Genomic DNA, 110322 nt, shown 5'->3' on the forward strand with positions numbered 1-110322 from the left:
TCTGGAAGTCGTAGACGCCCAGGGGGCTGGAGAAGCGGGCGGTGCTGCTGGTGGGCAGCACGTGGTTGGGGCCGGCGCAGTAGTCGCCCAGCGACTCGCTGGTGTAGGCGCCCAGGAAGATGGCGCCGGCGTGCTTGAGCAGCGGCTCCCAGCGGTGCGGGTCGCGGCTGGAGACCTCGAGGTGCTCGGGCGCGATGCGGTTGCTGATGGCGCAGGCCTCGGCCATGTCGCGGGTGTGGATCAGCGCGCCGCGGCCGGTGAGCGACTTGGCGATGATCTCCGCGCGCGGCATCTGCGGCAGCAGGCGGTCGATGGCGGCCTGCACCGCATCGATGTAGGCGGCGTCGGGGCACAGCAGGATGCTCTGGGCCAGCTCGTCGTGCTCGGCCTGCGAGAACAGGTCCATGGCCACCCAGTCGGCGGGCGTGGTGCCGTCGGCCAGCACCAGGATCTCGCTGGGGCCGGCGATCATGTCGATGCCGACCTGGCCGAAGACGCGGCGCTTGGCGCTGGCCACGTAGGCGTTGCCGGGGCCGGTGATCTTGTCCACGCGCGGCACGGTCTGCGTGCCGTAGGCCAGCGCGCCCACGGCCTGGGCGCCGCCGACCTGGAAGGCGCGGGTGACGCCGGCCACATAGGCCGCCGCCAGCACCAGCGGGTTCTTCTCGCCGCGCGGGGTGGGCACGACCATGATGATCTCGCCCACGCCGGCGACATGGGCCGGGATGGCGTTCATCAGCACCGAGGAGGGATAGGCCGCCTTGCCGCCGGGCACGTAGATGCCCACGCGGTCCAGGGGCGTGACCTTCTGGCCCAGGAGGGTGCCATCGGCGTCGCGGTAGGACCAGGACTCGCCGGAGGCCTTCTTCTGCGCCTCGTGGTAGCTGCGCACGCGGGCGGCGGCGGCCTGCAGCGCCTCACGCTGGGCGGCGGGGAGCCCGTCGAAGGCTGCCTTCAGTTCGGCCTGGGTCAGCTCCAGGTCGGCCATCGAGGCGGCGGGCAGCTGGTCGAAGCGGGCGGTGTAGGCCAGCACGGCCTCGTCGCCGTTGGCGCGCACGTCGTCCAGGATCTCGGCGACCCGCGTCTCGACCTGGGCGTCCGTCTCGGCCGACCAGTGCAGGCGCGCCCGGAAGGCGGCCTCGAAGTCGGGCTGGGTGGTGGACAGGCGCAGGGGCTGGGCGGGCGTGGTCATGGCGGTGGGCAAGTGAAAGGCCGTGCGGGCCGTCTAGGCCGGCCGGGCCGCGGTGGCCGTGGCGAAGGCGTCGATCAGCCGGCGGATCGGGGCCTGCTTGAGTTTCAGCGAGGCCTGGTTGACGACGAGGCGGGAGGAGATGTCCATGATCTGCTCGACCTCGACGAGGTGGTTGGCGCGCAGGGTGTTGCCGGTGGAGACCAGGTCGACGATGGCATCGGCCAGGCCCGTCAGCGGCGCCAGCTCCATGCTGCCGTACAGCTTGATCAGGTCCACGTGGACGCCCTTGGCGGCGAAGAAGTCGCGGGCGATGGCCACGTACTTGGTGGCCACGCGCAGGCGCGCGCCCTGGCGCACGGCGCTGGCGTAGTCGAAGTCGGCGCGCACGGCCACGCTCACGCGGCACTTGGCGATGCCCAGGTCGAGCGGCGCGTACAGGCCCTGGTCACCGTGCTCGATGAGGGTGTCCTTGCCGGTCACGCCCAGGTCGGCGCCGCCGTACTGCACGTAGGTGGGCACGTCGGTGGCGCGCACCAGGACCACGCGCACGTCGGGCTGGTTGGTGGCGAGGATCAGCTTGCGGGATTTCTCCGGGTCCTCGAGCACCTCGATGCCGGCGGCCTTCAGCAGCGGCAGGGTCTCGTCGAAGATGCGGCCCTTGGACAGGGCGAGGGTGATGGTCATGGGCGGTCGGGCCTCACTTCACGCGTTCGATGTCGGCGCCCAGGCCGCGGAGTTTTTCCTCCATGCGGTCGTAGCCCCGGTCCAGGTGGTAGATGCGGTCCACCACGGTCTCGCCCTCGGCCACCAGGCCGGCGATGACCAGGCTGGCCGAGGCGCGCAGGTCGGTGGCCATCACGGTGGCGCCGGACAGCCGCGGCACGCCCTCGATGATGGCGCTCTTGCCGTCGACCTGGATCTTCGCGCCCAGGCGCACCAGCTCGTTCACGTGCATGAAGCGGTTCTCGAAGATGGTCTCGGTGACCACCGAGGCGCCCTGCCCGATCACGTTGAGCACCATGAACTGGGCCTGCATGTCGGTGGGGAAGCCCGGGTACTCGGTGGTGCGGAAGCTCTGCGCATGCAGGCGGCCCTGCGAGCGGATGCGGATGCCGCCGTCCACCGCCTCGACGGTGGCGCCGGCCTCGCGCAGCTTGTCGATCACGGCCTCGAGGTGGTCGGCGCGGCCATGGCGCAGGAGCGCCTCGCCGCCGGTGGCGGCCACCGCGCACAGGAAGGTGCCGGCCTCGATGCGGTCGGCCACCACACGGTGGGTGCAGCCCTGCAGGCGCTCGACGCCCTGGATGTGGATCCGGCTGGTGCCGTGGCCCTCGATCTTCGCGCCCATGGCGATCAGCATCTCGGCCAGGTCGCCGATCTCCGGCTCCATCGCGGCGTTCTCCAGCACGGTCTCGCCCTCGGCCAGGGCGGCGGCCATGAGGAAGTTCTCGGTGCCGGTCACGGTGACCATGTCGGTGCGGATGTGGGCGCCGTGCAGGCGGCTGCGGCCCTCGCGCAGGCGGGCCACCATGTAGCCGTGCTCCACGCTGATCTCGGCCCCCATCTGCTGCAGGCCCTTGATGTGCTGGTCCACCGGCCGGGAGCCGATGGCACAGCCGCCGGGCAGCGAGACATGGGCGCGGCCGAAGCGGGCCAGCAGCGGGCCCAGCGCCAGCACCGAGGCGCGCATGGTCTTGACCAGCTCGTACGGGGCCTCGGGCTTGTCCAGCGCCGCGGCGTCCAGGGTGACGCGATCGCCATCGCGCACGACGGACACGCCCATGTTCTGGATCAACTTGACCATGGTGGCCACGTCCTGCAGGCGCGGCACGTTGGCCAGCGTCACGGGCTGGTCGGTCAGCAGCGCGGCGCACAGCTCGGGCAGGGCGGCGTTCTTGGCGCCGGACACCAGGACCTCGCCCTGGAGCTGGCGGCCCCCGCGAATCAGCAACTTGTCCATCGGGAGGAGGAAATCAGAGGGAGGAAGACGCGGCCCACTCGGCCGGCGTCAGGGTCTTCATCGACAGGGCGTGGACCTCGTCGGTGTGGATTTTCGCACCCAGCGTGGCGTAGACGCGCTGGTGGCGGGCGATGGGCCGCTTGCCCTCGAATTCGGCGGAAACGACGACGGCAGACCAGTGGCGGCCGTCGCCCTCGACCTCGAGGTGCTCGCAGGCCAGGCCGGCGGCGATGATGGACTTGAGTTCTTCGGCGGTCATGGGTCAGCCCCGGATCTTGTAGCCGGTGCGCAGCAGGTGGACGGCGATCGCCGAGACCACCGCGAACGCGCCGCCCACGATGGCCAGGCTGATCCACGGCGAGACGTCGCTGACGCCGAAGAAGCCGTAGCGGAAGCCGTCGATCATGTAGAAGAACGGGTTGAGGTGGCTGACCTGCTGCCAGAACGCCGGCAGGGAGTGGATGGAATAGAACACGCCGGACAGGAACGTCATCGGCATGATGATGAAGTTCTGGAAGGCGGCCATCTGGTCGAACTTCTCGGCCCACAGGCCGGCGATCACGCCCAGCGCCCCCAGCATGCCCGCGCCGAGCACGGCGAAGGCCAGGATCCACAGCGGGCTGGCGAACTGCGGCGTGATGAACAGCGAGGTGACCACCAGCACGCCGGCGCCCACGCACAGGCCGCGGGCCACCGAGGAGCCCACATAGGCCACGAACCAGGCCCAGTGCGACAGCGGCGTGAGCAGGATGAACACCAGGTTGCCCATGATCTTGCTCTGGATCAGGGACGAGGAGCTGTTGGCGAAGGCGTTCTGCAGCACGCTCATCATGACCAGCCCCGGCACCAGGAAGGCGGTGTAGGAGATGCGGTCGTAGACCTTCACATGGTCCTCGAGCACATGGCCGAAGATCATCAGGTAGAGGATGGCGGTGAGCACCGGCGCGGCGATGGTCTGGAAGGCGACCTTCCAGAAACGCAGGACTTCCTTGTAGAACAGGGTCTGCCAGCCGGTCATAGGGCCCCCACGCTCGCGACGGCCTGTCCTTCGCCGCCCCCCGAGGGGGCGCCCTGCCCGCGGCCCTGCATCACGTCGAGGAACACGTCCTCGAGGTCGGCCTTGCGGATCTCCACGTCCTCCACGCTCAGGCCGGCCTGGCGGATGGCGGCCAGGTGGGCCTCGATCTCGTGGGCGTCATGCGCCGGCAGCTGCACGACGCGCCCGGTGACGCGGGCCTTGGCGAGCAGCGCCGCAGGCAGCTGGTGGCCGTCGGTCTTGAAGCGAAGCACGTTGCTGGAGGCGGCCTTGAGCAGGTCGGAGGTGCGCTCCAGGGCGACGACCTTGCCGGACTTGAGCATGGCGATGCGCCCGCACAGGGCCTCGGCCTCCTCCAGGTAGTGGGTGGTCAGGAGCACGGTGTGGCCCTGGCGATTGAGCCGGGCGATGAACTGCCAGAGGGTCTGGCGCAGTTCCACGTCGACGCCGGCGGTGGGCTCGTCCAGCACGATCACGGGCGGGCGGTGCACCAGGGCCTGGGCCACCAGCACCCGGCGCTTCATGCCGCCCGAGAGCTGGCGCATGTTGGCGCGGGCCTTGTCCGCCAGGCCGAGGCTCTCGAGGAGCTCGTCGATCCAGGCGTCGTTGTTCTTCACGCCGAAATACCCGGACTGGATCTTCAGCGCCTCGCGCACCGTGAAGAACGGGTCGAAGACCAGCTCCTGGGGCACGATGCCGAGCTGGCGCCGGGCGGCGGCATAGTCCCCGCGGACATCGTGGCCGCGCACGGACACACGCCCCGCCGAGGCGCGCACCAGGCCGGCCAGGATGGAGATCAGGGTCGTCTTGCCGGCGCCGTTCGGGCCCAGGAGGCCGAAGAACTCGCCGTCCTCGATGTCGAGGCTCACGCCGTCCAGGGCCTTGAACTCGCCCCGGGCGCCGGAATAGGTCTTGGAGACGGACTGGAAGGAGATGGCGGGCATAGCGGAACCCGCCATTTTAGGTTTACGCAGGCAACAGCTCCGAAACGCCGTAGAGAGACGCCAGGGAACGCAGGCGATCCGGCAGCCCGCGCACGGTGAAGGCCTTGCCCAGGGCCAGGGCCTCGCGCCGGCACTCCAGGAGCACGGCGAGCGCGGAGGAGTCGAATCGGTCCAGGGCCGAGGCATCGGCCACGACGCCGGCCTCGCCGCTGGCGCGCACGGCGCGCGCCAGCATGCCGCAGCAGCCGGCGGCCTCGGCATGGGTCAGGACGGCGGGCAGGACCAGGGTGGCCATCGGGTGCGGGGCGGTTGCGGGGCCGGGCGGGCTTACTTGCGGCCGGCGTTGGAGCGGTTGCGCTCGGACAGCGTGGCGATCAGGCCGTCCACGCCCTTGGCGTTGATCTCGGCAGCGAACTGGCTGCGGTAGGTCTCGACCAGCCACACGCCCAGCACGTTGAGGTTGAAGATCTTCCAGCCGGCGCCCTCGCCCGGGGTCTTCTCGAGGCGGTAATCGAGCTGGATCGGCTCGCCGCGGCCGCGGATCTCGGAGCGCACCAGGACCTCGTTGTCGGTGGCCGCGGCGCGCAGCGGCTTGACCGAGATGGTCTCCTCGCCGACCTGGGCCAGCGCACCGGCGTAGGTGCGCACCAGCAGGGTCTTGAATTCGTCCTGCAGGCGCTTGCGCTGCTCGGGCGAGGCCTGGCGCCAGGCCGGGCCCACCGCCAGCGCCGTCATGCGCTGGAAGTTCACGTTGGGCATGACCTTGCTGTCGACGACCTGGACGATGCGGTTGATGTCCCCCGCCCGCACCGCGGCATCGCTGCGGATGGTGGTGAGCATCTCGTCGGACAGGCGCTTGATCAGGGCATCCGGCGCCTCGTCGGCGGCGTGGGCCGCGGGAGCCAGGGCCACCGCGGCGGCCAGGGCGGCCACCAGGGCCAGGGTGCGTCGTTTCAGGTTCACGGTCATTCCTTGGGTTCCTCGGGGATCTCGGGCGGTTCGCCCTCGAAGATCTCGGCCCGGCGCCTTTGCAGGTACGCGTCGCGCACGAAGGTGTAGCGGTCCAGCGAGATCTCCTCCATAACGCTCGTGGCGCGCAGGAGGTTGGCACGGGTATCCACGATCCGCACGCCCTGGAGCAGGTTGCGGACGCTTTCCGTGTCGGTGCGGCGCACGAGGTCCCCCTTCCAGTCCACCCCCAGGGCGGCGGTGTCCCGCACGGTGGACGGCCCCAGCAGCGGCAGCACCACGTAGGGCCCCGGCGGCACGCCGTAATGGCCCAGGGTCTGGCCGAAGTCCTCGCGGTGGCGTTCCAGGCCGGCCTCGCTGGCGATGTCCAGGATGCCGCCAAAGCCGAAGACGGTGTTGATGCCGAAACGCATGAAGTTCTCTGCGGCGTAGGGCACCTTCAGCTGCAGCAGCGCATTGACGGTGGACCAGGCGTCGCCGAGGTTGGAGAAGAAGTTGTTGACGCCGGTGCGCAGCGGCGCGGGCAGCACGTCGCGGTAGGCGGTGGCCACCGGCTTGAGGACCAGGCCGTCCACGTCGTCGTTGAACCGCATGATGCTGCGGTTGAACGGCTCGAACGGGTCGCGCCGGTCCGGGCCGGCGGCGCACCCGGCCAGCGCGGATACGGCCGCGGCCAGGGCGATGCAGCGGAGGACGTGGCGGACGCGGGCGGTCATCACTTCTTCGGCGTGGCGCCGGCGGCGGGCTTGTCGGCGCCGTCGGCGGCCTTGCTGTAAAGGAACTGGCTGATCAGGTTCTCGAGCACCACGGCCGACTGGGTGCTGGACACGGTGTCGCCGGCCGCGAGGTTCTTGTCGTCGGCGCCGGCCTCGATGCCGATGTACTGCTCGCCGAGCAGGCCGCTCGTGAGGATCTTCAGCGAGCTGTCCTTGGGAAAAGCATAGCGCGCCTCCAGCGAGAGGGTGACGCGGGCTTGAAACGTTTTGTCATCGAAGCCGATGGACTCGACCCGGCCCACCACCACGCCGGCGCTCTTGACCGCCGCCTTGGGCTTGAGGCCGCCGATGTTGTCGAACTTCGCCACCACCCGGTAGGTGGACTGGAAGTTCAGGTTCAGGAGGTTGGCCGATTGCAAGGCCAGGAACAGGATGGCCGCCGCGCCCAGGAGCACGAAGAGGCCGACCCACACGTCATTCTTGGAACGTTCCATAGCAGTCTCTTTCAGATGCTGAACATCATCGCGGTGAGGATGAAGTCCAGGCCCAGCACCGACAGCGACGAGACCACCACGGTACGCGTGGTGGCGCGCGAGACGCCCTCGGGGGTGGGGTGCGCCTCGAAGCCCTCGAGCAGCGCGATGAAGGTCACGGCCAGGCCGAAGACGAAGCTCTTGATGACGCCGTTGCCGACGTCCTTCCAGACATCGACGCCGCCCTGCATCTGGCTCCAGAAGGCGCCGGGGTCGACGCCGATCATCAGCACGCCGACCACCCAGCCGCCCAGGATACCGACCGCGTTGAACACGGCAGCCAGCAGGGGCATGGTGATGACGCCGGCCCAGAAGCGCGGGGCCAGGATGCGGCGCACCGGGTCGACCGCCATCATCTCCATCGCGGAGAGCTGCTCGCCGGCCTTCATCAGGCCGATCTCGGCGGTGAGCGAGGTGCCGGCGCGGCCGGCGAACAGCAGCGCGGTGACCACCGGGCCGAGCTCGCGCACCAGGCTCAGGGCCACCATCAGGCCCAGGGCCTCGGAGGAGCCATAGCGCTGGAGGATGTAGTACCCCTGCAGCCCCAGCACGAAGCCGACGAACAGGCCCGAGACCGCGATGATGGCCAGCGAGTAGTTGCCCAGGAAGTGGATCTGGTCACGCACCAGGCCGAAGCGGCGCACGCAGGGCCCCAGCAGGGACACCAGGCGCGCGAACAGGCGCGCGCCATGGCCGTAGTCGGTGAGCTTGGCACGCACGGCGAAGCCGATGTCGGCGGGCTTCCACCACGTCATCGCGGGGCCCCCAGTCCGAAGTCCTGGTCCACGCCGGGGCCGGGGTAATGGAAATGCACGGGCCCCTCCGGCTCGGCGTTGACGAACTGGTGCACCAGCGGGTCCTGCGAGGCCCTCACCTCCTCGGGCGTGCCCTGGGCCGCGATGCGGCCGTTGGCCAGCACGATCACCTGGTCGGCGATGCGGAAGGTCTCCTCCAGGTCGTGCGAGACGATGACGCTGGTGATGCCCAGGGTGTCATTGAGCTGGCGAATCAGCTGTGCGGAGGTGCCCAGGGAGATCGGGTCCAGGCCGGCGAAGGGCTCGTCGTAGAGGATCAGCTCCGGGTCGAGGGCGATGGCCCGGGCCAGGGCGACGCGGCGGGCCATGCCGCCGGAGATTTCCGCAGGCATGAGGTTGCGGGCGCCGCGCAGGCCCACGGCATTGAGCTTCATCAGCACGATGTCCCGGACCAACGCCTCCGGCAGCGAGGTGTGCTCGCGCAGCGGGAAGGCGACGTTGTCGAAGACCGAGAGGTCGGTGAACAGCGCGCCGAACTGGAACAGCATGCCCATGCGGCGGCGGATCGCGTAGAGGCCGGGCGCATCGAGCGCGCCCACGTCCTGGCCGTCGAACAGCATCTGGCCGGACTGCGCCCGCACCTGGCCGCCGATCAGGCGCAGCACCGTGGTCTTGCCGCCGCCAGAGGCGCCCATCAGGGCCGTGACCTTGCCCCGGGGCACGGTGAAGCTCACCCCGTCGAGGATGGGGCGGTCACCGTAGCCGAATCGCAGGTTGCGGCATTCGACCAGGACACGGGGGTCGGGGGCGTTCATCAGGCTGAAATGGAAAGGCCGGGACAAGCCCGGCCAAGCGCAAGGGTTAACCCGATGATACGAGGCTTTCGGCAACCGGCCGGCGGCCGGTCTTTGAACCTTTGGGTCAACCGGGGGGAATTCAGCGATTAGCGAGGCAGGTCGCTGGATCCCATCAGGAACTCGTCGACCGCGCGGGCGGCCTGGCGGCCTTCGCGGATCGCCCACACCACCAGGGACTGGCCGCGGCGCATGTCGCCGGCGGCGAAGACCTGGGGCACGCTGGTGGCGTAGCCGCCGGTGAAGTCGGTGGTGGCCTTGGCGTTGCCGCGGGCGTCCTTGTCGACACCGAAGCCCTCCAGGATGGAGGCGACGGGGCTGACGAAGCCCATGGCCAGCAGCACCAGGTCGGCCTTCATGACCTGCTCGGAGCCGGGCACTTCGACCATCTTGCCGTCCTTCCACTCGACGCGCACGGTCTTCAGGCCGGTGACCTTGCCGTTCTCGCCGATGAATTCCTTGGTGGCGATGGCGAACTCGCGCTCGCAGCCCTCTTCGTGCGAGGAGGAGGTGCGCAGCTTGTACGGCCAGTAGGGCCAGGTCAGCTCCTTGTTCTCCTGCTCGGGCGGCATGGGCATCAGCTCGAACTGGATGACGCTCTTGGCGCCATGGCGGTTGCTGGTGCCCACGCAGTCGCTGCCGGTGTCGCCGCCGCCGATCACGATGACGTGCTTGCCGTCGGCGCGCAGCTGGCCCTTGAGCTTGTCGCCGGCGTTGACCTTGTTCTGCTGGGGCAGGAACTCCATCGCGAAATGGATGCCGTCCAGGTCGCGGCCCGGCACGGGCAGGTCGCGCGATTGCTCGGCGCCACCGGCCAGCAGCACGGCGTCGAAGTCCTTCTTCAGCTGCTCGGGGGTGATGGTTTCCTTGGCCCAGTTGGTGACCTTGGAGCCCTCGGGCAGCTTGCCGATCATCACGCCGGTGCGGATGGTCACGCCCTCGGCCTTCATCTGCTCGGCGCGGCGGTCGATGTGGGACTTCTCCATCTTGAAGTCGGGGATGCCGTAACGCAGCAGGCCGCCGATGCGGTCGTTCTTCTCGAACAGCGTCACGTCATGGCCGGCGCGGGCCAGCTGCTGCGCGGCGGCCATGCCGGCGGGGCCGGCGCCGACCACGGCGACCTTCTTGCCCGTCTTGCGGGTGGGCAGCTGGGGCTTGACCCAGCCGTTTTCCCAGGCGCGGTCGATGATGGCGTGCTCGATGGACTTGATGCCCACCGGGTCGTCGTTCACGTTCAGCGTGCAGGCGGCCTCGCAGGGCGCGGGGCAGATGCGGCCGGTGAACTCCGGGAAGTTGTTGGTGGAGTCCAGGACCGTGAAGGCATCCTTCCAGTCGCTGCGGTACACCAGGTCGTTGAAGTCCGGGATGATGTTGTTGACGGGGCAGCCGTTGTTGCAGAACGGCGTGCCGCAGTCCATGCAGCGGGCACCCTGCTGCTTGGCCTGCGCGTCATCCAGGGCGATGACGAATTCCTTGTAGTGCTTGACGCGCTCCGCGACGGGCTTGTAGCCCTCCTCGAGGCGCTCGTACTCCATGAAGCCGGTGACTTTACCCATGCTTTCTCTCCGTATCTTTCTCTAGGGCCCGGGGTCAGGCTGCGACGCCGTCACGCACGGCCGCTTGCGCGTTGTTGCCGGTGCTGGCCTCTTCGACCTCGCGCTCGTGCATCTCGATCAGCGCGCGCTTGTACTCGTTCGGGAAGACCTTCACGAACTTGGCACGGCTGGTTTCCCAGTTGTCCAGGAGGTCACGGGCGCGCTTGGAGCCGGTCCAGCGGTTGTGGTCCTCCAGCAGCTTCTTGAGCAGGGCCTCGTCGGCCTGGCCGCCGTGCAGCTTGGTCTTGCCGTGGTGGGCCTTCTTCTGCTCCTCGGCCGACTGCACCTTCTCGAGCGACACCATGGAGGTGTTGCAGCGGGAGGCGAACTGGCCGTCCTCGTCGTAGACGTAGGCCACGCCGCCGGACATGCCCGCCGCGAAGTTGCGGCCGGTCTTGCCCAGGACGACGACGGTGCCGCCGGTCATGTACTCGCAGCCGTGGTCGCCCGTGCCCTCGACCACCGTGGTGGCGCCGGACAGGCGGACGGCGAAGCGCTCGCCGGCCACGCCGCTGAAGAAGGCCTCACCGGTGGTCGCGCCGTACAGCGCGGTGTTGCCGATGATGATGTTCTTCGTGGCTTCGCCGCGGAAGTCGATGCTGGGACGCACGACGATGCGGCCGCCCGACAGGCCCTTGCCGGTGTAGTCGTTGGCGTCGCCGATCATGTACAGCGTGATGCCCTTGGCCAGGAAGGCGCCGAAGGACTGGCCGCCCGTGCCCTCGAGCTGGATGCGGATGGTGTCATCCGGCAGGCCCTCGGGGTGCACCTTGGTCAGGGCGCCGGACAGCATCGCGCCGACCGAGCGGTTGACGTTGATGGCCTTCTCCATGAACTGGACCTTCTCGCCCTTCTCGATGGCCGCGCGCGACTTCTCGATCAGGATGTTGTCCAGGGACTTGTCCAGGCCGTGGTCCTGGTCGGCCACATGCAGGCGGGGCACGTCGGCGGGGGCGGCGGGCACGGCCAGCAGGCGGCTGAAGTCCAGGCCGCGCGCCTTCCAGTGCTCGATGCCGGCCTTCATGTCCAGCAGGTCGGTGCGGCCGATCATGTCGTCGAACTTGCGGATGCCCAGCTGGGCCATGATCTGGCGCACTTCCTCGGCGATGAAGAAGAAGTAGTTGACCACGTGCTCGGGCTTGCCCGAGAACTTGGCGCGCAGCACCGGGTCCTGCGTGGCCACGCCCACCGGGCAGGTGTTCAGGTGGCACTTGCGCATCATGATGCAGCCCTCGACGACCAGCGGCGCGGTGGCGAAGCCGAATTCGTCGGCGCCCATCAGCGCGGCGATGGCGACGTCGCGGCCGGTCTTCATCTGGCCGTCGGCCTGGACGCGGATGCGGCCACGCAGGCGGTTGAGGACCAGGGTCTGCTGGGTCTCGGCCAGGCCGATTTCCCAGGGCGAGCCGGCGTGCTTGATGGACGACCAGGGCGAGGCGCCCGTGCCGCCGTCATGGCCGGCGATCACCACGTGGTCGGCCTTGCACTTGGCCACGCCGGCGGCGATGGTGCCCACGCCCACTTCCGACACCAGCTTGACGCTGATGGAGGCATGCGGCGCGACGTTCTTCAGGTCGTGGATCAGCTGGGCCAGGTCCTCGATCGAGTAGATGTCGTGGTGCGGGGGGGGCGAGATCAGGCCCACGCCCGGCACGGAGTAGCGCAGCTTGCCGATGTAGTTGGAGACCTTGCCGCCGGGCAGCTGGCCGCCCTCGCCGGGCTTGGCGCCCTGGGCCATCTTGATCTGGATCTGGTCGGACGAGGCCAGGTACTCGGCGGTGACGCCGAAGCGGCCCGAGGCGACCTGCTTGATCTTGGAGCGCAGCGAGTCGCCGGCCTGCAGCGGCTGGTCGGCCTCGACCACGTGCTTGCCCAGGATGCCGGCCAGGGTGTCACCCTGCTTGATCGGGATGCCCTTGAGCTCGTTGCGGTAACGCGCCGGGTCCTCGCCGCCTTCGCCGGTGTTGGACTTGCCGCCGATGCGGTTCATGGCGATGGCCAGGGTGGCGTGGGCTTCCGTGGAGATGGAGCCCAGCGACATGGCGCCGGTGGCGAAGCGCTTGACGATTTCCTTGGCCGGCTCGACCTCGTCGATCGGAATGGCCTTGGACGGGTCGACCTTGAACTCGAACAGGCCGCGCAGGGTCATGTGGCGACGGTTCTGGTCGTTGATGATCTGCGCGTACTCCTTGTACGTGTTCCAGTTGTTGGCACGGGTGGAGTGCTGCAGCTTGGCGATGGCGTCGGGCGTCCACATGTGCTCCTCGCCGCGGGCGCGCCAGGCGTACTCGCCGCCGGCGTCCAGGGCGTGGGCCAGCAGCGGGTCGGTGCCGAAGGCCGCCTTGTGCATGCGGATCGCTTCCTCGGCGATCTCGAACACGCCGATGCCGCCGACGCGGCTGGCGGTGCCGGTGAAGTACTTCTCGACCGTCTCGTCGTTCAGGCCGATGGCCTCGAACAGCTGCGCGCCGCAGTAGGACATGTACGTGCTCACGCCCATCTTGGACATGATCTTGGACAGGCCCTTGCCGATCGCCTTGACGTAGTTGTAGATGGCCTTCTCGGCCGACAGGTCGCCCGGCAGGTCCTTGTGGATCGCGGCCAGGGTCTCCATGGCCAGGTAGGGGTGCACGGCTTCCGCGCCATAGCCGGCCAGCACGCCGAAGTGGTGCACTTCGCGGGCGGAGCCGGTCTCCACCACCAGGCCGGCGGTGGTGCGCAGGCCTTCACGCACCAGGTGCTGGTGGATGGAGGACAGTGCCAGCAGCGCCGGGATGGCGATCTTCTCGGCGGACACGCCGCGGTCGCTGATGATCAGGATGTTCTTGCCACCCTTGATCGCGTCCACGGCCTCGGCGTTGATGGAGGCCAGCTTGGCTTCCACGCCCTCGCGGCCCCAGGCCGCGGGGTAGGTGATGTCCAGCGTGTAGCTGCGGAACTTGCCCTGCGTGACGGTCTCGATGTCACGCAGCTTGGCCATGTCGGCGAAGTCCAGGATCGGCTGGCTCACCTCCAGGCGCAGCGGCGGGTTGACCTGGTTGATGTCCAGCAGGTTCGGCTTGGGGCCGATGAAGGACACCAGGGACATCACGATGGCTTCGCGGATCGGGTCGATCGGCGGGTTGGTCACCTGGGCGAACAGCTGCTTGAAGTAGTTGTACAGCGGCTTGTTCTTGTCGGACAGCACGGCCAGCGGGCTGTCGTTGCCCATGGAGCCGATGCCCTCCTCGCCGGCTTGCGCCATCGGGGACAGCAGGAACTTGATGTCTTCCTGGGTGTAGCCGAAGGCCTGCTGGCGATCGAGCAGGGTCACGTCGCTGGCGGGGGAATCACCCGTGCCTTCGGACAGGTCGTCCAGCTTGATGCGCAGGTTCTCGATCCACTGCTTGTAGGGCTTGGAGTTGGCGAGCGAGGCCTTGAGCTCCTCGTCGTCGATCATGCGGCCCTGCTCCAGGTCGATCAGGAACATCTTGCCGGGCTGCAGGCGCCACTTGCGCACGATCTTGTTCTCGGGCACGGGCAGCACGCCGGACTCGGAGCCCATGATCACCAGGTCGTCGTCGGTGATGCAGTAGCGCGAGGGACGCAGGCCGTTACGGTCCAGCGTGGCGCCGATCTGGCGGCCGTCGGTGAACACGATGGAGGCCGGGCCGTCCCAGGGCTCCAGCATGGCGGCGTGGTACTCGTAGAAGGCCTTGCGGCGCTCGTCCATGGTCGTGTGCTGTTCCCACGGCTCGGGGATCATCATCATCACGGCCTGGTAGATGGGGTAACCCGCCATCGTCAGCAGCTCGAGGCAGTTGTCGAAGGTGGCGGTGTCGGACTGGCCGGCGAAGCTGATGGGGTACAGCTTCTGCAGGTCCTCGCCCAGCACGGGGGAGGACATCACGCCTTCGCGGGCCTTCATCCAGTTGTAGTTGCCCTTGACCGTGTTGATCTCGCCGTTGTGGGCGACATAACGGTACGGGTGGGCCAGCGGCCACTCGGGGAAGGTGTTGGTGGAGAAGCGCTGGTGCACCAGACCCAGGGCCGAGACGCAGCGCGGGTCCTGCAGGTCCAGGTAGTACTCGCCGACCTGGTTGGCCAGCAGCAGGCCCTTGTAGACCACGGTACGGCTGGACATGGACGGAACGTAGTATTCCTTGCTGTGCTTGAGCTGCAGGGCCTGGATGGCGGCGCTGGCGGTCTTGCGGATGACGTACAGCTTGCGCTCCAGGGCGTCCTGGACGATCACGTCGGCGCCACGGCCGATGAAGACCTGGCGCAGGATCGGCTCCTTCTCGCGCACGGCGGGCGACATCGGCATCTCGCGGTTGACCGGGACATCGCGCCAGCCCAGCAGCACCTGGCCTTCGGCCTTGATCGCGCGCTCCATCTCCTGCTCGCAGGCCAGGCGGGAGGCATGCTCCTTGGGCAGGAAGATCATGCCGACGCCGTACTCGCCCTGCGGCGGCAGGGTCACGCCCTGCTGGGCCATCTCTTCACGGTAGAGCTGGTCGGGGATCTGGATCAGGATGCCCGCGCCGTCGCCCATCAGGGGATCGGCACCCACGGCGCCGCGGTGGTCCAGGTTCTCCAGGATCTTCAGGCCCTGCTGGACGATCTCGTGGGTCTTCTTGCCCTTGATGTGGGCCACGAAGCCCACGCCGCACGCGTCATGCTCATTGGCGGACGAGTACAGGCCGTGTTCTTGCAGGTGGCTGATTTCGGCGGACGTGGCCATGGGAATTCCTTCGCTAACTTTCACGGGACCGGGAAGGATAGTGCAGCGCAGCAGGATGTCAAACGAATTAAATGGGGTCAGGTTCTTAAATGAAGCGCACCAAAGGTGGGCATCAATTTATTGGGGACAGATCAAATCGCCGAGGTGGTGCGCGGACGGCCGGGACGACCCTTGGTCAGCCGCCGCTCGGTCTGCTTCTGCAGCGCCGCCAGGAAGGCCTCGTCGCCCAACGCCCAGCCATGGAGCGCCGAGGCCACCAGGGCCTTGGCCACCGGCGCCGCCACCCCCTGCGCCACCCGCTCGGCGTACGCCTGCTCCCGGGCGAAGGGCGTGTTGCCCAGCGCCCAGTACAGCGGGTGCGGCGTGACCAGCCGGTCGCTCGCCTGCCCGATGTAGTGCCGGTGGCTGGACCAGGCCCAGTCGGCCGGCGCCTCGACGAGGCCGGCGCGCACCGGGTTGAGGTCCAGGTAGGCCATGCAGGCCAGCAGGTACGGCTCGGGCTGCAGCAGCGCACAGCGGTAGCGGCCCTCCCACAGCGTGCCGGTGCGGCCGGTACGCGCATTGAAGTGCCGCACGTAGCGACGGCCGATGCCTTGCATCATCCGTGCCAGCGAATCCCCCGCACCCGGCGTCGCCAGCAGGTGGAAGTGGTTCTCCATCAACACGTAGCCATGGATGAGCACATCCGCGGCGCGGGCCTGCTCGACCAGCAGCGCGTGCATGAACTGGAAGTCGGTCGGGTCCGCGAAGATGGCCTGGCGGTTGTTGCCCCGATGGACCAGGTGGTGCGGGTAACCAGGCAGGGAAAGGCGGGGCAGGCGGGCCATGCCCGATCTTAGAGGGGTTCCGACCCCGTTTTCAGCCCGGGGAGGCGTCCGACGCCGGCGCGCTGCCCCTGCCCACAGCCGGGAAGGGCCGGGCGGGCCAGGATGCGGCCTCCGCCCTCCCCTGCCCCATGTTCGCCGCCTGGATGATCGGCTTCCTGCTGCTGATGGCTGTCCTGGTCTGGCTGGCCGTCGTGGTCGGGCTGCCCCAGCCCTGGATCGGGCTGGCGGTCGGCGTGCTGGTCGCCCTGGCCATCGGGGTGGCGGTGCTCGTCGCGCGGGGAGCGCCGCGCCGCACGCGCGAGCGCCCGCCCAGGCGCTGAACCCAGGCGCCGAGAACGCCGGGAAGCCGTGGACGAACCCGCCGCGCCAGCGCCGGCCGCGCGCCCGGGGGTCAGGCCGCCGAGGGTTCCGCCTCGTCGGCCGCGGGCGCGGGCTGCGGCAGGCGCCGGAAGCGCACCGCCTCGAGCGACTCCAGCCCGAACTCCGCGAGCACCGCGCGCAGCCGCTGCGCGGCGCTGCGCTTTCGCTGGCCGGTGCGGCGCGCCAGGATCAGCTCGTTCTTCAGGCTGTGCTCCCAGCCGACCAGCTCGGTGACCGTGACCTGGTAGCCGCAGGCCTCCAGGTACAGGCAGCGCAGCACGTTGGTGAGCTGGCTGCCCAGCTCACGGGTGTGGATCGGGTGGCGCCACAGTTCAGCCAGCGGGGTGCGGGACAGCGACAGCGCCTTGTTCTGCCGCAGGCAGCCGGCCACCTCGGCCTGGCAGCAGGGCACCAGCACCATGAAACGGGCGTCGCGGGCCAGGCCGAAGTCGATGGCGTCGTCGGTGGCGGTGTCGCAGGCATGCAGCGCGGTGACCATGTCGACCTGCGGCGGCAGCTCCGGTGAGTCGACCGCATCGGCCGCGCTCAGGTGGAGGAAGCGCATGCGCCCGAAGCCCAGCCGCTGGGCCAGGTCGCGCGAGCGCTGCACCAGCTCGGGCCGGGTCTCGACGCCGACCATCTCCCCATGGCCGCAGGCCTTCAGGAACAGGTCGTAGAGGATGAAGCCGAGGTAGGACTTGCCCGCGCCATGGTCCACGATGACCGGCCCCGGGCCTTCCGCCGGCAACTCCAGCAGCAGTTTCTCGATGAACTGGTAGAGGTGGTAGACCTGCTTGAGCTTGCGGCGCGAATCCTGGTTCAGCTTGCCGTCGCGCGTGAGGATGTGAAGCTCCTTGAGGAGCTCGACCGACTGGCCGGGACGGAGATCGGCGTCCAGCGCGCCGGCGCCTGCGGCAGCGGCCTGGCTTCGGGGCGCGGCCTGTTTCGAGGACTTGCTCATCCTGCGTCCTTCGCCATCAGGCGGGCCCAGCCCTGCGGGCCGAGGCGTCGCATCGTGTCCATGTTGGTCTCGTAGATGGCCTCGGCCTCGGGAAAGGCCTCGACCGCGCGCGCGATGCTGTCCTCGCGCAGCAGGTGCAGCGTGGGATACGGGGCGCGGTTGGTGAAATTGGTGATGTCGTCGGCGTCGGTGCCGGCGAACTGGTAGTGCGGGTGGAAGTTGGCGAGCTGCACCGTACCCTCGAGCTCGCGGCGCTGCAGCAGCCGGTCGGCCTCGCCGAGGAAGCCGGCGAACTCGACGAAGTCGGGGAAGGCCCGGGGCATCATGAGCAGGGTGGTCTCGCGCTGCGCGATGCCGTGCGCGAGCAGGTCGTCGATCTCGCGCTCCAGGACCTCCAGCAGCTCGTTCCAGCCGGTGGCCTCGGTGACGGCGTAGTGGACCTGGTCCTTCACGTGCACGCCCTTGGCGAACGGGCACAGGTTCAGGCCGATGACGGCACGCTCCAGCCAGCGCCGGGTGTCGTCCACGACCTCGTCAGCGGAAGCATTCATCCAGCGGATTTTACGAGGCGGCCCAATCGCCCGGCCAGCCACAGTCCCGCCAGGGCACAGGCGCCCGTGACCCCCCAGCTGAAGGACCAGCCCCCCGTGCGGCTGGCCACCCAGGCCACCAGGGGCGGCCCGGCGAACTGGCCGAAGGACGACCACTGCTGCATCCAGCCCACCGTGGTGGAGACCGCGCCCGGCCCGGGCGCGACACGCACGGCCTGCGAGAACAGCGTGCCCGGCACGAGCCCCCCCACCGCCGAGAAGGCCAGCACCGCCAGGTACGGCCCGATGGCCGACAGCGGACCGGCCGGCCAGACCGGCGCGAACAGCAGCAACCCGCCGAGCCCCATCGTGCCAAAGCCCGCCTGCAGCAGCCGCTGCGGCGGGACGCCCCGCTGCAGCAGGCGGCCGGCGGCGATGTTGCCGATCATGTTGACGCCGGCCGCCAGGGCGGTGGCCAGGCCGGCCGCCGCCGGCGCCAGCCCGGCCTGGGCATAGATGGTCGGCAGGAAGCCGACCACCGACAGCCACTGCGACGAATAGGCCGCGAAGGCCAGCGAGACCAGCCAGGGACCGGGCGCGCGCAGCGTGTCGCCGAGGCGGCCGCGCCAGGCGCCCGGCTCACGGGCCGCCGGCGGCGGGTCGGGCGGCAGCCCCAGCCACAGGGCCAGCGCCATGGCGCCGGACAGCGTGGCGGTCAGCCACCACCACGCCGACCAGCCGGCGGCGGCGATCCAGGCCGGCCCGGCCAGCAGCGCCAGCGAGGTGCCCAGGGGCATGTAGGCGCCCCACAGGCCCAGGCGAGCCGGCAGCGCGGACGAGGCGACGAAGCGCCGGATCAGGCTGGGCGCGGGCGTGACCGCGAGCAGGAAGCCCAGGCCCTCGAGCGCGCGCAGCGCGAGCAGGGCCAGCGGGTCGGTGGTGAGGCCGCCGGCGACGCTGGCCGCCGAGGCCAGCAGGAGGCCGCCGACCATCACCCGGCGCAGGCCCAGGCCATCCGCGGCCAGGCCGACGGCCAGCCCCAGGGTCATCGCCGCGAACTGCACCATGGAGATCAGGAAGCCGGCCTGGACCAGGCTGACGCCCAGCGCCTCGCGCAGGGCCGGCAGCGCCGGGGGCAGCTTGCCCACGTGGATGGCGGCGGTGACGCCGCCGGCGATGACGAGCAGGGAGCGGTCCAGGCGCATGGCGGTCAGGCCAGCAACCGGCGCCCGGTCAGGCGCTCGTGCTCGCGCGCGGCGAAGCGGTCGGTCATGCCGGCGATGTAGTCGGCGATGGCGCGGTGCACGTCCGCCTGCTGCGCGTAGGCCGCCGGCATCTCGGACGGCGCGGCGGCGTAGGCCGCGAACAGCTCCTGCACCACCACCTGGGCCTGGCCGGTGGTGTGGGTCACCTGCGGATGCCGGTAGAGGTTGTGGAAGAGGAAATGCTTGAGCACGCGCGACTGCAGCCGCATGCCGTCGCTGAAGCGCACCAGCGGCGGCGCGCGGCGGGCGGCGTCGGCGTCCTGCGGGTCGACCTCGCGCAACGCGGCACCGGTGGCGGAGATCACGTCATGCACCTGGGCGCTGAGCATCAGGCGGATGGACTCGTACAGCAGGCGGCGGCCCGCCAGCTGCGGGTGCGCGGCCAGCGCGGCGCGGCGGTAGCCGTCGAACAGGGGCACCTGCTCCAGCTGCTCCAGGGTGATGAGGCCGGAGCGCACGCCGTCGTCGATGTCGTGCGCGTTGTAGGCGATCTCGTCGGCCAGGTTGCACAGCTGTGCCTCCAGGCCGGGCTGGGTGCGCTCGAGGAAGCGGCGCCCCACCCCGCCCGGCTCCTGGGCCTCGAGGTGCTCGGCGTTGGCGCGCGAGCAGTGCTTGAGGATGCCCTCGCGGGTCTCGAAGGCGAGGTTCAGGCCGTCGAAGGCCGGGTAGCGCTCCTCGAGCTTGTCGACCACGCGCAGGCTCTGCAGGTTGTGCTCGAAGCCGCCATGGTCGGCCATGCAGGCGTTCAGCGCGTCCTGGCCGGCATGGCCGAAGGGCGTGTGGCCCAGGTCGTGCGCCAGCGCGATGGCCTCGACCAGGTCCTCGCACAGGCCGAGGGGGCGGGCGATGGAGCGGCCCAGCTGGGCGACCTCGATGGAGTGCGTCAGCCGGGTGCGGAACAGGTCCCCCTCGTGGTTGAGGAACACCTGGGTCTTGTAGACGAGGCGGCGGAAGGCGGTGGAATGGACGATGCGGTCGCGGTCGCGCTGGAACTCGGTGCGGTACGGCGTGGGCGACTCGGCATGGCGCCGCCCGCGGCTGCGCGCGGGGTCGCAGGCGTAGCGGGCCAGGGCCATCCCCGCTCCCTCAGCGGCAGCAGCGCTCGATGACCTCGGCCACCAGCGCGTCGGGCGCGGGCCGGACGGCGGCGCGGCCGGGGCCGTCGATGACGACGAAGCGGATCTCGCCGGCCTCGGACTTCTTGTCCAGGCGCATCAGCTCGAGGTAGCGGGCCGCGCCCAGCCGGGGGCCGACGGTGGGCAGGCCGGCGGCGGCGATCAGGCGGGTGCAGCGCTCCAGGAAGGCGGTGTCGACGAGCCCGAGCTCGCGCGACAGGTGCAGGGCCATGACCATGCCGCAGCCCACGGCCTCGCCGTGCAGCCACTCGCCGTAGCCCAGGCCGGCCTCGATGGCGTGGCCGAAGGTGTGGCCGAAATTCAGGATGGCGCGCAGGCCGGACTCGCGCTCGTCCTGGCCGACCACCATCGCCTTGATCTCGCAGCTGCGGCGCACCGCGTGGGCCAGGGCCTGCGGGTCGCGGGCCAGGAGGGCGGGCAGGTGGGCCTCGATCCAGTCGAGGAAGGCCAGGTCGGCGATCGGGCCGTACTTGATCACCTCGGCCAGTCCGGCGGACAGTTCGCGCGGGGGCAGCGTGCGCAGGGTGGACAGGTCGCAGACCACCAGCTGCGGCTGGTAGAACGCGCCGATCATGTTCTTGCCCAGGGGGTGGTTGATCGCGGTCTTGCCGCCCACCGAGGAGTCCACCTGGGCCAGCAGCGTGGTGGGCACCTGCACGAAGGGCACGCCGCGCATGTAGCAGGCCGCGGCGAAGCCGGTGATGTCGCCGACCACGCCGCCGCCCAGGGCGTACAGCACGGTCTTGCGGTCGCTGCCGCGCGCCAGCAGGGCGTCGAAGATGCGGTTGAGGGTTTCCCAGTGCTTGTGCGCCTCGCCGTCGGGCAGGCAGACGGTGCCGACCTGGGCGTAGTGCGGCGCGAGGGCCGCCTGCAGCGCCGCGGCGTACAGCGGGCCGACGGTGTCGTTGGTGACGACCAGGGCCGCATGGGCCTTGGGCAGCGACAGGCCGGCCATGCGTTCGATGAGGCCTTCGCCGATGAGGATGGGGTAGCTGCGCTCTCCCAGTTCGATGCGGACTTCGTCCGCCGGAACGTTCGCGGTCATCGGGCGAGTGTACGCGGCGGCAGGCGCCGGCCTCACCGGGGCGGGGGCCTCAGGCCGGCTTGGCGAGGACGCCGGCGAGCTCCAGCTGCATGACGATGATGTTGACCAGCGTCTGCAGGGTGGGCCGGCCGGTGTCGACGGTGAGGTGGGCCGCCTCGCGGTACAGCGGGTCGCGCTGGCCGTGGAGGGCGCGCAGGCGGGCCATCGGGTCCTCGACCTGCAAGAGGGGGCGCTTGCGATCGTTGCGCACGCGGTTGTAGATCTGCTCGGGGGTGGTGCGCAGGTAGATCACATGGGTACCGGCCCGCAGCTGCAGGCGGTTGGCCTCCCGCAGCACCGAGCCGCCGCCGGTGGCCAGGACCTTGTCCTCGCCGCCGGGGGCGGAGAGGTCGGCGATCACGGCCTGCTCCACGTCGCGGAAGGCCTCCTCGCCCTGCTGCTCCCAGAACACGCGGATGGGGCAGCCGAGCCGGTCCTCGATCACATGGTCGGAATCCACGAACGGCCGAGCCAGCCTGCGTGCGAGAAGCTTTCCAATCGTGGTTTTACCGGAGCCAGGGAGGCCGACCAGGGCGACAGTGGTCAAGGAATGGGTACGGAATGCGAAGTAGTCAGGCCGGACGGCGACTTGGTCGTAATGATAATGGTCTGGGCGGTACAGGTTCCGGACAGGAACACGCTGTGGGTCGAGTAGGTGTCCGTGCTCGCCGACGTACCGAGCGCCACGTCGACCAGGGGAGTTCCCGTCACGCGGGTGACCTGGCAGCCGCTGGCGGGGTTGCTGGGCGCCGCCTCGATGACCGTTCCGGCCGGCATGGGCAGGCTCGGCAGGCTCGCCGTCCCCGGGTAGGGGTGGTCTGCGCTCGACAGGATGAAGCTCACCTGCGAGCCGGAGACGGCCGTGGTCGAGATCCTGCTGGCGGAAGACGCGAAGGCGATGATGGCCTGCTGCCGCACGGTGGTCGCGAGGCCGGCATCACAGGTATTGGCACGGGACGGGAACGCGCCGCCCGCACCGGTACAGGACGTGGCGCCGCCACGCGCGATCACGAATTCGCCGGCATCGTACTGGCCGTTCTCGTTGTCATCACGGTACGCATCACCCTGGTTGACCAGGGACTCGCCCGCATCGAAGCGGTTGTTGCCGTTGGCATCCACATAGTCCTTGGTACCGGTGGTGTAGGCCAGGACGGAGACCCGGCCATTGGCCGGCCGGAAGTTCTGGGAGATGAAGTCCACCGAGCACGAGGCGATGTTGTTCACCCGCTGCGTGGCGCAGCTGTAGCCGACCTGGCCGCCTTCGGCCGTGAAGTTGACGACGGTGCCATCCTCCACCGCGTTGCCCTGGCGATCGGCGAGGCGCACGGTGACCTTGGTCGCGGTGCCATCGATGACCCAGCCTTCGATGTTGTGCGTGGCTACCGACAGGCTCATGTAGCGCTGGGACGGCGGGCCCGAGGCCACGGTGAAATTCTGGGTGTCGGTGAAGATGCTGGCATCGCTCGCCAGCGAGGCGCGCACCCGGGCCGGGCCGGGAATGGTGCCGGAGTTGACCGCCACGGAGACCTCGCCGCTGGCATTGGTCAGGCCGGAGGTGGCCCCCAGCAGCAGCCCCAGCGGGTTCTGGCCGTTCGGGAACCCGAAATTCACGGACACCCCGCTCATGGCGGCACCGGTCGCCGAGGTCACCTTGAAGGTCACGATGGACTGCTCCAGCGCACCCGACCCCGCGACGTAGATCTGGCTGGGAGTGGCCGACTTGAAGGTGACCGAGGTGGCGGTCGGCGCAGCGACCTGCAGGGTCAGCGTGCGCGACGTGGCGCCCGGGCTTGCCGCCGTCACGACGACATTGCCGCTGCAGGGCGAGCCATCCGGCTGCAGCGCAGCGTAGTCGGCGGAGGCGACGCCGCTGCCGTTGGTGGTGACGCTGAAACCGCTGTTGCTGCCGTTGATGCGGCCGCACGAGGCGGCGTAGTTCACGTTGACCGGCGTGGCGCCGGCCGGCACGCCGCCGATGAGGGCGGTGACCGAGAGGCTGGTGTTGCCGCCCGACACCAGGCTGGCCGAACCGGGCGTGATCGCACTGAGCGACAGGCTCAGCGGCGTGATGGCGAAATCGCGCGAGCCCGTGACGGCCGCGCCGTTCACGGTGGCCGACGCGGTCACCGTCGCCGCGCCCACGGCCGTCACCGAGGTGGGCGCAATGGCCACCTCGGCCACCCCCGCGGAGTTGGTCAAGGCCGTCGCCGGGGACACCGTGGCAATCGTCGCTGCGCTGGACGCGAAGGTGACCAGCTTGTTCGCCACCACGGCGCCACTGGCGTCCTTCACCGTCGCACGCGCGGTGAAGCCCCCCTCGACGGAAATGCTCGAGACCGCCGTGCCCGCGGCATTACGCAGTTCCACCGTGACCTGCGACGTGCCTGTGGTCGTTCCCCCGCCCGATTGGGTGCCACCGGTCGAGGTCGTACCGGCACTTCCGCCACCGCCCCCGCAACCCGCCAGCAGCATGGCGACGCCAAGCGAACCCACGAACCCCCTGATCGCATTCAGCAGCATTTGAATGTCCTCTTCTTTTATTTGACGAGCCACGGGTCAGCGCGATGCTGCCCGGTCCGTGATCATCTTGGGCGTAATGAACACCAGCATCTCCTGCTTGTTGGCAGTGCGGCGGCGGTTCTTGAACAGGTTGCCGACGGCGGGCAGGTCGCCCAGCAGCGGCACGCGGGCCTCGTCCTCGGTCTCGGTCAGCTCGAAGATGCCGCCGATGACCACCGTGCCGCCGTTCTCCACCAGCACCTGCGTCTTGATCTTCTTGGTGTTGATGGCGATGCCGGAGGCGGTCGTCTCGCCGCGGCTGTCCTTGTTGACCTCCAGGTCCAGGATGATGTTGCCCTCAGGGGTGATCTGCGGCGTCACCTCCAGCTTCAGCGTGGCGCGGCGGAACGCGATCGAGGTCGCGCCGCTGCTGGTGGACTGCTGGTAGGGAAACTCCGTGCCCTGCTCGATGAAGGCCTTGGTCTGGTCGGCCGTCACGATGCGCGGGCTCGACACCAGCTTGCCCTTGCCGTCCGCCTCCAGGGCCGACAGCTCCAGGTTCAGGAAGCGGTTGGCCGACGAGCTGAACAGGGAGATCGCGAAACTGGCCGGGTTGAGGCCGTTGATGGCCAGGGCCGGCAGGTTGACGAAGTTGGTGCTGGTGGTGTCCAGCAGCGTGGACACGCCCTCGCCCGTGGTGCCGCTGACCGCGTTGTAGGTGCCGCCGAAGGCCACGCGGTTGGAACCGCCCGCGATCGCGTAGCCGGGGTCCCCGCCGCGGATGCCGCGCAGGTCGCTGCCGCCCAGGCGCACGCCCAGCGACTTGCCGAAGGTGTCGGACGCCTCGACGATGCGCGCCTCGATCAGCACCTGGCGCACCGGAATGTCGAGCTTGCTGATCAGGGCCTGCACGTTCTCCAGGCGGGCCGGCACGTCGGTCACGAAGAGCTGGTTCGTGCGGGCCTCGGAGATCACGCTACCCCGGTTGCTCAGGATCCGGTTGGCGATCGGCCCCGACATCAGCTGGGCGGCGATCTCTGAGGCCTTGGTGTAGTTCAGCTGGAAACCCTGGGTGCGCAGCGGCTCCAGGCCCTGGATGGCCGCCCGGTCCTCGAGGTCCTTCTTCTCCTTCGCCGCCAGCTCCTCCTTGGGAGCGATCCACAGCACGTTGCCGGTCTTGCGCAGGCCCAGGCCCTTGGCCTGCATGATGATGTCCAGCGCCTGGTCCCAGGGCACGTCCTTCAGGCGCAGCGTGAGCGAGCCGGTGACGGTGTCGGAGGTGACGATGTTGAAGTTGGTGAAGTCCGCGATCACCTGAAGCAGCGCCCGGACCTCGATGTTCTGGAAGTTCAGGGAGAGCTTCTCGCCGGTGTAGGTGGGGCCCTGCGTCACCCGGTTGGGGTCGACGCGGACCGGGCGGACCTCGACCACGAACTGGTTGTCGCTCTGGTAGGCGCTGTGCTCCCAGGCGCCGCGCGGCTCGATGACCATGCGCACGCGGTCGCCGTTGGGCGTGGTGGTGACGGTCTGCACCGGCGTGCCGAAGTCGGACACGTCGAGGCGGCGGCGCAGCCCCTCGGGCAGGCTGGACTTGAGGAAGTCCACCACCAGCGTCTGCCCCTGCTGGCGGATGTCCACGCCGACCTGGTTGCTCTGCAGGTCGACGATGATGCGGCCGGCGCCATCGGTGCCGCGGCGGAAATCGAGGTCCTTGAGCGGCAGCGTGTCGCGGTTGCGGCTCTCGGAGAACTGCGACGGCGTCGAGGTGGCCACCGGCGCCGAGGCCACCACCGGGTCCAGCGAGACCAGCAGCGACTTGCCCTGGATCTGCGCCTTGTAGGCCGTGGGGGTCTTGAGGTTGAGGACGAGGCGGGTGCGGTCGCCGGCCTGGACCACGTTGACCGAGCGCAGGTTGCCCTGGTTGACCTCCACGGTGTTGCGGCCGAGGTTGTTGGTCGCGCCGGGGATGTCCAGGGCGATGCGGGCCGGGGCCTGGATGGTGAAGCCGGCCGGCAGGGCCTGCAGGGGCTGGGAGAAATCGATGCGAAGGACTTCGACGCCCCCCTGGACCGAACTGCTGACAGCCTCGACCGCGACGCCGGCCGGATCCTGCGCATGCACGACAGCCGATGGCAGGCCGGCGGCCAGCGCGATGGCCAGCACCCAGCCCGGCATCCAGCGCGGGGAGGAAGATGTTGTTTTCATTTGGACCTCTCTTGCAACTGCAGCGTCGCAGCGCGTTCAACCCATTCACCCGCCGGGTCCTGCACGATCTCGCGCAGCACGACCTCGGTCTCCGTCACCCGGGTGATCTTTCCGTAGTTCTGCCCCAGGTACATGCCGGGACGCACCTGGTAGATGAGGTTGTCGACCCGCACGAGCGCGACCGGGCGCCCCTGCCGGATCATGCTGCCCACCATGACCATGGTGTCCAGCGGATAGCTCTCCAGCGGCTCCTTGCGCCGGGCCATCTCGGGCGCCACCAGGGCCGAGCTCGCGGCCGACTGGCCGGCCGCCCGGCGCAGCGCCTGCGCCAGCTTCTGCGAGCTGAACGGGTCAGTGGCCGCGGCCTCGGTGTAGGCCTGCGGGGTGAATTTCTTCGGCTCGGGCAGGGGCTCGACCTTGGGCTTGGTCTGGGCGCGCTGCTGCTGCATCCAGGCCTGGATTTCCTGCTGGCCGGATGCGCCGCAACCCGCCAGCACCGCCGCCACGACCAGCGCGCCGGCGGACAGGTGCAGCACGCGCAGCGGGCTCAATTGCAGGGCGGCGCTCATTTCTTGGCTCCCGGCTGGTTCTTGCGCTGGGCCGCGACCTCTTCGGGGTCGAGGTAACGGAAGGTCTTGGCCGTGGCTTCCATCTGCAGGGAGCCGTCGCGCGCGGGCGTCACGGCGATGTTGTTCAGCGTGACGATGCGCGAGAGGTTGGCGATGTCGGAGGCGAAGGAGCCGATGTCGTGGTAGCGCCCGGTCACGCGCAGCGCGATGGGCAGCTCGGCGTAGTACTCCTTGACCGTGACCTGGCCCGGGCGGAACAGCTCGAAGTACAGGCTGCGGCCCAGGCCGGCCTGGTTGATGTCCGACAGCAGCGCGTCCATCTCGGCCTTGCCGGGCAGCTGCTTCTCCAGCTGGGTCACGTACTGCAGCACCTGCTCGCGCTGCTGGCGCAGCACCTCGAGGTTGACGGCCTGCCCGAGCTTGCCGGTGTACTCGCGCTTGAGCTGCACCTCGCGCTGGACCTCGGCCTCGAGCTCGTCGTGCGTGCTGCTGATGAACACGTACCAGAGCAGGACGACGATGCCCACGACGATGAAGGCGCACAGGGTGGCGCGCGGCGCGGCCGGCCAGGAGGCCGGGTCGTTCGGATCGAGCCCGCGGAACTGGGCGGTCAGGCGCGCCCAGCTGGCTTTCAGGTCGGTCTTGGGGGGATTGCGGGTGGCCATGGGTTCAGGTCCTGGCTGGGGCCGCCGGGGCGCTGGCAGGGGCGCTGGCCGGGGTGGCGGGCGGCTTCACGTCGCTCGCACGCAGCACCTTGACCTTCATGTTGAAGTTGGCCACCCGGCGCTGGTCGCGCGTGCTGAGGGTGACGTTGCCGGCGACGATCTCGATCAGCTCCGGCTGGGTCAGCCAGGGGCTGTTGTTGCCCAGGTTGCGAAGCAGCTCGGACACCCGCTCGTTCGACTGGGCCACGCCCAGGAGGGTGACGGTCTGGTTGTCCTGGCGGAGGCTGGTGAGGTAGACGCCGTCGGGCAGCTGCCGCACCAGCTCGTTGAGGATGTGGACCGGCATGTTGCGGTCGGCCTGCAGGTCCTCGACAGCCTGCTGGCGGGCCCGCAGGGCAGCGATCTCGCGCTGCAGGTTGGCGATGTCCTTGATCTGGGCGTCGAGCTTGACGATCTCGCCGCGCAGGAGCTCGTTGCGCCTCTGCTGGGCGCTGATCTCCGCCAGCTGGTAGAGGTAGAAGGCGCCGGCGAGCGCCAGGCCGCCCACCACCGAGGCGGCCAGCGACAGGTAGAACAGCTCGCGACGGCGCTTGCGGGCCGCTTCGCGATGGGGCAGGAGGTTGATGAGGATCACTGCGCAAACCTCCGCATGGCGAGCCCGCAGGCGGTGAGGTACGAGGGGGCCTCGCGGCGCATCTTCTTCTCGCGCACGGTCTCGGCGATGTGCATGCCCTCGAAGGGATCGGCCAGGCTGCAGGCGAACGAGGTGTGGGCGGTGACGGCCTGCGGCAGGCCCGCCAGGCCCGCCGAGCCGCCCGCGAGCAGGATGTGGTCCACCCGGTTGTGCGGGGTGCTGGTGAAGAAGAACTGCAGGGCCCGCGAGACTTCCTGCGACAGGCTGTCCACGAAGGGGCGCAGGACGCCCGGGCCGTAGTCGTCGGGCAGCTCGTTGCTGCGCTTCTTGGCCTCGGCCTCCTCGAGGGAGAAGCCGTACTGGCGGACGATCAGCTGGGTCAGCTGGGCGCCGCCGAAGGCCTGGTCACGGTCGTAGAGCACCTCGCCGTTGCGGATCACCTGCATGCCGGTGCTGAAGGCGCCCACCTCGAACAGGGCCACCATGGTGTCGGCGCCGCCACCGGGCAGGGCATCGATGAGGCGGCCGGCGGCCAGGCGGGACGCGTAGGACTCGATGTCCAGGATGACGGGCTTGAGGCCGGCGGCCTCGGCCAGGCCCTGGCGGTCCTGGACCTTCTCCTTGCGGGAGGCGGCGATCAGGACCTCGACATCCCCGGTGGAGGTGGGGCTGGGGCCGATGACGCAGAAATCGAGGCTGACCTCGTCGAGCGAGAAGGGGATGTACTGGTTGGCCTCGGCCTCGACCTGGACCTCCAGGTCCTGCTCCGACAGGCCGCCGGGCAGGATGATCTTCTTGGTGATCACGGCCGAGGGCGGCAGGGCCATGGCGACGTGGCGCGCGCGGGTGCCGCTCTTCTTGACGACGCGGCGCATGGCGTCGGCCACCTCGTCGAATTTCTCGATGTTGCCGTCGGTGATGCACCCCCGCTCCAGCGGCTCGATGGCGCAGCGTTCCAGGATGTATCGGCCCTCGCGGTCCTGGCCCAACTCGACCAGCTTGACGCTGGAAGAACTGATGTCCAGGCCCAGCAGGGGTGCGGGTTGGTGGCTAAACAAGGGGCCCAAGGAAATCAAGGAGTTCTCCGTCTGCGGCCGTCACGAGCTGCAACATACTTAAGATTTCACTTCAATCCTAGCAGCAAGAAACTTGACGGCATAGGCCCGCCACCTGCGTTGGCTCAAGTCGTTGCCTAAATCTGACGAGCACCGCGGCGATACTACGAAGTCGCTATTGCGATGCCAGTCCCCCGTCCCCCGGATAATTCCGGGCGCGACCATTGAAGCCCGTTTATGCCCCTCGACACTCCTGAAGACAAGCCCCGCGCCGCCGGCCACCGCAGCCTCCTGGTCCGCCTGCTGCTCTGGGGCGCGGGCGCGGCCCTGGCCGCGGGCGCCAGCCTGGTGATCATCGTGGCGGTCGCCCTGGCCGTGGCATACCCCAACCTGCCGGACGTGTCCGACCTGTCCTCGTACCGGCCCAAGCTGCCGTTGCGGGTGTTCTCGGCCGACGGCGTCCTGATCGGGGAGTTCGGCGAGGAGCGCCGCAACATGACCCCGGTCGCCGAGATCCCGAAGGTCATGAAGGACGCGGTGCTGGCCATCGAGGACGCCCGCTTCTACCAGCACGGCGGCGTGGACTACGTGGGCCTGGCCCGCGCCGCGCTGGCCAACCTGGGCCGGGCCAAGAGCCAGGGCGCCTCGACCATCACCATGCAGGTGGCGCGCAACGTCTACCTCAGCTCCGAGAAGACCTTCACCCGAAAGCTCTACGAGATCCTCCTCACGTTCAAGCTGGAGCACCAGCTCACGAAGGACCAGATCCTCGAGATCTACATGAACCAGATCTACCTGGGCAACCGGGCCTACGGCTTCGCCGCGGCCGCCGAAACCTACTTCGGCAAGCCCCTGCAGGACCTGAGCATCGCCGAGGCGGCGATGCTGGCCGGCCTGCCCAAGGCGCCGTCCGCCTACAACCCGATCAGCAACCCCAAGCGGGCGCGCTCGCGACAGCTCTACATCATCGAGCGCATGGCCGACAACGGCTTCATCACCCTGCAGCAGGCCGACCTGGCCAAGCGCCAGGAGCTGAAGCTGCGCACCGCCGCCGACCCGATGCGGGTGCATGCCGAGTACGTGGCCGAGACCGTGCGCCAGCTGGTCTACGCGCAGTACGGCGACGAGACCTACACCCGCGGGCTGAACGTCTACACCACCGTCAAGTCGGACCACCAGGACGCCGCCTACCGCGCCCTGCGCAAGGGCATCATGGACTACGAGCGCCGCCAGATCTACCGCGGCCCCGAGAAGTTCGTCGAGCTGCCCGCCGACCCCAAGGAGCTGGACGACGCGGTCGACGACGTGCTGTCCGACCACCCCGACAACGGCGACGTGATGTCCGCCGTGGTGCTGGAGGCCAGCCCCAAGCGCATCCTCGCGGTGCGGGGCAACAGCGAGCCCTTCGAGATCACCGGCGAGGGCCTGAAGCCGGCGCAGTCCGGCCTGTCCGACAAGGCGCCGCCCAAGATCAAGATCCGCCGCGGCGCGGTGATCCGGGTGACCAAGCAGCCCAAGGGCTGGGAGATCACGCAGCTGCCCGAGGTGGAGGGCGCGTTCGTGGCACTGGACCCGCGCGACGGCTCCATCCTCGCGCTGGTGGGCGGCTTCGACTTCAACAAGAACAAGTTCAACCACGTGACCCAGGCCTGGCGCCAGCCCGGCTCCTCGTTCAAGCCCTTCATCTACTCGGCGGCCCTGGAGAAGGGCTTCACGCCGAGCACCGTGGTCAATGACGGCCCGCTGTTCTTCGACGCCGGCGTGACCGGCGGCCAGCCCTGGGAGCCGAAGAACTACGACGGCAAGTTCGAGGGCCCGATGCCGCTGCACACCGCGCTGGCCAAGTCCAAGAACATGGTGTCCATCCGCATCCTGCAGGCGGTGGGCGCGCAGAACGCGCAGGAGTGGATCACCCGCTTCGGCTTCGAGGCCGAGAAGCACCCGCCCTACCTCACCATGGCCCTGGGCGCCGGCTCGGTCACGCCGATGCAGATGGCCACCGGCTACGCGGTCTTCGCCAACGGCGGCTACCGCGTCAACCCGTGGCTGATCTCCCGCATCACCGACCAGCGCGGCAAGCCGCTGGTGGAGAGCCCGCCCCCGGTGGCCGCGGACGCGGCGCGCGCGATCGAGCCGCGCAACGCCTTCATCATGAACCGGCTGCTGCAGGAGATCACCCGCTCGGGCACCGCCGCGCGGGCCCAGGCCGAGCTGAAGCGCCCGGACCTGTACGGCAAGACCGGCACCACCAACGACTCGATCGACACCTGGTTCGCCGGCTACCAGCCGACGGTGGCCGCAGTGGTCTGGATGGGGTACGACACGCCCAAGTCGCTGGGCGACCGCGAGACCGGCGGCGGCCTGTCGCTGCCGATCTGGATCTCGTTCATGGAGGCCGCCCTCAAGGGCGTGCCGGTGGCCGAGCCGGCCGCGCCCGAGGGCGTGGTCAACGTGGGCGGCGAGTGGTACTACAACGAGTTCGCCCGCGGCGGCGTGAGCAGCATGGGCGTGAACGAGGCGGGCGGCCTGAACCCGCCGCCGCGTCCGCTGCCGCAGGCGGACGAGCGCAAGAGCATCCTGGACCTGTTCCGGAACTGATCGCGGCCCGGGCCGCGCACCGCGCGGCCGGGGTTCAGCCCGCGGTGAACGCCAGCGGCTGGCCCGCCTGCTCGCTGGCGCAGCGGCTCAGGTGGGCAAAGAACTCGCCGTGGCCCTTGGTGTCCATCCACTGCGCGCCGTCGAACTTGTAGTGGAAGCCGCCCGCGCGCGCGGCCATCCACACCTCCTGCAGCGGCTTCTGCAGGTTCACGATGATCTGGCTGCCGTTCACGAAGGTGATGGTGACCATGCCGCCCACGCGCTGGTTGTCGAGGTCGGCGTCGGTCTCGTCGTTGAGGCGGTCGCAGCAGGACTCCAGCCGGCGCAGCAGCGCCTCGGCGCGGTCCATGTATTCGAGGTCGGTCATTACAATTCGTCGATGTTCGCGTGGTTCCAAACGATTCTAGTCACGGGCCTCTCGCTGGCCGCGGCGCTTGCGCTGTCGGCCTGCGGCCAGAAGGGTGACCTGTACCTGCCCGCCGGCTACCCGCAACCCGCCGCCAAGGCCTCGCCGGCCGCCGCCCCCGCTCCCCTGCCCGCCCTTTCGCCTGCCTCTTCCCGCCAGCCATGACCCAGCAACTTCCCGGAACCCCGCACCTCGCCTGGCGCGGCGATGAACTCTGGCTGGAGGACGTGCGCCTGGCCGACCTGGCCAGGGCCCATGGCACGCCCCTGTTCGTCTACTCCAAGGCCGCCATGCTGTCCGCGCTGGCGGCCTACCAGCGCGGCTTCGCCGGCCGCAAGGCCACCATCCACTACGCGATGAAGGCCAACTCCTCGCTCGCCGTGCTGCAGGTGTTCGCGCAGGCCGGCTGCGGCTTCGACATCGTCTCCGGCGGCGAGCTCGAGCGCGCGCTGGTGGCCGGCGGCGACCCGGCCAGGATCATCTTCTCCGGCGTCGGCAAGACCCGCGCCGAGATGCGCCGCGCGCTGGAGGTCGGCATCGGCTGCTTCAACGTGGAGAGCGAAGCCGAGCTGGAGGTGCTCAGCGAAGTCGCAGCCGCCTGCGGCGAGACCGCGCCGGTGAGCATCCGCGTCAACCCCAACGTCGACGCCAAGACCCATCCCTACATCTCCACCGGCCTCAAGGGCAACAAGTTCGGCGTGGCGCATGAGCGCACGCTGGAGGTCTACAAGCGCGCCGCCAGCCTGCCGGGCCTGCGCGTGGTCGGCATCGACTGCCACATCGGCTCGCAGATCACCGAGGACAGCCCCTACCTGGACGCCATGGACCGCGTGCTCGACCTGGTCGACGCGATCGAGGCCGCCGGCATCCACCTGCACCATATCGACTTCGGCGGCGGCCTGGGCATCGACTACAACGGCGACACGCCGCCCACCGCCGATGCACTGTGGCAGCAGCTGCTGGCCAAGCTCGACGCGCGCGGCTACGGCGAACGCCACCTCATGGTGGAACCCGGCCGCTCGCTGGTGGGCAACGCCGGCGTGTGCCTGACCGAGGTGCAATACCTCAAGCCGGGCGAACAGAAGAACTTCTGCATCGTCGACGCGGCGATGAACGACCTGCCCCGCCCGGCGATGTACGAGGCCTTCCACGCCATCGTGCCGCTGCACCGCCGCGCGGCGGCGGCGGCCCATACCTACGACGTGGTGGGCCCGGTGTGCGAGAGCGGCGACTGGCTCGGCCGCGACCGCGACCTCGCGGTGCAGGCCGGCGACCTGCTCGCCGTGCTGTCCACCGGTGCCTATTGCATGAGCATGTCCAGCAACTACAACACCCGCGGCCGCGCCGCCGAGGTGCTGGTGCACGGGAACCAGGCCACGCTGATCCGCCAGCGCGAGTCGGTGGCCGACCAGCTGCGCAGCGAGCGCCTCATCCCCTGACGGGCACGGCCGGCGCCGCGCGGCGCCGGCGCTCGCGCCACCAGCGCGCCAGCCGCCACCCCAGCAGCAGCGAGACCAGGGCGGCATACACCGCCACCTCGCCCAGGTTGTTCTTGGCCGCGCGCATCCACAGGAAGTGCAGCAGCGCGAGGAAGACGATGCCGTAGACCGCCCGGTGCAGCTGCCGCCAGCGCGCGCCGCCGAGCCAGCGCACGGCGCGGTCGAACGAGGTCGCGGCCAGCAGCGTGAGGCCGGTGAAGCCGGCGAAACCCACCAGGATGAAGGGCCGCTTGGCGATGTCGCGGGCGATGTCGGCGGCGTCGAAGCCCATGTCGAACCAGGCGTACGCCAGCAGGTGCCACACGGCGTAGAAGTACACGAACAGGCCGGCCATGCGGCGCATCCGTGCCAGCGCCGGCAGCCCCAGCACCACGCGCAGCGGCGTCACGGCCAGGGTGATGCACAGGAAGCGCAGGGTCCAGTCGCCGGTGGCGCGCACCAGGGCCTCGGCGGGGTTGGCGCCCAGGCGGTCGGCGAAGGCCGCGAAGGCCAGCCAGGCGAAGGGCGCCAGCGACAGCGCGAACAGCGCCGGCTTGGCCCAGCGGCGAAGCAGCCACGCATTGGCGCCGGCCGTGACCGTCCTGCGCAGGAGGGTCACGTGGCCCCCCACGCTCGGCACCGCGTGCCCTGACTGCCCCCCGAGGGGGTGCGAGCTTGCTTGGGGCGGCCCGGCGCGGCGAACGCTTTGGCCCCCACGCTCGGCACTGCGTGTCCTTCGCTGCCCCCCGAGGGGGTGCGAGCTGGCTTGGGGCGGCCCGGCGCGGCGCTCATCCAAGCCGCCTCAGTAGAACTTGCGCAGGTCCATGCCGGCGTAGAGCTGGCCGACCTGGGCCTCGTAGCCGTTGAACATCAGCGTCTTGCGGCGCTTGGCGAACAGGCCGTCCTCGCCGATGCGGCGCTCGCTGGCCTGGCTCCAGCGCGGGTGGTCGACATTCGGGTTGACGTTGGAATAGAAACCGTACTCGTTGCGCGCCGCCTTGTTCCAGGCGGTGGCCGGCTCCTTCTCGGTGAAGCGGATGCGCACCAGCGACTTGGCGCTCTTGAAGCCGTACTTCCAGGGCACCACCAGCCGCAGCGGCGCGCCGTTCTGGTGGGGGAGCACCTCGCCGTACATGCCGAAGGCCAGCAGGGTGAGCGGGTGCATCGCCTCGTCCAGCCGCAGGCCTTCCACGTAGGGCCAGTCCAGCACGCTGGAGCCCACGTTCGGCATGGTCTTGGGGTCGGCCAGGGTGGTGAACTCGACGAACTTCGCGCTGCCCAGCGGCTCGACCTTCTCGACCAGTTTCGACAGCGAATAGCCCACCCAGGGAATGACCATGGACCAGCCCTCGACGCAGCGCAGGCGGTAGATGCGCTCCTCCTGGGCGGAGAGCTTGAGCAGGTCCTCGATGTCGAAGCGGGCGGGCTTCTTCACCAGGCCGTCGACCTCGACGGTCCAGGGCCGCGTGCGCAGCGTGTGCGCGCGCCTGGCCGGGTCGGCCTTGTCGGTGCCGAACTCGTAGAAATTGTTGTAGGTGGAGGCGTCCTGGTAGCTGGTGAGCTTTTCCATGGTCACCGCGCCGGCCACCGGCGACGGCGTGGCCGCCAGCGCGGCCAGCTTGCCGGGACGCTGCGCCTGGGCGAAGGCCTCGCGCTGGGCCCAGCCGGCCAGGGCCGCGCCCGCCGCGCCGCCGGCCAACCAGCGCATCAGGTCACGCCGCTGCAGGTAGGCGGACTGCGGCGTGATCTCGCTGGACAGGGGATGGACGAAGCCGTCGCGATGGGTCTGGATCAGCATGAATCACCTCAAGGGAAGACCGGGTTCTTACCATGGATCCATCACCACGCGCGTCAGGTCAGAGATTCCCGTAGCTGTGGAGTCCGGAGAGGAACATGTTCACGCCCAGGAAGGCGAAGGTCGTGACCACCAGGCCCACCAGGGCCCACCAGGCCGAGACCGCGCCGCGCAGGCCCTTCATCAGGCGCATGTGCAGCCAGGCCGCGTAGTTCAGCCAGACGATCAGGGCCCAGGTCTCCTTCGGGTCCCAGCTCCAGTAGCCGCCCCAGGCCTCGGCCGCCCACAGGGCGCCCAGCACGGTGGCGATGGTGAAGAAGGCGAAGCCGACGGCGATGGACTTGTACATCACGTCGTCCAGCACCTCGAAGGCCGGCAGCCGCTCGGCGATGCGCCGGCGCAGGGCCAGGATGCCGCCGACGATCAACGCGGCAATGCCGAAGTACACCGCCCAGTAGCTGCTCAGGCCGCCGACCGCGCCCTTGCGGAACACGATGGGCTCGAAGCACAGCACCACGCCCAGCGCCCACAGCGGCGCCAGCTTCCACCAGCGGGTCTCCTGCGCGTGCAGCTTGACCAGGTAGGCGAAGGCCACCATGGCCGACAGCGCGAAGGTGCCGTAGCCGATGAAGTTGGCCGGCACGTGCAGCTTCATCCACCAGCTCTTGAGGGCGGGCACCAGGGGCTGGATCTCGTGGGCCTCGCGCACCACCGTGTACCAGAGCAGGAAGCCGACCGCGGCGCTGACCACCAGCATCACGAAGGCACCCAGCGACCGCGTCGCGTACTGCTCCTCGAAGTACAGGTAGAACAGGGCCGTCATCCAGCAAAACAGCACGAAGACCTCGTACAGGTTGCTGACCGGGATGTGGCCGATGTCCGGGCCGAGCTGGTGGCTCTCGTACCAGCGCACCATGGTGCCGATGAGGGCCATGCCCACCGCCGCCCAGGCCACGCCGGAGCCGATGCGCTCCATCGCGCCGGCCTGGCCACGCGCGAACATGCCGATCCAGTAGAAGACCGTGCTCATGAAGAACAGCATGGACATCCACAGGATGGCCGACTGGCTCGACAGGAAATACTTCAGCCAGAACACCTGGTCGGCACGCGCCAGGTCGCCCTGGTAGCTGGCGATGGCCAGCAGCGAGAAGCCGGCCACCACGGCCATCAGCGTGCGCAGCGGGCGCCAGAACCAGCCGAGCCAGACGGCGCAGGGCATGGCGCCCAGCAGGATGCCCTTCTCGTAGACATCCATCGAGCCCTGGTAGCGGGTGAACGCGAACAGGCCGCCGGCCAGCACCAGCAGGGCGAAGGCCCAGTCGAGCCAGTTGCGGCGGGCGAAAAAGCCCTCGTTCAGCGTGAGCGTGGTGGTGGCCGTGGTCATTCTTTCACTTCGAGGAGGCGGGTGCGCAGGTGGGCGAACTCGCGATCGGCATCCAGGGTCTTGCGGTTGGAGGACAGCGCCATCGTGGCGTGGCTGCCGCCCTCACGCGGCGCGAGCCAGACCCACAGGCGGCGCTCGCGGACATAGAGCATGGCAAACACGCCGATGATCAGCAACGCACACCCCAGGTAGACAATGTTGCGGCCAGGGGCACGGGCCACCTGGAACACGCTGGCCTGGACCTGGGTGAAGTCCTTGAGCTGGAACACCATGGGCGCGGGGTACAGCGGCACGTCGCTCAGGGCCAGCACGGCCTGGTTCATGAAGGCGGCGGTCTCGTCGCTCGGCACCAGCGCCTTCTCGCCGGCGCGCGCGCGGGCCAGCTGCGCCAGCTCGAACAGCGCGCCGTTCAGGATCCGCACCACCACCTCGCCGGCGCGGGCGCGCTCGGCCTCGGGCACGTTGACCTCCATGAAGTCGGAGATGGCCTGCAGGCCGGCAACCGGCTTCGCACCGGCGGCCGCCGCCTCGGCGCCGGCGAACAGGCCCAGCGCCCGGGAAGCCGAGGCGGACAGCTGCTGCGCCAGCTCCGGGCGGGCCGGGTCGGTGGCCCTGGCGGCATAGCGGCGCACCGCCTCCTCGCGCAGCTTCGGGTCGGCCAGCGCCTCGCGCAGGCGCAGGAAGCCGTCGAGGCGTCCCTGGTCGTCGGCCGGCAGGCGCAGGTAGCGGAAGTTGTCCGAGGGGTTCTCGCGCATGCCCAGGAGGAACACCGGCGCGGCGCCCTCCTCCAGCTTGACCGGCAGCATGTAGTTGTGGAACTCGCGGGCCTGGCCGGCGGCGTCGCGCAGCTTGTAGGTGATGCTGGGGCCGACGTTGCGCAGCTCCTTCTTCGTGCTGGTCTTGTGGCCGGCGCCCAGGCGCGACTCGATGGAGCCGGCCAGGTCGACCTTGCGCACGTCGGCGCCCGAGGCGGCCGGGGCTGCGGCGTCGCCGAGGTTCTCGACGTTGATCACGCGCAGCGCGGTGTACTCCAGCGTCATCTTCTCGGCGCCCTCGCCCGGGCCGCGGCTCAGGGGGGTGCTGCCGCCGATGACGCCCTCGACCTCGAAGCGCTTGCCGCCCGCCAGCGGCACGGCCTCCAGCTTCACGCGCGAGCCGCCGTCGTCGAAGCTGGACTGGTAGATCTCGATGCCGCGGTGGCGCGCCGGGTGGTTCACCTCCACGCGCGCCGGGATCTTCTCGCCGGTCTCGCGGTCGTGGATCACGATGTCGCTGGCGAACAGCTTGGGCATGCCGGTCGAGTAGTACTCGACGATGAACTTCTGCAGCTCGATCGCGAAGGGCAGCTCCTGCAGCAGCACGCCGTCGCTCTGGTTCAGGATGGCGGTGTGCGACTGCGTGCCCTCGGACACCAGCAGGTTGCCGCGGAAGGTGGGGTTGGTCAGGGGCAGGCGGTGCTGCGCCGGCACGTCGGCGATCATGCCGCCGCCGGTGAAGGGGGTCTTGCCGCCGAACCACATCTGGGCGCGCACGATCAGGTCGCCGTCGAACAGGCCGCCCAGGCACACCAGCACGATGGCGGCGTGGGCCGCGATGTAGCCGATCTTGTTGGCCGCGCCGGCGCGGGCCGCGACCATCCAGCCCGCCTCGCCGCGCTGCTGCAGCTTGACCTTCCAGCCCGCGCGGGCCAGGCCCTCGCCGATGCGGCGCGCCGCCGCCTCGGGCGCGCCGGCCAGGTCACCCTGCGCCTTGTGGTGGAAGGCCTCCAGGCCCTGCACCCGGATGTTCTCCTTGTGCGAGCGCAGGTCGGCGACGATCTTGGGCGTGTTGCGGGCGATGCACAGCGAGGTGCTCACCACCAGGAAGGCCAGGATCACCAGGAACCACCAGGCGCTGTAGACGGCATTGAGCTGCAGCGCGGTGAACAGGTGGGCCCAGAAGGGGCCGAACTGGTTGACGTAGTTGACCGCGGGTTCGTGCTGCTTGAGGACGGTGCCGATCACCGAGGCGATGCAGATCACCGTCAGCAGCGCGATCGCGAAGCGCATCGAGGCGAGCAGCTCCATCGCCGCGCGCAGGACCTGCGAACCGGAGCGCACGGAAAGGCCCTGGGAGGAAGACGTCATGGAGAGGAGATGCGAGCGTCGGAAAGGAAAAAGGCGGGCGCCCTTGCGAGTCCCGCCTGTTCGATGTGCTGGTGCGGGCTTGGTTCCCGCCGGGCTCAGCGCAAGCCGGCCACGTAGTCGGCGACCGCCTTGATCTCGCGGTCGTTCATCTTGGCCGCGACCTGCGACATCTGCACGCTGTTCTTGCGGCCGCCGTCGCGGAACGAGGTCAGCTGGGCGATGGTGTAGTCGGCGTGCTGGCCGCCCAGGCGCGGGTACTGGGCGGGGATGCCGGCGCCGTTGGGGCTGTGGCAGCCGGCGCAGGCGGCGACGTTGCGGTCGGCGATGCCGCCGCGCCAGATGCGCTCGCCAAGGGAGACCAGCTCCTTGTCCTTGGCGAAGCCGGGCTTGGCCTTCTGGGTCGCCAGCCAGGCGGCGATGTTCTTCATGTCCTGGTCGGACAGCTGGGAGGCGAAGCCCTGCATGATCGGGTTGGCGCGCTTGCCGGACTTGAATTCCTGCAGCTGCTTGGCCAGGTACTCCGGGTGCTGGGCGGCCAGCTTGGGGTTGGCCGGGGAGCCGGAGTTGCCGTCCGCGCCGTGGCAGGCGGCGCACACCGCGGTGTAGCGGGACTCGCCGGCGGCGAGGTCGGGCTTCGCGGGGGCGGCCGGGGCGGCGGCCAGGGACATGACGGGCGCCGCCAGCAGGGCAGCCATCAACAAGGAGGCGAACTTGAGGGAGGCGAACTTCATGGTGGTGTTTGGGTCAAGGCGCAAAACCCCGGGATTCTACAATGCCGATCCAGGCCACCCCGGCCGACCCCCTCGAGCCCCCATGACCCAGCCCCCGGGCGCCAGCGCCTCCTCCCCTCCCGCGACGCCCGCCCCCGGCGGCATCACCCCGGCCCAGGCCCTGGGCTGGATGCACACGGCCCGCTTCCTGACCACCGCGCCCAAGCTGGAATTCCTGCCGCCGCACGAGCACCCGGAGATCGCCTTCGTGGGCCGCTCCAACGCCGGCAAGTCCACCTGCATCAACACCCTCACCCAGCAAAAGCGCCTGGCCTTCGCCTCCAAGACGCCGGGGCGCACCCAGAGCATCAACCTGTTCTCCCTGGGCAAGCAGGGCGTGACCGACGCGGTGCTGGCCGACCTGCCCGGCTACGGCTATGCCGCCGTGCCCAAGCAGGACAAGCTGCGCTGGCAGCAGGTGATGGCCAACTACCTCATGACCCGCCAGAACCTGCGCGGCGTCGTGCTCCTGTGCGACCCGCGCCACGGCCTGACCGAGCTGGACGAGATCCTGCTCGAGGTGATCCGCCCCCGGGTGGAGGAGGGCCTGAAGTTCCTGGTGCTCCTGACCAAGTCCGACAAGCTGAACAAGCAGGAGCAGGCCAAGGCCCTGTCGATCGCCCGGCTCAATGCCGGCGGCGGCGAGGTCAGGCTGTTCTCCGCCCTGAAGAAGCAGAACGTGGACGATGTCGCCCACCTGCTGTGGCAGTGGACCCATGCGCAGGACGGCGCGCCGGCGCCCGAAGCCCCGCCGCCCGAGGCCTGATCAGTACAGCGAAGGTTCGCCCTCGGGGCGGGTCTTGAAGCGCTTGTGGACCCAGTAGTACTGGGCCGGGCAGGCGCGCACCTCCTGCTCGATCCACGCGTTCATGCGGCGGGTGTCGGCCACCGGGTCGTCCGAGGGGAAATCGGTCCACGGCGGCAGGAAGCGCACCACGTAGCCCTGCCCCCCGGGCAGCAGGCGCGCCACCACCGGCTGCACCGTCATGCCCAGGCTGCGGGCCATGCGCGAGGGCGCCACCAGGGTCGAGGCCGGCACGCCGAAGAACGGCACGAAGGCCGCGTCGCGGCCGCCGAAATCCATGTCCGGCAGGTTGAAGAAGCCGGCCCCGCCGCGCACCGCGCGCACCAGCGGGCGCGCCGTCTCGCTGCGGGCGAACAGCTCGGTGCGGTCCGGGGCCAGGCGCAGGCGGGCGCGGCGCATCGCGGCGTCGAACACCGGGTTGCTCTGGGTCTGGTAGATCGAGGCGATGCGCCGCTGCAGGTTCAGCTGCACCGCGACCCCGGCCACGTCCAGGCCCATGAAGTGCGGCACCAGCCACATCACCGCGCCCTCGTGGCGGTCGGCGAAGCCGGCGTCGCCCTCGATGCGGATCAGGCGCGCCAGCCGTGACGGCGGCGCGAACCACAGCAGCCCGCGCTCCAGCACGCTGCGGCTGAACCAGCGGAACACCTCCCGGCCCACCCGCTCGCGCTCGGCGGCGTCCCACTCGGGAAAGCACAGCTCGAGGTTGCGCAGGGTCACCCGCCGGCGCGAGCCGGCCAGGCGCCACAGCAAGGCCCCCAGGGCTTGGCCGCAGGCCGCCTGCACCGGCAGGGGCAGCCAGTGGAAGGCCCACAGGAAGGCCAGGGTGGCGTAGCCGCCGGCGCGCGAGGTCCAGGTGGTCATGCCCCGCGCTCCTCGCGCGGCTGCTTGTAGCGCGCGTAGCTCCAGAGATACTGCTGCGGGCACTCGCGGATCAGGCGCTCCATCTCGGCGTTGATCGCCACCACCGCGTCGTCCAGCGAGTCCGGCAGCGGCGCCTGAAGCTCGCGCACGTGCAGCACGTAGCCCCGGCCGAAGGGCAGGCGCTCGCCCCACACCAGGCGCACCTCGGCGCCGGTCTGCAGGGCCAGGCGGGCGGCCAGGGTCATGGTGTAGGCCGGCTTGCCGAAGAACGGCGCCCACTGGCCCATGCCCTCGGGCGGCACCTGGTCGGGCAGCAGGCCGACGCCGCGGCCCTGGCGCAGGGCCTTGATCATCTGGCGCACGCCGGCCAGGTTGGTGGGCACGGCCTCCAGGCCGGGGCGGTTGCGCGAGGCGGCCACCAGGGGCGCGATCCAGGCCTTGCGGGCGGGGCGGAACAGCACCGTCAGCGGGCCGTGGGCCTGCAGGTGGCGCACGGCGATGGCCTGCGCGGTGATCTCGAAGCACCCCAGGTGCGGCGTGAGCAGCAGCACGCCGCGGCCGCTGGCGTAGGCCGGCTCGAGGCTGCCGTCCCAGGTGACCCGGGGCATGGTCCCCATCCACAGGCGGGGCAGCTCACCCACCATCCGGCCGATGTGGCCGACCGCGGGGCGCACGCGGGCGAACGGGTAGCCGGCCTGTGCGGCATGTTCCACCAGGCGGCGGCGGTAGGTGGGCGAGAGCAGGAACACGAGCCAGCCCAGCGCAGCGCCGAGGCCGTGGAGCAGCGGCAGCGGCACGTGGGAGAGCAGGCGGAACAACGACAGCATGCGGGTGGTTAAAGGAAATCCGTACGGGACCTGGGGGCAGGCCGGGCGCTAGAATGCCTGGGTCGCCGAGTTACTGAACTACTTGCAGGGCGACGTTAAACATCCACTGCTAAAGCGTTCGCCGTAGCTCCCGCGAAGGCAACGCGCCCTTCAACCGACGGAGTATCTCAAATGGCGAACGACTATCTCTTCACCTCCGAATCCGTGTCCGAGGGCCATCCCGACAAGGTGGCCGACCAGATCTCGGATGCCATCCTCGACGCGATCTTCGAGCAGGACCCGCGCAGCCGCGTGGCCGCCGAGACCCTGACCAACACCGGCCTGGTGGTGCTCGCGGGCGAGATCACCACCAACGCCCACGTCGACTACATCCAGGTCGCGCGCGACACCATCAAGCGCATCGGCTACGACAACACCGAGTACGGCATCGACTACAAGGGCTGCGCGGTGATGGTCTGCTACGACAAGCAGTCCAACGACATCGCCCAGGGCGTGGACCACGCCTCCGACGACTACCTGAACATCGGCGCCGGCGACCAGGGCCTGATGTTCGGCTACGCCTGCGACGAGACGCCGGCGCTGATGCCCGCCCCGATCCACTACGCCCACCGCCTGGTGGAGCGCCAGGCGCAGCTTCGCAAGGACGGCCGCCTGCCCTTCCTGCGGCCGGACGCCAAGAGCCAGGTGACCATGCGCTATGTGGACGGCAAGCCCCACAGCATCGACACCGTGGTGCTGTCCACGCAGCACAGCCCCGAGCAGAGCGACGGCCACCACATGAAGCCCTCGTTCGTCGAGGCGGTCATCGAGGAGATCATCAAGCCGGTGCTGCCGCAGGAGTGGCTGAAGGAAACCCGCTACCTGATCAACCCCACCGGCCGCTTCGTCATCGGCGGCCCGCAGGGTGACTGCGGCCTCACCGGCCGCAAGATCATCGTCGACACCTACGGCGGCGCCTGCCCGCATGGCGGTGGCGCCTTCTCCGGCAAGGACCCGTCCAAGGTGGACCGCTCGGCCGCCTACGCGGCGCGCTACGTGGCCAAGAACATCGTCGCCGCCGGCCTGGCCCGCCAGTGCCAGGTGCAGGTGGCCTACGCCATCGGCGTGGCCCGCCCCATGAACGTGACCATCAACACCCAGGGCACGGGCGTGATCGCCGACGAGAAGATCGCCGCCATCGTGAACGAGCTGTTCGACCTGCGCCCGAAGGGCATCATCCAGATGCTGGACCTGCTGCGCCCCATCTACGGCAAGACCGCCGCCTACGGCCACTTCGGCCGCGAGGAGCCGGAGTTCACCTGGGAGCGCACGGACAAGGCTCAGGCGCTGCGTGCAGCGGCCGGCCTCAGCTGAGGGCGGCTCGGGCGCAGCCCGAACCTGAGACTTGGGGGCGTGCTCCTATCGCGAAGCGATGTGAGCGAGCACCACAAGGCCCCACGCTGCGTGCAGCGGCCGGCCTCAAGCAAGGCAAGGCCGCCGTCACCGCGCACCGGCCCGCTCCCGCACGCGGGCCACCACCCCCTCCTTCAAGGCCACGTACGTGGCCTTGTCCATTTCATGCAGCTGCTGCGGGTAGCGCTGCGCCGCGTCGAACCACGCCTCCACCCGCTGGCGGGGCGTCGCCTGCAGCGTGCCGAGGGTGGCGTCGATCGCCAGGTAGTGGCGCATCGCATTGCGCTCCACCACCCCGCGCAGGCCGCCGACCGGCCGGGGCCGGCCGTCCTCTCCCGGCTCGGTGCTGAAGCCCACCTTGCCGGCGCCCGCCGTCGCGAGGTAGGCGCGCATCGCCATCCGGCCCGGCAGCCCGGCGCCGTAGGCGTACCCGAGCCGCAGGAAGCTGCGGCCGCCGGCCAGGGGCATCGCCGCCACCGAGATGCGCAGGTCGCGCGCCCCCATCGGGCCCCGGTCCGCCTCGAGGCGGACCTCGAGGTAGTCCGGCGCCTCGGCCACCGTGCGCACCGACAGCCGCAGCGCGAAGGCCTGCTGCGGCGGCTGGTCGGGCCGGCGCCCCACGCGCAACGCCAGCACCGGTCCGGCCCCGGCCGGATCGCCGCGCGCCGCCGCCCCGCCCTCCCGGTCCTGTGGCACCTCCTCGCAATCGAGCGTGTTGAACGGCAGCACCAGGACCTCGCACCAGCGTCCGGGCGGCCGCAGCGCCTCGCGCACCGCCGCGAACGGGTGCTCCAGCTCCGCATGCACCTCGCCGCGCAGTTCCTCGCCCTGCGCCTGCGACGCCACGTGGATCGGGCGGCCGAACTCGTTGCGCCGCAGGGCCGGCAGCAACTGCGCATGGCGCTCGCGCAGGGCCTGCGCCTGCGCCTGCGCGAGCGCCGGGGATGGGGCCGCCGGCCCCGCCAGGAGCGCGGCGGCCAGCCCGATCGCGGCGGGGCCTCGCGGCATGGCCCTCACACCGCCTCGGCCGCGCCCGGCGCGGGCGCAGGGTCGTCCAGCACCTGCAGCACGTCGAGCTGGACCCCGCCCGTGAACAGCAGGTGGGGCCGCACCGCGTAGGCGAAGCGCCCGCGCGGGCCCAGGTCCAGCACCAGCCGCAGCCGGGGCTCGCGGGGCCCGGGCGCGGCCTGCGCCGCCTCCCAGGCGCGCACGAGCCGGGTGCGCACCAGGGTGTCGTCGCACTGCACGGCGGACAGGCGCGCGTGGTTGCGGGCCACCGCCATGGCGTCGACATAGCCGGGCGCGCCGTGGTGGCGGGTCTGGAAATTGGGCGTGAGGTCGATCGACAGGCACAGGTCGCCGCCGTCGGACTCGAGCATGAAGCGCCGGCCCACCAGCGCCTCGCTGGCCTCGCCGTTGCCGAAGGCCAGCTGCAGGTGGGCCAGCGTGCGCCGCAGGGACTGCCGCATGGCCCCATGCTCGCGTGCCCGCCGGCCGGGCCGCTGTAGGACGGCGCGGCGCGCCCGTGTCCGGGCCCGCAGGCGCGCCGGGGGGCTTCGGCGGGCTCCTACACCGGCTCCCCGGCTTCGCTGACGGGGGCGTATCGCGGCCGGGTCGCACCATCGATGGATCGATGTATTCCCTCCCACCCCACGCGCAGGAGACCGCCATGGCAGCTGAAGAACGTGACCCGAACCGCGACCCCCTCAGCGACGAGAGCGGGTCACATCCCGTAGGTACCGGCGTCGGCGCGGCCGGCGGTGCGGTGGCCGGCGTCGCCGCCGGCACCGCGGCCGGCCCGCTGGGCATGGCCGTGGGCGGCGTCGTCGGCGCCGTGGTCGGCGGCCTGGCCGGCAAGGCCGCGGCCGAGGCCCTCAACCCCAGCGAGGAAGAGGCCCACTGGCGGGACCGCTTCACGCAGGAGCCTTACTACCAGCAAGGCCGCAGCTTCGAGGACTACGGCCCCGCCTACCGCTACGGCGCCGAATCGCGCGCCAGCATCGAGGACGACTGGGACACCGCGGCCACCCGGCTGGAGTCCGGCTGGTCCGGCGCGCGCGGCAGCTCCACGCTGGACTGGGACCAGGCACGCCCTGCCAGCCGCGCGGCGTGGGACCGGGCCGACACGATGCGCACCGGATCCGCGGGCGGCACGGGCACCTCGGGCAGTACGGGCACCATGGGCGCTGCCGCCTCCACGGGCACCACCGGCACCGGCGGTGCGGCCGCCACCGTGGGCGAGGCCCAGCAGGCCGGTGACGACTCCGGCAGCCGCGAGGACGTGCTGGACGTGCTGGAGGACCTGGTCGAGTGCTGCAAGGACGGCGAGTACGGCTTCCGCGAGTGCGCGGACCACGCCAAGCGCGAGGAGTTGCGCGCCACCTTCCGCGAGCGGGCCGAGGACTGCCAGCGCGGCGCGCGCGAACTCCAGGACTGCATCCGCCAGCTCGGCGGCCAGGCCGACGACAGCGGCAGCGCCCTCGGCGCGGTGCACCGTGGCTGGGTCTCGGTACGCGCCATCCTCACGACCCACGACGACGAGGCCATGCTCACCGAGGCCGAGCGCGGCGAGGACAACGCCCTCGCCCGCTACCGCAAGGCGCTCCAGAAGCCCCTGCCCTCGGAGGTGCGCGAGGTCGTCGAGCGGCAGCTGCAGGGCGTGCAGCGCAATCACGACGAGATCAAGAGGCTGCGCGATCGCATGCGGTCCGCCGGCTGAAGCCACGCGCACCGGCCGGCCTCGGCCGGTGCCTTTCCCGCCCCGTCCTTGCGGCATCCGCGAGACCTTGAGGTCCCGCGGATGCCCGGGCTTTTTTCAAACCTGAAGGAGTGATCACCATGGCAACCAAGAGCAACTCGCGCGACACCACGGGTGCGCCCGATGGCGACCTCAACGCCGGCACCGCGGCGGTGGCGGACCTCACGCGCCAGCAAATGGCCAATACCGCCACCACGGCCTGCGCGATGCTGCGCGCGATGGACACCTTCCACCAGACGCAGCAGCACATGATCCAGCGCGCCGCGCTGCTGCAGGAGCAGACGGCGGACCGCCTGCGCACCGCCAACAGCCCCGCGGAGCTCATGGCGATCCAGTCCACCGTGATGCTCTCGGGCCTGAGCGAGGTGGCGCAGTACGCGCAGGAGCTGCTGCTCGCCTCGCTGAAGGCGCAGAACGAGTTCCTCAAGCCCGCGGAGCAGACGCAGCAGATGGCGGGCAGCACCGCGAACGCGGCGACCGCGCCGCTGTTCCAGGCCTGGCAGTCGGTCTTCACCGCGCCGATGCACGCAGCCGGCATGGGCGGCGCGCGGCACCACTGACCGACAGCGGCCAGAACGGCTGCACCGCCACCGCCACCGCCACTGCGGCTGCGGCTGCGGCGTCCGCGCCCTCATGCGTCAAGCCGCTGCAACTGCTTCGGCTTGACAGGAGACACGGTGACTCAGCCCCTCAGCGCCAGCAGCACCGCGCCCGCCCCCGCCACGCCGGCCGCCAGGACGGCGAGGTAAGCCGCCGTGACGCGCGCGCCCACGGCGCGCCCGCCCAGTCCCCAGGCCAGGCCGGCCTTCATCACCATGTTGGAGAACGCGGCGACCAGCATCACGCCGGCCGTGGGCCCCGCAGGGAGCTCGCCGGAGGCGTGCATCTGGACGCTGGAGATCAGGATGGCGTCGACGTCGGCCAGCCCCGACAGGAAGGCCACGCCATACAGGCCCGCATTGCCCAGCGCCTCCCGCGCCGCGCGCGAGGCCACGGCCACCACCGCGAGCGCCAGGCCGAAGCCCAGCGCCGTCGACAGGTCGAACAGCCGGGCCTGCGGCGGCACCGGCGCGGACTCGCCGTCGCGCGCCACGCGCCACTGCCAGGCGGCGACCGCGAAGCAGGCCAGGCCCAGCCATGCCAGCAGCCCGCCCAGTCGCAGGGCGAGGTCGGGCTGGAGCAGGGCCACCACCGTGGCCATGCGGATGAACATCATCCCGCAGGCCGCGACGATCGCCGCCGAGGCGGCGGGCGCCAGGGCGGCCTGCTGGCGCACATGCCGCGAGAGCGTCACCGTCGCCGCGGTCGACGAGGCCAGTCCGCCGAGCAGGCCGGCCCACAGCAGCCCCTGTCGTTCGCCGCGCAGGCGCACGGCGAAATGCCCCGCGAGCGCGAGCGCCGCGACCAGCACCACCGCCAGCCACACCTTGAAGGGATTGACCGCGCCGTAGGGCCCGAGGCCCTCGTCCGGCAGCAGGGGGAGCACCACGGCGGACAGCACCGCCAGCTGCAGCACCGCGTTGAGTTCGGCGGGCTGGATGCGGCGCAGCCACCGGTGCAGCACGTCCTTCATCCCGAGCAGCAGGGTCACCACCACGGCCGCGGCCACCGCCAGCACCTCCTGGCCCTGCGCCGCCAGGGCGCCCAGCGCGAAGGTGACCAGGGCGGCGACGGCGCTGGTGATGCTCACCGTGCCCGAGTCCTTCGCGGCCCGGCGGAAGGTCACCGCGAACAGCGCCGCGATGCAGGCCAGGCCGACCCCGAGCAGCAGCACCGAGGCCTCTGCGACCAGGGCGAGCACGCCGCCCATGAGGCCGATCAGCGCGAAGGTGCGCAGACCGGCGACCCGCCCGCCCTCGCGCACCTCGCGCTCACGCCAGCCCCGCTCGAGGCCGACGAACAGGCCGATCGCCAGGGCCGTGCCCAGGGCACGCGCGGCGGTCAGCAGGTCAGGCTCGGTGGGGGACATCGCTGGCCATGATAGCCAGCGATGTCCCCCGGCGCCCCGCCGGGCGCGGTCAGGCGTTCTCGCCGGCGCTGCGCTTGGCGGCGCCGGGGCCGCCGGCGGTGCGCACGCTCAGGATCATGGTGACGGCCAGGATCGCCACCACCACGCCCAGCGACACCAGGGCCGGGATCTTGAACACGTCGACCAGGCACATCTTGGTGCCGATGAACACCAGGATCACGGCCAGGCCGTAATTGAGCAGGTGGAACTTGCCCGCGACCGCGGCCAGCAGGAAGTACATCGCGCGCAGGCCCAGGATGGCGAACACGTTGCTCGTGAGCACGATGAAGGGGTCGGACGTGATCGCGAAGATGGCGGGGATGGAGTCCACCGCGAAGATCACGTCGGTGAGCGCCACCAGGCAGATCACCATGAACAGGGGCGTGGCGATCTTCTTGCCGTTCTCCACGGTGAAGAACTTCTCGCCGTCGAAGCCCTGGCTCACGGGCATGAGCTTGCGAAGCAGCTTCAGCGCGGGGTTGTCCTCCAGGTCGCTTTCCTGGCCGGCGGCCCACCACATCTTCAGGCCGGTGAGGATCAGGAAGGCGCCGAAGACATACAGGATCCAGTGGAAGTTGGACAGCAGCCAGCCGCCCACCAGGATCATGATCGTGCGCAGCACGATGGCGCCGATGATGCCGATCATGAGCACCCGCTTCTGGAACGCGGGCGGCACCGCGAAGTAGGTGAAGATCAGGAGGAAGACGAAGATGTTGTCCACCGCCAGCGACTTCTCGATCAGGTAGCCGGTGAGGAACTCCAGCGACTTCTCGTTGGCCAGCGCGGTGGAGCCGCTGGTGTCGCGCACCGCCCACCACAGCAGGCCGTTGAAGGCGAAGCTCAGGGCCACCCACACGATGGACCAGTTCAGGGCTTCCTTGACCCCGATCTCGTGGGCCCCCTGCTTCTTCAGGACGACGAAGTCGACGAACAGCGACACCAGGACGATGCCGATGAAGGTGGCCCAGAGCCAGGCCGGTGCGATGGTTTCCATGTTTGCGAGGGAGTGAAGCAGGCGAAGCCCGCACGATAGGGATCCATCGCTCCTTTAAAAATGTCGATTTCCTTGAAGATCATTTCGGAAAAGGCGAAGATTCGCGCATGAGCCTCGGATTCAGCTACCGCCACCTGTACTACTTCTGGGTCGTCGCCAGGGAGGGCGGCATGTCCCGCGCCGCCGAGCGCCTGGGGATGGCGGTGCAGACCGTCTCCACCCAGGTGCGCGAGCTCGAGGCCGACCTGGGCTGCGCGCTGCTCAAGCCGGCGGGCCGGGGCGTGGCGCTGACCGAGGCGGGCCTGGCCGCGATGCGCCAGGCCGACCAGATCTTCCAGCTCGGCGAGGCCTTGCCGGCGGCGGTGCGCGATGCCGCGGGCGCGCCCGGCGTGCGCCTGGCGGTGGGCATCCCCGACGGCCTGCCCAAGCTGGCGGTGCGGCACCTGCTCGAGCCGGTGATCCATGAGCCGCACCTGCGTCTCCTGTGCCACGACGGCGAGTTCGAGGACCTGCTCGGCGAGCTGGCATTGCACAAGCTGGACCTGATCCTGGCCGACCGCCCCGCGCCGGCCAACCCGAGCCTCAAGCTGTACACCCATGCCCTGGGCGGCTCGGCCATCGCCTGGTATGCCTCGCGCGAGCTGGCGCGTACGCTGAAGGCGGTGCAGCGCAAGGCCGGCTCGCTGGCCGAGGCGCTGGCGCAGGTGCCGGTGCTCCTGCCCACCGGCCACGGCGTGCTGCGCGATCGCATCGACCACTGGTTCGAGCGGCACGGGGTGCGTCCGCGCATCGCCGGCGAGTTCGAGGACAGCGCGCTGCTCAAGACTTTCGGCGCCAGCGGCCTGGGCGTCTTCCCCTCGGCCACGATGGTCGACGAGGAGCTGCACGCGCGCTACGGCGTCGAGCAGGTGGGCCCCTGCGAGGGCGTCGAGGAGCACTTTTTCGCGATCACCTGGCAGAAGAAGGTGGAGCACCGGCTGGTGCGGCGCCTGACCGGCCCGCGGGCGGCCTGACCGGCCCGCCCGCGTCGACAGGCTGCCGCCACGGCAGCGGCCGGGCGGGAGACGCGGTGAATCAGGCGTCCAACCGCAGCTGGGCCTCGTCCAGCCAGTACTGGAGCGCCTCGTAGAAGCCCTCCCAGACGCAGCCGTTGCAGCCGCGGCCGCAGCAGGTGGTGGGCTCGGGCGGTGGCGGGCGCATCGCCACGCCGGCGGCCGCCACGCGCGCCTGCACCTGCGCGATGCGCGCGCGGGCGGCGTCGACGTTGGCGGGGACCCGGGGCGGGGGCTGCAGGCTCACGGGGCGATTGTGCCGCCGCCTCCGGGCCGGCGCGGATCGACCCGGGCCGGGCCTTCCGCGGCGCGGCGCATCGGCCTACGATGGAGCCGTCATCGCCGGGTCCGGAGGACGCCATGGAACATGCCGACATTCGCAGGGTGCTGGTGCTGGGCGCGGGCAAGGTGGGCAGCACGGTGGCCGACATGGTCGCCCAGGTCCACGGCCTGCCGGTCACCCTGGCGGACCGCGTCCCGGCCCACGCCGCGCCCGATGACTCGCTGGTGCAGCGGGTCGCGGCCGACCTCGCCGACGACGCCTCGCTCGACGCCCTGCTCGCCGGCCACGAGGCGGTGATCAACGCCCTGCCCTTCTACCTCGCCGAGCGGGTGGCCCGGGCCGCGGCCTCGCACGGCGCGCACTACTTCGACCTGACCGAGGACGTCGCCGCCACCACCGCCATCCGCCGCCTCGCCGTCGACGCCCGCGCGGTGCTGATGCCGCAGTGCGGCCTCGCCCCCGGCGTGATCGGCATGCTGGGCGGCCACCTCGCGCAGCGCTTCGAGACGCTCTACGACCTGCGCCTGCGGGTCGGCGCCCTCACGCGCAACGCCACCAACAGCCTGCGCTACAACTTCACCTGGAGCATCGACGGCGTCATCAACGAGTACTGCAATCCCTGCGATGCCATCGTGCAGGGCAAGCCGGTGCAGGTGCAGCCGCTGGAGGGCCACGAGACCTTCACCCTGGCGGGCGAGGAGTTCGAGGCCTTCAACACCTCGGGCGGCCTGGGCACGCTGTGCGAGACCCTGGCGGGCCGGGTGCGCAACCTCGACTACAAGACCATCCGCTACCCCGGCCACCGCGCGGCGATGCAGTTCCTGCTGCACGACCTGCGCCTGGTGGAGCGGCGCGACCTGCTGCGGCAGGTGCTGGAGCATGCGGTGCCCCACAGCCGGCAGGACCTGGTGATCGTCTTCGCCTCGGCCACCGGACTGCGCGAGGGCCGCTTCGAGCAGGAGACGCGGCTGGCGCGCATCACCGGCGGGCTGCTGCGCGGGCAGCGCCGCACCGCGATCGAATTGACCACGGCCGCCGGCGTGGTGGGCGTGTTCGAGCTGCTTCGCGCCGGCCGGCTGCCCTCGCAGGGCTTCGTGCGGCAGGAGCAAGTGCCGCTGCCCGAGTTCCTGGCCACGCAGGTGGGGCACTACTACGTGGAGCTGGACGATGGGGAGCTCACCCCGGCGGCGCGGCGGCAGGTCGCCTGACCCCAGGCCGCGGGGCGGGCGGCGTCAGCCGCGGTCCTCGTAGACGCCGAGCTTGCGGTGCAGCGGGGACTCGTCGGCCAGGAAGACGAAGGCCGGCTGGCCGGCCGAGAGGTTGCGCAGCGTGACCGCGGTGTAGCCCGGGGCGCAGCAGGTGTCCGCCTCGACCATCGTGAACGGCGCGCTGCCCTCCACGGTCACTTCGGCGCGGCCCTCGATCTGGTGGAACACCTGGGCCGGCGAGCGCGCCGGCAGGCGCAGGGTCTGGCCCGGGCGCAGCATCAGGGCGTAGAAGCCCAGGATGTTCTCGGCGTCCTCGCCGGTCTCCGGATTGACGTAGGTGACCTGCACGCACTCCTGGTCGGGCCGGTCCTGGGCCAGCGATAGCAGCGCCGCGCGGGCATCGGCCCACGGGTAGCGCAGCATCGGGTAGCGCTTGTCCGCGCGCTGGAACACCGTGGTGGGCGCGACGCCGCCGCGCGCATAGCCGCGGTCGCCGTGGGCCGGCTTGACGTGCTGGCGCTGGCCGTCGACGTGGTAGCTGGCCTCCATGTAGTACACCAGGGGCAGGTCCAGCACGTCGAGCCAGACCACGGGCTGGTCGCCGTCATGGCCGTGCTCGTGCCACAGGCCGGTGGGGGTGAGGATCAGGTCGCCGCGCACCATGGGGCACTTCTCGCCTTCCACCGTGGTCCAGGCGCCCTCGCCCTCCACCACCATGCGCACCGCGTTGGGCGTGTGGCGGTGGCTGGGGGCCCACTCGCCGGGCAGCAGCAGCTGCAGGCCCAGGTACATGGCGGCCGAGGCCTGCATCTTCTCCAGGCCATGGCCCGGGTTGGCCAGCACCAGCACGCGCCGCTCGGCCTTCTCGATCGGGGTCAGTTCACCGGACTTCAGCAGCAGCGGCTTGATCGCCGCATACGGCCAGTGGGTGGGCCGGGTCTGGCGCGTCGGCACCTTCGGCGGCAGCACGCCGCGCAGGCTGGGCCACAGCGGCACCAGGTTCAGCTTGCGCAGGTCTTCGACGTACTCCTGGGGCAGGTCAGCGAGGGATCCAAGGTCTTTCATTGCGCCCCCTCCGTCGCAGTGGACAGGCAGTTGGCCACATTCCAGCCATACAGCCACTCGAGCGCATCATGGAAACGCGCCTGGGAGCGACCTCGCCACAGCTCGTTGCGTACCAGGCGCTCGACGCCGCTGGCATGGTACAGGCGGCCCATCTCGCGGCTGGACAGCACGATGCGCGCGGTGCGGGCGACGCGTGAGCGCTGGTACAGGTCCAGCGCCTTCGTCCAGTCGTTGTCGTTCACGCGCAGGGCCTCACCCAGGGTCACCGCGTCCTCCATCGCCATGCAGGCGCCCTGCGCCATGTACTGCGTGGTGGGGTGGGCCGCATCGCCCAGCAGGGTGGCGCGGCCATGAGTCCACTGCGCAATGGGGTCGCGGTCGGCGGTGGCCCACCGCTTCCAGCTTTTGGGCAGCTCGATCAGCTGGCGCGCCTGCGGGCAAATGCCCTGGAAATAGCTTTCGACTTCTTCCTTCGATCCTTCGGTCACGCCCCACTCCTCCTGCCGGCGGCTGTGGAAGGTCACGACCACGTTGTACTGCTCGCCCCCGCGCAGCGGGTAGTGCACCAAGTGACAGTTGGGGCCGACCCACAAGCTGGAGGCATTCCACTGCAGGTCTTTGGGAAAGTCCTTCTTGTCGACCACGGCGCGGTAGACCACGTGGCCGGTCACGCGCGCCGGGTCGCCCACGTACTGCTGGCGCACCACCGACTTCACGCCGTCCGCACCGACCAGGGCCACGCCCCGGTGGGCCTCACCCCGCTGGTCGAACACCGTGACGCCCCGGCCGTCCTGCTCGATGCGCTCGACGCGGGTCGAGGTGAGGCATTCCACCTGCCCGCTGGCCCGCGCCGCGTCAAACAGCGACAGGTGGATATCGGCGCGGTGGATCACCGCATAGGGATTGCCGAAGCGCGCGCGGAACGCCTCGCCGGCCTCGATCCGTGCGACTGTGGCTCCGTCGACGGCATCGGTCATCACCATGTAATCGGTGTAGACCGCCAGGGCGCGGGCCTGGTCGCCGATGCCCAGGGCATCGAAGGCGTGGAACGCATTGGGCCCCAGCTGGATGCCGGCGCCGATCTCGGCGATCTCGGGCGCCTGCTCCATGACCTTCACACGGAAGCCCTGTCGCACCAGCGCCAGGGCGGCAGACAGGCCGCCTATGCCGCCACCGGCAACCAGGACAGGCAGGGACGCATCATTCATTCGACTCTCTCCAGGACATTGAAATTCGGGCGTCAATCGGCACGCAGGTTCAGCCGGTCGAGGACCCGCTGCCAAGTCTTGCGGTCCTCGGCGATGTGCCGTGCCAGCTGCTCGGGCGTCCCCGGGCGGGGGTAGGTGCCCAGCTCGCGGGAGCGGGCCACGACGTCGGGCCGCTGCAGGACTTCGCCCATATCCCGGTTCAACTGGGCCAGCACGTTCGCATCGACGCCCTTCCTGGCGATGACGGCGAACCAGCCCGAGGCGACGGCGCCTGGGACCGTCTTGCTGGCCAGGGGGAACTGCTCGAGCCCGGGCTCGACGCGGTCGCCCATCGAGGCGAGGACCCTCAGCTTGCCGCCCTGCACGTTGCCGGCGACCACGTTGTAGGAGTCGACCATCATCTGCGTCTGTCCGCCCAGGGTGCCCTGGATGGCCTGGGCGCCACCGGGGTAGTGCACGTTCAGGAACTGCACGCCCGACTGCATCGCCAGCAGCGAGGCGGCGAGGTGGGGTCCGGTGCCGCGGCCGACATCCGCGACCTCGAGGCCTTGCGGGCTGGCCTTGGCGGCGGCCAGCGCGTCGGCCAGCGTCTTGTAGGGCGAGTCGGCGGGCACCGCCAGCACGAAGGGCAGGACGGCGGCCAGCGTGACGGGCACGAAGTCGCGATTGAAGTCATAGGTGACGCCCTTGATGATGCTGGGCGCCACGGAGATCGCCGACCCCTGCACGAAGCCGAACGTGCTGCCATCGGCCGGCGCATTGAGGATGGCGGTCATGCCGATGACGCCGCTGCCGCCGGGCTTGTTGTCGACCACGATCGGCTGCCCCCATTTCTCCGTCAGCTTGGTACCCACGAATCGGATCAGGACGTCGGGCGCCGAGCCCGCGGGGAAGGGCACGACGAAGCGCACCGGCGAAGCGGGCCACTTCGCGGCAGGGACCTGGGCCGAGGCACCGGAGGCCACCAGGGCAAGGGCCAGGCTCAACGCTGCACGGCGGGATCGGGACATGGGGTTCAAGGTGTCTCCTCGTGGATGTTGGATGGATGTCGTTCGGGCGGGAGCGTCAGTTGCCGCGGACCGCCACCTCCAGGCGGCCGAGGCCGGTGATCTGAGCGACCATTCGGTCGCCCGGGAAGACCTGCGAGACGCCCTCGGGCGTGCCTGTCATCAGGATGTCGCCTGGCTGCAGCGTGTAGAAGGACGAGGCGAACTCGATCAACGCCGCCACCCCCAGCACCAGGTCACGGGTATTGGCGCGCTGGCGCACCTCGCCATTGACCTCGATCAGCAGTTCCAGCGCGTTCACGTCCGTCACCTCATCGGCCGTCGTCAGCCAGGGCCCGAGCACCGTGTAGCCGTCGGGGGACTTGCGCATGCTGCGCTCCTCGGGGCCGCGCACCGTCATGTCCAGGCCCACGCAGTAGCCGGCCACGTGCGAGAGCGCGTCGGCCGCACGGATGTGGCGGCCGGCCTTGCCGATCACCGCGACCAGCTCGATCTCGTGGTCGTTGCGGCGGTCCGGGCGTGCGATCGCGACCCCGGCACTGGCGCCCACCACCGAGCTGTTGGCCTTCAGGAACAGGCCCACGCGCTGGATCTCCCCGATCTGGTTCTGGTGGTGGATGCCGGAGTCCTCGCGGGCCTCCTGCAAGTGCTTGAGGTAGTTCACCGGCGCAGCGACCACCTTGCCCGGGTTGGCCACCGGGCTGAGAAGCGTCACCGACCCCACGGCATGCCGTGCGCCGCCGCCGTGGGCGGCCACCTCGCGAACCCGTGCGCACACCGCGTCCAGGTTGGCCACCAGCAGGTCGTGGCGGGGCATCGGGTAGCGGCATGCGGGCAGTACCTGCAGCGCCTCGGTCACATCCAGGATCTCTTCGCCCTGCACCAGGCCCAGGCGGTCGTCATTGAAGCGGCAAAGTTTCATGTGGTGTGTTCGTCGGTTCCTCGCCCGGCGGGCGTTGAAGCGAACTCTAGGCAGCCGCCACTATCAATACAATGGAACGACCTTCATATCCTCAATCGGATTTATCAATAATCAGGACCGGACTTGAGCGACCTCGACCTGCGCCACCTGCGGATCTTTCTCGCGCTGCACGCCGCCCGCAACGTCACCCGAGCGGCCGACGCCGTCGGCCTGAGCCAGTCCTCGGTGAGCATCGCCCTCGGTCAGCTGCGCTCGCACTACGACGACCCGCTGTTCGTCCGCACCTCGGGCGGCATGCACCCCACCCCGCGCGCTGAGGCACTGGCACCGGTGGTTCGCCAGGCCCTGCAGCTGCTGGACCAGGGCCTGGAACGGCCCGCGGCCTTCGAGCCTGCGGGCATCACGCGGCGCTTCCGCATCTGCATGACCGACGTGGGGCAGATGACGCTGCTGCCGCGCCTGCTCTCGCGCGTCCACCAGGCCGCGCCGCAGGTGACCCTCGAAGTGGGCGACCTGACCCATGACACCGCCCGCCAGCTCGAGACAGGCGAGGCCGACCTGGCCATGGGCTTCACCGCCGAGATCAAGGCCGGCCACTACCAGCAGAAGCTGTTCGACGAGGGCTTCGCCTGCCTGGTCTCGCGTGACCATCCGCGCATCGGCGAACGCATGACGCTGGCACAGTTCCAGCGCGAGCGCCATGTGAAGGTGATGCTGCCGGCCACGGCCCACTCCATCGTCGACCGGATCCTCGAGCGCAAGGGCGTCCAGCGCACCTTCGGCGTGAGCGTGCCATCGTTTCTCGGACTCAGCGAGGTCCTGGCCAGCTCCGACCTGGTCGCCATCGTGCCCCTGCGCCTGGGAACGATCTTCGCCTCGCGCAACCGGGTGAAGATCGTCTCGCTGCCCTTTCGGTTTCCGACGTACCTGGTGAACCAGTATTGGCACGACCGCTATCACCGCGACCCGGGCAATGCCTGGCTGCGGTCGCTGGTGTACGAGACCGCGCAGGGGCTGCCGCTGCCCCGCAAGGCCGCCGAGGCGGCGCGCTGAGGGTCAGCGGGCACCCGCCTCGTCCACCCAGCCGCCCCCCAGCGCGCGATACAGCTGCACCTGGTTCTGCAGGCGCGCCAGCCGCACCTGGATCGCGGACTGCTGCACCGCGAACAGCGAGCGCTGCGCGTCGAGCAGCTCCAGCGAGCTGGCGACGCCGGCGTCGTGACGCAGCGTTGCCAGGCGCAGGCGCGCGGCCTCGGCCGCGGCCTGGCGCTCCAGCGCCTGCTGCTGCTCGCCGAAGGTGGCGCGGCCCGCCAGGGCGTCGGCCACCTCGCGGAAGGCCGACTGGATGGCCCGCTCGTACTGCGCCACCGCGATGTCGCGCGCGGCCTCGGCCGAGCGCAGGTTGGCGCGGTTGCGGCCGGCGTCGAACACCGTGAGCAGCGCCTGCGGCGCGGCGGCATACGCCCAGGTGCCGCCGGCGAACAGGTCGGACAGGTCCTTGCTCGCCAGCCCCAGGCTGGCGGTCAGCGAGATGCGCGGGAAGAAGGCCGCGCGGGCCGCGCCGATGCTGGCGTTGGCCGCCACCAGCAGCTGCTCGGCCTGGCGCACGTCCGGGCGGCGCGCCAGCACCTCGGAAGGCACGCCGGCCGGCAGGTCCGGCAGCGCAAGGGCGGCGAGGTCCACGCCGCGGCCGGCATCGGCGGGCGCGGGCGCCCCGAGCAGCAGCGACAGCGCGTTCAGGTCCTGCGCCCGCTGGCGCTCCTGCTGCGCCAGCGCGGCGCGGGCCGACTCGGCGAGCGACTCGGCCTGGCGCAGGTCCAGCGCGGACGAGGCGCCGTTGTCGAAGCGCAGCTTGACCAGCCGCAGCGAGTCCTCGCGCGTGGCCAGGGTCTGGCGGGTGAGCGCCAGCAGGGACTCGTCGGCGGCCAGCTGCAGCCAGGTGCTGGCCACGCCCGCCAGCAGCACGGACTGGGCCGCCCTGCGGCCCTCCTCGCTGGCGAGGTACTGCGCGCCGGCGGCCTCGCCCAGGCTGGCCAGGCGCCCGAACAGGTCGATCTCCCAGGCCGTGACGGTGAAGCCCGCGGTGTACGAGGTGGTGGTGCCGCCGCTCGAGTTCGGCGCGCGCGAGCCGGCCACGCCGGCCCCCACAGTGGGGAAGCGGTCGGCCTCGCGCACGGTGACCTGGGCGCGGGCCTGGGCCACGTTCAGCAGGGCGATGCGCAGGTCGCGGTTGTTGCGAAGCGCGGTGGCCTGCAGCGCCTGCAGGCGCGCGTCGGTGAAGAAGCGCTGCCAGGCCAGGGCGTCCGCCGGCGCGCCCTCCGGGGCGGCGGCGTGGGGCCACTGCGCGGACACCGGCGCGGCGGGGCGCTCGTAGGCCGGCATCAGGCTGCAGCCGGCGGCCAGGGCCGCGACCGCGGCCACCAGGGCGAGGCGGAAGGTCGTGCGGCTCATACCTGGTCTCCTGCGCGCGCGCCCGGGGGCGGCTCGGCGTCGTTGGCGTGGGTGTAGAGGCGGCGCTGGCGCTCGCTGTCCTTGAACAGGCCGCGCACCACCACGAAAAACACGGGGACGAAGAACACCGCCAGCACCGTGCCGGTGAACATGCCGCCGATCACCGCGGTGCCGATGGCGCGCTGGCTGGCCGAGCCCGCGCCGGTGGCGATGGCCAGCGGCAGCACGCCCAGGCCGAAGGCCAGCGAGGTCATGAGGATGGGGCGGAAGCGCAGGTGCGCGGCGGCCAGCGCCGACTCGACCAGGCCCTTGCCCTGGGCCTGCAGGTCCTTGGCGAATTCGATGATCAGGATGGCGTTCTTCGCCGACAGGCCGATGATGGTCACCAGGCCCACCTGGAAGTAGATGTCGTTGGCGTAGCCGCGCAGCCAGGTCGCCACCAGCACCCCGAGCACGCCCAGGGGCACGACCAGGATCACCGCCAGCGGGATCGACCAGCTCTCGTACAGCGCCGCCAGGCACAGGAACACCGCCAGGATGGCGAAGCCATAGAGCACCAGCGCCTGCGCGCCGGCGAGCTTCTCCTCGCGCGACTGGCCGGTCCACTCGTAGGCGAAGCCGGCGGGCAGCTGGGCGGCCAGGCGCTCCATCTCGGCCATCGCGGCGCCGGTGCTGTAGCCCGGGGCGGGCGCGCCGGAGATGCGCATCGCGGGGTAGCCGTTGTAGCGGACCGCCTGCATCGCGCCGGAGACCCAGCGCGTCGACGCGAAGGCCGACAGCGGCACCGGCTGGCCCTTGGCGTTGACCGCGTTCAGGCGCAGCAGGTCGGCCGGCTGCATGCGCGCCGGCGCGTCGGCCTGGACGATCACCCGCTGCAGGCGGCCGCGGTTCGGGAAGTCGTTGATGTAGGCCGAGCCCAGCGCGGTGGACAGCACGCTGTTGATGGCGTCGAAGGACACGCCCAGGGCCTGGGCCTTGTCGCGGTCGATGTCCAGCTGCAGCTGCGGCGCGTCCTCCAGGCCGTCGGGGCGGACCTGGGTGATGACCTTGCTCTGCGCGGCCATCCCGAGCAGCTGGTTGCGCGCGTCGAGCAGGGCCTGCGGGCCGTTGCCGGCGCGGTCCTGCAGGCGGAAGGTGAAGCCGGAGGCGGTGCCCAGCTCGGGGATGGGGGGCGGGCTCAGGGGGAAGATGAAGGCGTCGCGCACCGCCATGAGCGCGCCGAAGGCCCGGCCGGCCACGCCCTGCGCGGAGTGGGCCTCGCCCTTGCGCTCGTCCCAGTCCTTGAGGGTGACGAAGGCCAGCGCCGCGTTCTGGCCCTGGCCGGAGAAGGAGAAGCCCAGCACGCCGACCATGCTCTGGACCTCGGGCTGCTTCAGGATGAAGCCCTCGACCTGCTCCATCGCCGAGCGGGTGCGCTCCTGCGTGGCCCCCGGGGGCAGCTGCACGTTCACCAGCATGTAGCCCTGGTCCTCCGCCGGCAGGAAGGAGGTGGGCAGGCGCAGGTACACCACGCCCGCGACCGCGGCGATGGCGCCGTAGACGACCAGCGAGCGGCCGGCCTTGCGCAGCAGGCGCGCGACCAGCGACTCGTAGCCCTTGGCGGTGCGGGCGAAGCCGCGGTTGAAGGCGCCGAAGAAGCCGCGCTTCTCGTGGTGGTGGCCGGCCTCGACCGGCTTGAGCAGCGAGGCGCACAGGGCCGGCGTGAGCGACAGCGCCATCAGCGCGGAAAAGGCGATGGCCGAGACCATCACCGCCGCGAACTGGCGGTAGATGTTGCCGGTGGAGCCGGCGAAGAAGGCCAGCGGCACGAACACCGAGATCAGCACCACGGTCACGCCGATGATGGCGCCCTGGATCTGGCCCATGGCCTTGCGGGTGGCCTCGCGCGGCGGCAGCCCCTCCTCGCTCATGATCCGCTCGACGTTCTCCACCACCACGATGGCGTCGTCCACCACGATGCCGATCACCAGCACCATGCCGAACATGGTGAGCACGTTGATCGAGAAGCCCAGGGCCAGCAGCGAGGCGAAGGCGCCCAGCAGGGCCACCGGCACGACCAGGGTGGGGATCAGCGTGTAGCGCCAGTCCTGCAGGAACAGGAACATCACCAGGAACACCAGGATGACGGCCTCGACCAGGGTCTCGACCACCTGGGAGATGGAGATGCGCACGAAACGCGAGCTGTCGTAGGGCATGTCCCACTTCATGCCGGCGGGGAAGTAGGCCGCCAGCTCGCCCATGCGCTTGCGCACCGCGTCGGCGGTGGCCAGGGCATTGCCGGTGGGCGCCAGCTGCACGCCGATGCCGGTGGAGGGCTTGCCGTTCAGGCGGGCGGAGGTGGCGAAGGTCTGGGCATTGAGCTCGACGCGGGCGACGTCCTTCAGGCGCACGGCGGCCCCGTCGGCGCCGGCGCGCAGGACGATGTTGGAGAACTGCTCCACGCTCGAGAGCTGGCCGTTGACGACCACGGTGGCCGAGATGCCCTGGCCGGCGATGTTCGGCAGGTCACCGAGGGTGCCGGCCGAGACCTGGGCGTTCTGCGCGCGGATCGCGGCGTTGACCTCGGCGGCCGAGAGGTTGAAGGCGGCGAGCTTCTGCGGGTCGATCCACACGCGCATGGCGGCCTCGGTGCCGAACAGCTGGGCCTGGCCCACGCCCGGCACCCGCTGGATCTCGGGCAGCACGGCGCGGGCGGCGTAGTCGCCGAGGTCGACCGGCGTGAACTTGGGGTCGTCCGAGGAGAGGATCGCGAACAGCAGGAAGTTCGAGCGGGACTTCTCCACCCGCACGCCCTGCTGCGTCACCGCGCTGGGCAGGCGCGGCGAGGCGCGCGCGAGGCGGTTCTGCACGTCGACCTGGGCCAGGTCGGGATTGGTGCCGGGGTCGAAGCTCAGGGTGATCTGGCCGGTGCCGTTGGCCTGGGCCACCGACTCCATGTAGATCAGCCCGGGCGAGCCGTTCATTTCCTGCTCGATGATGCTGATCACGCTCTCCTCGAGCGTGCGCGCCGAGGCCCCCGGGTAGGTGGCCGAGACCACGATGGCGGGCGGCGCCACCGAGGGGTACTGGGCGATCGGCAGCTGCTTGATGGCGACCGCGCCGAGCACGATCAGGAACAGCGCGATGACCCAGGCGAAGACCGGGCGGTCGATGAAGAACTTGGCCATGGCGCGGCCTCAGGAACGCTGGGAGGCGGCGGAGGCCGGGGCAGCCGGGGCGGCGGAAGCGGCCGGCGCGGGGGCGGAGGCCGGGGCCGAGGCGCCGCTGGCCGCGGCCGCCGGCTTGCCGCCGGTCCAGGGCACGGGCTTGACCGGGGCGCCCGGCATCATCTTCTGGAAGCCGTCGACGACCACCTGCTCGCCGGCCTTCAGGCCGTCGAGGATCACCCACTGGCCGGCCTGCGCATCGCCCACCTTGACCGGCCGGGTCGCCACCTGGCCGCCCTCGCCCACCACCATCACCGTGTCGCCCTGCGGCGTGCGGGTGACGGCCTGCTGCGGCAGCAGCACCGCGTTGCCGGCGCGGGCCTGCTCCAGGCGGACGCGGACATACAGGCCCGGCAGCAGCTGGCCCTTGGGGTTGGGGACCTCGGCGCGCAGCGTGACCTGGCCGGTGGCGGGGTCGACGGTGAGGTCGGAGAACAGCAGGCGGCCCGCCAGCGGGTACTCGCTGCCGTCTTCCAGCAGCACCCGCACCGCGGCGCCCTCGGCCCGGGCGGCGCGCTGCAGGCGGCCCTGCTCGAGGGCGCGGCGCAGGGCCAGGGCCTCGTTGGCCGACTGGGTGAAGTTCACGTACAGCGGATCGATCTGCTGCACCAGCGCCAGCGGCGTGGACTCGGCCTGGCCGACCAGTGCGCCCTCGGTGACCAGGGCGCGGCCGATGCGCCCGGCGATGGGCGAGGTGACCGAGGCCTGGTCCAGGTTGATCTGCGCGGTGGTGACGGCGGCCTGCGCCGCGGCCACCTCGGCCTCGGCCTGCTTCTGCGCGGCGACCGCGTTGGCGTACTCCTGCTTGCTCACCGCGTTGGCCTCGACCAGCGGCTTGTAGCGGTCAGCCAGCGCGGCGGCGGCGGCCAGGTTGGCCTGGGCGCGGGCCTGCGAAGCCTGGGCGCTGGCCAGGGCGGCCTTGTATGGCGCCGGGTCGATGCGGAACAGGAGCTGGCCGGCCTTCACGTCGGAGCCCTCGCGGAACACCCGCTCCTGCACGATGCCGGTGGCCCGGGCGCGGACCTGCGCGACGCGCGAGGCCTCGAGGCGGCCGGGCAGCTCGGTCTGCAGGCCCACGGTGCCCGGCGTGACGGTGACGACTCCGACCTGGGCCGGCGGCATGCCCCCGCCCTGCGGCCCCCCGCCCTGGCCGGGCCCCTTGCTGCAGGCGGACAGGAAGACGGCAGCGGCCAGGCAGGCGCCGGCCGCGAGGAATCGGAGAGGGCTCTTGGGCATGGGGATCGGTGGAGCCGGCCGTGACAGTGACCGGACCGCGCAGTGTATCGACGCGCCCCGGCGCCACCGTGTCAGTTCGGTAAAGCCCGCCCGTTGCCCGAAGGCCATTCGCGCCGCCGCTTGCCAGCGGCCTCAAAGCGTGTGCACATCCACCTCGATCCGCCCCAGGCCGGTGATCTGCGCCACCATGCGGTCGCCCGGGAAGACCTGCGAGACGCCCTCGGGCGTGCCCGTCATGAGGATGTCGCCCGGCTGCAGCGTGTAGAACGACGAGGCGAACTCGATCAACTGCGCCACCCCCAGGATCAGGTCCCGCGTACTGGCGCGCTGGCGCACCTCGCCATTGACCTCGATCAGCAGCTCCAGGTTGCCGACATCGCCGACCTCGTCGGCCGTGGTCAGCCAGGGACCCAGCACGGTGTAGCCGTCGGGCGACTTGCGCATGCTGCGCTCCTCGGGGCCGCGCACCGTCATGTCCAGCCCCACGCAGTAGCCCGCCACGTGCGACAGCGCCTGCGCCGCGGGGATGTGGCGGCCGGCCTTGCCGATCACCGCCACCAGTTCGATCTCGTGGTCGTTGCGCCGCTCGGGCCGCGCGATCGCCACCCCGGCGCTCGCCCCCACCACCGAGCTGGTCGCCTTCAGGAACAGGCCCACCCGCTGGATCTCGCCGATCTGGTTCTGGTGGTGGATGCCCGAGTCGTCACGCGCCTCCTGCAGGTGCTTCATGTAGTTCACCGGCGCGGCCACCACCTTGCCCGGGTTGGCCACGGGGCTCAGGAGCTTCACCCCGGCCAGCGGGCGGCGCACGGCGCCGGGCTGCGCCGCGAGCTGGCGCACCCGGGCGCACACCGCCTCGAGGTTCGCCACCAGCAGGTCATGCCGCGGCAGCGGATAGCGGCAGGCGGGCAGCACCTGCAGGGCCTCGGTGACATCGAGGACCTCCTCGCCCTGCACCAGGCCAAGGCGGTCGTCGTCGAAGCGGCAAAGTTGCATGCGATACCTCCGTGGAATGCGCGGATTCTGGCCGAGCCCTCGGCCCGCGGGGGTCTCCCGGGTTACTGCGCCGGCCGGTATGATGCGCCGCACCAATCCGGGGCCCCCGGGGCCCGACCGACTGCCATGTTCCGCACCCTGCTCAAATCCAAGATCCACCGCGTCGCCGCGACCCACGCCGAACTCCACTACGAAGGCTCCTGCGCCATCGACGAAGACCTGCTCGATGCCGCCGACATCATGGAGAACGAGCAGGTCCACATCTGGAACATCAACAACGGCGAGCGCTTCGTGACCTACGCCATCCGCGCGCAGCGTGGCAGCGGCATCATCTCGGTCAACGGCTCCGCCGCGCGCCGCGCCAGCGTGGGCGACCTGCTGATCATCGCCAGCTTCGCCCAGGTCCACGAGACCCAGGTGAAGGAGCACCAGCCCAAGCTGGTGTTCGTGGACGAGGCCAACCGCCAGAAGGAACTGCGGCACGCCGTGCCCGTGCAGCAGCCCTGACGCCGGCCCGGGCCGCACGCCAGGAGCGATTCCATGAAGATCGATTTCGACGGCGTGCAGGCCTTCGTCGCGGTGGCCGAACTGGGCGGCTTCAGCAAGGCCGCGAGCGAACTGCACATCACGCAGACCGCCCTGACACGCCGCATCCAGAAGCTGGAGGCCTACCTCGGCCTGCGCCTGCTCGATCGGACCACGCGGCGCGTGGACCTGACCGCCGTCGGCCGCGACTTCCTGCCCCAGGCCCGCGCCATCGTCCAGGAGATGACCGCCGCGGTGGACCGGCTCAAGGACATGTCGCTGCGCGCCCGCGGCCACTTCACCCTGGCCTGCATCCCCTCGATGACCTCGCACGTGCTCCCCAAGGTCATCCAGCAGTACGCCGGGCAGTACCCGGACAACCGCATCCGCCTGCTGGACGGCGCCTCGCAGGAGGTGCGCGACGCGGTGCTGGCGGGCCAGGCCGAACTGGGCATCGCGGTGCAGGGCGAGAAGCACCCCGACCTGGCGGAGACCGTGCTGCTGGCGGACCCGCTCGTCTTCATCTGCCGCGCCCCGCACCCGCTGCAGGCGCGGCGCTCGGTGACCTGGGCCGACATGCGCGACGCCGACCTGATCGGCGTGAGCAGCTTCACCGCCACCCGCGTCTTCATGGACTACCAGCTCGCCAAGCGGGGCATCCGCCTGCATGGCAACTACGAGGTGCAGCACCATGCCACCGCGGTGAACTTCGTGGCCGCCGGCGTGGGCAGCGCGATCCTGCCCTCCTCCACCTTCCGCAAGGGGGACCGCCCCGGCGTGCACAAGATCCCGCTCACCCACCCGGTGGTACGGCGCAAGGTGGTCCTGCTGCGGCCTGCCCGCGGCACGCTGTCGCCGGCCGCCCAGGCCTTCGCGGACCTGGTCCGGGGCGTCCGGATCGACGACTAGGGTGTGTCATCGGATTCCCCGGCCCGGGGAATCCGATGACACACCCTAGGGCCGTCTCGGCCACTTATGCGCCAACCGCAACAATAGCGCCCGGTTTTTCATTTCACTCATGAAGGGGGCCTCGGGAGAATCTGCCGGTCTTTCAACCGAGCGAAGAATCCCATGGGCACCGACGTGCTTGTCATCGGCGGCGGCAACGCCGCCCTCTGCGCGGCCCTGATGGCCGCCGAAGCGGGCGCCAGCGTGATGCTGCTGGAATCCGCGCCGCGCGCCTGGCGCGGCGGCAATTCCAGCCACACCCGCAACCTGCGCTGCATGCACGACGCGCCGCAGGACGTCCTGGTGGACGCCTACCCCGAGGAGGAGTTCTGGCAGGACCTGCTCAAGGTCACCGGCGGGCTCACCGACGAACACCTCGCACGCCTGACCATCCGCGCCTCGTCCACCTGCCGCGACTGGATGCGCAAGCACGGCGTGCGCTTCCAGCCGCCGCTGTCCGGCGCGCTGCACGTGGCCCGCACCAATGCCTTCTTCATGGGCGGCGGCAAGGCCCTGGTCAATGCCTACTACCGCAGCGCCGGGAGGCTGGGCGTGCAGGTGCGCTACGAGTCCCCGGTGGACCGCATCGAGTTGCGGGACGGCCGCTTCGTCGCCGCCTGGTGCCGGGGCGAGCGCATCGAGGCGAAGGCCTGCGTGCTGGCCGCCGGCGGCTTCGAATCCGACCGCGCCTGGCTGCGCGAGGCCTGGGGCCGCAACGCGCACGGCGAGTGGCCGGCCGACAACTTCCTGATCCGGGGCACGCGCTTCAACCAGGGGGTGCTGCTTCGCCACCTGCTCGACGACCACGGCGCCGACCGCATCGGCGACCCGACGCAGGCGCACATGGTGGCCATCGACGCCCGGGCGCCGCTGTACGACGGCGGCATCTGCACCCGCATCGACTGCGTCTCGCTGGGCGTGGTGGTGAACCGGGAGGCCCGCCGCTTCTATGACGAGGGCGAGGACTTCTGGCCCAAGCGCTACGCCATCTGGGGCCGCCTGGTGGCGCAGCAGCCGGGGCAGATCGGCTACTCCATCATCGACGCCAAGGCCATCGGCCGCTTCATGCCGCCGGTGTTCCCGGGCGTCAAGGCGGACAGCCTGCCGGAGCTCGCCGCCAAGCTCGGCCTGGACGTTCCCACCTTCACCCGCACGCTCGCCGACTACAACGCCGCCTGCCGCCCCGGCACTTTCGACCACACCGCGCTGGACGACTGCCGCACCGAGGGCGTGGCCCCGGCCAAGACGCACTGGGCGCGCCCCATCGACACGGCGCCGTTCTACGCCTATGCGCTGCGTCCCGGCGTGACCTTCACCTACCTCGGGCTGAAGACCGACGAGACGGCCGCCGTCCGCTTCGGCGGCGTGCCCAGCGACAACCTGTTCGTGGCCGGCGAAATGATGGCCGGCAACGTGCTGGGCAAGGGCTACACCGCCGGCGTCGGCATGAGCATCGGCACGGCCTTCGGCCGCATCGCCGGAACGCAGGCGGCGCGCGCCGCGAAGCAGCAAGGAGTCACCGCACATGCAGGCGCTTGAAGCCCTCACCCGCGACGCCTGCGCCCTGGCGCAGGGGGACGTCGTGCTCACCGGCCCGGAAGCCGAAGTCGCCCGGCAGATGCAGATCTGCAATGCCTGCCGCTACTGCGAGGGCTTCTGCGCGGTCTTTCCGGCGATGACTCGGCGGCTGGAGTTCGGCAAGGCCGACATCCACTTCCTCGCCAACCTGTGCCACAACTGCGGCGCCTGCCTGCACGCCTGCCAGTACGCGCCACCACACGAGTTCGCGATCAACGTGCCGCAGTCGATGGCCCGGGTGCGCGGCCAGACCTATGCCGACTACGCCTGGCCGCCCGCCCTCGGGGCGCTGTACCGCCGCAACGGCCTCACCCTGTCCCTGGCACTGGCGGTGGCGCTCGCGGCCTTCATGGCGCTGGCCGCGGCGATGAAGGGCTCGCTGTGGGGCGCCGATGCCTCGGCGGGCTTCTACGGCATCTTCCCGCACAACCTGCTGGTGGCCCTGTTCGCCCCGGTCTTCCTGTTCGTCACCTTCGCCCTGGGCATGGGCGTGCGCCGCTTCTGGCGCGAGGTCACGCCGGCCACCAGCGGCCAGCCCGCGCGCCTGCCCGAAGCGGCCGAGACCGCGCACGACGTGCTGCGCCTGAAGTACCTGGACGGCGGCCACGGCGACGGTTGCCACAACGACGACGACGCCTACACCCTGGCGCGCCGCCGCGCCCACCACCTCACCTTCTACGGCTTCCTGCTGTGCTTCGCCGCCACCAGCGTGGCGACCCTCTACCACTACCTGTTCGGGTGGGCCGCGCCGTACGACCTGCCGTCCCTGCCCAAGCTGCTGGGAGTGGCGGGCGGCGTGAGCCTGGCGGCCGGCACCGCCTGGCTGTGGCGCCTGAACCTGCGCCGGCAGGCGGAACATGGCGACGCGGCGCAGCGGCCGATGGACCGGGGCTTCATCGCCTTGCTGTTCCTCACCGCCGCCAGCGGACTCGCGCTGTGGCTTGCCCGCTCGACGCCCGCGCTCGCCTTGCTCCTGTGCGTCCACCTCGGCGCGGTGATGGCGCTGTTCGCCACGCTGCCCTATGGGAAGTTCGCCCACGGCGTGTTCCGCACCGCGGCGCTCCTGCGTCACAACGTCGAGAAGCGCCGCCCCAACCCGGTCGGCCTGGCGGCCGACTGAACCCGCCCCATCCTGCCCTGGAGGACCTTCCCTTGAAGAAGCGACTGATCCTGAGTGCCGTCGCCGCGTGCGCGACGGCCGCCACCCTGCTGGCCGCGGCCCCTGCCCGCGCGCAGGCCGCCCCCGACTTCCCGCCGAAGAAGGCGGTGACCATCGTGGTCGGCTTCGCCGCCGGTGGCGCGGCCGACAGCGCGGCCCGCCAGATCGGCAAGAAGCTCGGCGAGAACCTCGGCATCGGCGTCATCATCGACAACAAGCCGGGGGCGGGCGGCAACATCGCGCACCAGTTCGTGGCCCAGGGCCCGGCGGACGGCAGCGTGATCCTGTTCGGATCGGTCGGCCCGCTGGCGATCGCCCCGCACCTGATGAAACTGCCCTACGACCCGCAAAAGGACCTGGCGCCCATCACCATGGGCGTGAATTTCCCGAACGTGCTGGTGGTCCATGCGGGCACGCGCATCAGGACCTTCGCCGAGTTCATCGCCTACGCCAAGGCCAACCCGGGCAAGCTCGACTACGCGTCCACCGGCCCGGGTTCGGCGTCGCACCTGGCCGGGGAACTGCTGGACGACATGGCCAGGATCGACACCGTGCATGTCCCGTACAAGGGGGGCGCGCCGGCCCTGCAGGACCTGCTGGCCGGGCGGGTCGCCGCCTACTACTCCACGCTGTCGACGGCCCAGGCGCACATCGACAGCGGCAAGCTCATTCCCCTGGCGTCCACGGGCGCCCGGCGGCTCGCCGCCCTGCCCAAGGTGCCGACGATCGCGGAGTCGGGCTACCCCGGCTACGTGGCCACCAACTGGTACGCCTTCGTGGCGTCAGCCAAGGTGCCGGCGCCGGTCCTGGATCGCTGGAACAGCGAGCTGGTGAAGGTGCTGAAGGACCCGGCCCTGTCCGAGGCCCTGAGCAGCCACGGCCTGCTGCCCCAGCCGGGCACCCGCGATGAACTGGCCCGGGAGATCGCGCGCGAGTCGGCCCTGTGGGGCCGCGTGATCCGGGAGCGCAAGATCACGACGCCCTGACTTCCGCGGCGGCGTCGTCGCGGTCCGCCGGCAGCGTGCTGCCGGTGACGGCCAGGCGGCGCGCCAGCACGCTCATCTCGCGGTAGATGCGGCCGGCCTCGGGATGCCAGTGCGCGACGCGGTCGCCCTGCGCCAGCACCACCGCCGTGTCGCCGCGCGCGGCGGGGCCGACGATGGAGCCGGCCGGGCCGAGGGCCAGGGTGTTCTCCACGGTGGCGCGCAGCAGGGCCTCGTTGACCTTGGGCACCAGGGCCGGCGGCACGCCGGCCTCGGCCCAGGCCTCGCGGGCGATGGCCTGCAGCACGATCATGAAGTTGCTGCAGATCACCGCGGCCCCGTGGTACAGGGGCTTGTGCTCGCCCTGCACCTCGAAGCACTCGCCGCCGATGGCCTCGAACAGCGGGCGCAGCGCGCCCTTCGCCGCCGCATCGCCCTCGAGCCCGCAGGGCGTGCCGGGGAAGCGGGCGGCGCCCGCCTCGGGTGAGGCGAAGTTCAGCACCGGATGCACGCTGGCCGCCAGCCACCCCAGCGCCTGCAGCGGCGCCATCGCGGACGCCGGCAGGAAGCCGCTGCAGTGGAAGGCCAGGGCCGGGCGTACCTGGCCGCGCGCGCGCAGCGACTGCGCGAGCTGCGCGGCCACCTCGGCCACCTGCGAGTCCGGCACGCTGAGCATCCACAGGTCGGCCTCGCGCAGGTCGTCCAGGCCGGCGGCGGCGCGGCCCGCACCGATGAAGGCCTGCGCGCGCGCCACGCTGTCCGCGCGGCGGGCCAACAGGTCCTGCACTTCGCACAGCCCGCGCGCGTGCCACAGGCGCGCCAGCGCCTGGCCGACCCGGCCGGTGCCGATGACGTTGAGTCGTTGCATGTCGGCTCGGCGCCCGTCAACGGGCGAAGGCGGCAGCCGCGAGGACGGCGGCGCCTCCGGCGATGCCGGCGCGGGTCGGGAGGTGTCTGCGATCCATGGGATGTCTCAGGTTGTCGTTGGGCCTTCCGGTGAGCGGGCGCAGGGCATGCAGCCCGCGTCCAGGATGCCGCAACTCTACGCGACCCCTGCGGCACCTCGGCGCCCCATCGCCGCGGAGCCAGCGCGGCGGAAGACGACGACGGCAACTTCGACAAGGTCACCGTCATCGCCGAGAAGGCCGTCCTGCGCGGCATCGGCGAGCACCATCACAGGCTCCGGTTCACGTTCTGGCTGCATCGCAGCGCGGGAGGCGGCGCGGGGCCGCCCTGTGTGCTGACAATGAATACCTGTAGAGCCGGCATTCATGGATCTGTTCGCCTGAGAAGGAGGCGCAATCCGTACTGCTCGACCAGGTATTCATCAAGCTGGATGACACCCGGCTCCGGGAGTTCACCGCCTTGCTGGATGCCTCCGGCGGCATCCGATCCCGGGCTGGAGCGCCCGCGCGCGGTCAAGGCGCCCTGGAAGGCGGGCCGATGACCCTCCACGCCCCGGCACCGCTACCAGCCGAGGCCCAGGTCCAGGGGTTTGGCTACGGCGAGTCGGTGCTGGACGAGTTGCTCGAGCCCCGGGCCCTGGCCCACCGGGGCAGCCGTGCGAGCCGCACCTTGGTCGTCACGGACGATGACCGACGGGTCATGGGCTACGACGCGCTCGCTGCGCATGGCCTAGGAGCGCGCGACGAATCCAGTCAGGCTCGCCCTAGCCCAGGACGGACAGGACAGCTTCGTGGAGCGCGGGCCGGACGATCGCTCCCAAGTACTCGGTGGGAAGGTCGCTCGGAATGATGAGGTCGTAGGTCGTTCGGCGCTCACCCACGGCGATCTGCAATTTCGCCTTCACGTCGCGCGGCAAATCGGCAAAGAGCGACTCCGGCGGAGTCTGCAACCGGCGCTCGAACTCCAGGTGCAACCGCGTCCCGGTCGTCCTGCCGTCATTTCGCAACCGGGCGATCGGGCCCTCCAGGAAGCGGCCGGGCGCCTCGGCACGTTCTTCACGGCAGGGCAAGTAGATCGTGATGCGGGTCTTGGTGGACCTCATCCCGACGCGTCGGCCAGCGCCTTCGATGCGAAGGGCGTCCTCCTCCAGGCAGTGCAAGATCGCCTGGAAGAGCCGTTGCGCCAGCGCCTGACTGCGCGCCTTGCCGCTGGGCCAACGGGTCCAAAACGCCGGAAGGTCGACTTCCGCCATCGCGTTGTCGGCGTCTCGGCCGAACTCTTCCGTGCCAATGCTGAAATCGTTGGCGATGAACATGACCAGGGACCGCAGCAGAAGTCCCGCATGGCTGGAGGCCGGATTGATGCGGCCCCAGTGTTCGTTCTCCAGCATCGTGCGGGCCAGCTCCGTGATGGAAGGCACATGCGCCTCGTCAGACGCCGCCCACGAGTAATTCATCTTTTGGTCGACGCTCCCCTCGGGAATACGCAGGCGCTCCCAGGAGGCCCGCACCGCGGCGCCGCTGAGCCGGCAGGGCCGGGGCGTCAGATAGACCAACAGGATAGGCACGGTGCTCCCCTGCTCCAGCGACTCTTCATCCACGCTGTTGCGGAGCAACTGGTATTCGTCCCACAACTGCGTCGGATCGGCCGCACCGTCGGAGATCTTGTTCTCGATCGCGACCACCAGGCGCAGTTGGTCGTGGGGCAGGTACAACCGGATGACGATGTCCAGGTCCCGCCGGCTCATGCGCGCGTCCGGTGCGCCTGACTGGCCCAGTCGCATCGGCAGGCGCTCTTCGAGACTGACCTGGACCCGGTCGAAGGCCTTGATGGCCTCCAGCATCGTCTGCGGTCGATTGCGCGGGCGGATATCGCTCCACAGGTCCAGGCGGGTGATCGCCTCGCGACAGGGCTCGAGAAACTCGCCCAGGAACGCGCGAGCGTAGCCGTGCGAACCGTCGGGATTGAGCAGGAACGCCAGCACAGAACTCATGTTCGGCTCGTCGACGCGCCCGTCTCCCTTGCAGAAGATCTCAAAAATATTCAATTTTCCGCTTCCCTCTTAGGTGGCAGTTTCGGCCTGTCCGCGCGCACGCAAGGAATAGTTTTTAAATTACCAATGCATTAGCCGGATGAATCCATTGACCCTACGTATTTCCATTCGATTCGTCGATTCTCGACTTCACCGATATTGGCTTTTTACCAAGGCTTGCGGTAATCTTTTTCAGGCTCAGGCTCGAATGGCATCGCATTCATTGGTAAATCGATGTCGATTCGGGAAAACGTTCCACCCTCCGACGTCCGCCCGGCCCGCTACCGGTGCATTCCAGCCAGTGGATGCGTCAGGGGCTGGTTCAAAAGGACCCCTCCGTGTTCATGAGGAAGTCTGATGCTCAAGCCGCTCACCAAGTCCCGGTTCAAGATCGCCTTGGAATGCCCGACGAAGCTTTACTACGAGTCCCGTCCCGGCGACTACCGCAACCAGATGCGAGAAAATGCCTTCCTCGCAGCCCTGGCGGATGGTGGCCACCAAGTCGGCACGCTCGCCAAATTCAAGTACCACCCAGACCCGATCGGCCAGGCGATCACAGTCGAGGCGAACGGCTACGATGAGTCGGTGGCGCAGACCCACCAGCGCCTGGCGGTCCCAGGCCGGGTCGTGGTCGCGGAGGCAGCCCTGCGCCACGACCACTATTTCGTTCGGGTTGACCTGCTGATTCGGGATCAGGAGCGCAAGCGCATCGAGCTCATCGAGGTCAAGTCCAAGGGGGTGAGCGAGCAGGACGTCGCCGGGCAATTCACTGACAAGGCCTGGCGGCCTTACCTCTATGACGTGGCGTTCCAGGCGGAGGTGGCTTCCCGTGTGTTTCCCGGCTGGCAGATCGTTCCCAAGCTGGTGCTCATGGACAAATCGGTGGCCTGCGACGTCGAGGCCTTGCACCAGCAGTTCCCCGTCGTCTTTGACGCCGACGGACGTAACGCCCGGGTGGAGGTCGCTGCGGGCCTGGACCGGGCTGCGCTCGGGTCGCTCGACATCCTGAGGGAGGTGGACGTGAGCGACTTGGTGCAAGGCTTGCGGGCTGCACCGGTGGACGTCACGGGCGCACCCCCCGAGCAGGTCGCCAGCCTGCCCGCCTTCATGGCGTGGGCGGCCGGGCTTCAGCACCAGGAAATCCGTCATTTCGGGGGCATGAGCAAGGCCTGCAAGGACTGCCAGTACCGTGCGACTGAGGGCGATCCTCTGCGCAGCGGCGTGCATGAATGCCTCGAGGAGGCCATCCGGCGGGGCCTGCTCGATACGCCCAAGGCGAGCGTCGATCGCAGCCAGCCGCTGGCCATTGACCTGTGGGGCGCGATGGCGGGAAGGCCGGGCATTGCGCAGCGGGTACTCCAGGCACGCCGGGCGCTGCTGGCCGATGTGCAGGAGCAGGACATCGCCCCGGCACGGGTCGCCCCGGCGATTGGTTTCACGCCTCTGGAGCGTCGGCTGGCCCAGGTTCGCGCAGTTCGCGAACCCGACTTCAGCTTCGAGATCCGGGAGGACCGCCTGGCCGAGATGGACCGCTGGGAATGGCCATTGCACATGATCGACTTCGAGACTTCGGCTCCCGCCGTGCCCTTCTTCAAGGGAACCCGGCCGCATGAGACCCTCGCCTTCCAGTTCAGCCATCACGTCATGGAAAAGGACGCCGCCGGGCATGTGACGATCCGGCACGCCTCCCAGTGGATCTGCACGGATGCAGGCGTCTTTCCGAGCATCGAGTTCGTTCGCCAACTGCGCGCGGCCCTCATGCCGCAGGGTCGCCTGATGGGCACGGTTTTCAGGTACCACTTCCACGAAAACTCGGTACTGAGGAAACTGCGCCCACTCGTCGCGGCAAGCGCCCAGGCCGATGCCCCCGAGTTGATCGCCTTCATCGACCTCATCACCGGCCCAGGGGAGGGCGCTGACGCCCCGGCCCGTGAGATGGTGGACCTGCACCGCCTGGTCCAGGAGGGCTATTACTCGGCACGAGCCGGGGGCAGCGTCTCCCTCAAGTACATGCTGCCCGCCATCTTGAACGATGCCCCCGGCCTGCGGCAGTTGTACGCCCGAGCCGGCATCTACGGCCGCGGGTTGCCGATCGCGAGCTTGAACTTCGACGGCACAGGTGGGCACGTGTGGTTGCAGGACGGTTGCGGCGGAGACCCCTACAAGACGCTGCCGCCCATTTTCGGGGCCGGCTTCGACGCGCTCGACGCCATGCTCCTTCGGCTTCGCGGGTCCGACGGGGAAGACGGAGCCATCGCCCATGGGGGCGCGGCCATGACGGCCTACAACTACACCCAGTTCTCGCGGCTGGCACCCGCACAACGGCAGGAAATCGAGGCAGCACTATTGCGCTACTGCGAACTGGACACCCTGGCCATGGTGATGCTGGTCCAGGGCCTGATGGAACTGCGGGGGCGGCCCCTGCCATTGGCAGGTTTGGGCGGGTGATGCCGTCCACGTCCCGCCCGCTGGCTTGCGCGCGTCGATCCACGCACCGACGCCGGTTGGTTCGCCAGCAAGGCATAGGCCGGCGCCCTGGGGACCGGGCCGTCGTCATTGAGTTAAGGTTAAGTTCATACGCCACACCGGACAGTACTTACCGCGCGGGTCTAACGCGAAGGCTCGACATGCGCACGGCCCCAGAACACGCGCCGGATCTGGCTGTTTTTGGAATGGGAAGCAAAGTGGTATTTCGCCGATGACGCTTGAAGAAACTCTGCAATTGCTGGTCAAGGCGCCGGCCCTGGACAAACAGCAATTGGATGCCGTCGCCATGGCCTGGCTCTCGGCCGTCGCGCGATTCGATGAGATGGACGGCCAGGAGCAGGCCTTCTTCAAGGAATCGTATGACGCTGCGTTGCGGCTGCTGGTCACGCGCTTGCGCAGCGGCCTGGACTCGCACCCCTGCGAGCGGCTCCTTGAACTCGTCAAATCTGCGCCCTTCCATGAGCAAGCCGATGCGCAGCGGTACAACGGGCTCGCCGAGAGCATCCAACTGGAGGGGATTGCTGCGGACACCCAGGACACGCCATCACCGGCGGGCCCACGCGTGGCGATGAATGTGGCGGTGCAACTCGCGGCCCTGGGGGCCGCGGCCAGCCTGCAGGCGATCAGGCTGCAGTTGCCTGCCCTGGCGACGCGGGACATCAACCAACTCGATCGCGTCGTGCGAGACCTCGGCACCCTGGGGTCGGGCCTTGCGGACCAGGAGGCGGCCTGACCATGGGCGTCGTACTGACCACTGTTCCGCCAGCGGCCGCCGCTTCTTTCTGCCGGATGCACGCCATCCCAGCGCACACCTCGGTTCCCCTGGCGTTGGGCTTTGACCTCAAGACCACCGGGCATCTGCGCCACAGCGGCACCACGGTGGTCCTCTCGGCGCCCCTGACGACGGTTGTGCATATCGCCCGGTTGGTTCGACAGACCACCGGCTGCAAGGCAGTCGAGTTCGCATGGCCCGAAGGCGCGGGCGTCGTGGTGGGAGAGCGCACGCTGGTGACGACGCTCCCGCCCGAGGGCTATCACGCGATGAGTCGCAGGGCCGCCTGCCAGAGCTTGCTGGACGAGGGGCTTTCCCAGGAGGATGCCGAGGCTTTGCTGGATGATGAAGGCGGCGCCTATGACCACGCGCCGGAGTTTCGCGATGCGCTTCAGCATGCCTGGCAGGCCCTGGCGGTTCGGCTGGGCCGCTACCCCAGCAAGAGGCAACTGGGCCGCCAGGCCCCGTTCGCCACCTTGTTCAGCCTGGGCTACGACACCGAGCACTATGGTGCCGCAGACCTCGCCGTCATCGACCAGGCCATCGACCAGATGCGGGGAAACGGCCCCAGTTACACCGACCTGGCCAAGGCCCGGGCCTTCCTGGCCTGGACCCCTGGGGAACCACGGCGCGAGCACCGCGACCGCATCAGGCTGTTCTTCGAGAACGCGCCGAGGCAATTCCTGGACCGGGTCCGGCACTTCGAGGCCTTGATCCCGGCCACAGGTGGATGGGTGGTGGCGTACGCGTCGGCCCGGGTGCGTGGCAGCGTCTCGGTCGGCCGGCTTGCGGCATCCAAAATCAACGGCTGGGACAGCGGCTATCCCCACCTGGAGGAGCCGGCGCGCTCGGATCGGGAAGTCCTGTGCACGATGTTGGCCCAGGACCCGCAGGGCCTGCAGCAGGCACCCGCCGAAGTGCAACGCGCCTTGAAGTCCTTCCTCCGGCTCCTGCCCGCCGGAGGAAGCCCGCGCAGGCCCGTCACCACTGATGGACGCGCGGTAAGGAAGGCCCTGGCCAATGAGCGGTTCGACGAGGCGATTGCCTGGAGTGTCGGACAGCTTCGCGGGGGCGGTATGTCAGCGGCTGACCTAGTCGCCCTGCACGGCCTCATCCAGGGACACCGCATCCGGGGATAGAAGAGTCGACGCGCCACCAAAGGCTCTTGATGTCGACAATTCGCTTGGCATGGGAACCGCTGCTGTCCTGAAGAAGGACGGCACCTGAAGCACCCTCGCCGCTCACTCCACCGTCACGCTCTTCGCCAGGTTCCTCGGCTTGTCCACGTCCGTCCCCCGCGCCACCGCCGTGTGGTACGCCAGCAGCTGCAGCGGCACCACGTGCAGCAGGGGGCTGAGCGGGCCGTAGTGCTCGGGCATGCGGATCACGTGCAGGCCGTCGCTGCTCTCGATGCGGGTGTCCGCGTCGGCCAGCACGTACAGCACGCCGCCGCGCGCGCGCACTTCCTGCATGTTGCTTTTCAGCTTCTCCAGCAGCGCGTCGTTCGGCGCCACGGTGACCACCGGCATCTCGCTGGTCACCAGCGCCAGCGGGCCGTGCTTGAGTTCGCCGGCTGCATAGGCCTCGGCGTGGATGTAGGTGATCTCCTTGAGCTTGAGCGCGCCCTCGAGGGCGATCGGGTAGTGCAGCCCCCGGCCCAGGAACAGCGCGTTCTGCTTGCCCGCGAAGTCCTCCGCCCACGAAATGATCTGCGGCTCCAGCGCCAGCACCGCGGACAGCGCCGCCGGCAGGTGGCGCATGGCCTTGAGGTGGGCCGCTTCCTCGGCCTCGGTCAGGCGGCCCTTGGCCTGGGCCAGGGCCAGCGTGAGCAGGAACAGGCCCGCCAGCTGCGTGGTGAAGGCCTTGGTCGAGGCCACGCCCACCTCCACGCCGGCGCGCGTGAGGTAGGCCAGCTTGCACTCGCGCACCATCGCCGACGTGGCCACATTGCACACGGTGAGCGTGTTCGTCATGCCCAGGGACTGCGCATGGCGCAGCGCCGCCAGCGTGTCGGCCGTCTCGCCGGACTGGCTGATGGTGACCACCAGCGTGTCCGGATTCGGCACCGACTCGCGGTAGCGGTACTCGCTGGCGATCTCCACCTGGGTCGGGATCTTCGCGATCGACTCCAGCCAGTACTTCGCGGCGCAGCCGCTGTAGTAGCTGGTGCCGCAGGCGAGGATCAGGACCGAGTCGATCTTCTGGAAGGTGCGGTGCGCGCCCTCGCCCGGCGCGGGCTGGCCGGCGCCCTCGAACAGCTCGGGCACCACTGCCTCCAGGCCCTCGAGCGTGTCGGCGATGGCGCGCGGCTGCTCGAAGATCTCCTTCTGCATGTAGTGCCGGTAGGGGCCGAGTTCAGCCGCGCCGCTGTGGGCACGCACCGTGCGCACCGGGCGCTCGGCGCGGCGGCCGCCGCGGTCCGTCACCCAGAAGCGGCCCAGCTGCAGGTCCACCAGGTCGCCCTCCTCGAGGTAGACGATCTGGTCGGTCACGCCGGCCAGGGCCATCGCGTCGCTGGCCAGGAAATGCTCCTTGCCGCCCTCGCCCACGCCCAGCACCAGGGGCGAGCCGGCGCGCGCGCCGACCACGCGGTGCGGCTCGTCCTTGCAGAACACGGCGATGGCATAGGCGCCATGCAGCTGCGCCACGGCGGCCTGCACCGCCTCGAACAGGTCGCCCTCGTAGAGGCTGTCGACCAGGTGGGCGATGACCTCGGTGTCGGTCTGGCTGGCGAAGGCATAGCCCCGGGCCTGCAGCGCGGCGCGCAGCTCGTCGTGGTTCTCGATGATGCCGTTGTGGACCAGCGCGATGCGGCCGGCCTTGTCGGCGGCGGCGCCGGGGCCGTGGCTGAAATGCGGGTGGGCGTTGTGCACCGCCGGGGCGCCGTGCGTGGCCCAGCGGGTGTGGGCGATGCCGGTCGTGCCCTCGAGCTTCTCGGCGGTCACCTGCTGCAGCAGTTCCGCGACGCGCTGGGTGCTGCGCGCGCGGCGCAGGCCGCCGGCATGCACCGCGACGCCGCAGGAGTCATAGCCCCGGTACTCGAGCCGCTGCAGGCCCTGGACGAGGATGGGGACGATGTTGCGGTCAGAGACCGCGGCGACGATGCCGCACATGGTGGAAGCTCCTGAGGTTGGCTGGACTGTAGGAGGGATGGAACGGAATTTGTGTCCGAATTTTTAAATCCGATGGTTTTTTATTTCTCGCATCTCAATTGATGAAATAAGATTTCCCCAACATGCAAGAAATTGAAGCCAGGTTTCTCGACACCATCGACCGCCACCTGCTGGACTTGCTCCAGCAGGATGCCTCGCTGAGCAACCTCGAGCTGGCGCGCCGGGTCCATGTCTCGCCGCCCACCTGCCTGCGGCGGGTCAAGCGCCTGCACGAGGCGGGGCTGATCGAACGGCAGGTGGCGGTGCTGCATGCCGACCGCCTCGGCGAGGTCCTGGGCCACGGGCTGGAAGCCATCGTCGAGGTGACGCTGGAGCGCCAGGGCGCCGAGCACCTGGCCGCCTTCGAGGCCCGCGTCGTCGCCGACGACGCGGTGCAGCAGTGCTACCGCGTCTCGCCGGGGCCCGACTTCATCCTGCACGTGCGCGCCGCCGACATGCCGGGCTACCTGGCCTTGCAGCAGCGGCTGTTCACGGCCGATGCCAACGTGCGCAACGTCAAGGCCTTCTTCTCGGTGCGCCGCGCCAAGTTCGCGCCGCGCATCCCGCTGGCCTGAGGCGCCGCCAGCGACCGCCGCCGCCCGCCGCCGCCCCTACCCGCCGAACAGGCGCGCCATGCCCCCGCGCAGGTGGCGCGTCATCGCGTCCCGGGCGGCCTGCGGGTCGCCCGCGGCGATGGCGGCGTCGATGGCGCGGTGCTCGTCGCGCACATGGCTGGCGCGCTCGCGCACCGGCTGCGCCGACAGCTCGCGCGCGAGCTTCACCGCATAGCGGAACTGCTCCTCCAGCGCCGCCATCGTGAGCATGAAGAAGCGGTTGCCGCTGGCCTCGGCGATGGCGCGGTGGAAGGCGATGTCCTCGTCCACCGCCTTGTCGCCGCGGGCCACCGCGGCCTCCAGCAGGCGGCGCCGGGCGGTGATGGCGTGCAGCAGCTGCCGGTCGGTGCACTGCGCCGCGCGGGCCGCGCTCTCGCCCTCCAGCACGCAGCGGAAATCCAGCAGCGCGCGGATGTCCGCCAGGCTGCGCAAGGCGCCGAAGGTCACGCGCGACAGCGGCGCCGCCTCCCCGACGAAGTTGCCTGCACCCTGGCGCGCATAGACCCGGCCCTCGGCCCGCAGCCGCGCCAGCGCCTGCCGCACCACCGGGCGCGAGGCGCCGAAGCGCTCGCCCAGCGCGGCCTCGCTGGGCAGGCGGGTGTGCGGCGCCAGCGCCTCGCGGGCGATGGTGGCGACGATCTGCTCGTAGACATGGTCGGCAAGGGCGGGGGCGGGCATGGCGGACTCCTCGGCTTCAGCCGCATCCTAGCAAGTTGTCAAACAACTTTGGCGTTTCGTTGACAGGTCATCCGGCGGCTTCGAATAATCCGCCGCAACGCAACACCCCCTACGCCATGTCCCTCGTCACCGCCCTGCGCACCGTCCGCATCGCCGAACGCCCCAACCTGATCTGGCTCGAGATCGAGACCGACGACGGCCGCACCGGCCTGGGCGAGACCTTCCGCGGCGCGCAGGCGGTGGAGGCGGTGCTGCACGAGCAGGTCGCGCCCTGGCTGGTCGGCCGCGACGCCCGCCACATCGAGGGCATCTCGCAGCACCTGTCCGCGCCCTACCTGGGCTTCCACAGCGCCAGCGCCGAGGTGCGCGCCGCCAGCGCGGTGGACATCGCCCTGTGGGACCTGGCCGGCCAGCGCCAGGGCGAGCCGGTCTACGTGGCCCTGGGCGGCGGCGCGCGCGACCGGGTGCGGGCCTACAACACCTGCGCCGGCTACGCCTTCAACACCAGCAGCGCGGTGCGCCGGTCCATCGGCAGCGGCGACGCCAGCGCCGGCCCCTACGACGACCAGGTCGCCTTCATGCGCGACGCCGGCAAGCTGGCCGAGAGCCTGCTGTCCGAAGGCTTCACCGCGATGAAGATCTGGCCCTTCGACGACTTCGCCGCCGCCAGCGGCGGGCAGATGATCACCCTGCCCCAGCTGAAGGAGGGCCTGGCGCCTTTCCGCAAGATCCGCCAGGCCGTGGGCGACCAGATCGAGGTGATGTGCGAGCTCCACAGCCTCTGGGGCAGCCATGCCGCCACCCGCATCTGCCGCGCGCTGGAGGACCTGGGCATCTTCTGGGCCGAGGACCCGATCGCCAAGATGGACGACGCCCGCGCCCTGGCCGACCTGCGCCGCCAGACCCGCGTGCCGATCTGCGGCAGCGAGACCCTGGGCGGCGTGGTCCCGTTCCGCGACCTGCTGGCCGCCGATGCCCTCGACATGGTCATGCTGGACCTGGCCTGGTGCGGCGGCTTCAGCGAGGGCCGCAAGATCGCCGCCCTGGCCCAGGCGTACGCCAAGCCGGTGGCCCCGCACGACTGCACCGGCCCCGTCACGCTGATGGCGGGCCTGCACCTGGCGCTGCATGCGCCCACCGCCATCTTCCAGGAGGTGGTGCGCGCGTCCCTGAGCACCTGGTACCGTGACCTGGTCACCGACCTGCCGGTGCTGAAGGACGGCATGGCCCTGGCGCCGCAGGCCCCCGGCCTGGGCACCCGCCTGCAGGACGCGGTGAAGGCCCGGCCCGATGCCACCGTGCGCGTGAGCGGCCAGGCCCGCTGACCCTTTTTCATCCAGAGATTCCATGCAAGTCACCGTCGTCGGACAGCATGTCCCCCATGTCCCCCTGCTGCAGCGCCTGCTGGGGGATGCTTTCCAGGTCCGCGGCGTTGCCTCGCTGCCGGCCGAGGGCCCGATCGAAGCCGAGGTCGTGGTCAGCACCCGCCTGAATGCCAGCGAGGCCTCGCGCCTGCAGGCCCGCCTGTTCCAGGCGCCCGGCGCCGGCCTGGACACCATCGCCCTCGACGCGGTGCCGGAAGGCTGCCGCGTCTGCAACGTGTTCGAGCACGAGATCCCGATCGCCGAGTTCGTCTGCCACGCGGTGCTGGACCAGGCCATCTTCAGCCAGCCCGTCCCCGCGCCGCTGGACGCCGCCACCTGGCCGCGCGCCTACTTCGAGCGGCCGTTCCACGACGAGGCCTTCGGCCGCCGCGCCGCCATCGTCGGCTTCGGCGCCATCGGCCGGGCCACCGCCTCGCGCCTGCGCGCGCTCGGCCTGCACGTGACCGCGGTCACCCGCCAGGGCGTTCCGGTGGAGGGCGCGGATGCGGTGCATCCGGTGGCCGACCTCGCCGGCCTGCTGCCCGCCATCGACGTGCTGGTCCTGTGCTGCCCGCTGAACGAGCAGACCCGCGGCCTGGTGGGCGAGCGCGAGCTCGCCGCGATGAAGCCGACCTCGCTGCTGGTGAACGTGGGCCGCGCCCCCCTGGTGCAGGAACAGCCGCTGTTCGACGCGCTGCAGGCCGGCCGCATCGGCCGCGCGGTGCTCGATGTCTGGTACCACTACCCGGCCGCCGGCCAGGCCGAACTGGCCCCGGCCTCGCTGCCATTCCACACCCTGCCCAACGTGCGCTGCACCCCGCACATCTCGGGCTGGACCCATGGCCTGCTGGCGCGCCGCTATGCCTTCATCGCCGACAACATCCGCCGGCTCGCCGCCGGCGAGCCGCTGCAGAACCGGGTGCGCTAGGGTGACACCCGAGCCCCGCACCGCCGTCATGATCACGACCGACTGAGGTCACAGTCGCACCCAGACAGGCCGAACGGCCGCAACCCAGGAGACAACGCATGACCCTTCACCGCCGCACCCTGCTCAAGGCCACCGCCGCCGCCGCGGGCGCCACCGCCCTGGGCGGCCCCGCCCTCGCCTCGGCCGCCACCTGGCCGAGCCGGCCGCTGCGCATCGTCATCCCCTTCGCGCCGGGCGGCACTTCCGACACCATCGCCCGCCTGATCAGCAAGCCGCTGGGTGATGCGCTGGGCGTGCCGGTGGTGATCGAGAACCGCACCGGCGCCAACGGCGCGATCGCCGCCGCGGCCACCGCCACGGCGACCGACGAACACACCATGATGCTCACCGACATGAGCTCGCTGGCGATCAGCCCCCTGGTCACCAAGGAACTGCCGTACAAGCCGGCCGACCTCAAGGGCGTGACCATGCTGGCCTACTCGCCCCACCTGCTGGTGGCCCACCCCTCGGTGCAGGCGAACACCATCACCGAGCTGGTGGCGCTGTCGAAGACGCGGTCCATGAACCTGTCCTCCGCCGGCTCGGGCTCGGCCAACCACCTGGGCGTGGTGGACATCGCCCTGTCCACCGGCCTGAAGTGGCAGCATGTGCCGTTCCGCGGCGGCGCGCAGGCGCTGGCCGACACCGCCGCCGGCAACACGCAGATCTGCCTGAACGGCATGCTGGCCACGATGCCCCTGGTCCAGGCCGGGCGCCTGAAGGTGATCGGCGTGTCCAAGCGCACCCGCACGCCGCTGCTACCCAACGTGGCCACCATCGCCGAACAGGGCGTGAAGGACTTCGAGTCCGGCACCTACCAGGGCGTGGTGGTGCCCACCTCCCTGCCCAAGGCCGCCACCGAGCGACTGGCCGCCCTCCTGATCCAGATCATCCGCTCGCCCGAGATCCGCTCGCGCCTGACAGAGGCCGGCGCCGAGGTGCTGACCTCCACGCCGCAGGAGACCAGCGACTTCCTGGCGCGCGAGAACAAGCGCTGGGCCGGCGTGATCCAGCGCGCCGGCAAGGAGCTCGAAGGCAACGTCTGACAGCGGCAGCCGGCGGCGGCAGGCGCGCCTGCCCGGCCTCGCGGCCAGGCCGGGGCGGTCAGGCCTTCTTCTTGACCGGCCGCTGCCAGTTGGGGATGCTGACCTGCTTGCCCCGGGCCACGGACAGTGCGCCCGCCGGCGTGTCCTTGGTGATGGTGGAGCCGCCGCCGATGGTGCCGCCCGCCCCCAGGGTGACGGGCGCCACCAGCACGCAGTTGCTGCCCACGTGCACGTCGGCCTCGATCACGGTGCGGTGCTTGTTGGCGCCGTCGTAGTTGGCGGTGATGCTGCCGGCGCCGTAGTTCACCCGTTCGCCCACGGTGGCATCGCCCAGGTAGGCCAGGTGGTTGGCCTTGGCGCCGTCGGCCAGGGTGGAGTTCTTCACCTCGACGAAGTTGCCGATGTGGACCTCGGCGCCCAGCTTCGCGCCGGGCCGCAGGCGGGCGAACGGGCCCACGAGCGCGCCCGCCCCCACCTCCACGCCGAGCTTCTCGCCGTCGATGTGGGTGAAGGGATGGATCACCGCGCCCGCGTCGATGCGGGCGTTGGCGATCACGCAGTTGGCGCCGATGCGCACGCCCTCGCCCAGCGACACCGCGCCCTCGAAGACGCAGTTCACGTCGATCTCCACGTCGCCGGCGCAGTCGAGCGTGCCGCGCACGTCGAAGCGGGCCGGGTCGGCCAGGCGCACGCCCTGCTCCATCAGCGCGCGGGCGCGGCGCAGCTGGTAGGCGCGCTCCAGCTCGGCGAGCTGCAGCGGGCTGTTCACGCCGTCGACCTGCACCTTGTCGGCGGTCTTGAGGGCGGCCACCGGCACGCCATCCTGCGCGGCGAACTTCACCACGTCGGTCAGGTAGTACTCGCCCTGGGCGTTGTCGTTGGTCAGGCGCGCGAGCCAGGCCCGCAGCAGCCGGTTGGGAACGGCCATGAAGCCGGTGTAGACCTCGCGGATGGCGCGCTGCGCCTCGCTCGCGTCCTTGTGCTCCACGATCGCCTGCACCGCCTCGCCCTCGCGCACGATGCGGCCGTAGCCGGTGGGGTCCGGCATGTCCACGGTCAGCAGGGCCAGCCTGCCGCCCTCGCTGGCGGCCACCAGCGCGCGCAGGGTGGCGGACTCGACCAGGGGCACGTCGCCATTGAGCACCAGGCAGGTGCCGTCCTCGGGCAGCAGGGGCAGGGCCTGCTGCACGGCGTGGCCGGTGCCCAGTTGCGGCTCCTGCAGCACCGTGTCGCAGCCGGCCAGGCCGGCGCCGGCGGCGAAGCCCCGGGCCGCCTCGGCCACCTGCGCGGCGCCGTGCCCGGTGACCACGACCACGCGCCGGGGCGCCAGCCCCGCGGCCGCATCGACCACGTGCGCCAGCAGTGCGCGCCCGCCCAAACGGTGCAACACTTTGGGCAGGTTGCTCTTCATTCGCGTACCCTTGCCGGCGGCCATCACCACCACATCCACTGCCGCCATTGACGTCATCGACTTGCCTCTTTCCTCTATGACTCGTGCCTGGAATCTCGTGCGGATTATCGGCGCGCTGGCGCTGGCCTCGGCGCTGGCGGGCTGCAGCGCGCTCCAGCTCGGGTACGCCAACGCGCCCCAGCTGGCGTACTGGTGGCTCGACGGCTACTTTGATTTCAGCGATGCCCAGACCCCGCGCGTGCGCGAGGCGCTCGAGCAGGTGCACCAGTGGCACCGCACCGAGGAACTGCCCCGGCTGGTGGCCCTGGCGCGGCAGGCCGAGCAACTCGCGGCGGGCGACTTCGGCGGGGCCCAGGCCTGCGCGCTGTACGAGAGCGGCCTCGCCCGGCTGGACGCCCTGCGCGCGCAGGTGGAGCCGGTGCTCGCCCAGTTCGCCCTCACGCTCACGCCCGACCAGCTGCGCCACCTGGCGCGGCGCTTCGAAACCAACAACGAGGACTTCCGCAAGCAGTGGGTCACCGCCTCAGCGGCCGACCGGCGCGAGCGGCGCCTCAAGCTGTTCGCCGAGCGGCTGGAGATGGCCTACGGCAAGCTGGAGGAGCCGCAGCGCGTGGTGCTGCGCCAGCAGCTCGAGGCGTCGCCCTTCGATGCGGCGCGCGTCCTCGCCGAGCGCCACCGGCGTCAGGCCGACACGCTGCAGGTGCTGCGGCAGCTGCAGGCGCCGGGCACCTCGCCGGCCGAGGCGCGCCGGCAGCTCCAGGCCCTGCTCGCGCGGGCGCAGCACTCGCCGGACCCCGCCTACCGCCGGCTCCAGGAACAGGCCACGCAGCACAACTGCGCCCTGGTGGCCGCGGTGCATGCCGCCGCCACGCCCGCCCAGCGCGAGGCGTCGATGCGGCGCCTGCGCGCCTGGCAGCGGGACTTCTCCGACCTCGCCTCGCCGAAGTAGGCGCGGCGGGGATGGCGGGGCCGCGGCCTCAGCGCACCGGCCAGACCACGCCGTTGTCGTTCAGGATCGCGTCCAGCGGCATGTCGTGCGGCTCGGGCTCGAGGTCCGGGACGAAGCCGCAGGTGAAGCCCAGGCCCACGGTGAAGGGCCGGGGCTCGAGGCTGGCCAGGGTGCGGTCGTAGAAGCCGCCGCCGTAGCCGAGGCGGAAGCCCCCCGGCCCGTACCCCACGCAAGGCACGAACAGGAGCGTGGGGACGATGATCTCGGTGTCCTTGGGCTTGGGAATGCCGTAGGCATCCTCCTCCATCGGGCAGCCGGGGAACCAGGCATGGAAGGTGAGGGTCTTGTGGACCTTGTCCACCACCGGCAGGCCGATGCGCCGGCGCTGGGGCTCATCGAGCAGCTCGCCGTCCTCCTTCCAGCGGTGCAGGGCGGGCAGCGGGTCGAACTCGCCCTTGATGGGCCAGTACGCGCCGATCACGGCGTCGGGCCGGCCCACCAGCCAGATGCGCATGACCCGCTGCAGCAGGTCGGCGCGGGCGAGGCGGTCCGGCAGGTGCAGGCGGGCATCGAGCAGGCTTTGTCGCAGGGCCTTTTTCTGTTCCGACTTGTCCATAATTCCCCGATGAAGTTCCGATTGATTCTGACACTGATCGCGGCCACCCTCGCCGGCGCGGCGCAGGCCCAGGGCCGGCCCGACCCGCGCGGTGACGAGGTCGTGCTCGAGATGGCCCAGGCCTTCCGCCAGGGCCAGCGCCCCCGCCTCGCCCAGCTCCTGCCCCAGCTGCGCGGCCACCTGCTGGAGCCCTGGGGCGCCTACTGGGAGCTGCGCGCCCGCCTCGACACCGCCACCCCGCAGGAGGTGCAGGACTTCCTCGCGCGCTGGGCCGGCACCTACCAGGAGGACCGCCTGCGCAACGACTGGCTCCTGCTCCTGGGCCAGCGCCGCGACTGGACGAACTTCGCTCCCGAGCATGCGCGCTTTCGCATGAACGACGACACGCAGGTCAAGTGCTACGCCCTGACGGTGCAGCACCTGCGCGAGGGCCCCACCCCGGCGCTGGTGGACGAGGCCCGCCGGCTGTGGTTTTCCCAGCGCGAGGCCGAGGACGCCTGCACCACGCTGGCGCGCGCCCTGGTCGACGGCCCGCGCCATGCCCGCCTGCAGCCGCTGGACGTCTGGCGCAAGGCGCGCCTGGGCGCCGAGTTCAACCGCCCGCGCATGGTGCGGGCGGCGCTGGAGATCGTCGCGCCGCAAGCCGTGAACCTGGTCGACGAGGCCCTGGCCAACCCGGTCAAGTACCTGGACAGCCGCGCCACCGCCAACTCGCGGATCCGCAAGGAGCTGGTGGTGCTGGCACTGGCCCGCCTGGCGGCCACCGAGCCCGAGACCGCCGCCGCCACGCTGGACACGAAGTGGAGCCCCTCGCTCACGCCCGAGGAGCGCAACTGGCTGTGGGGCGCCATTGGCCGCCAGAGCGCGTTCAAGCTCTCGCCGAACGCGCTGTCGTTCTACGGGCGCGTGACGCGCGACGAGGACCTCACCGACGAAATGCTCGCCTGGAAGGCCCGCGCCACGCTGCGCGCCGCCAGCACGCCGCCCTGGAAGGCGCTGCGCGAGACGATCGAGGCCATGGGCCCGGCGCTGCAGCGGGACCCGGCCTGGACCTACTGGCGTGCCCGCGCGCTGCTGGCCGCCGGCAGCGAGGCCGACCGCGCCGAGGGCCGGCGCGTGATGGAAGGCCTGGCCTCGCCGCGCGGCTTCTACGAGCAGCTCGCGCTGGAGGAACTGGGCCAGCGCATCACCGTGCCGCCGCGCCCCGCGCCGCTCACCGCCGAGGAGCGCGAGGCCGCGCGCACCAACCCCGGCCTGCAGCGGGCCCTGCACGCCATCGCCATCGGCCTGCGCGCCGACGGCGTGCGCGAGTGGAACTACACCACCAACCTGCACCGCCCCGGCGGCATGGGCGACCGCGAACTGCTGGCCGCCGCGCAATGGGCGTGCGAGCGCGAGGTCTGGGACCGCTGCATCAACACCAGCGAGCGCACCCGCGCCGAGTTCGACGTGGACCAGCGCTTCCCCATGCCGATGCGCGAGGCCGTGCTGCGCCGCAGCCGCGAGATCGCGCTGGACCCGTCGTACGTCTATGGCCTGATCCGCCAGGAGAGCCGCTTCGTGACCGACGCCCGCTCTCACGTGGGCGCCTCGGGCCTGATGCAGGTGATGCCCGCCACCGCGCGCTGGACCGCGCGGCGCATCGGCCTGAACGGCTTCAACCCCGACCAGCTGTCGGACCGCGACACCAACATCGCCATCGGCACCGCCTACCTCAAGCTGGTGCTGGACGACTTCGGCGGCTCCATGCCGATGGCCGCGGCGGCCTACAACGCCGGCCCGAGCCGGCCGCGCGCCTGGCGCAACGGCCCGGTGCTGGAGGGCGCGGCCTGGGCCGAGAACGTGCCGTTCAACGAGACGCGGGACTACGTCAAGAAGGTGCTGGCCAACGCCACGCTCTACGCCGCGGTGATCTCGGGCCAGCCGCAGTCGCTGCGCGCGCGCCTGGGCACCGTGGGCCCGCGCGACCCGAACCAGCCCGAGCCCAATCGCGAACTGCCCTGAGCCCCCCAAGGAGAAGCCGCCATGCTGCGCCTGTACATCGGCAACAAGAATTACTCGTCGTGGTCCATGCGGCCCTGGGTGCTGATGCGGCAGGCCGGCATCCCGTTCGAGGAAGTCATGGTGCGCTTCGACTCGTTCGAGCCCGGCTCGGCGTTCAAGCAGGCCCTCGGGGACATCACCCCGGCCGGCAAGGTGCCGGTGCTGGTCGATGACGGTTTCGCGGTCTGGGACACGCTGGCGATCGCGGAGTACCTGGCGGAGCGCTTTCCCGGCCAGGCCCTGTGGCCCGCTGGCGCGCAGGACCGCGCCCGTGCGCGCAGCGTCTGCGCCGAGATGCACGCCGGCTTCGGCGCGCTGCGCAGCCACTGCCCCATGAACATCGAGGCCTCGCTGCCGGAGGTGGGCGAGCGCGTGCTGCGCGAGCAGGCCGGCGTGCGCGCCGACCTCGACCGCCTCGTCGCGATGTGGACCGGCCTGCTCGCGCAGCACCCGCACCCGGACGGCCTGCTGTTCGGCGCGTTCTCGGTGGCCGACGCCTACTTCGCGCCGGTGTGCATGCGACTGCGCACCTACGGCCTGCCGGTGCCGCCCGACGTGGCGGCCTACGTGGCGCGCGCCTGCGCCCTGCCGGGCGTGAAGGCCTGGATCGAGGGCGCGCTGGCGGAGCAGGATTTCCGGGCGTTCGAGGAACCCTACCGGACGTCGCGCTGATGCAGGCCTACGAAGTCGGCGGCGCGGTGCGCGACGCCCTGCTCGGGCGCCCGGTGCATGACCGCGACTGGGTGGTGGTGGGCGCCACGCCGCAGGCGCTGGTGGACGCCGGCTACCTGCCCGTGGGCAAGGACTTCCCGGTCTTCCTGCACCCCGAGACGCGCGAGGAATACGCGCTGGCGCGCACCGAGCGCAAGACCGCGCCGGGCTACCACGGCTTCACCTTCCACGCCGACCCGAAGGTCACGCTGGAGGAGGACCTGGCCCGCCGCGACCTCACCATCAACGCCATCGCCCGCCGCCCCGACGGCAGCCTGGTCGATCCCTTCCACGGCCAGCAGGACCTGCGTGACCGCGTGCTGCGGCACGTGACCGGGGCCTTCCGCGAGGACCCGGTGCGCATCCTGCGGCTGGCCCGCTTCGCCGCGCGCTTCGCCGACTTCCGCGTGGCCCCCGAGACGATGGCGCTGATGCGCGGCATGGTCGGGGCCGGCGAGGTCGATGCGCTGGTGGCCGAGCGGGTGTGGCAGGAGCTGGCGCGAGGCCTGATGGAGGAACGGCCCTCGCGCATGTTCGAGGTGCTGCGCGAATGCGGCGCCCTGGCCCGCCTGCTGCCGGAGGTGGAGCGGCTGTGGGGCGTGCCGCAGCGCCCCGAGTACCACCCGGAAGTGGACACCGGCGTGCACCTGATGATGGTGCTGGACATGAGTGCGCGCCTGGGCGCCTCGCTGCCGGTGCGCTTCGCCTGCCTGGCGCACGACCTGGGCAAGGGCACCACCCCGGCCGACGTGCTGCCGCGGCACATCGGCCACGAGGAGCGCAGCGCGCGCCTGCTCAAGGGCCTGGCCGAGCGCCTGCGGGTGCCGGTGGAGTGCCGCGAGCTGGGCGACGTGGTGGCGCGCGAGCACGGCAACATCCACCGCAGCGGGGAGTTCGGCGCGGCCGCCCTGGTGCGGCTCCTGGAACGCTGCGACGCGCTGCGCAAGCCGGCGCGGATGGACGAGATCCTGCTCGCCTGCGAGTGCGACGCCCGCGGCCGCCTCGGCATGGAGGACGACGCCTACCCGCAACGCCCCCGCCTGCTCGCCGCGCTGGCGGCGGCGCAGTCGGTGGACACCGCCGAGGTCGCGGCACGCGCCGCGGCGGCGGGCGCCAGCGGCAAGCGCATCGGGGAGTGGATCCACCAGGCTCGGATCGAGGCGGTGGAGGCGGCGGGCGTCTGACCCGCGCGCGTGACGGCGGCCGGCCTGCCCGAGCCCGCGGCTACAGGTACTGCCCACCGATCCGGGCGGCTTCCCGGGCGGCCTGGTGCAGTCGCTCCCCCTGCCCGATCGCGAACCGCGCGACCTGCCTGGCGAAGGCCCTTTCCTCGGCCTCATAGGGCGCAGACTCGGCCAGCGCCATGGCACGGGCCACGACCGCGTCGCGCAGGCGCCGGCTCTCGCGCAGCAGCAGCTGGCGGTCGATCCCGCAGCGGTGGGCGAAGTCGGCCAGGGCGTAGGCCCTGACCTCGTCCAGGTTGAATTCATCGCCGAAGGCCATCGCCAGCTCGTGCGAGAACTGCGGGTATTGCACGACGCTGACCAGGTCGTACCAGGGCGCGTTCGCCAGGCCGGCCGGCTGGACATGGAAGGAGAAGTTCTTGCCGTGCGCGTCGCAGTTGCCGATGACGAACTGGAACAGCGCCCATCGCAGCATCTCCAGGCGGGCCGCCGCCTTGCGCGTGACATGCTGCAGCTGCTCGAACAGGCGCGGAAGGCTCATGCCGTCGCGGTAGGCCGCGACCTCGGGGCCGCTGCCGATGTGGCGTTCGTACTTGTAGCTCACCGGCAAATCGGCGGCCTGGCAGGCGTCGATGACATGGCGCCGGTCCACCGCCACGCCGCCGGCGCCGTGACGCACCACCCGGTCAAACCGGGTGACCACCAGCACCGGACGCGGCGTGCGCAGGATGGCGACCTGCGCCGCAGGCAGGCCCAGGTCACGGGCCAAGCTCATGCAGAAGTGCTCGTTGACGACCATGTGCGCCACGCCCGCCTGGTCGGGCTGCGGCTTGAGCAGGTGGGTCGACGCCAGCGGGTAGTCGGGCAGCACCAGGCGCCCGCCCCGGGCCAGGTCACCCTCCAGGAAGACGGGGAGCTTGTCCTGGTAGCCGGCGATGGACATCCGGACCTTGCCGTCCCACTCGACGAAGGGGCGCTCCGCCCGCTGCGCGATGCGCTGGTCGAGCTCGTCCAGGGTGACGACTCGCCAGGGGTGTTCGTCCGGCGGCCTGGCGCCGTCCTCGTGCGGGGCAAGGAAGCGGAAGGCGCCCGTGGTCTCCGTCCCCAGGGCCTGGATCAGGCCATGGACGTTGGTCTTGGCCACCCCGCGGACGGAGGCGACGATGTCGAGGGCGCGCCCCTCGGGCAGCAGGTTCTCGAGAAAGCGCCGCACGGAGGCGGAGCGGTGTCCGCCCGCCGGCGGTGCCAGGGGCAGGGCCGGCGACAGCGGGTAGGCGTCGGGGTCCGCCAGCCAGGCCGGGGTGTAGGCCAGGGTCCAGGCGTCGTCCAGGGGGAGGTGCCTGATGTCGGCCACGTGGCGCCGACCGGCCCACAGGGCCAGGCCCAGCACCTGGGTCATGGCGCGGCCTCGGTGCCCATGTCCCGGCCGTCGGGCAGGCTCCGCAGCCAGGGATGGTCCTTCGGGGCGACCACCAGGGCCAGCCCGAGGCCGTCGAGCACGGCCAGCAGCTTGTCCGTGCGCACGCCGCCCTGGCCGTTTTCCAGGCGCGACAGCAGGTCGACCGACACGCCCTGGAGCGCGGCGGCATCGTCGATGCGCAGGCCCTGCTGCTTGCGGTGCGCCCGCAGTTGGATCCCCAGGTCGGCCACGCTGTTCAGGACCTGGATGCCGGGCACTTCGGCAGGAGCGCTCGCGGCGCGGGACGAGGGCATGCTGGACGATGAAGTTTCTGAAAGTCCGAAATATACGGCCACAGAAGGCGATCCGCAACGTATTTTCTGAAATTCCGAAATCGCTGATGCCGGGCGGATGTTTCCGAGAAATTTTCTGAAATTCCGAAACATCCGATCCATCGGCCAGGCGCTGTGCCCGCCGGTGACAACCCCGACGCCCGCCGGCCTAGATCAGCTTGGCGATGCCTCCGGCCACCAGGCTCAGGATCACCGTGGTGGTCAGCGGGATGAACCACTCCCGCCCGAACAGCTTGAAGCGGAAGTCCCCCGGCAGCTTGCCGAAGCCCAGTTTCTGCAGCAGCGGCGTGAAGCCGCTGATCAGGACCAGGGCCAGGAAGATGACGAGGATCCAGCGGATCATGGCCTGCGCGGTCAGAGGGTGGCGGTGCGGTCGCCGTGGCGGAAGCCGACCGCGTCCCAGAACGCGCCGGCATGCAGGCCGATCACCTTGAACAGCTCGCCCATCTCGTGCTCGTGCACCAGGCGCTGGGCCGCCACGCGCTCCTGCAGCGACGCATCGGCCATGCGCTCGACCAGGCCGCAGTTGATCAGGAAGCGCGCCTGGGTGGTGTAGCCCAGCACGCCCAGCCCCGCCTCCTGCGCCGCCAGCGCGATGCCGGTGAAGTTCACGTGCGCAGTGATGTCCTTCAGGCCCACCTTCACCAGCGGGTCCGGGTCGGCCTGGTGCAGGTGGTGGCACATCAGGGTGCCCATGTGGCGCTGCGGGTGGTAGTACGCGTCCTCGGGGAAACCGTAATCGAGCAGGAAGGCGGCGCCCTGCTTCAGCCGGTCGGCCAGCGTGCGCACGAAGGCCTCGGCCTGCGGGTGGACCTCTGTGAGGTAGTCGTGGCCGCCCTCGATCTCCACCGGCGGGCGCAGCGCGGTGGGGCGGTCCTCCCAGGCGAAGCCATCGCCATCGACGACCACGCCGCGCTCGTGCCAGGTGCCGCCCGCGCGCGCGAGCAGCTTCACCGGCATGGCGTCCAGCACCTCGTTGCCCACGACGATGCCGCGCAGGTCGTCGGGCAGCTCGCCGGCCCACCGGACCCGGCCCGCGTGCGCCGCCAGCGTCTCGCGCTGGCGCTCGCGCAGCGAGCCGGAGAGGTCGACGATGGTGTAGCGCTTCACCCGGTCGCCCAGCGCGCCCAGGAGCTGCGAGGCCAGCGCGCCGGTGCCGGCGCCGAACTCCCAGACCTCGTCGCAGCCGGTGGCGTCCATCGCGTCGGCCACGGCCACGGCCAGGGCCTGGCCGAACAGGGGAGTCATCTCGGGCGCGGTCACGAAGTCGCTGCCGGAGGACGGCATGCGGCCGAACTTGCGGGTCTGGTTGGCGTAGTAGCCCAGGCCCGGGGCGTACAGCGCCTGCGCCATGAAGCGGTCGAAGGGCAGCCAGCCGCCCTCGCGCGCGATCTCCTCGCGCAGGAGCGGGTGCAGGGGGGTCGCTAAACTGGCTGCTTCGATGGACATCACCCCCCGATTGTCGTTGCAATGAATTCCCCCGCCCTGCCCACCGTGCTCGTGACCGGCGCGGCCCGCCGCCTGGGCCGCGAGATGGCCCTGGCGCTGGCCGCCTCGGGCTGGCAGGTCGCCGTGCATTACCGCAACTCCGCCGAGGAGGCGCAGCGCACCGTGGCCGACTGCGAGGTCACCAGCCTGCGCGCCGGCCATGTGGACGCGCGCCACGCCGCCTTCCCCGCCGACCTGGCCGACGAGGCCGCCACCCGCGCCCTGCTGCCCGCGGTGGCGGCGCAGCTCGGGCAGGTGGATGCGGTCGTCAACAGCGCCTCGCTGTTCGAGCACGACCTGCCCGCCACCTTCGGCTACGAGTCGCTCACGCGGCACATCGCCTCCAACGCCGGCGCGCCGGTGCTGCTGGCGCAGGCCCTGCACGACCACCTGGCCCGGCGCGACGCCACCGGCTGCGTGGTGAACATGCTGGACCAGAAGCTGTGGAACCAGAACCCCGACTTCTTCAGCTACACCCTGTCGAAGGCGGCCCTGGAAGCGGCCAACACCATGCTCGCCCTGGCCCTGGCGCCGCGGGTGCGGGTGGTGGGCGTGGCGCCGGGGCTCACGCTCACCAGCCACATGCTGTCCGACGAGAAATTCCAGGCGCTGCACCGCCTCTCGCCCCTGGGCCGCTCCTCCACGCCGCAGGACGTGGTGGCGGCCGTGCAATTCGCGCTGGCCAACACCTCCATCACCGGCACCACGCTGCTGGTCGACGGCGGCCAGCACCTGATGAAGTTCGACCGCGATTTCTCCCTGATGCCATGACCAAGGCCGGCACCCAGATCCTCACCCTCACGGGCCTGCGCTTCGATGCCAACCTCGGCATCCTGGACCACGAGAAGACCGCACCGCAGCCGATCTGCGTGGACGCGGAGCTGAACCTCGGCACGCAGCCCCTGATCCCGCACGACGACGACATCCTGCACGTGCTCGACTACCGCAAGGTGCGCACCATCATCATCGACGAGTGCACCGCCGAACACGTGAACCTGCTCGAGAGCCTGATCGGCAAGCTGGCCGCGCGCCTGATGGACCTGCCCGGCGTGATCGGCGTGCGGGTGAAGATCGCCAAGCTGGAGATCTTCGACGACTGCGAGGTCGCGATCCGCATGGAGACCGGCCAATGGTGACCGCGGCGAACCTGCCCGTGCTCGACGCAGCCGGCCTGCGAACCCTGGCCGAGGCGGCGCGCGGCGCGCCGGCCTGCGCCGCCTGCGGACCCGTCAACGGCAAGCCCGGCTGGGAGGCCGTGCCCGGCACCTTCGACGCCGCCTCCCTGCGCGCGGTGGGCACCCTGCGCCACCCCGACGACGAAGACCCGACGCTGGAGGAGTACCACCCCGCCGGCACGCACGCCTGGTCCCCCGACGCGCCGGTGTCGGTGCGCCACCACCCGTACAACCGCTGCGAGGTCTGGGAGTGCGGCGCCTGCGCCCGCGTCTTCCTGCGCTACACCGAATACGGCGGCTACTACCACGAGCAGCGGATCCGCCCGGTCGACCCGGCGCTGGTGGTGGTCGACTAGGAGGGCCTGCCGGGGAATTCCCCGGGCCCGTGCGGCAGGCCGCGCTCAGGCCCGCCGCGGCCGCACCAGCCAGGCCAGCATCACCGTCCCCAGCACCGCGGCGAGGGCCAGCCCCAGCTGCGAGGCCGGCGGCGCGCCGAACTTCAGCAGCCCGCGCACGCCCGGCACCGTCACGGCCAGCGCCAGCAGCCCGGTGGCCACCGCCGCCACGCCCCAGAACACCGCGAAGTCCCGCCCGAGCAGCGCGCGCATGCCCACGCCGGCGCTGGCGTTGAGCCACACGAGCAGCAGGTTGCCCGCGGTCAGGCCGATGAAGGCCAGGGTGCGGGCCTCGTCGGTGGGCAGCCCCACGTGCAGCCCGTACAGGTAGACGCCCAGCGAGGCCGCCAGCAGGCTGCCGCCCTGCAGCAGGGCCTGCACCAGCAGGGAGCCGCCCACCAGGGGCTCGCCGGCGGGGCGGGGCGGGCGGTCCATCACGCCGCGCTCGGCGGGCGTCTTCTCGAAGGCCAGCGAGCACACCGGGTCGATGATCATCTCGGTCACCACCACGTGCACCGGCAGCATCATGGGCGGCGCCCCCAGCAGCACCGGCAGCAGCGCCAGGCCGGCGATGGGCACGTGGATGGCCATGATGTAGGTCATGACCTTGCGCAGGTTGTCGTAGATGCGCCGGCCCACCCGCACGCCGTCGACGATGTGGCCGAAGTCCTCCTCCAGCAGCACGATGCCCGCCGCCTCGCGGGCGACATCGGTGCCGCGCACGCCCATGGCGATGCCGATGTGCGCGGCCTTCAGCGCCGGCGCGTCGTTCACGCCGTCGCCCGTCATGGCCACGGTCTCGCCGCTGGCGGCCAGGGCCTGCACCAGCCGCAGCTTGTCGGCCGGCGCGACGCGGGCGAACACCCGCACCTCGCGCACCGCCTGCGCCAGGCGGCCGTCGTCCATCTCCCGCAGCTGCGCCCCGGTGAGGGCGCCGGCGGCCGTGTCTAGCCCCGCCTGGCGGGCGATGGCCAGGGCGGTGGCGGCATGGTCGCCGGTGATCATGGCCACGGCGATGCCGGCGCGGCGCGCCTGGGCCACGGCCCCGGGCACGCTGGCGCGCAGCGGGTCCTCGAAGGCGACCAGGCCGAGGAGGGAGAAGTCGTAGTCGTGCGGGTTGTCGGCGAGCGGGCCGCTGGCGTCGCCCTCGGCCACCGCCAGCACGCGCAGGCCCTGGTCGGCCAGCGCCTGCACCCGGGCCTGCAGCGCCGCGGCCTGCTCCGGCTCGAGGTGGCACAGGTCGGCCACCGCCTCGGGCGCGCCCTTGGCGGCGATGCGGGCGGTGCCGTCCTCGCCGGTCCAGACCTGGGACATCGCCAGCAGCTGCGGCGTCAGCGGATACTCCTGCGCCAGCAGCCACTCGGGGTGCAGGTGGCCGGTGCCGGCCAGCGCCTCGTCGCCATGGGCCAGGATGGCGTTGTCCATCGGCTCCACGCCGCCGCGGCGCGAGGCCAGCATGGCGACCTCGAGCAGCCGGCGCACCGGCGGCGGCAGGTCGCCGGCCGCAGCGCCCGCGAGGTCGACATCGGCCTCGTCGGCCACCAGCCGGCGCACGCGCATGCGGTTCTCGGTGAGGGTGCCGGTCTTGTCCACGCACAGCACGGTGCAGGCGCCCAGCGCCTCGATCACCGCCGGCCGCCGCGCCAGCACCTTGACCCGCGCCAGCCGCCACGCGCCCAGCGCGAGGAAGACGGCCAGCGCCATCGGGAACTCCTCCGGCAGCATGGCCATGGCCAGGGCGATGCCGGCCAGCAGGCCCTGCAGCCACTCGCCCTCGCGTAGGCCCCACCACAGCACCAGCAGCAGGCTCAGGCCGAGGCCGCCGGCGGCCAGCCAGCGCACCAGGCGCTGCAGGTGCCGCTGCAGCGGGGTGGCGGCCAGCTCGATCGCGGCCAGCGAGGCGCCGATCTGCCCGACCCGGGTGGCCGCGCCGGTGGCGGTGACCTCGGCCACGCCGTTGCCCCCCACCGCCAGGGTGCTGGCGTAGACCAGCGGCAGGTCGTCCCCGCCCGGCTCGGCGGCCGGCGGGCCGCCCTCGGGCTGCGGCCGCTTGCGCACCGGCACCGACTCGCCCGTGAGCAGGGACTCGTCCACCGACAGCCCCGCGCATTCGCGCAGCACCGCGTCGGCCGCCACGCGCTCGCCCTCGCCCACCAGGAACAGGTCGCCGGGCACCAGCTCGCGCGCCGGAATGCGCCGGACCTCGCCGTCACGCAGCACCCGCACCTGGGGCGCGGCCAGCTCGCGCAGGGCATCGAGCGCGCGCTCGCTGCGGCGCTCCTGGCCCACCACCAGGGCCACCGTCATGACGGCGAAGAAGGACAGCAGCAGCCCCTCGGCCAGGTCGCCCAGGACCAGGTAGATCCCGGCGGCGGCCAGCAGCAGCGCGAACATGGGCTCGGTGGCCACGGCCAGCACGGTGCGGCCGAGGCCGCGGTGCTCGCGGCTTTCCAGGGCATTGGGACCGTGCTGCGCAAGGCGGCGGGCGGCCTCCTGGGAGCTCAGGCCGGTGGGCGCGGTGGGTCGGCTCATGAAGGGGGATCATAGGAGCCGGGAAGGGCGGGAATGAGACAATCAGTCCCATGAGCGCCGTCTGGATCGAGCAAGAGCCCACCCCCCTGTCCCGCGAGCAGAAGATCGAGCGGGAAACCCACAAGCTCGAGAAGCGCCTGTGCCGCCTCATGGGCCAGGCCATCGGCGACTTCAACATGATCGAGGAAGGCGACAAGGTCATGGTCTGCCTGTCCGGCGGCAAGGACAGCTACACGCTGCTGGACATCCTGCTGAAGATGCAGCAGCGCGCGCCGGTGAAGTTCTCCATCGTGGCCGTCAACCTGGACCAGAAGCAGCCCGGCTTCCCGGAGCACGTGCTGCCCGAGTACCTCACGGCCCTGGGCATCCCCTTCCACATCGAGAACCAGGACACCTACTCGATCGTCAAGGACAAGATCCCCGCGGGCAAGACGATGTGCAGCCTGTGTTCGCGGCTGCGCCGGGGCATCCTGTACCGGGTGGCCGACGAACTCGGCGCGACCAAGATCGCCCTGGGCCACCACCGCGACGACATCCTGCAGACCCTGTTCCTGAACATGTTCTTCGGCGGCAAGCTCAAGGGCATGCCGCCCAAGCTGGTGAGCGACGACGGCAGGCACATCGTGATCCGTCCCCTGGCCTACGTGGCCGAGAAGGACCTGGTGCGCTGGGCCGCGCACCGGCAGTTCCCCATCATCCCCTGCACCCTGTGCGGCAGCCAGGAGAACCTGCAGCGCAAGCAGGTCTCGGCCATGCTGCAGGAGTGGGAGAAGAAGCATCCCGGCCGCCTGGACAACATGTTCAACGCGCTGCGCCACGTCGTGCCCTCGCACCTTGCCGACGGAACGCTCTACGACTTCCAGGGTCTGAAAGCCACGGGCGTGGCCAGCGAGGACGGCGACAAGGCCTTCGACGCCGACGAGTTCCCCTCCCCCCCGCCCGGGCTGCCGGGCCTGCAGGTCGTGCCGCTGGCGTCCGGCGACTGACCCGGTTCCCCCATCCCCCAGGAGGTCCCATGAAGCATCCGGTTCCTCGTTCCCTCCTGCTGGCACTCCTCGCCGCCGCCGCCCTGCTCGCCGGCTGCGCCAGCACCTACCGGCTGGAGAACACCGTCCAGTCCTACTCCACGCTGGCGGGGGTGCCGGCGCCGGCGACCTACCGCTACGAGCGCCTGCCCTCGCAGGCCGCGGATCCGTCGCAAACCCGCCTGGAACTCGCCGCCGACGGCGCCCTGGCCCGGGCCGGCCTGCGGCGCGACGACGCCGCCGGGCGCTACGCGGTGCAGGTCTCCAGCCGCGTGCAGCAGGTCATGTCGCCCTATGCCGGCCCGCGCTGGAGCGGCTGGGGCAGCTGGGGCACCTGGAACGGCCGCCGCGGCCTGGGCGTGGGCATGGCCTACCCCTTCTGGGGCTGGGACACCGGCCCGACCTGGTACCAGCGCGAAGTCGGGCTCGTGATGCGCGACGCCACGACCGGCCGGGTCGTCTACGAGACCCACGCCTACAACGACGGCACCTGGGTGCCGCCCGAGACCGCGCTGTCGGCCCTGCTCGACGCCGCCCTCCAGGGCTTCCCCGTGCCCCCCGCCGGGCCGCGCCGGGTCGACATCGAGATCAAGCGCTGAGGCCGCCCCGCGGCGCGGCGAGGCAAAGAAATCCCTGGAAGCTGGCGGACGGCTGCCTAGAATTCCGGGCATGGAAGCCACCCGCATCATTGCCGTCCGACATGGCGAGACGCCCTGGAATGTCGACGCCCGCATCCAGGGGCAGCTCGACATCGGCCTGAACGAGAACGGCCGCTGGCAGGCCCGGCGGGTGGGCGAGGCCCTGGCCACCGAGCCGGTGGCGGCGGTCTACTCCAGCGACCTGCAGCGCGCCTGGCACACCGCCGAACACATCGCCACCGCGGCCCGCGCCCCGGTGGTGCCGGTGCGGGGGCTGCGCGAGCGCTGTTTCGGCTCGTTCGAGGGCAAGACCTTCAAGGAGATCGAGCAGGCCTGGCCCGAGCAGGCGCTGAACTGGCGCAAGCGCATCCCGGACTGGACGCCGCCGGAGGGCGGCGAGTCGCTGATCACCCTGCGCGAACGCGTCAGCCGCACGGTGCACGAGATCGCCGCCCGCCACCTGGGCGAGCTGATCGTGGTGGTGGCCCATGGCGGCGTGCTGGACGCGCTGTACCGCGTGGCCACCGGGCAGGAGGTGAACTCCCCGCGCACCTGGGAGCTGCCCAATGGCGCGATCAACCGGCTGCTGTGGACGCCCGGGGCGCTGTCGGTGGTCGGCTGGTCGGACATCCAGCACCTCGAGGGCGAGGCGCTGGGCGAGAGCAGTTTCTAGGGTGTGTCATCGGGCGGCCGGCCGAGGCCTGTGGCGGCCCCGGCGCGGCGCGCCTGCGGCCTCACCGTTGTGGCATGTCCGCCGCCGAATAGCCGAGGCTGACCGTGGCGTCCGCCGGGATGGCGGGCATCGTCGCGTTCCAGGCCTCCCAGGCCTCGCGCATGCGCGCCAGGCGCTGCGGCTCGCGCTTGCCCAGGTTGGCGCGCTCGCGGGCGTCGGCGCTCACGTCGAACAGGTAGTCGTGGCCGTCCACCCGCAGGTACTTCCAGGGCCCCTCGCGCAAGGCGCGCTGGCCGCGGTGGTTCATGCGCCAGTACATCGGCCGCTCGAAGGTGGCCGAGGGGTCCCGCAGCACGGCGGCGAGGGAGACGCCATCCCAGTCGAAGCCGGGCGCGGGGCGGGCGCCGCCGAGGTCCAGCATCGTGGCCGACCAGTCCATGGTCAGGCAGTGCTGCCCGCTCACCGAGCCGGGCGGGATCACCGCCGGCCAGTGGGCGATCCAGGGCACGCGGATGCCGCCCTCGGTGAGGTCCATCTTGCCGCCCACCAGGGGCCAGTTGTCCGAGAAGCGCTCGCCGCCGTTGTCGCTGGTGAAGACGATCAGCGTGTCCTCCAGCAGGCCCTCGCGGGCCAGCGCCTGCTCCAGCCAGCCGATGCCCTCGTCCATGTGGTGGATCATGCGGCGGTAGGTGTCGATGTTGCCGCCGTCCAGGTGGAACAGGTGGTCCTTCACGCCCTCGGACACATGGGCGTCGTCGCGGGTCTCCCAGGGCCAGTGCGGCGCGGTGTAGTGCAGGCTCAGGAAGAAGGGCGTGCCGCCGCGGGCGCCCTCGGCCATGCGCTCGACATAGTCCACCGCGCGGCGCGAGAGCAGGTCGGTGAGGTAGCCCTCCTCCGAGTGCTCGGCCTCGCCGAAGTACAGGTCGTGCGTGCCGTTGTTGCTGCAGTGGGTGAAGTAGTCCACCCCGCCCGACATCGGGCCGAAGAACTCCTCGTAGCCCGACTTCACCGGGCTGAAGGCCGGCGGGTAGCCCAGGTGCCACTTGCCGATCAGCGCGGTGCGGTAGCCCGCGTCCCGCAGCAGCGACGGCAGGGTGGGATGCGCGGGCGGCAGGCCCAGGGTGGTGCTGCCCTTGCTGCGGCTGTTGATCGGTTCGTCGGCGGCGCCGCGCAGGCGGTACTGCCAGCGCGCGGTGATCATCGCGAAGCGGGTGGGCGAGCACACCGGCGAGTTCGCGTAGCCCTCGGTCAGGCGCAGGCCGCGCGCGGCCAGGCCGTCGAGGACGGGGGAGACCGGGCCGAAGCCGGCGTCGCGCCCGCCGTAGCAGCCCAGGTCGGCGAAGCCGAGGTCGTCGGCGACGATGAAGATGATGTTGGGGCGCTTCATTCGGCCTGCATCCCGGTGGCCTTGACGATGCGGGCGTAGCGCGCGGAGAGGTCGGCCAGGCGCTTGCGCGCGGCGTCGCCGGCCTGGCCCTCGGGGACCAGGTCCAGGCTCGCGAGGCGGGCCTGGATGTCGGGGCGCTGGAGCGCCTCGGCCATGGCCTTGTGCAGGACCTGCACCACGGCGTCGGGCGTGGCGGCGGGGACCATCGCGACGTACAGCACCTCCAGCTCCAGCTCCTTGAGCCCGGCCTCGGCCACGGTGGGCACCTCGGGGAGCAGGCGCGAGCGCTGGCGGCTGGTGACGGCCAGGGGCGTGATCTTGCCGGCCTTGACGTGGGGCAGCATGCCCGGCGAGGCGAGCGCACCCGCCTCCACCTCGCCCGCGAGCAGCGCGGTGACCGCCGGGGTGTTGCCCTTGTACGGGACGTGCTGGATGCGTACGCCCGCCGCGTCCTTGAAGATCTCCAGGGCCAGGTGGCCGGGGCTGCCGCTGCCGGCGTTGCTGAAGTTCAGCGTGCGGACCTTGCCGGCGGCGACCAGGTCCTTCATCGAGCGCCAGCCGGAAGCCGGGGTGGCGCCCACCAGCAGGCCCGAGGAGGCCAGCACCATCACCGGCTTGAGGTCGTCCGCCCGGAACGGCATCGACTTGTAGAGGTGGGGATTGACGGTGAACGTGGTGTCGATGCCGAACAGCACCGTGTGGCCGTCGGCCGGGGCCTTGGCCACCTGGTCGGCGCCGATGTTGCCGGCGGCGCCAGCCTTGTTCTCGACGATGAAGGCCTGCTTGAGCGTGGCCTGCAACGCCTCGGCCATCGAGCGGGCCAGGACATCGGCCGGGCCGCCGGGCGGGAAGTTGTTGATGAATCGCACGGTCTTGGCCGGGTAGGCCTGGGCGCCGGCCAGGCCGGGGGCGAGCGCCAGGGCCAGGACGGCGGCGCCCAGCGCGCGGCGCGAGAGGAGGAGGGAGCGGTGGAAGGTCATGGTCGTCGGGGGCCGGGGGCCGGTTCGGGGTTTGCCGAATTTAGGCAGCGCGCCTTGATTGATCTAATCAACCATCCCCCGGAGTTACCCGAAGCCCGCCGCATGACCGAGCCGACGCCCTCGCACCGCCTGCAGACGATCAACGACCTGCTCCTGTACCGCCTGAATCGCCTGTCGGCCCTGGCCGGGGCGATGGTGGTGCGGCTGTGCGAGGGCGGGCATGGCATCACGCGGCGCGAGTGGGGCGTGGTCGGCCTGCTGTGCGAGCAGGGGCCGATGGCGCCCTCGGCCCTGGCCGAGCGGTTCCAGCTCGATCGGGCGCGCACCTCGCGCATGGTCGGCTCACTGGTCGACAAGGGGCTGGTCCTGCGCGAGGTGCCGCCCGGCAACCGGCGCCAGGCCCTGCTGCGCGCCACGCCCGCCGGCGAGGCGCTCTACGCGCGGCTGATGCCCCAGGTGCAGGAGATCAACCGGCGCGTCCTGGCTGCGCTGTCCGATGCGGAGATGGCCCAGCTCGATGGCTTCATCGGCCGGCTGCAGGCCTCGGCCGACGCGCTGCGGCAGGAACTGGACACGCAGCTGCCGAGGGCGCAGCGGCGCCTGGGCCAGCGGCGCCGGGGCGGCGCGGGCGCGCCGGGCTGACGGCCTGGGCGGCGCGGGCGGCCCTGGGACGCAGGGCGCCCCGGCCACAGGGCTCAGCTCCGGCTCAGCCCCGGCGCAGCCGCACGCCGCCGTCCACCACCGGCTCGCCGTCCTCCTTGGTGAAGGGCGCGAGCGGCCCCACCGGCAGGATCTCGAGCACGGCCTCGGAAGGCCGGCACAGGCGGGTGCCGAGCTCGGTCACCACCACCGGGCGGTTCATCAGGATCGGGTGCCGGACGATCTGGTCCAGCAGCTGGTCGTCGGTCCAGGACGGGTCGCCCAGCCCGAGTTCGGCATAGGGCGTGCCCTTCTCCCGCAGCAGCGCGCGCACCGGCTGGCCGGTGGCCGCGACCAGGGCCTGCAGCGTCTCGCGCGAGGGCGGCGTCTTGAGGTACTCGACCACCACCGGCTCGATGCCGGCATGGCGGATCAGGGCGAGCACGTTGCGCGAGGTGCCGCAGGCGGGGTTGTGGTAGATCGTGACGGTCATGGGGGGTCCTTCCTGGAGGTCTCTCGGTTCGCTGTCATGACGCTGCGGGTGCCACCAGCGCCTGCAGGGCCGCCACGCCCACCGGCGCGCGGGCCTGCCACGGCAGCACGAACAGCCGCTGCGCCAGCCCCTGGCGGATCCGTTCGACCTGCCGCGCCTCGCCCGCCAACCGCGCCTGCAGCAGCGGGTCACGCGGGCCGGCCGCGAGTACCGAGCGATTGAGCACCCAGGCATACGGCTCCACCTGCGCGCGGCGCAGGTCCTCCTGCAAGGCGGCGGCCTGCGACACCGGGGTGGTTTCGGGCAGCGTGACGAGGATCACCTGCGTGTATTGCGGGTCCTGCAGCCGCATCAGCGGCGTGACCACGCGCGCGCCGGTGCGCTCGCCGAGCCCGCGCAGCATCTGGCGGTGGTAGGCGCCGGTGGCATCCATCAGCAGCAGCGAGTGGCCGGTGGGCGCGGTATCAATCACCACGAACGAGCGCGAGGCCTGGGCCACGGTGTGCGAGAAGGCATGGAACACCGCCACCTCCTCGGTGCAGGGGGACTGCAGGTCCTCCAGCAGCAGCGCGCGCTCGTGCGCGTCCAGCCCGCGGCCCCGGGTGGCCATCATCTTGTCGATGTAGCGCTGCGTCTCGGCCTTCGGGTCGATGCGGCTCACCTCCAGCCCCTCGACCGCGCCCGCCAGCGTGAGGCCCAGGTGGGCCGCCGGGTCGGTGGTGGTGAGGTGCACGCGGTGCCCCCGGGCGACCAGGCCCAGCGCCAGCGCCGCGGCGATGGTGGTCTTGCCCACGCCGCCCTTGCCCATGACCATGACCAGCCCCCGGCCCTGTGCGGCCAGCTGGTCGGCCAGCCGGTCCAGCCCGGGCAGGTCCAGGCCGGCGGCCGAGGCGGTGGGCGCGGCGGGCGCGATCGCCCGTGCCGCGTCGTCCCGCAGCAGCGCCCGCAACGCCGGCAGTCCCACCGAGTCGAACGGGCGCAGCGGCACCTCCGCCCGCGGCAGGGCCCGCAAGGGCGCCGGCATCTGCGCGATCGCCGCCTCGCCCTGGCGGGCGATGGCCTGGGCCACCGGGTCGTCCGGCACGCTGGGGCGGAACACGGCGTTGACCACGAGGCACTGGCGCTCCAGCCCCAGCGTGCGCAACTCCTCGCTGGTGCGCGCCGCCTCGGCCAGCGCGCCCGACTCGGGGCGGGCGACCAGGACCACCGTGGTCAGCGCCGGGTCGGTCAGGGCGGCCAGGGCCTGGTTGAAGCGGGCCTCCTGCATCTTCAGGCCGGAGTGCGGGCCGAGGCAGGAGGCGCCGCGGTCGTTGCCGGCCAGGAAGCCGCTCCAGGCCTTGGGCAGGCTCAGCAGGCGCAGGGTGTGGCCGCTGGGGGCCGTGTCGAACACCACGTGGTCGTAGGCGTCGGCGCCGCCGGCCAGCAGGCCGGAGAACTCGTCGAAGGAGGCGATCTCGGTGGTGCAGGCGCCCGAGAGCTGCTCCCGTACCGTCGAACGCTCCTCCTCGGGGGCGTCGGCCATCTGCGCCATCACGCGGCTGCGGTAGTGTTCGGCGGCGGCGTCCGGGTCGATGTTGGCGAGCGAGAGGCGCCCGACCCCGGGTACGGGCACCGGCCGGTTGGACAGCGGCACGCCCAGCATCTCGTCGAGGTTGGAGGCCGCGTCGGTGCTCACGAGGAGGACGCGGCGGCCGGCGTCGGCCAGGGCGATGGCCGTGGCGGTGGACACCGAGGTCTTGCCGACGCCGCCCTTGCCGGTGAAGAAGATGAAGCGCGTGGGGGATTCCAGCCATTGCATGGTGCGAGGCTCCGGTAGTCAGGAGGGGCCGACCGGCTCGTCACGGGCGATGCGCCCGTCCACCAGCTCGATCAGGCGGTCGCAGCGCGCCGCCAGCCGCGGGTCGTGCGTGACCACGATGAACGAGGTGCCCCGCTCGGCATGCATGCGTCGCAGCAGCGCGAAGACATCGTCCGAGGTGGCGGTGTCCAGGTTCCCGGTGGGCTCGTCGGCCAGCACCAGCGCCGGCTGCAGGATCAGCGCACGGGCGATGGCCACCCGCTGCTGCATACCGCCGGAGAGCTCCAGCGGCCGCTTGTCCATGGCGTGGGACAGGCCCACGGCGGCGAGCAGCTCGCGCGCCTGCGCCAGGCGCTGCGGCGTGACGCGGCCCTCGGCGGCGAGCGCGGGCAGGGTCACGTTCTCCAGCGCGGTGAAGGCGTGCAGCAGGTGGTGGAACTGGAACACGAAACCCAGCGTGCGCTGGCGGCGCAGGGTGAGCGCGTCGTCATGGAGCGCGGACACGGACTGCCCCTGCAGGACATAGTCCCCCGAGGTCGGGCGCTCGAGCAGGCCGATGATGTTCAGGAGCGTGCTCTTGCCCGAGCCGGAGGGCCCGACCAGGGCGGCGAACTCGCCCTCGTCGATGCGCAGGTCCAGGCCGTGCAGCACCTCGGTCTCGCTCGGCAGGCCGAGGTTGTAGGACTTGCCCAGGCGGTGCAGCTCGATCAGGGGGCGGGCCATCGGGTCCTCACAGCCGGATTGCCTGCGCCGGGTCCATCGCCGCGGCGCGGCGCGCCGGCATGATGGCGGCGAGCACGCCGCACACCAGGGCCAGGGCCGCCACCTGCACGGCGGTGCGCGGGGGCAGGGTCACGAAGAACAGCGGCTGGCCGTCCGAGCCGCGCACGAAGTTCGTGAAGGCCCAGATCATGACGACCGCCAGCACGATCCCCAGCGCCGAGCCCAGGGCGGCCACCATCGCGCCCTGCACCAGGAAGACCCGCTGCATCTGCCCGCGGGTGGCTCCCATGGCGCGCAGGATGCCGATCTCGCGGCGCTTCTGCACCACCGAGACCACCAGCACGCTGGCGATGCCCAGCACCACCACCGCCGCGACCACGACGCGGATCAGGGTGGTGCTGACGGTCTGCGCGTTGAGCGCGGAAACGAGCTGGGCGTTGCTCTCCTGCCAGCTCTCGATCTTGTACGGGTGGCGCTGGCGCAGGGCGTCGGTGACCCCCTGCGCGGCCCACACGTCGCGCAGCGCGAGGTCCAGGCCGGTGGCGCCGCCGGGCAGCGCGAACAGGGCCTGCGCGGTGCGCAGCGGCACGATGGCGGTGCGGCGATTGAGGTCGCGCAGGCCGAGGTCCACCAGGGCGGTGATGCGCACCGAGTCGTTCGTGGAGGCCGTCTGCAGGGTGAGGCGGTCGCCCACCTGCAGGCCCAGGTCGATGGCCAGCTCGCGGCCGAGGATGGCGTCGCCCGGCTCCAGGCGCGCGGCACCGGCCACCACCTTGCTTCGCAGGCTGACCAGGCGGTCGTAGCGATCGAGCTCGACGCCGGTCACCGCCACCGCCAGGCTGGCCTCGCCGCGCAGCGCCAGCCCGCTGCCGGACACCAGCGGCGAGACGGTGGCAATGGCCGGGTCGGCCTCGAGTAGCGGCACCAGCGCCTGCCAGTTGGCGACGGAGCGCAGGCGCTGGGCCCGGGCCTGCGTCTGCGTGAGCGCGGTGGCCTGCGGCGGCAGGGCCAGTGCCGGGGTGACGCGCTCGTCGGGCGCGCGCAGGGTGACATGGGCCTGCGCGCCCAGGGTCTTGGACAGGGTGTTGCCCTGCAGGCCCTCGACCAGGGCGGAGATGTAGGCGATGACGGCCACGCCCGCAGCGACGCCGACGACGATCAGCAGGGTCTGCATGCGGCCCTCGCGCAGGAAGCGCATCGCCACCCGCCATTCGAAGCCGAGGCCGAACCCCATGCCGCCTCAGCGCCCCATGGCGCTGCTGAGGGCGCGCCCCATCTCGCCGGGCGTGTCGATGCGCGGGATGCCGGCCGTTCCCTGCGGCTGCCAGGCCCTGGCCTGGGGCCGCACGCGCTGGCCGGCCTCGACGTCGGCGCCGAGCAGTACCAGGTCGCCGGCCGCCAGGCCCTGCACCACCTCGGCGGCCTCCAGGGTGCGCAGCCCGAGCTGCACCGTCCGCAGCTCGGCCCGGCCGTCACGCGCCACCAGCACCGACTGCGTCCCGCGCAGGGCGGACAGCGGGATCACCAGCGCCTGCTCGCGCGCGCCGGTCTGCACCTCGACCGAGACGGTGAGGTCCTCGCGCAGGAACGCCGGCGGCGGGCCCTCCAGGGCGAACTTGACCTCCACCGCGCCACGCTGCGCGTCGACCGCGGGCGACAGCGAGATCACGCGCGCGGCGAAACGCTGGCCGGGGAAGGCGTCGGCCACGACCTGCGCCGGCTGCCCCACCTGGAGCTGCTCGAGGAAGCGCTCGTCGACCGGGGCCACCAGCTGCGTGGGGCCGGCCAGGGCCAGCGAGAGCAGCGCGCGGCCGGCCTGCACGATCTGGCCGGGCTCGACGTTGCGCACCAGCACCCGCGCGGCGCGCGGGGCGAGGATGCGGGCCTGGCCGAGCCGGGCCTGGGCCGCCTGGGCCGCGGCGGCGGCGGCCTCGCGCTGGGCCAGGGCGACATCGACGGCGCGGCGCGCGTCGTCATTGCGCGAGGCGCTGAGGAAGCCCTGGGCCACCAGCGCCTGGGCGCGTTCGAGTTCGGCGCGGGCATTGCGCAGCGTAGCCTCGGCCTGGACCTCGGTGGCCCGGGCCTGCAGCCAGGTGGCGCGCAGTTCGTCCGACTCCAGCTCGATCAGGGGCTGGCCGGCGCGCACCGTGTCGCCCTGCACCACCAGCACCCGGGCCACGCGGCCGGTGACGGTGGCGCCGACGTCCACGCGCGAGAGCGTGGCCACGCGGGCCGAGAACTGCAGGGTGCGCACCAGCGGCGCGGACTGCACCTGCAGGGCCGGTGACAGCGGCGGTCGCAGCGCCATCACGCCCCCGGCGGCGAGGGCGGCGGCCAGCACCGCCAGCCCGGCGATCCAGGCCCACCTGCGTGAGGGAGTGGTCTGCGGGCCGGCCACCGGGTCAGGCCCCGTCGGCGAAGAGCCCGCCGGCGGCGGCGGGGGGCGCCACGCCGAGGTGGCGGAAGGCGGCCAGCGTGGCCACCCGGCCGCGCGGGGTGCGTTGCAGGTAGCCCTGCTGGATCAGGTAGGGCTCGATCACGTCCTCGATGGTGCCGGACTCCTCGCCGATGCTGGCGGCGATGTTGTCCAGGCCCACCGGGCCGCCGTCGAAGCGGTGCACCACCGCCTCGAGCAGCTTGCGGTCCATCACGTCGAAGCCCTGCGGGTCGACATCGAGCATGGCCAGCGCCTTCTGCGCGATGTCCTGGGTGATGCGGCCGTTGCCCTTGACCTCGGCGTAGTCGCGCACGCGCCGCAACAGCCGGTTGGCGATGCGGGGCGTGCCGCGCGAGCGGCGGGCGATCTCCATGCCGCCCTCCGGGTCCATCGGCGCGCCGAGCAGGCCGGCGCTACGCTGGACGATGCGGGCGAGTTCGTCCGCGGTGTAGAACTCCAGCCGCGCCACGATGCCGAAGCGGTCACGCAGGGGGTTGGTCAGCATGCCGGCGCGGGTGGTGGCGCCCACCAGGGTGAAGGGCTGCAGGTCCAGCTTGATCGAGCGTGCGGCGGGGCCCTCGCCGATCATGATGTCGATCTGGTAGTCCTCCAGCGCGGGGTAGAGGATCTCCTCCACCACCGGGGAGAGGCGGTGGATCTCGTCGATGAACAGGACGTCGTTCTTCTCGAGGTTGGTCAGGAGGGCCGCCAGGTCCTTGGGCTTCTCCAGGACCGGCCCGGAGGTCTGGCGCAGGTTCACGCCCAGCTCGTGGGCGATGATGTGCGAGAGGGTGGTCTTGCCCAGGCCCGGCGGGCCGAACAGCAGCACATGGTCCAGCGCCTCGCCACGGCGGGCTGCCGCGCCGATGAAGATCTCCAGCTGCTCGCGCGTGCGGGCCTGGCCGACGTATTCCTGCAGCAGCTTGGGCCGCAGGGCCCGCTCGATCGCCTCCTCGGCGGGCGAAGCCGGCGCGGCGGAAACCACGCGCTTGGCGGGCGGAGGCGCGAAATCGTCGGTGTGGATCGTCATTTCAGGATGGATGGTACCGCCGGCCCCACCCCACCCCGCTTGCTCGGCCTCAAGTGCCGGGCACGTCGCCCAGGTAGGGCCGCAGCGCGGGGTACTCCCGGTCGATGCGGCCGTAGAAGTCGTTGCGGCCCGGGTCCGCGCAGCTGGCCAGGCCCGCGAACAGGTGGCCGGCCACGTAGCGCCGGCCGCCCGCCGCGACGAAGGCGGCCGAGCCGCTGCTGCCGCTCTCGGTGGTGCCGACGCGCCACCCCAGGGACAGGTAGTTGCCCTCGGTGCCCGCGACCGTGGAGCAGCGGGTGCCGTCGCAGTCGGCGTACGACTGCACCGAGCCGACGCTGAGCTTGAGGAGGTCGCCGCCCGCGTGGTGCAGGCTGGCCACCTCGGAGCCGACCGCCACCGGCCCGAGCAGCACGCCGGCATGGACCACGCCGGCCGGCAGCGACTGCTCCAGGCGCAGGAAGGCGGTGTCGGTGGCGGCGTTCGCGTGCAGCAGCGTGGCGCCGCCGTGCCGCTGGGTGGCCGCCGGGTCGAGGCGGTCGCTGCCGCAGGCGGCGGCGCGGTAGAACCAGTAAGTGGAGGCGGTCGAGGCCGCCGCCTGGCTGCCGATGCAGTGGTTGGCATTGAGCATCCAGGGCGTGCCGGTGGCCGCGACATCGGCCAGCAGCGTGCCGGTGCAGACGAAGGCCTGGCCATCCTCGATGAACTCGAGCCGCGCCACCGAGCGCTGGTCGGACTCGTAGGCGGGCGAGCAGGCGGCGTCGGCGTTGCAGGTGCCGGCCTCGCCGACCTTCAGCGCCGCGGCGCGGGTGACGGCGGCATGGGTCCACCACAGGTGGGCCGCCTCCGGGACCGCGAGCGCCAGGTCCGCCGGGGTGCTGCCCGCCGGCAGGGTGACCTGCAGCAGGGCCTCCTCGCCGGCCACCGCCGGCAGCCAGTAGCGGCGGCCGGCGACGCCCGCGGCGGCGTCACGCGCCAGGGCGGCGAGCACCTGCCCGCCCGCCACGGCCTGCGCCGGGCCCTGCGCCCCGGCCACCCGCAGCACCGCGCCGGCGGGCAGCCGCTCGACGCGCAGCGCCAGCGGCAGGCCGGCCGCGCCGGGGGAGCGCACCCGCAGGGCCGCGGCCTG

General features: G+C 71.0%; 102 protein-coding genes (1 of these 102 cut by a window edge). 34 read left to right on the forward strand and 68 right to left on the reverse strand.

What is annotated here, in order from left to right; translation table 11 throughout:
- From hisD to ACFQZY_RS15390, 15 genes are all read right to left on the reverse strand, one after another.
- Positions 1–1192, reverse strand: partial view of a histidinol dehydrogenase gene (gene hisD, locus ACFQZY_RS15320; RefSeq protein ID WP_377417362.1) — the 5' portion only. The gene continues 134 nt to the left of window position 1, outside the view; only the first 1192 of its 1326 coding nucleotides appear in the window; the start codon lies at positions 1190–1192; the stop codon falls past the left edge of the window.
- Positions 1193–1225: 33 nt separating this feature from the next.
- Positions 1226–1876 carry an ATP phosphoribosyltransferase gene (gene hisG / locus ACFQZY_RS15325; protein ID WP_377417364.1) on the reverse strand — a complete coding sequence of 217 codons (651 nt, stop codon included), beginning with the start codon at positions 1874–1876 and terminating at the stop codon, positions 1226–1228.
- Between the two features lie 13 nt (positions 1877–1889).
- On the reverse strand, positions 1890–3152 hold the full coding sequence (murA, locus tag ACFQZY_RS15330; protein ID WP_377417366.1) for a UDP-N-acetylglucosamine 1-carboxyvinyltransferase: 1263 nt from the start codon (positions 3150–3152) through the stop codon (positions 1890–1892).
- A gap of 13 nt (positions 3153–3165) precedes the next feature.
- Entirely contained in the window at positions 3166–3411 is a 246-nt protein-coding gene (locus tag ACFQZY_RS15335; protein WP_377417368.1) for a BolA family protein, read from the reverse strand.
- 3 nt (positions 3412–3414) lie between these two features.
- Positions 3415–4170: an ABC transporter permease gene (locus ACFQZY_RS15340; RefSeq protein ID WP_377417370.1), complete on the reverse strand. Its 756-nt coding sequence runs from the start codon at positions 4168–4170 to the stop codon at positions 3415–3417.
- A complete protein-coding gene (locus tag ACFQZY_RS15345; RefSeq protein WP_377417372.1) occupies positions 4167–5132 on the reverse strand; it encodes an ABC transporter ATP-binding protein in 966 nt (321 codons plus the stop codon). The genes ACFQZY_RS15340 and ACFQZY_RS15345 overlap by 4 nt, the downstream gene beginning before the upstream one ends.
- Before the next feature lie 22 nt (positions 5133–5154).
- Entirely contained in the window at positions 5155–5427 is a 273-nt protein-coding gene (locus tag ACFQZY_RS15350) for a lipid asymmetry maintenance protein MlaB (protein WP_377417374.1), read from the reverse strand.
- A 32-nt stretch (positions 5428–5459) separates the two neighbouring features.
- Complete coding sequence (locus tag ACFQZY_RS15355; protein ID WP_377417563.1) at positions 5460–6089, reverse strand: phospholipid-binding protein MlaC; 630 nt, start codon at positions 6087–6089, stop codon at positions 5460–5462.
- 8 nt (positions 6090–6097) lie between these two features.
- A complete protein-coding gene (locus tag ACFQZY_RS15360; protein WP_377417376.1) occupies positions 6098–6817 on the reverse strand; it encodes a VacJ family lipoprotein in 720 nt (239 codons plus the stop codon).
- Entirely contained in the window at positions 6817–7311 is a 495-nt protein-coding gene (mlaD, locus tag ACFQZY_RS15365; RefSeq protein ID WP_377417378.1) for an outer membrane lipid asymmetry maintenance protein MlaD, read from the reverse strand. Before mlaD ends, ACFQZY_RS15360 begins: the two co-directional genes overlap by 1 nt.
- A gap of 11 nt (positions 7312–7322) precedes the next feature.
- Positions 7323–8105 (reverse strand): lipid asymmetry maintenance ABC transporter permease subunit MlaE, encoded by a 783-nt coding sequence (gene mlaE / locus ACFQZY_RS15370; RefSeq protein WP_377417380.1) that lies wholly within the window; start codon positions 8103–8105, stop codon positions 7323–7325.
- Positions 8102–8920 carry an ABC transporter ATP-binding protein gene (locus tag ACFQZY_RS15375; protein WP_377417382.1) on the reverse strand — a complete coding sequence of 273 codons (819 nt, stop codon included), beginning with the start codon at positions 8918–8920 and terminating at the stop codon, positions 8102–8104. Before ACFQZY_RS15375 ends, mlaE begins: the two co-directional genes overlap by 4 nt.
- 128 nt (positions 8921–9048) lie before the next feature.
- Positions 9049–10515: a glutamate synthase subunit beta gene (locus ACFQZY_RS15380; RefSeq protein ID WP_377417384.1), complete on the reverse strand. Its 1467-nt coding sequence runs from the start codon at positions 10513–10515 to the stop codon at positions 9049–9051.
- A gap of 34 nt (positions 10516–10549) precedes the next feature.
- Complete coding sequence (locus ACFQZY_RS15385; RefSeq protein WP_377417386.1) at positions 10550–15277, reverse strand: glutamate synthase-related protein; 4728 nt, start codon at positions 15275–15277, stop codon at positions 10550–10552.
- Between the two features lie 131 nt (positions 15278–15408).
- The gene (locus ACFQZY_RS15390) at positions 15409–16104 is read right to left on the reverse strand and encodes a transposase (protein ID WP_377417388.1); all 696 of its coding nucleotides are present in this window, start codon (positions 16102–16104) and stop codon (positions 15409–15411) included.
- A 128-nt stretch (positions 16105–16232) separates the two neighbouring features.
- Here ACFQZY_RS15390 and ACFQZY_RS15395 point away from each other — a divergent pair, with 128 nt between their 5' ends.
- The gene (locus ACFQZY_RS15395) at positions 16233–16424 is read left to right on the forward strand and encodes a hypothetical protein (protein WP_377417390.1); all 192 of its coding nucleotides are present in this window, start codon (positions 16233–16235) and stop codon (positions 16422–16424) included.
- A 71-nt stretch (positions 16425–16495) separates the two neighbouring features.
- Here the strand turns inward: ACFQZY_RS15395 and ACFQZY_RS15400 are convergent, their stop codons facing one another.
- From ACFQZY_RS15400 to ACFQZY_RS15455, 12 genes are read right to left on the reverse strand one after another with little or no spacing between them, the layout of a single operon-like run.
- The gene (locus ACFQZY_RS15400) at positions 16496–17425 is read right to left on the reverse strand and encodes a class I SAM-dependent methyltransferase (protein WP_377417392.1); all 930 of its coding nucleotides are present in this window, start codon (positions 17423–17425) and stop codon (positions 16496–16498) included.
- Positions 17422–17976, reverse strand: coding sequence for a DUF1415 domain-containing protein (locus ACFQZY_RS15405; protein WP_377417394.1), 555 nt, complete (start codon positions 17974–17976; stop codon positions 17422–17424). The genes ACFQZY_RS15400 and ACFQZY_RS15405 overlap by 4 nt, the downstream gene beginning before the upstream one ends.
- Complete coding sequence (locus ACFQZY_RS15410; RefSeq protein ID WP_377417396.1) at positions 17973–19160, reverse strand: CynX/NimT family MFS transporter; 1188 nt, start codon at positions 19158–19160, stop codon at positions 17973–17975. Before ACFQZY_RS15410 ends, ACFQZY_RS15405 begins: the two co-directional genes overlap by 4 nt.
- 5 nt (positions 19161–19165) lie before the next feature.
- The gene (locus ACFQZY_RS15415; protein ID WP_377417398.1) at positions 19166–20296 is read right to left on the reverse strand and encodes a deoxyguanosinetriphosphate triphosphohydrolase; all 1131 of its coding nucleotides are present in this window, start codon (positions 20294–20296) and stop codon (positions 19166–19168) included.
- A gap of 10 nt (positions 20297–20306) precedes the next feature.
- On the reverse strand, positions 20307–21401 hold the full coding sequence (gene aroB, locus ACFQZY_RS15420; RefSeq protein ID WP_377417400.1) for a 3-dehydroquinate synthase: 1095 nt from the start codon (positions 21399–21401) through the stop codon (positions 20307–20309).
- Positions 21402–21450: 49 nt separating this feature from the next.
- On the reverse strand, positions 21451–21987 hold the full coding sequence (locus ACFQZY_RS15425) for a shikimate kinase (RefSeq protein WP_377417402.1): 537 nt from the start codon (positions 21985–21987) through the stop codon (positions 21451–21453).
- Positions 21984–23960 carry a hypothetical protein gene (locus ACFQZY_RS15430; RefSeq protein ID WP_377417404.1) on the reverse strand — a complete coding sequence of 659 codons (1977 nt, stop codon included), beginning with the start codon at positions 23958–23960 and terminating at the stop codon, positions 21984–21986. Before ACFQZY_RS15430 ends, ACFQZY_RS15425 begins: the two co-directional genes overlap by 4 nt.
- A gap of 36 nt (positions 23961–23996) precedes the next feature.
- Positions 23997–26144, reverse strand: coding sequence for a type IV pilus secretin PilQ (gene pilQ, locus ACFQZY_RS15435; RefSeq protein WP_377417406.1), 2148 nt, complete (start codon positions 26142–26144; stop codon positions 23997–23999).
- Entirely contained in the window at positions 26141–26713 is a 573-nt protein-coding gene (locus ACFQZY_RS15440) for a pilus assembly protein PilP (protein ID WP_377417408.1), read from the reverse strand. Before ACFQZY_RS15440 ends, pilQ begins: the two co-directional genes overlap by 4 nt.
- Positions 26710–27378, reverse strand: coding sequence for a type 4a pilus biogenesis protein PilO (locus tag ACFQZY_RS15445; RefSeq protein ID WP_377417410.1), 669 nt, complete (start codon positions 27376–27378; stop codon positions 26710–26712). Before ACFQZY_RS15445 ends, ACFQZY_RS15440 begins: the two co-directional genes overlap by 4 nt.
- A 4-nt stretch (positions 27379–27382) precedes the next feature.
- Complete coding sequence (locus ACFQZY_RS15450) at positions 27383–28012, reverse strand: PilN domain-containing protein (RefSeq protein ID WP_377417412.1); 630 nt, start codon at positions 28010–28012, stop codon at positions 27383–27385.
- Positions 28009–29088, reverse strand: coding sequence for a pilus assembly protein PilM (locus tag ACFQZY_RS15455; protein ID WP_377417414.1), 1080 nt, complete (start codon positions 29086–29088; stop codon positions 28009–28011). The genes ACFQZY_RS15450 and ACFQZY_RS15455 overlap by 4 nt, the downstream gene beginning before the upstream one ends.
- A 216-nt stretch (positions 29089–29304) precedes the next feature.
- Here ACFQZY_RS15455 and ACFQZY_RS15460 point away from each other — a divergent pair, with 216 nt between their 5' ends.
- Positions 29305–31665, forward strand: a complete 2361-nt coding sequence (locus ACFQZY_RS15460) for a penicillin-binding protein 1A (RefSeq protein WP_377417416.1) — start codon at positions 29305–29307, stop codon at positions 31663–31665.
- A gap of 34 nt (positions 31666–31699) precedes the next feature.
- On the opposite strand, the gene cyaY is transcribed toward ACFQZY_RS15460, so the two are convergent.
- Positions 31700–32032 carry an iron donor protein CyaY gene (cyaY, locus tag ACFQZY_RS15465; protein ID WP_377417418.1) on the reverse strand — a complete coding sequence of 111 codons (333 nt, stop codon included), beginning with the start codon at positions 32030–32032 and terminating at the stop codon, positions 31700–31702.
- Positions 32033–32044: 12 nt separating this feature from the next.
- On the opposite strand from cyaY, the gene ACFQZY_RS15470 reads away from it, so the two are divergent.
- Positions 32045–32236: a lipoprotein gene (locus ACFQZY_RS15470; protein WP_377417420.1), complete on the forward strand. Its 192-nt coding sequence runs from the start codon at positions 32045–32047 to the stop codon at positions 32234–32236.
- Positions 32233–33510 carry a diaminopimelate decarboxylase gene (gene lysA, locus ACFQZY_RS15475; protein WP_377417422.1) on the forward strand — a complete coding sequence of 426 codons (1278 nt, stop codon included), beginning with the start codon at positions 32233–32235 and terminating at the stop codon, positions 33508–33510. Before ACFQZY_RS15470 ends, lysA begins: the two co-directional genes overlap by 4 nt.
- Here the strand turns inward: lysA and ACFQZY_RS15480 are convergent.
- The 5 genes from ACFQZY_RS15480 to ACFQZY_RS15500 all read right to left on the reverse strand — a co-directional run bounded on the left by ACFQZY_RS15480 (position 33500) and on the right by ACFQZY_RS15500 (position 39585).
- Positions 33500–34168 (reverse strand): sulfite oxidase heme-binding subunit YedZ, encoded by a 669-nt coding sequence (locus ACFQZY_RS15480; protein ID WP_377417424.1) that lies wholly within the window; start codon positions 34166–34168, stop codon positions 33500–33502. The two genes, lysA and ACFQZY_RS15480, sit on opposite strands and share 11 nt — an antisense overlap.
- 183 nt (positions 34169–34351) lie before the next feature.
- Positions 34352–35347, reverse strand: a complete 996-nt coding sequence (msrP, locus tag ACFQZY_RS15485) for a protein-methionine-sulfoxide reductase catalytic subunit MsrP (RefSeq protein WP_377417426.1) — start codon at positions 35345–35347, stop codon at positions 34352–34354.
- Between the two features lie 58 nt (positions 35348–35405).
- Entirely contained in the window at positions 35406–36728 is a 1323-nt protein-coding gene (ccsB, locus tag ACFQZY_RS15490; protein WP_377417428.1) for a c-type cytochrome biogenesis protein CcsB, read from the reverse strand.
- Complete coding sequence (locus ACFQZY_RS15495) at positions 36725–38854, reverse strand: cytochrome c biogenesis protein ResB (protein WP_377417430.1); 2130 nt, start codon at positions 38852–38854, stop codon at positions 36725–36727. Before ACFQZY_RS15495 ends, ccsB begins: the two co-directional genes overlap by 4 nt.
- A gap of 95 nt (positions 38855–38949) precedes the next feature.
- Complete coding sequence (locus tag ACFQZY_RS15500) at positions 38950–39585, reverse strand: c-type cytochrome (protein WP_377417432.1); 636 nt, start codon at positions 39583–39585, stop codon at positions 38950–38952.
- 82 nt (positions 39586–39667) lie between these two features.
- Between ACFQZY_RS15500 and yihA the strand changes: the two genes are divergently transcribed.
- Positions 39668–40390, forward strand: a complete 723-nt coding sequence (gene yihA / locus ACFQZY_RS15505; RefSeq protein ID WP_377417434.1) for a ribosome biogenesis GTP-binding protein YihA/YsxC — start codon at positions 39668–39670, stop codon at positions 40388–40390.
- Here the strand turns inward: yihA and ACFQZY_RS15510 are convergent, their stop codons facing one another.
- Both ACFQZY_RS15510 and ACFQZY_RS15515 read right to left on the reverse strand, forming a co-directional pair.
- Positions 40391–41293, reverse strand: coding sequence for a lipid A biosynthesis acyltransferase (locus tag ACFQZY_RS15510; RefSeq protein WP_377417436.1), 903 nt, complete (start codon positions 41291–41293; stop codon positions 40391–40393).
- The gene (locus ACFQZY_RS15515) at positions 41290–42120 is read right to left on the reverse strand and encodes a lysophospholipid acyltransferase family protein (protein ID WP_377417438.1); all 831 of its coding nucleotides are present in this window, start codon (positions 42118–42120) and stop codon (positions 41290–41292) included. Before ACFQZY_RS15515 ends, ACFQZY_RS15510 begins: the two co-directional genes overlap by 4 nt.
- 171 nt (positions 42121–42291) lie before the next feature.
- Here ACFQZY_RS15515 and metK point away from each other — a divergent pair, with 171 nt between their 5' ends.
- Positions 42292–43473, forward strand: a complete 1182-nt coding sequence (gene metK / locus ACFQZY_RS15520) for a methionine adenosyltransferase (RefSeq protein ID WP_377417440.1) — start codon at positions 42292–42294, stop codon at positions 43471–43473.
- A 126-nt stretch (positions 43474–43599) separates the two neighbouring features.
- Here metK and ACFQZY_RS15525 read toward each other — a convergent pair whose 3' ends face one another.
- Positions 43600–44520 (reverse strand): hypothetical protein, encoded by a 921-nt coding sequence (locus ACFQZY_RS15525; protein ID WP_377417442.1) that lies wholly within the window; start codon positions 44518–44520, stop codon positions 43600–43602.
- A 5-nt stretch (positions 44521–44525) separates the two neighbouring features.
- Positions 44526–44981 carry a hypothetical protein gene (locus tag ACFQZY_RS15530; RefSeq protein ID WP_377417444.1) on the reverse strand — a complete coding sequence of 152 codons (456 nt, stop codon included), beginning with the start codon at positions 44979–44981 and terminating at the stop codon, positions 44526–44528.
- Between the two features lie 200 nt (positions 44982–45181).
- Here ACFQZY_RS15530 and ACFQZY_RS15535 point away from each other — a divergent pair, with 200 nt between their 5' ends.
- Both ACFQZY_RS15535 and ACFQZY_RS15540 read left to right on the forward strand, forming a co-directional pair.
- On the forward strand, positions 45182–46231 hold the full coding sequence (locus ACFQZY_RS15535) for a PA2169 family four-helix-bundle protein (protein WP_377417446.1): 1050 nt from the start codon (positions 45182–45184) through the stop codon (positions 46229–46231).
- Between the two features lie 119 nt (positions 46232–46350).
- Complete coding sequence (locus ACFQZY_RS15540; protein ID WP_377417448.1) at positions 46351–46830, forward strand: phasin family protein; 480 nt, start codon at positions 46351–46353, stop codon at positions 46828–46830.
- 122 nt (positions 46831–46952) lie between these two features.
- Here ACFQZY_RS15540 and ACFQZY_RS15545 read toward each other — a convergent pair whose 3' ends face one another.
- Both ACFQZY_RS15545 and ACFQZY_RS15550 read right to left on the reverse strand, forming a co-directional pair.
- A complete protein-coding gene (locus ACFQZY_RS15545; RefSeq protein WP_377417450.1) occupies positions 46953–48239 on the reverse strand; it encodes an MgtC/SapB family protein in 1287 nt (428 codons plus the stop codon).
- Between the two features lie 49 nt (positions 48240–48288).
- The gene (locus tag ACFQZY_RS15550) at positions 48289–49272 is read right to left on the reverse strand and encodes a TerC family protein (RefSeq protein ID WP_377417452.1); all 984 of its coding nucleotides are present in this window, start codon (positions 49270–49272) and stop codon (positions 48289–48291) included.
- Positions 49273–49379: 107 nt separating this feature from the next.
- Here ACFQZY_RS15550 and ACFQZY_RS15555 point away from each other — a divergent pair, with 107 nt between their 5' ends.
- Positions 49380–50285 carry a LysR family transcriptional regulator gene (locus tag ACFQZY_RS15555; protein WP_377417454.1) on the forward strand — a complete coding sequence of 302 codons (906 nt, stop codon included), beginning with the start codon at positions 49380–49382 and terminating at the stop codon, positions 50283–50285.
- 61 nt (positions 50286–50346) lie between these two features.
- On the opposite strand, the gene ACFQZY_RS15560 is transcribed toward ACFQZY_RS15555, so the two are convergent.
- Positions 50347–50571, reverse strand: coding sequence for an oxidoreductase-like domain-containing protein (locus ACFQZY_RS15560; protein ID WP_377417455.1), 225 nt, complete (start codon positions 50569–50571; stop codon positions 50347–50349).
- A gap of 113 nt (positions 50572–50684) precedes the next feature.
- On the opposite strand from ACFQZY_RS15560, the gene ACFQZY_RS15565 reads away from it, so the two are divergent.
- On the forward strand, positions 50685–51815 hold the full coding sequence (locus ACFQZY_RS15565) for a saccharopine dehydrogenase family protein (RefSeq protein WP_377417457.1): 1131 nt from the start codon (positions 50685–50687) through the stop codon (positions 51813–51815).
- A gap of 24 nt (positions 51816–51839) precedes the next feature.
- Here the strand turns inward: ACFQZY_RS15565 and ACFQZY_RS15570 are convergent, their stop codons facing one another.
- Genes ACFQZY_RS15570 through ACFQZY_RS15585 form a run of 4 tightly spaced genes read right to left on the reverse strand, consistent with a single transcriptional unit; the run spans position 51840 to position 56017 of the window.
- Complete coding sequence (locus ACFQZY_RS15570) at positions 51840–52880, reverse strand: cupin domain-containing protein (RefSeq protein ID WP_377417459.1); 1041 nt, start codon at positions 52878–52880, stop codon at positions 51840–51842.
- Complete coding sequence (locus ACFQZY_RS15575) at positions 52877–54088, reverse strand: 3-hydroxybenzoate 6-monooxygenase (protein WP_377417461.1); 1212 nt, start codon at positions 54086–54088, stop codon at positions 52877–52879. Before ACFQZY_RS15575 ends, ACFQZY_RS15570 begins: the two co-directional genes overlap by 4 nt.
- Positions 54089–54120: 32 nt before the next feature.
- Complete coding sequence (locus ACFQZY_RS15580; protein ID WP_377417463.1) at positions 54121–55098, reverse strand: Bug family tripartite tricarboxylate transporter substrate binding protein; 978 nt, start codon at positions 55096–55098, stop codon at positions 54121–54123.
- Between the two features lie 55 nt (positions 55099–55153).
- The gene (locus tag ACFQZY_RS15585; RefSeq protein WP_377417465.1) at positions 55154–56017 is read right to left on the reverse strand and encodes a fumarylacetoacetate hydrolase family protein; all 864 of its coding nucleotides are present in this window, start codon (positions 56015–56017) and stop codon (positions 55154–55156) included.
- Positions 56018–56140: 123 nt separating this feature from the next.
- On the opposite strand from ACFQZY_RS15585, the gene ACFQZY_RS15590 reads away from it, so the two are divergent.
- Positions 56141–57070, forward strand: a complete 930-nt coding sequence (locus ACFQZY_RS15590; protein ID WP_377417467.1) for a LysR family transcriptional regulator — start codon at positions 56141–56143, stop codon at positions 57068–57070.
- A 3-nt stretch (positions 57071–57073) separates the two neighbouring features.
- On the opposite strand, the gene ACFQZY_RS15595 is transcribed toward ACFQZY_RS15590, so the two are convergent.
- The 4 genes from ACFQZY_RS15595 to ACFQZY_RS15610 form a co-directional block, all read right to left on the reverse strand.
- Positions 57074–58468, reverse strand: coding sequence for an efflux transporter outer membrane subunit (locus tag ACFQZY_RS15595; protein ID WP_377417469.1), 1395 nt, complete (start codon positions 58466–58468; stop codon positions 57074–57076).
- On the reverse strand, positions 58465–61635 hold the full coding sequence (locus ACFQZY_RS15600) for an efflux RND transporter permease subunit (protein ID WP_377417471.1): 3171 nt from the start codon (positions 61633–61635) through the stop codon (positions 58465–58467). The genes ACFQZY_RS15595 and ACFQZY_RS15600 overlap by 4 nt, the downstream gene beginning before the upstream one ends.
- Before the next feature lie 9 nt (positions 61636–61644).
- The gene (locus tag ACFQZY_RS15605; protein WP_377417473.1) at positions 61645–62910 is read right to left on the reverse strand and encodes an efflux RND transporter periplasmic adaptor subunit; all 1266 of its coding nucleotides are present in this window, start codon (positions 62908–62910) and stop codon (positions 61645–61647) included.
- A gap of 132 nt (positions 62911–63042) precedes the next feature.
- Positions 63043–63906 (reverse strand): fumarylacetoacetate hydrolase family protein, encoded by an 864-nt coding sequence (locus ACFQZY_RS15610; protein ID WP_377417475.1) that lies wholly within the window; start codon positions 63904–63906, stop codon positions 63043–63045.
- A 126-nt stretch (positions 63907–64032) separates the two neighbouring features.
- Between ACFQZY_RS15610 and panD the strand changes: the two genes are divergently transcribed.
- The 5 genes from panD to ACFQZY_RS15635 all read left to right on the forward strand — a co-directional run bounded on the left by panD (position 64033) and on the right by ACFQZY_RS15635 (position 69102).
- Positions 64033–64413, forward strand: coding sequence for an aspartate 1-decarboxylase (gene panD / locus ACFQZY_RS15615; RefSeq protein ID WP_377417477.1), 381 nt, complete (start codon positions 64033–64035; stop codon positions 64411–64413).
- 33 nt (positions 64414–64446) lie between these two features.
- Complete coding sequence (locus ACFQZY_RS15620) at positions 64447–65340, forward strand: LysR family transcriptional regulator (RefSeq protein ID WP_377417479.1); 894 nt, start codon at positions 64447–64449, stop codon at positions 65338–65340.
- Positions 65341–65502: 162 nt separating this feature from the next.
- Complete coding sequence (tcuA, locus tag ACFQZY_RS15625) at positions 65503–66918, forward strand: FAD-dependent tricarballylate dehydrogenase TcuA (RefSeq protein WP_377417481.1); 1416 nt, start codon at positions 65503–65505, stop codon at positions 66916–66918.
- Complete coding sequence (gene tcuB / locus ACFQZY_RS15630) at positions 66905–68077, forward strand: tricarballylate utilization 4Fe-4S protein TcuB (RefSeq protein ID WP_377417483.1); 1173 nt, start codon at positions 66905–66907, stop codon at positions 68075–68077. The genes tcuA and tcuB overlap by 14 nt, the downstream gene beginning before the upstream one ends.
- Before the next feature lie 32 nt (positions 68078–68109).
- Positions 68110–69102, forward strand: a complete 993-nt coding sequence (locus tag ACFQZY_RS15635) for a Bug family tripartite tricarboxylate transporter substrate binding protein (protein ID WP_377417485.1) — start codon at positions 68110–68112, stop codon at positions 69100–69102.
- On the opposite strand, the gene ACFQZY_RS15640 is transcribed toward ACFQZY_RS15635, so the two are convergent.
- Positions 69089–69967: a Rossmann-like and DUF2520 domain-containing protein gene (locus ACFQZY_RS15640; protein ID WP_377417487.1), complete on the reverse strand. Its 879-nt coding sequence runs from the start codon at positions 69965–69967 to the stop codon at positions 69089–69091. The genes ACFQZY_RS15635 and ACFQZY_RS15640 overlap by 14 nt on opposite strands.
- 801 nt (positions 69968–70768) lie before the next feature.
- Complete coding sequence (locus tag ACFQZY_RS15645) at positions 70769–72052, reverse strand: PD-(D/E)XK nuclease family protein (RefSeq protein ID WP_377417489.1); 1284 nt, start codon at positions 72050–72052, stop codon at positions 70769–70771.
- A gap of 342 nt (positions 72053–72394) precedes the next feature.
- On the opposite strand from ACFQZY_RS15645, the gene ACFQZY_RS15650 reads away from it, so the two are divergent.
- The 3 genes from ACFQZY_RS15650 to ACFQZY_RS15660 all read left to right on the forward strand — a co-directional run bounded on the left by ACFQZY_RS15650 (position 72395) and on the right by ACFQZY_RS15660 (position 76435).
- A complete protein-coding gene (locus tag ACFQZY_RS15650; protein ID WP_377417491.1) occupies positions 72395–74485 on the forward strand; it encodes a DUF2779 domain-containing protein in 2091 nt (696 codons plus the stop codon).
- 250 nt (positions 74486–74735) lie between these two features.
- Positions 74736–75257, forward strand: coding sequence for a hypothetical protein (locus tag ACFQZY_RS15655; RefSeq protein ID WP_377417493.1), 522 nt, complete (start codon positions 74736–74738; stop codon positions 75255–75257).
- Between the two features lie 2 nt (positions 75258–75259).
- Complete coding sequence (locus ACFQZY_RS15660; RefSeq protein ID WP_377417495.1) at positions 75260–76435, forward strand: hypothetical protein; 1176 nt, start codon at positions 75260–75262, stop codon at positions 76433–76435.
- A 102-nt stretch (positions 76436–76537) separates the two neighbouring features.
- On the opposite strand, the gene glmS is transcribed toward ACFQZY_RS15660, so the two are convergent.
- Positions 76538–78409: a glutamine--fructose-6-phosphate transaminase (isomerizing) gene (glmS, locus tag ACFQZY_RS15665; RefSeq protein WP_377417497.1), complete on the reverse strand. Its 1872-nt coding sequence runs from the start codon at positions 78407–78409 to the stop codon at positions 76538–76540.
- 122 nt (positions 78410–78531) lie between these two features.
- Here glmS and ACFQZY_RS15670 point away from each other — a divergent pair, with 122 nt between their 5' ends.
- On the forward strand, positions 78532–79023 hold the full coding sequence (locus ACFQZY_RS15670; RefSeq protein WP_377417499.1) for an Lrp/AsnC family transcriptional regulator: 492 nt from the start codon (positions 78532–78534) through the stop codon (positions 79021–79023).
- 36 nt (positions 79024–79059) lie between these two features.
- On the opposite strand, the gene ACFQZY_RS15675 is transcribed toward ACFQZY_RS15670, so the two are convergent.
- Positions 79060–79740 (reverse strand): FadR/GntR family transcriptional regulator, encoded by a 681-nt coding sequence (locus ACFQZY_RS15675; RefSeq protein WP_377417501.1) that lies wholly within the window; start codon positions 79738–79740, stop codon positions 79060–79062.
- Between the two features lie 116 nt (positions 79741–79856).
- Here ACFQZY_RS15675 and ACFQZY_RS15680 point away from each other — a divergent pair, with 116 nt between their 5' ends.
- From ACFQZY_RS15680 to ACFQZY_RS15690, 3 genes are all read left to right on the forward strand, one after another.
- Positions 79857–81065 (forward strand): mandelate racemase/muconate lactonizing enzyme family protein, encoded by a 1209-nt coding sequence (locus ACFQZY_RS15680; RefSeq protein WP_377417503.1) that lies wholly within the window; start codon positions 79857–79859, stop codon positions 81063–81065.
- A 22-nt stretch (positions 81066–81087) separates the two neighbouring features.
- Positions 81088–82032 (forward strand): 2-hydroxyacid dehydrogenase, encoded by a 945-nt coding sequence (locus ACFQZY_RS15685; protein WP_377417505.1) that lies wholly within the window; start codon positions 81088–81090, stop codon positions 82030–82032.
- Positions 82033–82130: 98 nt separating this feature from the next.
- Positions 82131–83117, forward strand: coding sequence for a Bug family tripartite tricarboxylate transporter substrate binding protein (locus ACFQZY_RS15690; RefSeq protein WP_377417507.1), 987 nt, complete (start codon positions 82131–82133; stop codon positions 83115–83117).
- 58 nt (positions 83118–83175) lie between these two features.
- Here ACFQZY_RS15690 and glmU read toward each other — a convergent pair whose 3' ends face one another.
- A complete protein-coding gene (glmU, locus tag ACFQZY_RS15695; RefSeq protein WP_377417565.1) occupies positions 83176–84576 on the reverse strand; it encodes a bifunctional UDP-N-acetylglucosamine diphosphorylase/glucosamine-1-phosphate N-acetyltransferase GlmU in 1401 nt (466 codons plus the stop codon).
- A gap of 49 nt (positions 84577–84625) precedes the next feature.
- Between glmU and ACFQZY_RS15700 the strand changes: the two genes are divergently transcribed.
- A complete protein-coding gene (locus tag ACFQZY_RS15700) occupies positions 84626–85477 on the forward strand; it encodes a DUF6279 family lipoprotein (RefSeq protein WP_377417509.1) in 852 nt (283 codons plus the stop codon).
- Between the two features lie 28 nt (positions 85478–85505).
- On the opposite strand, the gene ACFQZY_RS15705 is transcribed toward ACFQZY_RS15700, so the two are convergent.
- Positions 85506–86093 (reverse strand): 5-formyltetrahydrofolate cyclo-ligase, encoded by a 588-nt coding sequence (locus tag ACFQZY_RS15705; RefSeq protein WP_377417511.1) that lies wholly within the window; start codon positions 86091–86093, stop codon positions 85506–85508.
- 9 nt (positions 86094–86102) lie between these two features.
- Here ACFQZY_RS15705 and ACFQZY_RS15710 point away from each other — a divergent pair, with 9 nt between their 5' ends.
- From ACFQZY_RS15710 to ACFQZY_RS15720, 3 genes are read left to right on the forward strand one after another with little or no spacing between them, the layout of a single operon-like run.
- On the forward strand, positions 86103–88097 hold the full coding sequence (locus ACFQZY_RS15710) for a transglycosylase SLT domain-containing protein (protein WP_377417513.1): 1995 nt from the start codon (positions 86103–86105) through the stop codon (positions 88095–88097).
- 21 nt (positions 88098–88118) lie between these two features.
- Complete coding sequence (locus ACFQZY_RS15715) at positions 88119–88808, forward strand: glutathione S-transferase family protein (protein WP_377417515.1); 690 nt, start codon at positions 88119–88121, stop codon at positions 88806–88808.
- Positions 88808–90031, forward strand: a complete 1224-nt coding sequence (locus tag ACFQZY_RS15720; protein ID WP_377417517.1) for a multifunctional CCA addition/repair protein — start codon at positions 88808–88810, stop codon at positions 90029–90031. The genes ACFQZY_RS15715 and ACFQZY_RS15720 overlap by 1 nt, the downstream gene beginning before the upstream one ends.
- A gap of 40 nt (positions 90032–90071) precedes the next feature.
- On the opposite strand, the gene ACFQZY_RS15725 is transcribed toward ACFQZY_RS15720, so the two are convergent.
- From ACFQZY_RS15725 to ACFQZY_RS15740, 4 genes are read right to left on the reverse strand one after another with little or no spacing between them, the layout of a single operon-like run.
- A complete protein-coding gene (locus ACFQZY_RS15725) occupies positions 90072–91430 on the reverse strand; it encodes a HipA domain-containing protein (RefSeq protein ID WP_377417519.1) in 1359 nt (452 codons plus the stop codon).
- Entirely contained in the window at positions 91427–91885 is a 459-nt protein-coding gene (locus tag ACFQZY_RS15730; RefSeq protein ID WP_377417521.1) for a helix-turn-helix domain-containing protein, read from the reverse strand. The genes ACFQZY_RS15725 and ACFQZY_RS15730 overlap by 4 nt, the downstream gene beginning before the upstream one ends.
- A gap of 46 nt (positions 91886–91931) precedes the next feature.
- Complete coding sequence (locus ACFQZY_RS15735; RefSeq protein WP_377417523.1) at positions 91932–92126, reverse strand: DUF2905 domain-containing protein; 195 nt, start codon at positions 92124–92126, stop codon at positions 91932–91934.
- Between the two features lie 11 nt (positions 92127–92137).
- Positions 92138–93232, reverse strand: a complete 1095-nt coding sequence (locus ACFQZY_RS15740) for a class I SAM-dependent methyltransferase (RefSeq protein WP_377417525.1) — start codon at positions 93230–93232, stop codon at positions 92138–92140.
- 21 nt (positions 93233–93253) lie between these two features.
- On the opposite strand from ACFQZY_RS15740, the gene ACFQZY_RS15745 reads away from it, so the two are divergent.
- The 3 genes from ACFQZY_RS15745 to ACFQZY_RS15755 are packed head-to-tail and all read left to right on the forward strand — an operon-like array spanning position 93254 to position 94802.
- Positions 93254–94042, forward strand: a complete 789-nt coding sequence (locus ACFQZY_RS15745) for an SDR family oxidoreductase (RefSeq protein ID WP_377417527.1) — start codon at positions 93254–93256, stop codon at positions 94040–94042.
- Positions 94039–94407, forward strand: coding sequence for a dihydroneopterin aldolase (locus ACFQZY_RS15750; RefSeq protein WP_377417529.1), 369 nt, complete (start codon positions 94039–94041; stop codon positions 94405–94407). The genes ACFQZY_RS15745 and ACFQZY_RS15750 overlap by 4 nt, the downstream gene beginning before the upstream one ends.
- A complete protein-coding gene (locus ACFQZY_RS15755) occupies positions 94404–94802 on the forward strand; it encodes a hypothetical protein (protein ID WP_377417531.1) in 399 nt (132 codons plus the stop codon). Before ACFQZY_RS15750 ends, ACFQZY_RS15755 begins: the two co-directional genes overlap by 4 nt.
- A 45-nt stretch (positions 94803–94847) precedes the next feature.
- Here ACFQZY_RS15755 and ACFQZY_RS15760 read toward each other — a convergent pair whose 3' ends face one another.
- On the reverse strand, positions 94848–97373 hold the full coding sequence (locus ACFQZY_RS15760; RefSeq protein ID WP_377417533.1) for a cation-translocating P-type ATPase: 2526 nt from the start codon (positions 97371–97373) through the stop codon (positions 94848–94850).
- A gap of 50 nt (positions 97374–97423) precedes the next feature.
- Here ACFQZY_RS15760 and ttcA point away from each other — a divergent pair, with 50 nt between their 5' ends.
- From ttcA to ACFQZY_RS15775, 3 genes are all read left to right on the forward strand, one after another.
- Positions 97424–98359 carry a tRNA 2-thiocytidine(32) synthetase TtcA gene (gene ttcA, locus ACFQZY_RS15765; RefSeq protein WP_377417535.1) on the forward strand — a complete coding sequence of 312 codons (936 nt, stop codon included), beginning with the start codon at positions 97424–97426 and terminating at the stop codon, positions 98357–98359.
- Positions 98360–98388: 29 nt separating this feature from the next.
- Positions 98389–98997 (forward strand): DUF4136 domain-containing protein, encoded by a 609-nt coding sequence (locus ACFQZY_RS15770; protein WP_377417537.1) that lies wholly within the window; start codon positions 98389–98391, stop codon positions 98995–98997.
- Positions 98998–99067: 70 nt separating this feature from the next.
- Positions 99068–99709 carry a histidine phosphatase family protein gene (locus tag ACFQZY_RS15775; protein ID WP_377417539.1) on the forward strand — a complete coding sequence of 214 codons (642 nt, stop codon included), beginning with the start codon at positions 99068–99070 and terminating at the stop codon, positions 99707–99709.
- Positions 99710–99770: 61 nt separating this feature from the next.
- Here ACFQZY_RS15775 and ACFQZY_RS15780 read toward each other — a convergent pair whose 3' ends face one another.
- Positions 99771–101096, reverse strand: a complete 1326-nt coding sequence (locus ACFQZY_RS15780) for a sulfatase (protein WP_377417541.1) — start codon at positions 101094–101096, stop codon at positions 99771–99773.
- On the reverse strand, positions 101093–102076 hold the full coding sequence (locus tag ACFQZY_RS15785; protein ID WP_377417543.1) for a tripartite tricarboxylate transporter substrate binding protein: 984 nt from the start codon (positions 102074–102076) through the stop codon (positions 101093–101095). The genes ACFQZY_RS15780 and ACFQZY_RS15785 overlap by 4 nt, the downstream gene beginning before the upstream one ends.
- A gap of 102 nt (positions 102077–102178) precedes the next feature.
- On the opposite strand from ACFQZY_RS15785, the gene ACFQZY_RS15790 reads away from it, so the two are divergent.
- Positions 102179–102718: a MarR family winged helix-turn-helix transcriptional regulator gene (locus tag ACFQZY_RS15790; protein ID WP_377417545.1), complete on the forward strand. Its 540-nt coding sequence runs from the start codon at positions 102179–102181 to the stop codon at positions 102716–102718.
- Positions 102719–102782: 64 nt separating this feature from the next.
- Here ACFQZY_RS15790 and arsC read toward each other — a convergent pair whose 3' ends face one another.
- From arsC to ACFQZY_RS15825, 7 genes are all read right to left on the reverse strand, one after another.
- Positions 102783–103208, reverse strand: a complete 426-nt coding sequence (arsC, locus tag ACFQZY_RS15795; protein ID WP_377417547.1) for an arsenate reductase (glutaredoxin) — start codon at positions 103206–103208, stop codon at positions 102783–102785.
- Positions 103209–103242: 34 nt separating this feature from the next.
- On the reverse strand, positions 103243–105006 hold the full coding sequence (gene arsA, locus ACFQZY_RS15800) for an arsenical pump-driving ATPase (protein WP_377417549.1): 1764 nt from the start codon (positions 105004–105006) through the stop codon (positions 103243–103245).
- Positions 105007–105024: 18 nt separating this feature from the next.
- Entirely contained in the window at positions 105025–105729 is a 705-nt protein-coding gene (locus ACFQZY_RS15805) for an ABC transporter ATP-binding protein (RefSeq protein WP_377417551.1), read from the reverse strand.
- Positions 105730–105736: 7 nt separating this feature from the next.
- Entirely contained in the window at positions 105737–106963 is a 1227-nt protein-coding gene (locus ACFQZY_RS15810; protein WP_377417553.1) for an ABC transporter permease, read from the reverse strand.
- Positions 106964–106969: 6 nt separating this feature from the next.
- A complete protein-coding gene (locus tag ACFQZY_RS15815; RefSeq protein ID WP_377417555.1) occupies positions 106970–108127 on the reverse strand; it encodes an efflux RND transporter periplasmic adaptor subunit in 1158 nt (385 codons plus the stop codon).
- A gap of 4 nt (positions 108128–108131) precedes the next feature.
- The gene (gene ruvB, locus ACFQZY_RS15820) at positions 108132–109196 is read right to left on the reverse strand and encodes a Holliday junction branch migration DNA helicase RuvB (RefSeq protein WP_377417557.1); all 1065 of its coding nucleotides are present in this window, start codon (positions 109194–109196) and stop codon (positions 108132–108134) included.
- Between the two features lie 49 nt (positions 109197–109245).
- On the reverse strand, positions 109246–110322 hold a 1077-nt coding region (locus ACFQZY_RS15825; protein WP_377417559.1), incomplete at its 5' end, for a trypsin-like serine peptidase.

Origin of the sequence: Ramlibacter sp. GCM10027632 (genome assembly GCF_042675325.1) — a bacterium.
Lineage (GTDB): Bacteria > Pseudomonadota > Gammaproteobacteria > Burkholderiales > Burkholderiaceae_C > Ramlibacter.

What these genes read in the sequence shown, in the direction of transcription:
- aroB (WP_377417400.1), bottom strand. Translation starts at nt 21,401, where the DNA reads ATGACCGCGAACGTTCCGGCGGACGAAGTCCGCATCGAACTGGGAGAG.
- glmU (WP_377417565.1), bottom strand. Translation starts at nt 84,576, where the DNA reads ATGGCGGCAGTGGATGTGGTGGTGATGGCCGCCGGCAAGGGTACGCGA.
- ACFQZY_RS15780 (WP_377417541.1), bottom strand. Translation starts at nt 101,096, where the DNA reads ATGAAGCGCCCCAACATCATCTTCATCGTCGCCGACGACCTCGGCTTC.
- metK (WP_377417440.1), top strand. Translation starts at nt 42,292, where the DNA reads ATGGCGAACGACTATCTCTTCACCTCCGAATCCGTGTCCGAGGGCCAT.
- mlaD (WP_377417378.1), bottom strand. Translation starts at nt 7,311, where the DNA reads ATGGAACGTTCCAAGAATGACGTGTGGGTCGGCCTCTTCGTGCTCCTG.
- ACFQZY_RS15750 (WP_377417529.1), top strand. Translation starts at nt 94,039, where the DNA reads ATGACCAAGGCCGGCACCCAGATCCTCACCCTCACGGGCCTGCGCTTC.
- ACFQZY_RS15705 (WP_377417511.1), bottom strand. Translation starts at nt 86,093, where the DNA reads ATGGACAAGTCGGAACAGAAAAAGGCCCTGCGACAAAGCCTGCTCGAT.
- ACFQZY_RS15605 (WP_377417473.1), bottom strand. Translation starts at nt 62,910, where the DNA reads ATGCCCAAGAGCCCTCTCCGATTCCTCGCGGCCGGCGCCTGCCTGGCC.
- ACFQZY_RS15660 (WP_377417495.1), top strand. Translation starts at nt 75,260, where the DNA reads ATGGGCGTCGTACTGACCACTGTTCCGCCAGCGGCCGCCGCTTCTTTC.
- ACFQZY_RS15710 (WP_377417513.1), top strand. Translation starts at nt 86,103, where the DNA reads ATGAAGTTCCGATTGATTCTGACACTGATCGCGGCCACCCTCGCCGGC.
- lysA (WP_377417422.1), top strand. Translation starts at nt 32,233, where the DNA reads ATGACCCAGCAACTTCCCGGAACCCCGCACCTCGCCTGGCGCGGCGAT.
- ruvB (WP_377417557.1), bottom strand. Translation starts at nt 109,196, where the DNA reads ATGACGATCCACACCGACGATTTCGCGCCTCCGCCCGCCAAGCGCGTG.
- cyaY (WP_377417418.1), bottom strand. Translation starts at nt 32,032, where the DNA reads ATGACCGACCTCGAATACATGGACCGCGCCGAGGCGCTGCTGCGCCGG.
- ACFQZY_RS15775 (WP_377417539.1), top strand. Translation starts at nt 99,068, where the DNA reads ATGGAAGCCACCCGCATCATTGCCGTCCGACATGGCGAGACGCCCTGG.
- ACFQZY_RS15725 (WP_377417519.1), bottom strand. Translation starts at nt 91,430, where the DNA reads ATGACCCAGGTGCTGGGCCTGGCCCTGTGGGCCGGTCGGCGCCACGTG.
- ACFQZY_RS15730 (WP_377417521.1), bottom strand. Translation starts at nt 91,885, where the DNA reads ATGGATCGGATGTTTCGGAATTTCAGAAAATTTCTCGGAAACATCCGC.
- ACFQZY_RS15500 (WP_377417432.1), bottom strand. Translation starts at nt 39,585, where the DNA reads ATGAAGTTCGCCTCCCTCAAGTTCGCCTCCTTGTTGATGGCTGCCCTG.
- ACFQZY_RS15555 (WP_377417454.1), top strand. Translation starts at nt 49,380, where the DNA reads ATGAGCCTCGGATTCAGCTACCGCCACCTGTACTACTTCTGGGTCGTC.
- ACFQZY_RS15535 (WP_377417446.1), top strand. Translation starts at nt 45,182, where the DNA reads ATGGCAGCTGAAGAACGTGACCCGAACCGCGACCCCCTCAGCGACGAG.
- ccsB (WP_377417428.1), bottom strand. Translation starts at nt 36,728, where the DNA reads ATGACCACGGCCACCACCACGCTCACGCTGAACGAGGGCTTTTTCGCC.
- ACFQZY_RS15720 (WP_377417517.1), top strand. Translation starts at nt 88,808, where the DNA reads ATGCAGGCCTACGAAGTCGGCGGCGCGGTGCGCGACGCCCTGCTCGGG.
- ACFQZY_RS15810 (WP_377417553.1), bottom strand. Translation starts at nt 106,963, where the DNA reads ATGGGGTTCGGCCTCGGCTTCGAATGGCGGGTGGCGATGCGCTTCCTG.
- ACFQZY_RS15380 (WP_377417384.1), bottom strand. Translation starts at nt 10,515, where the DNA reads ATGGGTAAAGTCACCGGCTTCATGGAGTACGAGCGCCTCGAGGAGGGC.
- murA (WP_377417366.1), bottom strand. Translation starts at nt 3,152, where the DNA reads ATGGACAAGTTGCTGATTCGCGGGGGCCGCCAGCTCCAGGGCGAGGTC.
- ACFQZY_RS15375 (WP_377417382.1), bottom strand. Translation starts at nt 8,920, where the DNA reads ATGAACGCCCCCGACCCCCGTGTCCTGGTCGAATGCCGCAACCTGCGA.
- ACFQZY_RS15335 (WP_377417368.1), bottom strand. Translation starts at nt 3,411, where the DNA reads ATGACCGCCGAAGAACTCAAGTCCATCATCGCCGCCGGCCTGGCCTGC.
- ACFQZY_RS15575 (WP_377417461.1), bottom strand. Translation starts at nt 54,088, where the DNA reads ATGAATGATGCGTCCCTGCCTGTCCTGGTTGCCGGTGGCGGCATAGGC.
- ACFQZY_RS15675 (WP_377417501.1), bottom strand. Translation starts at nt 79,740, where the DNA reads ATGCCCGCCCCCGCCCTTGCCGACCATGTCTACGAGCAGATCGTCGCC.
- ACFQZY_RS15595 (WP_377417469.1), bottom strand. Translation starts at nt 58,468, where the DNA reads ATGAGCCGCACGACCTTCCGCCTCGCCCTGGTGGCCGCGGTCGCGGCC.
- ACFQZY_RS15740 (WP_377417525.1), bottom strand. Translation starts at nt 93,232, where the DNA reads ATGTCCATCGAAGCAGCCAGTTTAGCGACCCCCCTGCACCCGCTCCTG.
- tcuA (WP_377417481.1), top strand. Translation starts at nt 65,503, where the DNA reads ATGGGCACCGACGTGCTTGTCATCGGCGGCGGCAACGCCGCCCTCTGC.
- ACFQZY_RS15580 (WP_377417463.1), bottom strand. Translation starts at nt 55,098, where the DNA reads ATGTCCCGATCCCGCCGTGCAGCGTTGAGCCTGGCCCTTGCCCTGGTG.
- hisG (WP_377417364.1), bottom strand. Translation starts at nt 1,876, where the DNA reads ATGACCATCACCCTCGCCCTGTCCAAGGGCCGCATCTTCGACGAGACC.
- ACFQZY_RS15410 (WP_377417396.1), bottom strand. Translation starts at nt 19,160, where the DNA reads ATGCGCCTGGACCGCTCCCTGCTCGTCATCGCCGGCGGCGTCACCGCC.
- ACFQZY_RS15390 (WP_377417388.1), bottom strand. Translation starts at nt 16,104, where the DNA reads ATGGCCCGCCTGCCCCGCCTTTCCCTGCCTGGTTACCCGCACCACCTG.
- ttcA (WP_377417535.1), top strand. Translation starts at nt 97,424, where the DNA reads ATGAGCGCCGTCTGGATCGAGCAAGAGCCCACCCCCCTGTCCCGCGAG.
- ACFQZY_RS15570 (WP_377417459.1), bottom strand. Translation starts at nt 52,880, where the DNA reads ATGAAAGACCTTGGATCCCTCGCTGACCTGCCCCAGGAGTACGTCGAA.
- ACFQZY_RS15770 (WP_377417537.1), top strand. Translation starts at nt 98,389, where the DNA reads ATGAAGCATCCGGTTCCTCGTTCCCTCCTGCTGGCACTCCTCGCCGCC.
- ACFQZY_RS15690 (WP_377417507.1), top strand. Translation starts at nt 82,131, where the DNA reads ATGACCCTTCACCGCCGCACCCTGCTCAAGGCCACCGCCGCCGCCGCG.
- ACFQZY_RS15805 (WP_377417551.1), bottom strand. Translation starts at nt 105,729, where the DNA reads ATGGCCCGCCCCCTGATCGAGCTGCACCGCCTGGGCAAGTCCTACAAC.
- ACFQZY_RS15395 (WP_377417390.1), top strand. Translation starts at nt 16,233, where the DNA reads ATGTTCGCCGCCTGGATGATCGGCTTCCTGCTGCTGATGGCTGTCCTG.
- ACFQZY_RS15545 (WP_377417450.1), bottom strand. Translation starts at nt 48,239, where the DNA reads ATGTCCCCCACCGAGCCTGACCTGCTGACCGCCGCGCGTGCCCTGGGC.
- panD (WP_377417477.1), top strand. Translation starts at nt 64,033, where the DNA reads ATGTTCCGCACCCTGCTCAAATCCAAGATCCACCGCGTCGCCGCGACC.
- ACFQZY_RS15350 (WP_377417374.1), bottom strand. Translation starts at nt 5,427, where the DNA reads ATGGCCACCCTGGTCCTGCCCGCCGTCCTGACCCATGCCGAGGCCGCC.
- ACFQZY_RS15650 (WP_377417491.1), top strand. Translation starts at nt 72,395, where the DNA reads ATGCTCAAGCCGCTCACCAAGTCCCGGTTCAAGATCGCCTTGGAATGC.
- ACFQZY_RS15415 (WP_377417398.1), bottom strand. Translation starts at nt 20,296, where the DNA reads ATGGCCCTGGCCCGCTACGCCTGCGACCCCGCGCGCAGCCGCGGGCGG.
- ACFQZY_RS15510 (WP_377417436.1), bottom strand. Translation starts at nt 41,293, where the DNA reads ATGACCACCTGGACCTCGCGCGCCGGCGGCTACGCCACCCTGGCCTTC.
- ACFQZY_RS15360 (WP_377417376.1), bottom strand. Translation starts at nt 6,817, where the DNA reads ATGACCGCCCGCGTCCGCCACGTCCTCCGCTGCATCGCCCTGGCCGCG.
- ACFQZY_RS15445 (WP_377417410.1), bottom strand. Translation starts at nt 27,378, where the DNA reads ATGGCCACCCGCAATCCCCCCAAGACCGACCTGAAAGCCAGCTGGGCG.
- ACFQZY_RS15345 (WP_377417372.1), bottom strand. Translation starts at nt 5,132, where the DNA reads ATGCCCGCCATCTCCTTCCAGTCCGTCTCCAAGACCTATTCCGGCGCC.
- arsA (WP_377417549.1), bottom strand. Translation starts at nt 105,006, where the DNA reads ATGCAATGGCTGGAATCCCCCACGCGCTTCATCTTCTTCACCGGCAAG.
- pilQ (WP_377417406.1), bottom strand. Translation starts at nt 26,144, where the DNA reads ATGAAAACAACATCTTCCTCCCCGCGCTGGATGCCGGGCTGGGTGCTG.
- ACFQZY_RS15525 (WP_377417442.1), bottom strand. Translation starts at nt 44,520, where the DNA reads ATGCCGCGAGGCCCCGCCGCGATCGGGCTGGCCGCCGCGCTCCTGGCG.
- glmS (WP_377417497.1), bottom strand. Translation starts at nt 78,409, where the DNA reads ATGTGCGGCATCGTCGCCGCGGTCTCTGACCGCAACATCGTCCCCATC.
- ACFQZY_RS15715 (WP_377417515.1), top strand. Translation starts at nt 88,119, where the DNA reads ATGCTGCGCCTGTACATCGGCAACAAGAATTACTCGTCGTGGTCCATG.
- ACFQZY_RS15680 (WP_377417503.1), top strand. Translation starts at nt 79,857, where the DNA reads ATGTCCCTCGTCACCGCCCTGCGCACCGTCCGCATCGCCGAACGCCCC.
- ACFQZY_RS15585 (WP_377417465.1), bottom strand. Translation starts at nt 56,017, where the DNA reads ATGAAACTTTGCCGCTTCAATGACGACCGCCTGGGCCTGGTGCAGGGC.
- ACFQZY_RS15735 (WP_377417523.1), bottom strand. Translation starts at nt 92,126, where the DNA reads ATGATCCGCTGGATCCTCGTCATCTTCCTGGCCCTGGTCCTGATCAGC.
- ACFQZY_RS15550 (WP_377417452.1), bottom strand. Translation starts at nt 49,272, where the DNA reads ATGGAAACCATCGCACCGGCCTGGCTCTGGGCCACCTTCATCGGCATC.
- ACFQZY_RS15670 (WP_377417499.1), top strand. Translation starts at nt 78,532, where the DNA reads ATGCAAGAAATTGAAGCCAGGTTTCTCGACACCATCGACCGCCACCTG.
- ACFQZY_RS15685 (WP_377417505.1), top strand. Translation starts at nt 81,088, where the DNA reads ATGCAAGTCACCGTCGTCGGACAGCATGTCCCCCATGTCCCCCTGCTG.
- ACFQZY_RS15745 (WP_377417527.1), top strand. Translation starts at nt 93,254, where the DNA reads ATGAATTCCCCCGCCCTGCCCACCGTGCTCGTGACCGGCGCGGCCCGC.
- tcuB (WP_377417483.1), top strand. Translation starts at nt 66,905, where the DNA reads ATGCAGGCGCTTGAAGCCCTCACCCGCGACGCCTGCGCCCTGGCGCAG.
- ACFQZY_RS15405 (WP_377417394.1), bottom strand. Translation starts at nt 17,976, where the DNA reads ATGAATGCTTCCGCTGACGAGGTCGTGGACGACACCCGGCGCTGGCTG.
- ACFQZY_RS15430 (WP_377417404.1), bottom strand. Translation starts at nt 23,960, where the DNA reads ATGCTGCTGAATGCGATCAGGGGGTTCGTGGGTTCGCTTGGCGTCGCC.
- ACFQZY_RS15470 (WP_377417420.1), top strand. Translation starts at nt 32,045, where the DNA reads ATGTTCGCGTGGTTCCAAACGATTCTAGTCACGGGCCTCTCGCTGGCC.
- ACFQZY_RS15340 (WP_377417370.1), bottom strand. Translation starts at nt 4,170, where the DNA reads ATGACCGGCTGGCAGACCCTGTTCTACAAGGAAGTCCTGCGTTTCTGG.
- msrP (WP_377417426.1), bottom strand. Translation starts at nt 35,347, where the DNA reads ATGCTGATCCAGACCCATCGCGACGGCTTCGTCCATCCCCTGTCCAGC.
- arsC (WP_377417547.1), bottom strand. Translation starts at nt 103,208, where the DNA reads ATGACCGTCACGATCTACCACAACCCCGCCTGCGGCACCTCGCGCAAC.
- ACFQZY_RS15540 (WP_377417448.1), top strand. Translation starts at nt 46,351, where the DNA reads ATGGCAACCAAGAGCAACTCGCGCGACACCACGGGTGCGCCCGATGGC.
- ACFQZY_RS15515 (WP_377417438.1), bottom strand. Translation starts at nt 42,120, where the DNA reads ATGCTGTCGTTGTTCCGCCTGCTCTCCCACGTGCCGCTGCCGCTGCTC.
- ACFQZY_RS15565 (WP_377417457.1), top strand. Translation starts at nt 50,685, where the DNA reads ATGGAACATGCCGACATTCGCAGGGTGCTGGTGCTGGGCGCGGGCAAG.
- ACFQZY_RS15460 (WP_377417416.1), top strand. Translation starts at nt 29,305, where the DNA reads ATGCCCCTCGACACTCCTGAAGACAAGCCCCGCGCCGCCGGCCACCGC.
- ACFQZY_RS15790 (WP_377417545.1), top strand. Translation starts at nt 102,179, where the DNA reads ATGACCGAGCCGACGCCCTCGCACCGCCTGCAGACGATCAACGACCTG.
- ACFQZY_RS15440 (WP_377417408.1), bottom strand. Translation starts at nt 26,713, where the DNA reads ATGAGCGCCGCCCTGCAATTGAGCCCGCTGCGCGTGCTGCACCTGTCC.
- ACFQZY_RS15385 (WP_377417386.1), bottom strand. Translation starts at nt 15,277, where the DNA reads ATGGCCACGTCCGCCGAAATCAGCCACCTGCAAGAACACGGCCTGTAC.
- ACFQZY_RS15600 (WP_377417471.1), bottom strand. Translation starts at nt 61,635, where the DNA reads ATGGCCAAGTTCTTCATCGACCGCCCGGTCTTCGCCTGGGTCATCGCG.
- ACFQZY_RS15785 (WP_377417543.1), bottom strand. Translation starts at nt 102,076, where the DNA reads ATGACCTTCCACCGCTCCCTCCTCCTCTCGCGCCGCGCGCTGGGCGCC.
- mlaE (WP_377417380.1), bottom strand. Translation starts at nt 8,105, where the DNA reads ATGACGTGGTGGAAGCCCGCCGACATCGGCTTCGCCGTGCGTGCCAAG.
- ACFQZY_RS15610 (WP_377417475.1), bottom strand. Translation starts at nt 63,906, where the DNA reads ATGCAACTTTGCCGCTTCGACGACGACCGCCTTGGCCTGGTGCAGGGC.
- ACFQZY_RS15655 (WP_377417493.1), top strand. Translation starts at nt 74,736, where the DNA reads ATGACGCTTGAAGAAACTCTGCAATTGCTGGTCAAGGCGCCGGCCCTG.
- ACFQZY_RS15620 (WP_377417479.1), top strand. Translation starts at nt 64,447, where the DNA reads ATGAAGATCGATTTCGACGGCGTGCAGGCCTTCGTCGCGGTGGCCGAA.
- ACFQZY_RS15640 (WP_377417487.1), bottom strand. Translation starts at nt 69,967, where the DNA reads ATGCAACGACTCAACGTCATCGGCACCGGCCGGGTCGGCCAGGCGCTG.
- ACFQZY_RS15760 (WP_377417533.1), bottom strand. Translation starts at nt 97,373, where the DNA reads ATGAGCCGACCCACCGCGCCCACCGGCCTGAGCTCCCAGGAGGCCGCC.
- yihA (WP_377417434.1), top strand. Translation starts at nt 39,668, where the DNA reads ATGACCCAGCCCCCGGGCGCCAGCGCCTCCTCCCCTCCCGCGACGCCC.
- ACFQZY_RS15530 (WP_377417444.1), bottom strand. Translation starts at nt 44,981, where the DNA reads ATGCGGCAGTCCCTGCGGCGCACGCTGGCCCACCTGCAGCTGGCCTTC.
- ACFQZY_RS15400 (WP_377417392.1), bottom strand. Translation starts at nt 17,425, where the DNA reads ATGAGCAAGTCCTCGAAACAGGCCGCGCCCCGAAGCCAGGCCGCTGCC.
- ACFQZY_RS15495 (WP_377417430.1), bottom strand. Translation starts at nt 38,854, where the DNA reads ATGACGTCTTCCTCCCAGGGCCTTTCCGTGCGCTCCGGTTCGCAGGTC.